The 111966-nt window shown below is 67.0% G+C and carries 116 protein-coding genes, 2 tRNA genes and 1 other RNA gene (2 of these 119 cut by a window edge); 43 read left to right on the plus strand and 76 right to left on the minus strand.

The window, feature by feature from the left end; translation table 11 throughout:
- From QGN17_RS07700 to ndhC, 13 genes are all read right to left on the minus strand, one after another.
- Positions 1–1013, minus strand: the 5' portion of a protein-coding gene (locus QGN17_RS07700) for an NADH-quinone oxidoreductase subunit M (RefSeq protein WP_281043902.1). It extends 544 nt beyond the left edge of the window; 1013 of the gene's 1557 nt are visible here — the first part of the coding sequence; it begins with the start codon at positions 1011–1013; its stop codon lies off the left edge, out of view.
- Positions 1014–1041: 28 nt separating this feature from the next.
- The gene (gene nuoL, locus QGN17_RS07705; protein WP_281043903.1) at positions 1042–3171 is read right to left on the minus strand and encodes an NADH-quinone oxidoreductase subunit L; all 2130 of its coding nucleotides are present in this window, start codon (positions 3169–3171) and stop codon (positions 1042–1044) included.
- Positions 3172–3181: 10 nt separating this feature from the next.
- Positions 3182–3487 carry an NADH-quinone oxidoreductase subunit NuoK gene (gene nuoK / locus QGN17_RS07710; protein WP_022688816.1) on the minus strand — a complete coding sequence of 102 codons (306 nt, stop codon included), beginning with the start codon at positions 3485–3487 and terminating at the stop codon, positions 3182–3184.
- Positions 3484–4101, minus strand: a complete 618-nt coding sequence (locus tag QGN17_RS07715; protein ID WP_281043904.1) for an NADH-quinone oxidoreductase subunit J — start codon at positions 4099–4101, stop codon at positions 3484–3486. The genes nuoK and QGN17_RS07715 overlap by 4 nt, the downstream gene beginning before the upstream one ends.
- 36 nt (positions 4102–4137) lie before the next feature.
- A complete protein-coding gene (nuoI, locus tag QGN17_RS07720; RefSeq protein ID WP_281043905.1) occupies positions 4138–4623 on the minus strand; it encodes an NADH-quinone oxidoreductase subunit NuoI in 486 nt (161 codons plus the stop codon).
- Between the two features lie 4 nt (positions 4624–4627).
- Entirely contained in the window at positions 4628–5701 is a 1074-nt protein-coding gene (gene nuoH, locus QGN17_RS07725; RefSeq protein WP_281043906.1) for an NADH-quinone oxidoreductase subunit NuoH, read from the minus strand.
- Positions 5698–7686 (minus strand): NADH-quinone oxidoreductase subunit NuoG, encoded by a 1989-nt coding sequence (gene nuoG / locus QGN17_RS07730; protein WP_281043907.1) that lies wholly within the window; start codon positions 7684–7686, stop codon positions 5698–5700. Before nuoG ends, nuoH begins: the two co-directional genes overlap by 4 nt.
- Positions 7687–7806: 120 nt before the next feature.
- On the minus strand, positions 7807–9108 hold the full coding sequence (nuoF, locus tag QGN17_RS07735; protein WP_281043908.1) for an NADH-quinone oxidoreductase subunit NuoF: 1302 nt from the start codon (positions 9106–9108) through the stop codon (positions 7807–7809).
- The gene (locus QGN17_RS07740) at positions 9108–9773 is read right to left on the minus strand and encodes a complex I 24 kDa subunit family protein (RefSeq protein WP_281043909.1); all 666 of its coding nucleotides are present in this window, start codon (positions 9771–9773) and stop codon (positions 9108–9110) included. The genes nuoF and QGN17_RS07740 overlap by 1 nt, the downstream gene beginning before the upstream one ends.
- A gap of 180 nt (positions 9774–9953) precedes the next feature.
- Complete coding sequence (locus QGN17_RS07745; protein ID WP_281045174.1) at positions 9954–11162, minus strand: NADH-quinone oxidoreductase subunit D; 1209 nt, start codon at positions 11160–11162, stop codon at positions 9954–9956.
- A 44-nt stretch (positions 11163–11206) separates the two neighbouring features.
- Positions 11207–11866, minus strand: a complete 660-nt coding sequence (locus QGN17_RS07750) for an NADH-quinone oxidoreductase subunit C (protein WP_110154557.1) — start codon at positions 11864–11866, stop codon at positions 11207–11209.
- 9 nt (positions 11867–11875) lie between these two features.
- Complete coding sequence (locus tag QGN17_RS07755; protein WP_281045175.1) at positions 11876–12379, minus strand: NuoB/complex I 20 kDa subunit family protein; 504 nt, start codon at positions 12377–12379, stop codon at positions 11876–11878.
- A gap of 41 nt (positions 12380–12420) precedes the next feature.
- Positions 12421–12798 (minus strand): NADH-quinone oxidoreductase subunit A, encoded by a 378-nt coding sequence (ndhC, locus tag QGN17_RS07760; protein ID WP_281043910.1) that lies wholly within the window; start codon positions 12796–12798, stop codon positions 12421–12423.
- A 163-nt stretch (positions 12799–12961) separates the two neighbouring features.
- On the opposite strand from ndhC, the gene QGN17_RS07765 reads away from it, so the two are divergent.
- Positions 12962–14557, plus strand: coding sequence for an ArnT family glycosyltransferase (locus QGN17_RS07765; protein ID WP_281043911.1), 1596 nt, complete (start codon positions 12962–12964; stop codon positions 14555–14557).
- 93 nt (positions 14558–14650) lie between these two features.
- Here QGN17_RS07765 and QGN17_RS07770 read toward each other — a convergent pair whose 3' ends face one another.
- From QGN17_RS07770 to gap, 12 genes are all read right to left on the minus strand, one after another.
- Positions 14651–15463: an inositol monophosphatase family protein gene (locus QGN17_RS07770; RefSeq protein WP_281043912.1), complete on the minus strand. Its 813-nt coding sequence runs from the start codon at positions 15461–15463 to the stop codon at positions 14651–14653.
- A gap of 116 nt (positions 15464–15579) precedes the next feature.
- Entirely contained in the window at positions 15580–16143 is a 564-nt protein-coding gene (efp, locus tag QGN17_RS07775; protein ID WP_110154562.1) for an elongation factor P, read from the minus strand.
- A gap of 85 nt (positions 16144–16228) precedes the next feature.
- Positions 16229–16672, minus strand: coding sequence for a GFA family protein (locus tag QGN17_RS07780; protein WP_281043914.1), 444 nt, complete (start codon positions 16670–16672; stop codon positions 16229–16231).
- Between the two features lies 1 nt (position 16673).
- Positions 16674–17255: a M23 family metallopeptidase gene (locus tag QGN17_RS07785; RefSeq protein WP_281043915.1), complete on the minus strand. Its 582-nt coding sequence runs from the start codon at positions 17253–17255 to the stop codon at positions 16674–16676.
- Positions 17252–18259, minus strand: coding sequence for a L,D-transpeptidase family protein (locus QGN17_RS07790; protein WP_390902687.1), 1008 nt, complete (start codon positions 18257–18259; stop codon positions 17252–17254). Before QGN17_RS07790 ends, QGN17_RS07785 begins: the two co-directional genes overlap by 4 nt.
- 99 nt (positions 18260–18358) lie before the next feature.
- Positions 18359–18769 (minus strand): hypothetical protein, encoded by a 411-nt coding sequence (locus QGN17_RS07795; RefSeq protein WP_281043917.1) that lies wholly within the window; start codon positions 18767–18769, stop codon positions 18359–18361.
- On the minus strand, positions 18766–19455 hold the full coding sequence (gene thiE, locus QGN17_RS07800) for a thiamine phosphate synthase (RefSeq protein WP_281043918.1): 690 nt from the start codon (positions 19453–19455) through the stop codon (positions 18766–18768). The genes QGN17_RS07795 and thiE overlap by 4 nt, the downstream gene beginning before the upstream one ends.
- Complete coding sequence (locus tag QGN17_RS07805) at positions 19436–20041, minus strand: hypothetical protein (RefSeq protein ID WP_281043919.1); 606 nt, start codon at positions 20039–20041, stop codon at positions 19436–19438. The genes thiE and QGN17_RS07805 overlap by 20 nt, the downstream gene beginning before the upstream one ends.
- A 42-nt stretch (positions 20042–20083) precedes the next feature.
- Entirely contained in the window at positions 20084–20980 is an 897-nt protein-coding gene (locus QGN17_RS07810; RefSeq protein WP_281043921.1) for a fructose bisphosphate aldolase, read from the minus strand.
- A gap of 85 nt (positions 20981–21065) precedes the next feature.
- A complete protein-coding gene (locus tag QGN17_RS07815; RefSeq protein WP_281043922.1) occupies positions 21066–22253 on the minus strand; it encodes a phosphoglycerate kinase in 1188 nt (395 codons plus the stop codon).
- A complete protein-coding gene (locus tag QGN17_RS07820) occupies positions 22250–22729 on the minus strand; it encodes an MOSC domain-containing protein (RefSeq protein WP_281043923.1) in 480 nt (159 codons plus the stop codon). The genes QGN17_RS07815 and QGN17_RS07820 overlap by 4 nt, the downstream gene beginning before the upstream one ends.
- 2 nt (positions 22730–22731) lie before the next feature.
- Positions 22732–23739 (minus strand): type I glyceraldehyde-3-phosphate dehydrogenase, encoded by a 1008-nt coding sequence (gap, locus tag QGN17_RS07825; RefSeq protein ID WP_281043924.1) that lies wholly within the window; start codon positions 23737–23739, stop codon positions 22732–22734.
- Positions 23740–23960: 221 nt separating this feature from the next.
- Here gap and QGN17_RS07830 point away from each other — a divergent pair, with 221 nt between their 5' ends.
- The 5 genes from QGN17_RS07830 to QGN17_RS07845 all read left to right on the plus strand — a co-directional run bounded on the left by QGN17_RS07830 (position 23961) and on the right by QGN17_RS07845 (position 25391).
- Positions 23961–24146, plus strand: coding sequence for a hypothetical protein (locus tag QGN17_RS07830; protein WP_281043925.1), 186 nt, complete (start codon positions 23961–23963; stop codon positions 24144–24146).
- Complete coding sequence (locus tag QGN17_RS07835) at positions 24146–24463, plus strand: cell division protein ZapA (RefSeq protein WP_281043926.1); 318 nt, start codon at positions 24146–24148, stop codon at positions 24461–24463. Before QGN17_RS07830 ends, QGN17_RS07835 begins: the two co-directional genes overlap by 1 nt.
- 12 nt (positions 24464–24475) lie before the next feature.
- Positions 24476–24632, plus strand: a non-coding RNA gene (ssrS, locus tag QGN17_RS20950) — 6S RNA.
- A complete protein-coding gene (locus QGN17_RS07840) occupies positions 24619–25158 on the plus strand; it encodes a 5-formyltetrahydrofolate cyclo-ligase (protein WP_281043927.1) in 540 nt (179 codons plus the stop codon). The genes ssrS and QGN17_RS07840 overlap by 14 nt, the downstream gene beginning before the upstream one ends.
- On the plus strand, positions 25155–25391 hold the full coding sequence (locus QGN17_RS07845) for a DUF2842 domain-containing protein (RefSeq protein ID WP_281043928.1): 237 nt from the start codon (positions 25155–25157) through the stop codon (positions 25389–25391). The genes QGN17_RS07840 and QGN17_RS07845 overlap by 4 nt, the downstream gene beginning before the upstream one ends.
- A gap of 3 nt (positions 25392–25394) precedes the next feature.
- Here the strand turns inward: QGN17_RS07845 and QGN17_RS07850 are convergent, their stop codons facing one another.
- From QGN17_RS07850 to QGN17_RS07860, 3 genes are all read right to left on the minus strand, one after another.
- On the minus strand, positions 25395–25532 hold the full coding sequence (locus QGN17_RS07850; protein WP_281043929.1) for a hypothetical protein: 138 nt from the start codon (positions 25530–25532) through the stop codon (positions 25395–25397).
- An 83-nt stretch (positions 25533–25615) separates the two neighbouring features.
- Positions 25616–25692: transfer RNA gene (locus QGN17_RS07855), tRNA-Asp, on the minus strand.
- A gap of 69 nt (positions 25693–25761) precedes the next feature.
- Positions 25762–26979 (minus strand): AI-2E family transporter, encoded by a 1218-nt coding sequence (locus QGN17_RS07860; RefSeq protein WP_390902641.1) that lies wholly within the window; start codon positions 26977–26979, stop codon positions 25762–25764.
- A 171-nt stretch (positions 26980–27150) separates the two neighbouring features.
- On the opposite strand from QGN17_RS07860, the gene katG reads away from it, so the two are divergent.
- The gene (gene katG, locus QGN17_RS07865; RefSeq protein ID WP_281043930.1) at positions 27151–29307 is read left to right on the plus strand and encodes a catalase/peroxidase HPI; all 2157 of its coding nucleotides are present in this window, start codon (positions 27151–27153) and stop codon (positions 29305–29307) included.
- Positions 29308–29381: 74 nt separating this feature from the next.
- Here the strand turns inward: katG and QGN17_RS07870 are convergent.
- The 3 genes from QGN17_RS07870 to QGN17_RS07880 form a co-directional block, all read right to left on the minus strand.
- Positions 29382–29468 (minus strand) — tRNA-Leu (locus QGN17_RS07870).
- A gap of 152 nt (positions 29469–29620) precedes the next feature.
- A complete protein-coding gene (locus tag QGN17_RS07875; RefSeq protein WP_281043931.1) occupies positions 29621–30010 on the minus strand; it encodes a nuclear transport factor 2 family protein in 390 nt (129 codons plus the stop codon).
- A gap of 39 nt (positions 30011–30049) precedes the next feature.
- Positions 30050–31561, minus strand: coding sequence for an acetyl-CoA hydrolase/transferase family protein (locus tag QGN17_RS07880; protein ID WP_281043932.1), 1512 nt, complete (start codon positions 31559–31561; stop codon positions 30050–30052).
- Positions 31562–31676: 115 nt separating this feature from the next.
- Between QGN17_RS07880 and QGN17_RS07885 the strand changes: the two genes are divergently transcribed.
- The 3 genes from QGN17_RS07885 (at position 31677) to QGN17_RS07895 (ending at position 35257) form a co-directional block, all read left to right on the plus strand.
- Positions 31677–32579 carry a LysR family transcriptional regulator gene (locus QGN17_RS07885; RefSeq protein WP_281043933.1) on the plus strand — a complete coding sequence of 301 codons (903 nt, stop codon included), beginning with the start codon at positions 31677–31679 and terminating at the stop codon, positions 32577–32579.
- Between the two features lie 277 nt (positions 32580–32856).
- The gene (locus QGN17_RS07890) at positions 32857–33183 is read left to right on the plus strand and encodes a hypothetical protein (protein ID WP_281043934.1); all 327 of its coding nucleotides are present in this window, start codon (positions 32857–32859) and stop codon (positions 33181–33183) included.
- Positions 33184–33193: 10 nt separating this feature from the next.
- Positions 33194–35257: an FUSC family protein gene (locus tag QGN17_RS07895; RefSeq protein WP_281043935.1), complete on the plus strand. Its 2064-nt coding sequence runs from the start codon at positions 33194–33196 to the stop codon at positions 35255–35257.
- A gap of 15 nt (positions 35258–35272) precedes the next feature.
- On the opposite strand, the gene QGN17_RS07900 is transcribed toward QGN17_RS07895, so the two are convergent.
- Positions 35273–35815, minus strand: a complete 543-nt coding sequence (locus QGN17_RS07900) for a DUF805 domain-containing protein (protein ID WP_281043936.1) — start codon at positions 35813–35815, stop codon at positions 35273–35275.
- A 22-nt stretch (positions 35816–35837) separates the two neighbouring features.
- Positions 35838–37346: a YifB family Mg chelatase-like AAA ATPase gene (locus QGN17_RS07905; protein WP_281045178.1), complete on the minus strand. Its 1509-nt coding sequence runs from the start codon at positions 37344–37346 to the stop codon at positions 35838–35840.
- Between the two features lie 106 nt (positions 37347–37452).
- On the opposite strand from QGN17_RS07905, the gene QGN17_RS07910 reads away from it, so the two are divergent.
- From QGN17_RS07910 to yihA, 6 genes are all read left to right on the plus strand, one after another.
- The gene (locus QGN17_RS07910) at positions 37453–37764 is read left to right on the plus strand and encodes a hypothetical protein (protein WP_281043937.1); all 312 of its coding nucleotides are present in this window, start codon (positions 37453–37455) and stop codon (positions 37762–37764) included.
- A 99-nt stretch (positions 37765–37863) separates the two neighbouring features.
- Positions 37864–37998, plus strand: coding sequence for a 50S ribosomal protein L34 (gene rpmH / locus QGN17_RS07915; protein WP_026094665.1), 135 nt, complete (start codon positions 37864–37866; stop codon positions 37996–37998).
- A 71-nt stretch (positions 37999–38069) separates the two neighbouring features.
- Complete coding sequence (gene rnpA / locus QGN17_RS07920; protein ID WP_390902642.1) at positions 38070–38336, plus strand: ribonuclease P protein component; 267 nt, start codon at positions 38070–38072, stop codon at positions 38334–38336.
- Complete coding sequence (gene yidD, locus QGN17_RS07925) at positions 38336–38545, plus strand: membrane protein insertion efficiency factor YidD (RefSeq protein ID WP_390902689.1); 210 nt, start codon at positions 38336–38338, stop codon at positions 38543–38545. The genes rnpA and yidD overlap by 1 nt, the downstream gene beginning before the upstream one ends.
- A 39-nt stretch (positions 38546–38584) precedes the next feature.
- Complete coding sequence (yidC, locus tag QGN17_RS07930) at positions 38585–40276, plus strand: membrane protein insertase YidC (protein ID WP_281043939.1); 1692 nt, start codon at positions 38585–38587, stop codon at positions 40274–40276.
- On the plus strand, positions 40273–40923 hold the full coding sequence (gene yihA, locus QGN17_RS07935) for a ribosome biogenesis GTP-binding protein YihA/YsxC (RefSeq protein WP_281043940.1): 651 nt from the start codon (positions 40273–40275) through the stop codon (positions 40921–40923). Before yidC ends, yihA begins: the two co-directional genes overlap by 4 nt.
- Before the next feature lie 9 nt (positions 40924–40932).
- Here yihA and QGN17_RS07940 read toward each other — a convergent pair whose 3' ends face one another.
- Positions 40933–41490, minus strand: a complete 558-nt coding sequence (locus QGN17_RS07940; RefSeq protein ID WP_281043941.1) for a hypothetical protein — start codon at positions 41488–41490, stop codon at positions 40933–40935.
- Between the two features lie 126 nt (positions 41491–41616).
- On the opposite strand from QGN17_RS07940, the gene QGN17_RS07945 reads away from it, so the two are divergent.
- Positions 41617–42285 carry a glutathione S-transferase family protein gene (locus tag QGN17_RS07945; protein ID WP_281043942.1) on the plus strand — a complete coding sequence of 223 codons (669 nt, stop codon included), beginning with the start codon at positions 41617–41619 and terminating at the stop codon, positions 42283–42285.
- Between the two features lie 30 nt (positions 42286–42315).
- On the opposite strand, the gene QGN17_RS07950 is transcribed toward QGN17_RS07945, so the two are convergent.
- On the minus strand, positions 42316–42756 hold the full coding sequence (locus QGN17_RS07950) for a cupin domain-containing protein (protein ID WP_281043943.1): 441 nt from the start codon (positions 42754–42756) through the stop codon (positions 42316–42318).
- 136 nt (positions 42757–42892) lie between these two features.
- Here QGN17_RS07950 and dapE point away from each other — a divergent pair, with 136 nt between their 5' ends.
- Entirely contained in the window at positions 42893–44032 is a 1140-nt protein-coding gene (gene dapE, locus QGN17_RS07955) for a succinyl-diaminopimelate desuccinylase (RefSeq protein WP_281043944.1), read from the plus strand.
- Here the strand turns inward: dapE and QGN17_RS07960 are convergent.
- The 4 genes from QGN17_RS07960 to QGN17_RS07975 all read right to left on the minus strand — a co-directional run bounded on the left by QGN17_RS07960 (position 44009) and on the right by QGN17_RS07975 (position 46791).
- Complete coding sequence (locus tag QGN17_RS07960) at positions 44009–44320, minus strand: hypothetical protein (RefSeq protein ID WP_281043945.1); 312 nt, start codon at positions 44318–44320, stop codon at positions 44009–44011. The two genes, dapE and QGN17_RS07960, sit on opposite strands and share 24 nt — an antisense overlap.
- Positions 44320–44730 (minus strand): Smr/MutS family protein, encoded by a 411-nt coding sequence (locus QGN17_RS20885; protein WP_313790155.1) that lies wholly within the window; start codon positions 44728–44730, stop codon positions 44320–44322. The genes QGN17_RS07960 and QGN17_RS20885 overlap by 1 nt, the downstream gene beginning before the upstream one ends.
- 190 nt (positions 44731–44920) lie before the next feature.
- A complete protein-coding gene (gene mltA, locus QGN17_RS07970; protein ID WP_281043947.1) occupies positions 44921–46135 on the minus strand; it encodes a murein transglycosylase A in 1215 nt (404 codons plus the stop codon).
- Positions 46132–46791 (minus strand): Tim44/TimA family putative adaptor protein, encoded by a 660-nt coding sequence (locus tag QGN17_RS07975; RefSeq protein ID WP_281043948.1) that lies wholly within the window; start codon positions 46789–46791, stop codon positions 46132–46134. Before QGN17_RS07975 ends, mltA begins: the two co-directional genes overlap by 4 nt.
- 199 nt (positions 46792–46990) lie before the next feature.
- On the opposite strand from QGN17_RS07975, the gene secB reads away from it, so the two are divergent.
- From secB to QGN17_RS08005, 6 genes are all read left to right on the plus strand, one after another.
- Entirely contained in the window at positions 46991–47497 is a 507-nt protein-coding gene (gene secB / locus QGN17_RS07980) for a protein-export chaperone SecB (protein ID WP_281043949.1), read from the plus strand.
- A 28-nt stretch (positions 47498–47525) separates the two neighbouring features.
- Positions 47526–49112 carry a murein biosynthesis integral membrane protein MurJ gene (gene murJ / locus QGN17_RS07985; protein WP_281043950.1) on the plus strand — a complete coding sequence of 529 codons (1587 nt, stop codon included), beginning with the start codon at positions 47526–47528 and terminating at the stop codon, positions 49110–49112.
- Between the two features lie 187 nt (positions 49113–49299).
- On the plus strand, positions 49300–50088 hold the full coding sequence (locus tag QGN17_RS07990) for a DUF3658 domain-containing protein (RefSeq protein WP_281043951.1): 789 nt from the start codon (positions 49300–49302) through the stop codon (positions 50086–50088).
- A 276-nt stretch (positions 50089–50364) separates the two neighbouring features.
- Positions 50365–51387 carry a tryptophan--tRNA ligase gene (trpS, locus tag QGN17_RS07995; RefSeq protein ID WP_281043952.1) on the plus strand — a complete coding sequence of 341 codons (1023 nt, stop codon included), beginning with the start codon at positions 50365–50367 and terminating at the stop codon, positions 51385–51387.
- A gap of 94 nt (positions 51388–51481) precedes the next feature.
- Positions 51482–52156 (plus strand): DUF4136 domain-containing protein, encoded by a 675-nt coding sequence (locus QGN17_RS08000; protein ID WP_281043953.1) that lies wholly within the window; start codon positions 51482–51484, stop codon positions 52154–52156.
- Positions 52157–52245: 89 nt separating this feature from the next.
- Positions 52246–53034 (plus strand): metallophosphoesterase, encoded by a 789-nt coding sequence (locus QGN17_RS08005; RefSeq protein ID WP_281043954.1) that lies wholly within the window; start codon positions 52246–52248, stop codon positions 53032–53034.
- On the opposite strand, the gene dnaA is transcribed toward QGN17_RS08005, so the two are convergent.
- From dnaA to mutM, 3 genes are all read right to left on the minus strand, one after another.
- Positions 53031–54449: a chromosomal replication initiator protein DnaA gene (gene dnaA, locus QGN17_RS08010; protein ID WP_390902643.1), complete on the minus strand. Its 1419-nt coding sequence runs from the start codon at positions 54447–54449 to the stop codon at positions 53031–53033. The two genes, QGN17_RS08005 and dnaA, sit on opposite strands and share 4 nt — an antisense overlap.
- 416 nt (positions 54450–54865) lie before the next feature.
- Positions 54866–55129, minus strand: coding sequence for a 30S ribosomal protein S20 (rpsT, locus tag QGN17_RS08015; RefSeq protein ID WP_281043955.1), 264 nt, complete (start codon positions 55127–55129; stop codon positions 54866–54868).
- Positions 55130–55235: 106 nt separating this feature from the next.
- Positions 55236–56051, minus strand: coding sequence for a bifunctional DNA-formamidopyrimidine glycosylase/DNA-(apurinic or apyrimidinic site) lyase (gene mutM, locus QGN17_RS08020; protein ID WP_281043956.1), 816 nt, complete (start codon positions 56049–56051; stop codon positions 55236–55238).
- A 61-nt stretch (positions 56052–56112) separates the two neighbouring features.
- Between mutM and QGN17_RS08025 the strand changes: the two genes are divergently transcribed.
- From QGN17_RS08025 to QGN17_RS08035, 3 genes are all read left to right on the plus strand, one after another.
- Positions 56113–56847: a class I SAM-dependent methyltransferase gene (locus tag QGN17_RS08025; RefSeq protein WP_281043957.1), complete on the plus strand. Its 735-nt coding sequence runs from the start codon at positions 56113–56115 to the stop codon at positions 56845–56847.
- Between the two features lie 160 nt (positions 56848–57007).
- Positions 57008–58540: a 2-polyprenylphenol 6-hydroxylase gene (gene ubiB, locus QGN17_RS08030; protein ID WP_281043958.1), complete on the plus strand. Its 1533-nt coding sequence runs from the start codon at positions 57008–57010 to the stop codon at positions 58538–58540.
- Positions 58537–59394 carry an alpha/beta fold hydrolase gene (locus QGN17_RS08035; protein ID WP_281043959.1) on the plus strand — a complete coding sequence of 286 codons (858 nt, stop codon included), beginning with the start codon at positions 58537–58539 and terminating at the stop codon, positions 59392–59394. Before ubiB ends, QGN17_RS08035 begins: the two co-directional genes overlap by 4 nt.
- On the opposite strand, the gene QGN17_RS08040 is transcribed toward QGN17_RS08035, so the two are convergent.
- The 6 genes from QGN17_RS08040 to QGN17_RS08065 all read right to left on the minus strand — a co-directional run bounded on the left by QGN17_RS08040 (position 59381) and on the right by QGN17_RS08065 (position 65862).
- Positions 59381–60127 (minus strand): peptidase, encoded by a 747-nt coding sequence (locus tag QGN17_RS08040; RefSeq protein ID WP_281043961.1) that lies wholly within the window; start codon positions 60125–60127, stop codon positions 59381–59383. The genes QGN17_RS08035 and QGN17_RS08040 overlap by 14 nt on opposite strands.
- A 58-nt stretch (positions 60128–60185) precedes the next feature.
- The gene (locus QGN17_RS08045; RefSeq protein ID WP_281043962.1) at positions 60186–61019 is read right to left on the minus strand and encodes a transglutaminase family protein; all 834 of its coding nucleotides are present in this window, start codon (positions 61017–61019) and stop codon (positions 60186–60188) included.
- On the minus strand, positions 61019–61954 hold the full coding sequence (locus tag QGN17_RS08050) for an alpha-E domain-containing protein (protein ID WP_281043963.1): 936 nt from the start codon (positions 61952–61954) through the stop codon (positions 61019–61021). The genes QGN17_RS08045 and QGN17_RS08050 overlap by 1 nt, the downstream gene beginning before the upstream one ends.
- Positions 61954–63444, minus strand: a complete 1491-nt coding sequence (locus QGN17_RS08055) for a circularly permuted type 2 ATP-grasp protein (protein ID WP_281043964.1) — start codon at positions 63442–63444, stop codon at positions 61954–61956. Before QGN17_RS08055 ends, QGN17_RS08050 begins: the two co-directional genes overlap by 1 nt.
- Positions 63445–63578: 134 nt before the next feature.
- Positions 63579–64376, minus strand: coding sequence for an arginyltransferase (locus QGN17_RS08060; protein ID WP_281043965.1), 798 nt, complete (start codon positions 64374–64376; stop codon positions 63579–63581).
- Between the two features lie 235 nt (positions 64377–64611).
- Entirely contained in the window at positions 64612–65862 is a 1251-nt protein-coding gene (locus QGN17_RS08065; RefSeq protein ID WP_281043966.1) for a threonine ammonia-lyase, read from the minus strand.
- Positions 65863–65923: 61 nt separating this feature from the next.
- Between QGN17_RS08065 and QGN17_RS08070 the strand changes: the two genes are divergently transcribed.
- Together QGN17_RS08070 and QGN17_RS08075 are read left to right on the plus strand one after the other, a co-directional pair.
- Entirely contained in the window at positions 65924–66793 is an 870-nt protein-coding gene (locus QGN17_RS08070) for an NAD(P)-dependent oxidoreductase (RefSeq protein WP_281043967.1), read from the plus strand.
- Positions 66790–68475 (plus strand): amidohydrolase, encoded by a 1686-nt coding sequence (locus QGN17_RS08075; RefSeq protein ID WP_390902646.1) that lies wholly within the window; start codon positions 66790–66792, stop codon positions 68473–68475. The genes QGN17_RS08070 and QGN17_RS08075 overlap by 4 nt, the downstream gene beginning before the upstream one ends.
- On the opposite strand, the gene QGN17_RS08080 is transcribed toward QGN17_RS08075, so the two are convergent.
- Both QGN17_RS08080 and QGN17_RS08085 read right to left on the minus strand, forming a co-directional pair.
- Positions 68444–69019 carry a GNAT family N-acetyltransferase gene (locus QGN17_RS08080; protein ID WP_281043968.1) on the minus strand — a complete coding sequence of 192 codons (576 nt, stop codon included), beginning with the start codon at positions 69017–69019 and terminating at the stop codon, positions 68444–68446. The genes QGN17_RS08075 and QGN17_RS08080 overlap by 32 nt on opposite strands.
- Positions 69020–69123: 104 nt before the next feature.
- The gene (locus tag QGN17_RS08085) at positions 69124–71172 is read right to left on the minus strand and encodes a protein-disulfide reductase DsbD family protein (RefSeq protein ID WP_281043969.1); all 2049 of its coding nucleotides are present in this window, start codon (positions 71170–71172) and stop codon (positions 69124–69126) included.
- A gap of 101 nt (positions 71173–71273) precedes the next feature.
- Between QGN17_RS08085 and QGN17_RS08090 the strand changes: the two genes are divergently transcribed.
- Positions 71274–72902, plus strand: a complete 1629-nt coding sequence (locus QGN17_RS08090; RefSeq protein WP_281043970.1) for an alkaline phosphatase family protein — start codon at positions 71274–71276, stop codon at positions 72900–72902.
- Between the two features lie 97 nt (positions 72903–72999).
- Here the strand turns inward: QGN17_RS08090 and QGN17_RS08095 are convergent, their stop codons facing one another.
- From QGN17_RS08095 to QGN17_RS08115, 5 genes are all read right to left on the minus strand, one after another.
- Positions 73000–73929, minus strand: coding sequence for a right-handed parallel beta-helix repeat-containing protein (locus tag QGN17_RS08095; RefSeq protein WP_281043971.1), 930 nt, complete (start codon positions 73927–73929; stop codon positions 73000–73002).
- A gap of 70 nt (positions 73930–73999) precedes the next feature.
- Positions 74000–76645 carry a methionine synthase gene (gene metH / locus QGN17_RS08100; protein ID WP_281043972.1) on the minus strand — a complete coding sequence of 882 codons (2646 nt, stop codon included), beginning with the start codon at positions 76643–76645 and terminating at the stop codon, positions 74000–74002.
- 116 nt (positions 76646–76761) lie between these two features.
- Positions 76762–77808: a homocysteine S-methyltransferase family protein gene (locus QGN17_RS08105; RefSeq protein WP_281043974.1), complete on the minus strand. Its 1047-nt coding sequence runs from the start codon at positions 77806–77808 to the stop codon at positions 76762–76764.
- Positions 77805–78743 (minus strand): methylenetetrahydrofolate reductase, encoded by a 939-nt coding sequence (metF, locus tag QGN17_RS08110; RefSeq protein WP_281043975.1) that lies wholly within the window; start codon positions 78741–78743, stop codon positions 77805–77807. The genes QGN17_RS08105 and metF overlap by 4 nt, the downstream gene beginning before the upstream one ends.
- Positions 78743–79687 carry an ArsR/SmtB family transcription factor gene (locus QGN17_RS08115; protein WP_281043976.1) on the minus strand — a complete coding sequence of 315 codons (945 nt, stop codon included), beginning with the start codon at positions 79685–79687 and terminating at the stop codon, positions 78743–78745. Before QGN17_RS08115 ends, metF begins: the two co-directional genes overlap by 1 nt.
- Positions 79688–79813: 126 nt before the next feature.
- Here QGN17_RS08115 and QGN17_RS08120 point away from each other — a divergent pair, with 126 nt between their 5' ends.
- Together QGN17_RS08120 and QGN17_RS08125 are read left to right on the plus strand one after the other, a co-directional pair.
- Positions 79814–80689: an MlaA family lipoprotein gene (locus tag QGN17_RS08120; RefSeq protein WP_281043977.1), complete on the plus strand. Its 876-nt coding sequence runs from the start codon at positions 79814–79816 to the stop codon at positions 80687–80689.
- 128 nt (positions 80690–80817) lie between these two features.
- Positions 80818–81030, plus strand: a complete 213-nt coding sequence (locus QGN17_RS08125) for a hypothetical protein (RefSeq protein ID WP_281043978.1) — start codon at positions 80818–80820, stop codon at positions 81028–81030.
- Between the two features lie 131 nt (positions 81031–81161).
- Here the strand turns inward: QGN17_RS08125 and QGN17_RS08130 are convergent, their stop codons facing one another.
- From QGN17_RS08130 to groES, 3 genes are all read right to left on the minus strand, one after another.
- Positions 81162–82688 carry a tetratricopeptide repeat protein gene (locus QGN17_RS08130; protein ID WP_281043979.1) on the minus strand — a complete coding sequence of 509 codons (1527 nt, stop codon included), beginning with the start codon at positions 82686–82688 and terminating at the stop codon, positions 81162–81164.
- A gap of 125 nt (positions 82689–82813) precedes the next feature.
- Entirely contained in the window at positions 82814–84457 is a 1644-nt protein-coding gene (groL, locus tag QGN17_RS08135; protein WP_281043980.1) for a chaperonin GroEL, read from the minus strand.
- Between the two features lie 51 nt (positions 84458–84508).
- A complete protein-coding gene (groES, locus tag QGN17_RS08140; RefSeq protein ID WP_281043981.1) occupies positions 84509–84796 on the minus strand; it encodes a co-chaperone GroES in 288 nt (95 codons plus the stop codon).
- A gap of 263 nt (positions 84797–85059) precedes the next feature.
- Here groES and sppA point away from each other — a divergent pair, with 263 nt between their 5' ends.
- Positions 85060–86940, plus strand: coding sequence for a signal peptide peptidase SppA (sppA, locus tag QGN17_RS08145; protein WP_281043982.1), 1881 nt, complete (start codon positions 85060–85062; stop codon positions 86938–86940).
- On the plus strand, positions 86937–87464 hold the full coding sequence (locus QGN17_RS08150) for a GNAT family N-acetyltransferase (RefSeq protein ID WP_281043983.1): 528 nt from the start codon (positions 86937–86939) through the stop codon (positions 87462–87464). Before sppA ends, QGN17_RS08150 begins: the two co-directional genes overlap by 4 nt.
- A 1-nt stretch (position 87465) precedes the next feature.
- Here QGN17_RS08150 and QGN17_RS08155 read toward each other — a convergent pair whose 3' ends face one another.
- Complete coding sequence (locus QGN17_RS08155; protein ID WP_281043984.1) at positions 87466–88095, minus strand: trimeric intracellular cation channel family protein; 630 nt, start codon at positions 88093–88095, stop codon at positions 87466–87468.
- A 45-nt stretch (positions 88096–88140) separates the two neighbouring features.
- On the opposite strand from QGN17_RS08155, the gene QGN17_RS08160 reads away from it, so the two are divergent.
- The gene (locus tag QGN17_RS08160) at positions 88141–89064 is read left to right on the plus strand and encodes a glutaminase (RefSeq protein WP_281043985.1); all 924 of its coding nucleotides are present in this window, start codon (positions 88141–88143) and stop codon (positions 89062–89064) included.
- On the opposite strand, the gene QGN17_RS08165 is transcribed toward QGN17_RS08160, so the two are convergent.
- Positions 89061–89207, minus strand: coding sequence for a lmo0937 family membrane protein (locus QGN17_RS08165; RefSeq protein WP_281043986.1), 147 nt, complete (start codon positions 89205–89207; stop codon positions 89061–89063). The two genes, QGN17_RS08160 and QGN17_RS08165, sit on opposite strands and share 4 nt — an antisense overlap.
- Positions 89208–89348: 141 nt before the next feature.
- Here QGN17_RS08165 and QGN17_RS08170 point away from each other — a divergent pair, with 141 nt between their 5' ends.
- On the plus strand, positions 89349–90041 hold the full coding sequence (locus QGN17_RS08170; RefSeq protein WP_281043987.1) for a hypothetical protein: 693 nt from the start codon (positions 89349–89351) through the stop codon (positions 90039–90041).
- A 6-nt stretch (positions 90042–90047) separates the two neighbouring features.
- Here QGN17_RS08170 and QGN17_RS08175 read toward each other — a convergent pair whose 3' ends face one another.
- The 12 genes from QGN17_RS08175 to QGN17_RS08230 all read right to left on the minus strand — a co-directional run bounded on the left by QGN17_RS08175 (position 90048) and on the right by QGN17_RS08230 (position 102377).
- Positions 90048–90668 (minus strand): esterase/lipase family protein, encoded by a 621-nt coding sequence (locus tag QGN17_RS08175; protein WP_281043988.1) that lies wholly within the window; start codon positions 90666–90668, stop codon positions 90048–90050.
- A gap of 106 nt (positions 90669–90774) precedes the next feature.
- On the minus strand, positions 90775–92166 hold the full coding sequence (gene lpdA, locus QGN17_RS08180; RefSeq protein ID WP_281043989.1) for a dihydrolipoyl dehydrogenase: 1392 nt from the start codon (positions 92164–92166) through the stop codon (positions 90775–90777).
- 71 nt (positions 92167–92237) lie between these two features.
- Positions 92238–93440, minus strand: coding sequence for a 2-oxoglutarate dehydrogenase complex dihydrolipoyllysine-residue succinyltransferase (gene odhB / locus QGN17_RS08185; RefSeq protein ID WP_281043990.1), 1203 nt, complete (start codon positions 93438–93440; stop codon positions 92238–92240).
- Positions 93441–93470: 30 nt separating this feature from the next.
- A complete protein-coding gene (locus tag QGN17_RS08190) occupies positions 93471–96398 on the minus strand; it encodes a 2-oxoglutarate dehydrogenase E1 component (protein WP_281043991.1) in 2928 nt (975 codons plus the stop codon).
- A 91-nt stretch (positions 96399–96489) separates the two neighbouring features.
- On the minus strand, positions 96490–97380 hold the full coding sequence (gene sucD, locus QGN17_RS08195; protein ID WP_022690100.1) for a succinate--CoA ligase subunit alpha: 891 nt from the start codon (positions 97378–97380) through the stop codon (positions 96490–96492).
- Between the two features lie 36 nt (positions 97381–97416).
- Positions 97417–98079, minus strand: coding sequence for a hypothetical protein (locus tag QGN17_RS08200; RefSeq protein ID WP_281043992.1), 663 nt, complete (start codon positions 98077–98079; stop codon positions 97417–97419).
- Between the two features lie 11 nt (positions 98080–98090).
- On the minus strand, positions 98091–99053 hold the full coding sequence (mdh, locus tag QGN17_RS08205) for a malate dehydrogenase (RefSeq protein ID WP_281043993.1): 963 nt from the start codon (positions 99051–99053) through the stop codon (positions 98091–98093).
- A 143-nt stretch (positions 99054–99196) separates the two neighbouring features.
- Positions 99197–99499 carry a hypothetical protein gene (locus tag QGN17_RS08210; protein ID WP_281043994.1) on the minus strand — a complete coding sequence of 101 codons (303 nt, stop codon included), beginning with the start codon at positions 99497–99499 and terminating at the stop codon, positions 99197–99199.
- Between the two features lie 4 nt (positions 99500–99503).
- On the minus strand, positions 99504–99839 hold the full coding sequence (locus QGN17_RS08215; RefSeq protein ID WP_281043995.1) for a heavy metal-binding domain-containing protein: 336 nt from the start codon (positions 99837–99839) through the stop codon (positions 99504–99506).
- A 146-nt stretch (positions 99840–99985) separates the two neighbouring features.
- Positions 99986–101098, minus strand: coding sequence for a cell division protein ZapE (gene zapE / locus QGN17_RS08220; protein ID WP_281043996.1), 1113 nt, complete (start codon positions 101096–101098; stop codon positions 99986–99988).
- A gap of 4 nt (positions 101099–101102) precedes the next feature.
- Positions 101103–101579 (minus strand): PaaI family thioesterase, encoded by a 477-nt coding sequence (locus QGN17_RS08225; RefSeq protein ID WP_281043997.1) that lies wholly within the window; start codon positions 101577–101579, stop codon positions 101103–101105.
- A 3-nt stretch (positions 101580–101582) separates the two neighbouring features.
- Positions 101583–102377, minus strand: coding sequence for a succinate dehydrogenase iron-sulfur subunit (locus QGN17_RS08230; RefSeq protein ID WP_281043998.1), 795 nt, complete (start codon positions 102375–102377; stop codon positions 101583–101585).
- A 261-nt stretch (positions 102378–102638) separates the two neighbouring features.
- Between QGN17_RS08230 and QGN17_RS08235 the strand changes: the two genes are divergently transcribed.
- The gene (locus tag QGN17_RS08235) at positions 102639–103382 is read left to right on the plus strand and encodes an SDR family NAD(P)-dependent oxidoreductase (RefSeq protein ID WP_281043999.1); all 744 of its coding nucleotides are present in this window, start codon (positions 102639–102641) and stop codon (positions 103380–103382) included.
- A gap of 9 nt (positions 103383–103391) precedes the next feature.
- Here the strand turns inward: QGN17_RS08235 and QGN17_RS08240 are convergent, their stop codons facing one another.
- The 4 genes from QGN17_RS08240 to sdhC all read right to left on the minus strand — a co-directional run bounded on the left by QGN17_RS08240 (position 103392) and on the right by sdhC (position 106555).
- Complete coding sequence (locus tag QGN17_RS08240) at positions 103392–103841, minus strand: hypothetical protein (RefSeq protein ID WP_281044000.1); 450 nt, start codon at positions 103839–103841, stop codon at positions 103392–103394.
- Positions 103842–103917: 76 nt separating this feature from the next.
- Positions 103918–105720 carry a succinate dehydrogenase flavoprotein subunit gene (gene sdhA, locus QGN17_RS08245; protein ID WP_281044001.1) on the minus strand — a complete coding sequence of 601 codons (1803 nt, stop codon included), beginning with the start codon at positions 105718–105720 and terminating at the stop codon, positions 103918–103920.
- Positions 105720–106109, minus strand: coding sequence for a succinate dehydrogenase, hydrophobic membrane anchor protein (sdhD, locus tag QGN17_RS08250; RefSeq protein ID WP_281044002.1), 390 nt, complete (start codon positions 106107–106109; stop codon positions 105720–105722). The genes sdhA and sdhD overlap by 1 nt, the downstream gene beginning before the upstream one ends.
- The gene (sdhC, locus tag QGN17_RS08255; RefSeq protein ID WP_281044003.1) at positions 106109–106555 is read right to left on the minus strand and encodes a succinate dehydrogenase, cytochrome b556 subunit; all 447 of its coding nucleotides are present in this window, start codon (positions 106553–106555) and stop codon (positions 106109–106111) included. Before sdhC ends, sdhD begins: the two co-directional genes overlap by 1 nt.
- Before the next feature lie 184 nt (positions 106556–106739).
- Here sdhC and QGN17_RS08260 point away from each other — a divergent pair, with 184 nt between their 5' ends.
- The 6 genes in view from QGN17_RS08260 to QGN17_RS08285 are tightly spaced (at most 41 nt apart) and all read left to right on the plus strand, a layout consistent with a single transcriptional unit that may run on beyond the window.
- Positions 106740–108098 (plus strand): methyl-accepting chemotaxis protein, encoded by a 1359-nt coding sequence (locus QGN17_RS08260; RefSeq protein ID WP_281044004.1) that lies wholly within the window; start codon positions 106740–106742, stop codon positions 108096–108098.
- Positions 108099–108139: 41 nt separating this feature from the next.
- Positions 108140–108856 (plus strand): SDR family NAD(P)-dependent oxidoreductase, encoded by a 717-nt coding sequence (locus tag QGN17_RS08265; RefSeq protein WP_281044005.1) that lies wholly within the window; start codon positions 108140–108142, stop codon positions 108854–108856.
- Positions 108846–109754 carry a 50S ribosomal protein L11 methyltransferase gene (locus QGN17_RS08270; protein WP_281044006.1) on the plus strand — a complete coding sequence of 303 codons (909 nt, stop codon included), beginning with the start codon at positions 108846–108848 and terminating at the stop codon, positions 109752–109754. The genes QGN17_RS08265 and QGN17_RS08270 overlap by 11 nt, the downstream gene beginning before the upstream one ends.
- Positions 109755–109794: 40 nt before the next feature.
- On the plus strand, positions 109795–111045 hold the full coding sequence (gene coaBC, locus QGN17_RS08275; protein WP_281044007.1) for a bifunctional phosphopantothenoylcysteine decarboxylase/phosphopantothenate--cysteine ligase CoaBC: 1251 nt from the start codon (positions 109795–109797) through the stop codon (positions 111043–111045).
- Positions 111042–111491 (plus strand): dUTP diphosphatase, encoded by a 450-nt coding sequence (dut, locus tag QGN17_RS08280; protein WP_281044008.1) that lies wholly within the window; start codon positions 111042–111044, stop codon positions 111489–111491. Before coaBC ends, dut begins: the two co-directional genes overlap by 4 nt.
- Positions 111492–111496: 5 nt before the next feature.
- Positions 111497–111966 carry the 5' portion of a HesA/MoeB/ThiF family protein gene (locus QGN17_RS08285; protein ID WP_281044009.1) on the plus strand. 280 nt of this gene lie beyond the right edge of the window, so 470 of the gene's 750 nt are visible here — the first part of the coding sequence; its start codon is at positions 111497–111499; the stop codon falls past the right edge of the window.

Genomic DNA, 111966 nt, shown 5'->3' on the forward strand with positions numbered 1-111966 from the left:
AGGCCGTGGCCCAGCATCACCATGAAGCCGCCCTCAATGCCCTGCTGGTTGAAGGCGAAGAGGCCGAAGGTGACGAGCGCCATGTGGGCGACCGACGAATAGGCGATCAGCTTCTTCATGTCCTTCTGCACCAGCGCGACGAGCGCCGTGTAGACGGTCGCGATCATGCTGAGCGCGAAGACCAGCCACATCCAGTGGGCGGACGCCTCCGGAAACATCGGCAGCGAGAAGCGGATGAAGCCGTAGCCCGCGAGCTTCAGCAGCACGCCCGCCAGGATCACCGAACCGGCGGTCGGCGCCTCGACGTGCGCGTCCGGAAGCCAGGTGTGGACCGGCCACATCGGCATCTTCACCGCGAACGAGGCGAAGAAGCAGAGCCAGAGCCAGGTCTGCGCCTGCGACGCGAAGTTGTATTCCATCAGCTTGGGGATGCTGGTCGTGCCGGCATGCTGCGTCATGTAGAGCATAGCGATCAGCATCAGCACCGAGCCGAGCAGCGTGTAGAGGAAGAACTTGTACGACGCGTAGATGCGCCGCGCCCCGCCCCAGATACCGATCGTCATGTACATCGGGATCAGGCCGCCTTCGAAGAAGACGTAGAACAGGTAGAGATCCTGCGCCATGAACACGCCGAGCATCATGATCTCGGTGACGAGGAAGGTCGCCATGTAGAGCGGCACGCGCTTGGTGATCGATTTCCACGAGGCCAGGATACAGATCGGCATCAGGAAGACGCTGAGCACGATCAGCAACATCGCAATGCCGTCGATGCCGAGCGCCCAGCTGAACTTGCCGAACAGCGGGCTGTTCTCGACGAACTGCCAGCGCGGGCCGCCGGGGACGTAGTTCACCCACAGCACGATGCCGAGCGCGAAGTCGATCAGCGTCGCGGCGAGCGCGGTGACTCGGGCATTCTGGTCGCGGCTCTCGGCCGATCCGGGCGCGAACAGGCACCACAGCGCGCCGAGGAACGGCACCGCCAGCATGATGGAGAGGATCGGGAAGCCGCTCACGCGCCAGCCCTCATCGTCGTTACGCGGCTCATCGAGTCATCGCCCAGGTCGCGACACCGGCCAGCCCAAGGAGCATGACCAATGCATAGGTGTAAACATAGCCCGACTGAACGCGAGCGGTGATGCGGTTGCCGACGACCGCCAGCTTGGCGATGCCGTCCGGCCCGAAGCGGTCGATCGTGCCCTCGTCGCCCTTGTGCCAGAGAAACCGGCCGATGGCGAAGGCGGGCCGCACGAAGATCAGGTCGTACAGCTCGTCGAAATACCACTTCTTGAGGAGGAAGACGTAGAGCCCACGGAAGGTCGCGGCGAAGCGGCCGGGGATCGACGTGTCCTTGATGTAGGCGAACCAGGCGATCGCGAAGCCGATCAGCATCACGATCGTCGGAGCCAGCGCCCACGCGCCGAGATGCTCGGACGCCTCGTGCAGTTCGGGCGAATAGGCGACGGCGCCCTGCCAGAACGTGCCATTGAGGAAGGTGGGCGCGAAGGCCCAGCCCGCGAACACCGCGCCGAGGCTCAGCACCAGCAGCGGCACCGTCATCACCCACGGACTTTCGTGCGGATGATAGTCCAGCGTGCCGTGCTCGACCTCGGCGAAGCCGCGCATGTCGGGCTTCGGCTCGTGGCCGGCATCCTCGGCATCCGGCTCGGCATGGTGCGCGTCGTGGCCGTGATCGTCGTGCGCCGCATGGGCGACGGCATGATCGGCATGGGCATCGTGCGCATGGTCGTCATGGCCGTGAGCGTGGCCATGATCGTGCGCGGCGTGCTGGATATGCTCGGAGGCGGCCCAGCGCGGCTTGCCGAAGAAGGTCAGGAAGATCAGGCGCCACGAGTAGAAGCTGGTCAGCAGCGCGGCGAACACGCCCATGAACCAGGCGAAGCCGCCCACCTGCGTGCCCGATGCGAGCGCCGAGGAAATGATCGCGTCCTTCGAATAGAAGCCCGCGAAACCGAACACGCCCTCCAGCCCGACGCCGGTGATCGCCAGCGTGCCGGCCACCATCACCCAGAAGGTGAGCGGGATGTGCTTACGCAGGCCGCCATAGTAACGCATGTCCTGCTCGTGATGCATCGCATGGATCACCGAGCCCGCCGAGAGGAACAGCAGGGCCTTGAAGAAGGCGTGCGTGAACAGGTGGAACATCGCCGCGCCGAACGCGCCGACGCCGGCGGCGAAGAACATGTAGCCGAGCTGCGAGCAGGTCGAATAGGCGATCACGCGCTTGATGTCGGTCTGCGTCGTGCCGATCGTCGCGGCGAAGAAGCAGGTGCAGGCGCCGATCACCGTCACCACCGTCATCGCGGTGTGGCTCGTCTCGAACATCGGCGAGAGGCGGCAGACCATGAACACGCCCGCCGTCACCATCGTCGCGGCGTGGATCAGCGCGGAGACCGGGGTCGGGCCTTCCATCGCGTCCGGCAGCCAGGTGTGCAGGCCGAGCTGCGCCGACTTGCCCATCGCGCCGATGAACAGCAGCAGGCAGAGCAGGGTCATCGTGTCGACGCGGTAGCCGAGGAAGCTGATCGTCGATCCCGCCATGTGCGGCGCGGCGGCGAGGATCTCGGGGATCTGCACGGTGCCGAACACCAGGAAGGTGCCGAAGATGCCGAGCGAGAAGCCGAAATCGCCCACGCGGTTGACCACGAAGGCCTTGATCGCGGCGGCGCCGGCCGACGGCTTGTAATACCAGAAGCCGATCAGCAGGTACGACGCGAGGCCCACGCCTTCCCAGCCGAAGAACATCTGGATCAGCGTGTTCGCCGTCACCAGCATCAGCATCATGAAGGTGAAGAGCGAGAGGTAGGCGAAGAAGCGCGGCTGGCTGTCGTCCTCCGCCATATAGCCCCAGCTATACAGGTGGACGAGCGCCGACACGCTGGTGATCACCACCAGCATCACCGCCGTCAGGCTGTCGACGCGCAGCGCCCAGTCGACCTTGAGATCACCCGAATGGATGAAGGTCAGGACGTTGGCGACATAGGCGTGCGAGGTGCCCTGCAGGAAGGGGATGAAGATCGACCAGGCGAGCGCGCACGACACGAACAGGCCGGCGGTCGTCACCGTCTTGGCGACGGTGTTGCCGATGAACCGGTTGCCGAGCCCGGCGATCGCCGAGCACAGCAACGGCAGGAAGACGAGGAGCTGGATCATGGTAAGCGGCTCAGCCCTTCATCCGGTTGATGTCGTCGACCGCGATGGTGCCGCGGCCACGGAAATAGATGACGAGGATGGCGAGCCCGATGGCCGCCTCGCCCGCCGCGACGGTCAGCACGAACATCGCGAAGATCTGGCCGACCAGATCGTGCAGGTAGGCCGAGAAGGCCACCAGATTAATGTTCACGCTCAAGAGGATCAGCTCGATCGCCATCAGGATGATGATGACGTTCTTGCGATTGATGAAGATGCCCAGCACCCCCATCACGAACAGGATCGCCGAGACGGCGAGATAATGCTGGAGGCCGATCACAGCTCGACTCCCTGGCCGACGGGCGGATTGGTCATGCGGGTGGCGTCCTGCGGACGGCGGCGGTTCTGGTACGCGATGTTCTGCTTGCGCACGCCGCCACGGTTGCGGTGGGTCAGCACGATCGCGCCGATCATCGCGACGAGCAGCACGAAGCCCGCGCCTTCGAAGATGAAGAGATACTTGGTGTAGAGCAGGGTGCCGAGCGCCTGGATGTTCGGCACGGCGGCCGGATCCGGCGTCGGCGCGGCGCGGCCGGCGGTCTGGATCGGGCCGGCTTCCCACGCCTTGACGCCGAAGATGATCTCACCGGCGATCGCCACGGCCAGCGCGAAGCCGAACACCGCATATTTGGCGAAGCCCGCGCGCAGCTCGCTGAAATCGATGTCGAGCATCATCACGACGAACAGGAACAGCACCGCGACCGCGCCCACGTACACAATGACGAGCAGCATCGCGATGAACTCGGCACCGAGCAGCAGCATGAGGCCGGCGGCGTTGAAGAACGCCAGGATGAGCCAGAGCACCGAGTGCACCGGATTGCGCGCCGTGATGGTGAGCAGCCCCGAGAGGCACACCATGATGGCGAACAGGTAAAAGGCGATGATCTGGATCACGGTGCCGGCTGGCTCCCCTGGATTCGGAACGGGCGATTAACGATAGGGCGCATCGGCGGCAAGGTTCGCGGCGATCGCGCGCTCCCAGCGGTCGCCGTTGTCGAGCAGCTTGCCCTTGTCGTAAATCAGCTCCTCCCGCGTTTCGGTGGAATATTCGAAGTTCGGCCCCTCGACGATCGCATCGACCGGGCAGGCTTCCTGGCAGAAGCCGCAGAAGATGCACTTGGTCATGTCGATGTCGTAGCGCGTGGTGCGGCGGCTGCCGTCGTCGCGCGGCTCGGCCTCGATGGTGATCGCCTGCGCCGGGCACACCGCCTCGCACAGCTTGCACGCGATGCAGCGCTCCTCGCCATTGGGATAGCGGCGCAGCGCATGTTCGCCGCGGAAGCGGGGCGACAGCGGGTTCTTCTCGTACGGGTAGTTGATGGTCGCCTTCTTCTTGAAGAAATACTTCAAGGTGAGGGCGTGCCCCTTCACGATCTCCCAGAGGGTGAAGGACTTGACGTAGTAGCCGAGGCTCATGGCGTCAGGCTCCGATCGGATGGTAGCGGGTGAGCATCAGCCAGCCCGAGACGAGGAAGACGAACAGCAGCGACAGCGGCAGGAAGATGTTCCAGCCCAGCCGCATCAGCTGGTCGTAGCGATAGCGGGGCAGCGTCGCCTTCACCCAGGAGAAGACGAAGAAGCAGACGGCCATCTTGGCGAGCAGCCAGAACAGGCCGAGGCCGATGTGCGTGCCCGGAATGACGTACAGCCACGAGACGTTCAGCGGCGGCAGCCAGCCGCCCCAGAAGAGCGTCGCGTTCAGCGCGCACATCAGGATGACGTTGCCATATTCGCCCAGCCAGTAGAGCGCGAAGGCCATCGACGAATATTCGGTCTGGTAGCCGGCGACGAGCTCGCTCTCCGCCTCGGTGAGATCGAACGGCGTGCGGCTGGTCTCGGCCATCGACGAGATCAGGAACACGATGCCCATCGGGAAGAGCAAGGGATTGAAGATGTTGGCGTTGATCCAGCCGAATAGCACCTCGCCCTTCTGCGCCAGAACGATGTCCTGCAGGTTGAAGCTGCCCGCCCACATCACCACCGAGATCAGCACGAAGCCGATCGCGACCTCATAGCTCACCATCTGCGCGGCGGCGCGGATCGCGGAGTAGAAGGGGTATTTGGAGTTGGACGCCCAGCCGGCGAGGATCACGCCGTACACGCCCAGCGACGACACCGCGAGGATGTAGAGCAGGCCGACATTGATGTTGGCCACGACCGAGAAGCTGCTGAACGGGATCACCGCCCACGCCACCAGCGCCACCGTGAAGGTGATGATCGGTGCGATCAGGAACAGGCCGCGATTGGCCGCCGCCGGGATGATCGTCTCCTGCAGGAACACCTTGGCGCCGTCCGCGAAGGACTGGAGCAGGCCGAATGGCCCCACGACGTTGGGGCCGCGACGCAGCGCCATCGCCGCCCAGATCTTGCGATCGACGTAGATGATCATCGCCACGGCGAGCATCACCGGCAGCGCGATCACCAGGATGTCGATGATCGTCGCGATGAAATAGGCCCAGCCGTAAGGCAGAGCGGGGGTGAACCAGGAGATCATTCCGCCGCCTCCGCGAAGGTCTCGCCCTTGATGAGTTCGGCCGAGCAGCGCTGCATGGTGGGCGACGAGCGGGCGATCGGGTTGGTCAGGTAGAAGTCCGCGATCGGATAGACGATCGCGCCGGACACGTCCCCGCCCTTCGGCGCCGGATCGAGCGCGCCGGCGAGGTGGATCCCCTCCTCCGCCAGACCCGGATGATCGGCGGCGATCTTCGCGCGGAGCTGCGCGAGGCTGTCGAACGGCAAAGTCTTGCCCAGCACGGCGGAGAGCGCGCGCAGGATCGTCCAGTCCTCGCGGGCGTCGCCGACCGGGAACACGGCGCGTTCGGCGCGCTGCACGCGGCCTTCCATGTTCACCCAGGTGCCCGGCTTCTCGACATAGGTCGCGCCCGGCAGGATCACGTCCGCCGCGTGAGCACCACGGTCACCATGCGTGCCGATGTAGACCTTGAAGCTGTTGTTGAAGCCGGACAGGTCGGTCTCGTCCACGCCGAGCAGGAATACCAGCTTCGGCGCGGCCTGCACGACGGCAGCGAAACCGCCCTCGGTCGCGAAGCCCACATCGAGCGCGCCGACACGGCCGGCGGCGGTGTGGAGCAGGCCGAAGCCCGCGCCCAGCGCGGCGGCGGTCTGGCGGGCGGCACCGTAGCCGCCCTCGATCGCGCATGCACCCATGCCGGCGATGACGATCACGTCCTCGGCCTTGGCGAGCGCTTCGGGCAGATCGTTGAGCGCGGACAGATCGCTGCCCAGCCACTCGGCCTTGTAGGTCAGATCGACCTCGGGGCCGACGGCATAGACCTTGGCGCCCTTCTTGATCGCCTTGCGGATGCGGGTGTTGACCAGCGGCGCTTCCCAGCGCGGATTGGCGCCGACCAGCAGGATCGCCTTGGCATTCTCGACACCGGAGATGGTCGGGTTGAAGCGATACGAGGCCGGGTTGGCCACCTCGTAAAGCGCGCCGTCGACACGCGCCTCATGCAGCGTCGAGCCATAGGCCGCGACAAGCTGCTTCAGCGCATAGACGCTCTCGACCTCGGCGAGATCGCCGGCGAGGCCCGCGACGTCGTTTCCGGTCAGGCCCTCGGCGGCCTTGGCGATCGCCTTGAACGCCTCTTCCCAGGTCGCCGCCTTCAGCTTGCCGTCGACGCGGACATAAGGCTTGTCGATGCGGTTGCGCACCAGGCCATCGACCGCGTGGCGGGTCTTGTCCGACGCCCACTCCTCGTTGACGTCCTCGTTCAGACGCGGGAGCGAACGCAGCACCTGCCGGCCACGGCTGTCCAGCCGCACGTTGGTGCCGACGGCATCCATCACGTCGATGCCCGGCGTCTTGTGCAGCTCCCACGGCCGCGCCTCGAAGGCGTAGGGCTTGGAGGTGAGCGCGCCGACCGGGCAGAGATCGACCACGTTGCCCGAAAGCTCGCTGGTGACGGCGTGCTCCAGATACGACGTGATCTGCATGTTCTCGCCGCGATAGATCGCGCCGATCTCCTCGACGCCCGCCACTTCCTCGGCGAAGCGGACGCAGCGCGTGCACTGGATGCAGCGCGTCATCTGGGTCTTCACGATCGGACCCATATATTTCTCGGTGACGGCCCGCTTGTTCTCGTCGAAGCGGCTATGGCCCTTGCCATAGGCCATCGACTGGTCCTGCAGGTCGCATTCGCCGCCCTGATCGCAGATCGGGCAATCGAGCGGGTGGTTGATGAGCAGGAACTCCATCACCCCCTCGCGCGCCTTCTTCACCATCGCGCTGTCGGTGCGGACTTCCTGATTGTCGGCGGCGGGCAGCGCGCATGACGCCTGCGGCTTGGGCGGCCCCGGCTTCACCTCAACGAGGCACATGCGGCAATTGCCGGCGATCGAGAGGCGCTCGTGATAGCAGAAGCGCGGGATCTCCTTGCCGGCCGCCTCGCACGCCTGCAGCACGGTGGCGCCGGCGGGGACTTCGACCTCGATCCCGTCTACTTTGAGTTTGGGCATATTCTTACATTCCCGCCGGCGCGGACGCCGGTTGCTTCGAAGAAGGAGTCTGCTGGGACGGCAGCGCCGCCGCGATCAGCGCGACAGCCGCCGGACCGGCGAGGATGGGGAAGACGAACTTCATTCCGCCGCCACCGCCAGCGGAGCCGCGCCACCGTTCTTCGCCGCGATGCGACGCTCCAGCTCGGGGCGAAAGTGGCGGATCAGGCCCTGGATCGGCCAGGCCGCCGCGTCGCCCAGCGCGCAGATGGTGTGGCCTTCGACCTGCTTGGTGACTTCCTGCAGCATGTCGATCTCTTCGACCTCCGCATTGCCTTCGCGCAGGCGCTCCATCACGCGCCACATCCAGCCGGTGCCCTCGCGGCACGGCGTGCACTGGCCGCAGCTCTCATGCTTGTAGAAGTAGCTGAGCCGGCTGATGGCGCGGACAATGTCGGTGGACTTGTCCATGACGATGATCGCCGCCGTGCCGAGGCCGGAGCCGAGCGCGCGCAGGCCGTCGAAATCCATCGGCGCGTCTATGATCTGCGCCGCAGGCACCAGCGGCACCGACGAGCCGCCGGGGATCACCGCGAGCAGATTGTCCCAGCCGCCCCGGATGCCGCCGCAATGCTCCTCGATGAGCTGGCGGAAGGGGATGCTCATCGCCTCTTCCACCACGCACGGCTTGTTCACATGGCCGCTGATCTGGAAGAGCTTGGTGCCGCGGTTGTTCTCCGCGCCGAAGCTGGAGAACCAGGCCGCGCCGCGCCGCAGGATGGTCGGCGCCACCGCGATGCTCTCGACATTGTTGACGGTGGTCGGGCAGCCGTAGAGGCCCGCGCCGGCCGGGAACGGCGGCTTCAGGCGCGGCTGGCCCTTCTTGCCCTCCAGGCTCTCCAGCATCGCGGTCTCTTCGCCGCAGATGTAGGCGCCGGCGCCGCGGCACAGGAACACGTCGAAATCATAGCCCGAACCGCAGGCATTCTTGCCGATCAGGCCGGCCGCGTACGCCTCGTCGAGCGCCGCATACATCGTCTCGGCCTCGCGGATATATTCGCCGCGAATGTAGATGTAGGCGGCGCGCGCGCGCATCGCGAAGCCGGCGACCAGCGCGCCCTCGATCAGCTTGTGCGGATCGTGGCGGATGATCTCGCGGTCCTTGCACGAACCGGGCTCGGACTCGTCGGCGTTGATGACGAGGAAGTTGGGTTTGCCGGGCTTCGGCTCCTTGGGCATGAAGCTCCACTTCATGCCGGTCGGGAAGCCGGCGCCGCCACGGCCGCGCAGGCCGCTGTCCTTCATCGTCTGGATGATGTCATCCGGCGCGATCTCGAGCAGCTTCTTGGTATTGTCCCAGTCGCCGCGCTTGCGGGCGGCCTCCAGATTCCACGGCTGGAAGCCGTAGACGTTGGTGAAGATGCGGTCCTTGTCAGCGAGCATTACCACTCACCCCGGTAATCGTGATTTTCGGAGACCATCGCGACGAGGCTGGTCGGCCCGCCCTCCGGCGCGCTGACCTGGCGATCGATCTGCGGGCCGGGCTTCGGGCTCTTGCCCTCGGCCAACGCCTCCAGGATGGCGATCGTGCTGTCGTAGGTCAGGTCTTCGAAATTATCGTCGTTGATCTGGACCATCGGCGCGTTGGCGCAGGCGCCCAGGCACTCGACCTCGGTCAGCGTGAACAGGCCGTCGGGCGTGGTCTTGCCCTTAACGAGGCCCTTGTTCTTGCACGCCGCCAGCACGTCGTCCGATCCGCGCAGCATGCACGGCGTCGTGCCGCAGACCTGTACGTGATAGCGGCCGACCGGCGCCAGGTTGAACATCGTGTAGAAGGTCGCGACCTCGTAGACGCGCATGTACGGCACGCCGATCTGCTTCGCGACATATTCGATCACGGGGACGGGCAGCCAGCCCTGCGTCTGCGTGTCGGCGCCGACCTGCCGCTGGGCGAGATCGAGGAAGGCCAGCGACGCCGACTGCTCGCGCCCCTTGGGGAAGCGGGCGAGGATTTTCTGCGCCTTGGCCTCGTTCTCCGGCGTCCAGGCGAAATCGCCCCAGCGCGCGCGGGTCTCGGCCTCGTCGGGGATGTGAACTGCGTCAGCCATTTAGCACCTTCAAGCGACGCCACATTTCGTAAATCGAAGCGCCGATCATCACGACCAAGATCACCGCTGCCATTTGCGGATTTGCGTTCCACGACCGGCCAACAGCGACGTTGACACCCGCCCAGATTGCCAGACCGGCAGCAAGGCCAACCGCCGTGGCAAAAGCGATTGCGCGAGGCCTCACCGATCGCACTCCCCGAACACGACGTCGATCGCGGAGAGGATGGCGGTGGTGTCGGCCAGCATGTGGCCCTTCATCATGAAATCCATCGCCTGCAGGTGGCTGAACGCCGTCGGGCGCAGCTTCACGCGGTACGGCTTGTTGGTGCCGTCCGAGACGAGATAGACGCCGAACTCGCCCTTGGGGCTTTCTGTCGCGACGTACACCTCGCCAGCGGGCACGTGGAAGCCCTCGGTATAGAGCTTGAAGTGGTGGATCAGCGCCTCCATCGAGCGCTTCATCTCGCCGCGCTTGGGCGGCGCCACCTTGCGGTCGGTCGAGGCGATCGGGCCGTCCGGCATCTGCGCGATGCACTGCTTGATGATCCGCGCGGACTGGCGGACCTCCTCCACGCGCACCATGAAGCGATCGTAGCAGTCGCCCGAAGTGCCCACCGGCACGTCGAACTCCATGCGGTCATAGACTTCGTAGGGCTGCGACTTGCGGATGTCCCACGGCACGCCGGCGGCGCGGATCATCGGGCCGGAGAAGCCCCAGTTGATCGCGTCGTCACGGCTGACCACGCCGATGTCGACGTTACGCTGCTTGAAGATGCGGTTGTCGCCCACAAGGGTGATCGCGTCCTCGAACAGCTGGAGCCGGGTGTCCAGCCAGTCGCCGATGTCGGTCAGCAGCTTCAGCGGCACGTCCTGGTGGACACCGCCGGGGCGGAACCACGCCATGTGCATCCGCGCGCCGGACGCGCGCTCGAAGAAGCCGTAGGTGTCCTCGCGCACCTCGAACATCCACAGGTTCGGCGTCATCGCGCCGACATCCATGATGTGCGACCCCAAGTTCATCATGTGGTTGGAGATGCGGGAGAGCTCGGCGAACAGCACGCGCAGATACTGGGCGCGCAGCGGCACCTCGATCCCCAGCAGCTTCTCGACCGCCAGAACGTAGCTATGCTCCATGTTGAGCGGCGAGCAATAATCCAGCCGATCGAGATAGGGCACGTTCTGGAGGTAGGTGCGCGCCTCCATCAGCTTTTCGGTGCCGCGATGGAGCAGGCCGACATGCGGATCGACACGCTCGACGATCTCGCCGTCCAGCTCCAGCACCAGGCGCAGCACGCCGTGCGCGGCCGGATGCTGCGGGCCGAAGTTGATCGTATAGTTCTTGATCTCGACATCGCCGACCGAGGGCTTGTCCTCGCCGGTATAGAGCATGTCGGCGGCGACGCGCGCGTCCTGCAGTTCGTGGAGGTCGGCCATCATTTCTTCTCCGTGGCCGGTGCCGGCGAGGGAGCGCCCGGCGCCTGCGGCGCCTTCTCGTCACCCGGCAGCATATATTGCGCGCCTTCCCACGGGGAGAGGAAGTCGAAGCTGCGGAAATCCTGCGCCAGCTGCACCGGCTCGTACACCACGCGCTTCGCCTCTTCCGAATAGCGCAGCTCGACATAGCCCGTCATCGGGAAGTCCTTGCGCAGCGGATGGCCGCGGAAGCCGTAATCGGTGAGGATGCGACGCAGATCGGGGTTGCCGTCGAACAGCACGCCGATCATGTCGTAGACCTCGCGCTCCAGCCAGCCGGCGTTGCGCCACAGGCCCGTCGCCGACGGCACCGGCTTCGCCTCGTCCGTCTGCACATGGACGTGGAGGCGATGGTTCCTGGTCAGCGACAGCAGGCAATAGACCACCTCGAAGCGATCCTGCCCGCGATCGGGATAGTCGACCCCGGCGATCTCCATGAGCTGCTGATATTCCAGCCCCTTGGTGTCCTTCAGGATGCCGAGCGCGGTGGCGGTCGCCTCGCGCTTCACATGCAGCTGGATCTCGCCGGCCTGCTCGAACGCATCGACCAGCGCATCGCCGAGCGCGGCCTTCGCCGCCTCGATCACGCCGTCATTGGTCGAGAATTTGGGATAGTTCATGGCGATCCCTCAGCGCTCGACCGTGCCGACGCGGCGGATCTTCCGCTGCAGCTGCATGATACCATAGAGCAATGCCTCGGCGGTCGGCGGACAACCGGGGACGTAGATGTCCACCGGCACGATCCGGTCGCAGCCGCGCACGACGCTGTAGCTGTAGTGATAATAGCCGCCGCCATTGGCGCAGCTGCCCATCGAGATGACGTATTTCGGCTCCGACATCTGGTCGTAGACCTTGCGGAGCGCGGGCGCCATCTTGTTGCACAGCGTGCCGGCGACGATCATCACGTCCGACTGGCGCGGCGATGCGCGCGGGGCGGCCCCGAAGCGCTCCAGATCGTAGCGCGGCATGTTGACGTGGATCATCTCCACCGCGCAGCACGCCAGCCCGAAGGTCATCCACCAGAGCGAGCCGGTGCGCGCCCACTGGAACAGTTCCTCGGTCGAGGTGACGAGGAAGCCCTTGTCCTGCACCTCGGCGGAAAGATCGTCGAAGAACGCACGGTCCGGCGGCATATGCTCCGGAGCGAAGGGGGCGTTCGGATCGCGGGCGACTTCTACTCCCACTCGAGAGCTCCCTTCTTCCACGCATAGACAAAGCCGAGCACCAGTTCGGCGAGGAAGCCCATCATCGCGAACCAGCCGGTCCAGCCGATCTCCTTGAGCGACACCGCCCACGGATAGAGGAAGGCCGCTTCGAGATCGAAGACGATGAACAGGATCGCAACGAGGTAGAAGCGCACGTCGAACTGCGCGCGGCTGTCCTCGAACGCCGGGAAGCCGCACTCATACTCGGAGAGCTTGTCGGTGGTCGGCTTGTAGCTGCCGGTGAGGCGCGACACGACCATCGGGAGCACCACGAAGGCGGTCGAGAGGAGGAGCGCCACCCCCAGGAACAGCAGGATCGGGAGATATTGGGCGGCGACGGACGCCATGGCTTTCTCCGGAACGCAGGAACGGGCCTCCGAGGAGGCCCCATTAACGGGGGCTGTCTAGGCCCGCTGCACCTGCGAAACAAGGGGTTGGAACAGTGAGAATGAATCGCAAAAAGGCGGAATATCGCGGGTTTCTTAACTCGCCGACCTTAGGGACGATCGCATGAACCGGCTGCGCGCGCTTCCTCCCGCCTTGTTGTGGGCGTTCCCCCTGGGCCTGGCGGCGTTAGCGCTGTCAGCAGCGAGCGGCGGACTCTCGCGCAGCTTCCTCGATCCGGACGAATCGGCGCACTACGTCAACACGCTGTTCATCGCCGACTGGCTGCGCGCCGGGTGCCCCTCGCCGATGCCGTTCGCGAGGGATTTCTACGCACATTTCCCCAAACTCTCGATCGGCCACTGGCCGCCGGGCTGGTATGCGCTGCTGGCGCCCCTGTTCGCGGCGCTCCGCCCCTCCCCGTTCGGCGCGGCAATTCTATCGGCGTTCATTGCCGGTCTGCCCGCGCTGACGATCGTCTGGGCGCTGGATCGGGTCGGCGCTCGGCGCTGGGGCATCGTCGCGGCGTTCGCCTATCTGCTGCTCCCGCTGGTCGCCAACGAGGCGCGCTATTTCCGGATCGACCAACCGGTCGCACTGGTCGCAGGCCTCGCGGCGATCGCCTGGTTCCGCGCGACCGAGAGACCGGGCCTGTGGCGCTATCTGCTGTTCGGCGCGCTGGCCGCCTTCGCGACGCTGACCAAGGGCAATGGGGCGCTCGCCGTGCTGATCCCGGCATTCGACATCCTGATGGCGGGGCGGTGGCGGCAGCTGGCCGACTGGCGGCTGTGGGTCGCGGCGGCGGCGACGCTGATCGTGGTGGCGCCGTGGTATTATGTGTCGTTCAAGATCTCGGCGGGCGGCTTCAACTACGCGCCGGGGCCGGCCTATGCCTGGCTGTCGCTCAAGACGGACGCGGCCGCGCTGTACGAGACGCTGGGCGCCATCGGCTTGCTCGCCGCGCTGTTCGGCGCGGTCACGGGCTGGCAGGAACCGCTCTTCCGGCCGATTGTCCGCCTGTCGATCGCCGTCATCCTCGCGACGTTGCTGTTCCAGGCCGCGATCCCGGTGGCGCTGGAGGATCGCTACGTCCTGCCGGCGATCCCGTGGCTGGTGGTGCTGATCGCGATCGGTCCGCTCGCGGCGGCCGAGCGCAATCCGATCGGGGCGATCGTCCCGACGATCGTGATCCTTGCGGCGCTGGTGCCGTTAATCGGCGGGGTCGCCCATCAACCGGCAAAGCCTGACATCGGCGCGCCCGCGATTGCGCGCGCGATGAGTCATCAGCCCGGCATCTGGCTGATCGACGGCAGGGCCGGCGGCGAAGGCGCGGTGATCGCGGAGGCGGCCTATGCCGACGACGGACGCCGCGCGATCTGGGCGGCGCGCGCCTCGCAATGGCTGTCGGCGAGCGACTTCATGGGGCGCGGCTATCGGCTCAGCGTCCACTCGCCGGCCGAAGCGCGTGGCGTGCTGGATCGGCTGGGCGTCGTCGGCGTGGTTTCGGTCGCGGAGAAAGGCCGTCTCGCCTATCCGCACAGCGCGCTGCTGCGCGAAGCGGTCGGCCTGCCGGGCTTCTCGATCGATGACCACCCTTTCGTAACGGGCACCGGATCGAACCTGATCGCCGAACGGAAAGCACCGATCGCGGCGCATCCGGAACTACTGACGTCGGGCAGCGGATCTGCCGACGTAGCCGCGATGGGCAAGGCGCTCCGCTAGGTTCACTCGTCATCGCGAGGTGCGAAGCACCGTGGCGATCCAGGTGCCGGACTGGATTGCTTCGCTACACTCGCAATGACGAAAAAGGGAAGATCAGCGCAGCGCGCCGGCCACCAGCTTGAGCAAACGCGGGTGGAGGCTGTCGTTCGCCGCCAGCCACTGCTTGCGCTCGCGGGTCTGGTCGCCGCCGCGGAAATCGGTGACGAAGCCGCCGGCCTCACGCACGAGCAGTTCGCCCGCCGCCACGTCCCACGGCCTGAGATCGGTTTCCCAAAAGCCGTCGAAGCGGCCCGCTGCCACCCACGCAAGGTCCAGCGCGGCCGAGCCGAAGCGACGCACACCCGCGACCTCGGGACCGACGGCGTGGTAGATCTTCTGCCACTCGGTGAAATCGCCATGGCCCTTGAACGGCATGCCGGTGGCGAGCAGCGCCTCGGACACGTCGCGGCGCGACGAGACACGCAGGCGGCGATCGTGCAGCCAGGCGCCCCGGCCCTTCTCCGCCCAGAAGCTCTCGTCGGTCAGCGGCTGGTAGACCAGGCCCGCGACCAGCTCGCTCTTGCCCGACGGGCGCGGTTCCTCGACCGCGATCGAGATGGCGAAATGCGGGATCGAATGGAGGAAGTTGGAGGTGCCGTCGATCGGATCGACGATCCAGCGCGGCTTGGACGGATCGCCCTCCACCGAACCGCCCTCTTCCGCGAGGATGCCCCAATCCGGGCGCGCATGGCGCAGCTCGTCGAGGATCGTGCGCTCGGCGGCCTTGTCGGCGGCGGAGACGAAGTCCGCCGGCCCCTTGCGGGACACCTGCAGCGCATCGACCTCGCCGAAATCGCGGCGCAGCTTGGGCGCCGCCTTGCGCGCGGCCTTCTGCATGACGGTGATCAGGCCGGAATGGGCAACCATGGTCTTCTCTCCCCCCTCCGCACGGGAGGGGCTGGCTGGAAACAGCAAGGGCGGGTGAGCACATCGATGCCCTTCCCGCCCTCGACCCTCCCGACAAGGCGGGAGGGGAACAAGGATCAATCCGCGCGGCGGACGTAGGTCTGTTCGTAGACGTCGACGACGATCTTCGTCCCCGAGCCGATATGCGGCGGCACCATCACGCGCACGCCGTTGTCGAGCAGCGCCGGCTTGTAGGACGACGAGGCGGTCTGCCCCTTCACCACCGCGTCGGCCTCGACGATCGTCGCCTCGACGGTGTCGGGCAGCTGCACGCTGATCGGCTCCTCGTCGTACAGCTCCATCACCACGTCCATGCCGTCCTGCAGGAAGGCGGCCGCGTCGCCGAGCAGATCGCGCGGCAGGTTGGTCTGGTCGTAGGTTTCCTTGTCCATGAAGGTCAGCATGTCGCCGTCCGCGAACAGGAACTGGAAATCCTTGGTGTCGAGGCGCACGCGCTCCACCGTCTCGGCCGAGCGGAAGCGAACGTTGTTCTTGCGGCCATCGCGCAGGTTCTTCATCTCGACCTGCATGTACGCGCCGCCCTTGCCCGGCTGCGTGTGCTGGATCTTCACGGCGCGCCAGATGCCGCCTTCATATTCGATGATGTTGCCGGGACGGATGTCCACGCCGCTGATCTTCATTGCGACACCTGGTTTCTGTAGGATGGAAAAGAGCAGGCGCGGCCTGTAGCGCCGGACGGGCCCGCGGGCAAGTCAGCCGGGAAACTTAGACCTGCATAGCAGCCGCGACACGCGCCTGCTGTTCGGCGGAGAATAAAGTCTCGCCCTCGCCCGGCAGCGTCTCGAACGCCGGCACGCCTTGAGGCAGCACCACCCACGGATGCTTGGAGCGCACGAAAACGTGGAGGTCGGGCGACAGCCGCTCGGATTCGTCGAGCGTGCCGACGCGCAGGAACAGGATGCGATCGCCGAACATGGGGTGCGTCGCCCAGAGCAGCACGCCGCACCGGCCGCATTTCGTGCCGAACCCGTCGGTGACAGGCTCGCCTTTGGACAGCGTCACCCGATCCGCCTCGATCATCGCATTCACCGCGAAGGCGGCGCCGGTGAGCGTCTGGCAATCGCGGCAATGGCAGCCGTTCACGCAGATCGGATCGCCCTCCATCCGGTAGCGCACGTCACCGCAATAGCATCCTCCGTCGAGCGTCATCTCACTTCCCCGCCAGCACCGGATAGGGATTGATCTCCTCGCCCTGCCACCAGCCCTCGCCCGGCGCCATGCGGTGGATCTCGAAATGAAGGTGTGGGGCTGCCGGATCGGCATCCCCGGTCGATCCGACCGCCGCGATCTCCTGCCCCGCCTTCACCGCCTGCCCTTCGACCAGCATCGGCGCGTAATGATCGAGATGGGCGTAATAATAGACGATGCCGCCGTCCGCCGACCGCTCGTAGATAGTGTTGCCGCCGCGACTGCTCTGGAACAGCTTCTCGATCCTGCCGTCGGCGGCCGCCAGCACCGGCGTGCCGGCCGGCGCCATGATGTCGATCGCATGGTGGACGCGCGTGCCGTCGCCGCGCGGCTCCGCCCAATTGTCGCGGAGCGCGGAGGGCTGGACGCCCTGCACGGGCATCACCAGCCCGCCATTGCGGGGCGCCGGCGCCCGCGCAACCTGCGGCCCGGTCGAGCCGCCGCCCGCCCCGCTCCAGCCCGGCCCGGTGACGCGGACCACCGATGCGAAGGCGATGATCCCCAGCAGGATCAGCAGCCCGACGAAGATTCCGAAGCGGCTCATGGCTGGAAGATAGCAGGCGTTCCGGCCTTGACCATCAGCGAAAGCCGCGCGGCGTCCCAGTTGGTCATGCGCACGCAGCCGTGGCTGGCGGTGCGGCCGATATTCTCCGGCATGGGTGTGCCGTGGATGCCGTAATGCGGCTTGTTGAGATCCATCCAGATCACGCCCACAGGCCCGTTCGGCCCCGGCGGCAGCATCGCCGATTTCTCGCCGGGCTTGGCATCCCAGAACAGCTTCGGGTTGAAGTGGAATTTCGGATTGTAGTCGAACGCCTGGATCTTCCACGTGCCGATCGGCAGTGGATCGTGGCTGCTGCCCGTCGTCACCGGAAACTGGGCGAGCAATTTGTCCTGCGCGTCGTAGACCGACAGCGTCTTGTCGCCCTTGGACACGACGATGTGATCGGCCTGCGGCTGGCTGCTGTCCACGTTCAGCCCGGCGAGCGTCTGCTTGTAGCCATCGGGCAGATTGGCCGGATAGGCACGCCCGCCGGTCACCACGTTGGGCACCTTGATCCTGGCGCCCGGCGCCACCGGCGTATCCGGCGAGTTGAGCGCGATCAGCACCGCGTTGGTGGTGTGATAGCGTTCGGCCAGCATCTCCAGCGGGTTGGAGTAACCGAGCGAGGGCAGCTTGGCCTGCTCGTCCTCCTTCTTCGGAATCGGGCCGACGAACTGGCCGGCGAGATCCGCGTCGGTCAACGTCAGTTCGCGCACCGGCTGGGTGGCGTTGAACTTGTCGAGCGCGGCGCCCGTGCGCTGGTCGATCTCACCGGTGGCGACGACCCCGTTCGCCTTCTGGAATCCGGCGATGGCGCGCTTGAGACCGGCACCCGCCTTGCCGTCGATCACGCCGGGCGAGAAACCGAGATGATCGAGGATCACCTGCGTCTTCATGATGTTGAGATCGAGGCCGGGCTTGGGCTTGGCCGGGGCGGGCTTCGCAACCATCGCGGGCGCCTTGGCCGGCGGCTTCGGCGCGGCGGCGAGCGGCGCGGCCAGCATCGCGGCCATGGCTCCAAGAGCGATCGTACGGACCCTGAACATGCACACCTCTCGTCATCGTGACGGAGGAGTAACGCCCTGTCGGCGCTCAAATATCCGTCAGGCGCGGTTCAGCTGCCGGACGGCCCCGCGCGGGCGGGCCTGCGAAAGCGCCAGCGCGATCAGCGCGACGCCCGCGAAGAAGATGTAGAGACCGAACCGCTCGCCCATCGCCGCCAGCGTCGCGATCCCGCCCAGCACCGCCGCGCCGACATAGCCGCGCGGCACCACCAGTGGCAGACGGATCGTGTCGATCGTGCGCATCGCGCCGAGGCTGCCGGCCGGCTGGCGCAACCGCTTCGCGATCGCCGCGACGAAGGCCAGCGCGCACGGCACCAGCGCGATCGCGGTCGCCAGCGCCGCCCAGCGCAACGAGATCGGCCGCCCGTCCTGCTGCCAGTCGAGCCACGCGCCGACGCCATCGACCGCGACGGCCACCAAAGCGGCGATGCGGGCAACGCGCTGGATCATCCCCGTATCGCTTTCTCGAACGCGGCGATGGCCGCCGCCGGGCCGCCCTCGGCGTTCCAGACAGCGCCCGATACGGCGAGAAAATCCGCCCCGGCCTTCACCAGCGGCGCGGCATTGTCCGGCGTGATCCCGCCGATCGCGACGCAGGGCAGCTCGAACAGGGTCGTCCACCAGCTCAGGATCGAGGGATCCGGATGATGCTCCACCTGCTTCGTAGTGGTCGGGTAGAAGGCCCCGAAGGCGACATAGTCGGCCCCCGCCTCGCCCGCTTCCATCGCGAGATGGCGGCTGTCGTGGCAGGTCACGCCGATCTGCACCGACGGACCGAGGATCTGCCGCGCCTCACGCGCATCGCCATCCTCCTGCCCGAGATGCACGCCGTCCGCACCCAGCCGCTTGGCGAGACCGATCGAATCGTTGACGATGAAGGCCACGTCACGATCCGCACAGAGCTTCTGGATCGGCTCGGCAAGCTTCGCGATCGCGTGATCGTCGATCCCCTTCAGCCGCAGCTGAAACGCCGCGACCGGCCCGCCATCCAGCGCCGCCGCCAGCGTATCGACGAAGGCAGGCGTGATCGCCGGCGGCGAGATCAGGTACAGCTGGCAGTCCGGCCGCCGATCCTCGCTGTCGAAGCGATCGGCAAAGCCGGGGTCCAGCTTCAGTTCAGATTCCTCGATCTCCATGGCGGGGCTCTAGTGCGGCGATGGCGGCGTGGAAAGCCGCTGGATCGTCGAGTCGATGCGCAATCGTCGATATGATGCGCCGACGCCTCACTTTGCGCGGCTCGGCGAGGTCGAAGACGACGTTCGGCCAGGCGATCAACGCCAGATTCAGCGTGGATTTTCGTTTGATCGCGGCCGAATCCCAACTCGTCCGGAAGGCGGCGATGTCGTCGATGTCGAGCGTGATCGCCATCCGATTGCCGGTCCGCATCCTCAGCGTCCGCCCGTCGAGCGTGATCGGCATCGCCCTGAACGAGCGCAGCAGGGCGACGAGCCACACGATCAGCGACAGGTCGAGCAGCGCCAGCACCGCCGCGACCTTCCAGCCCCAGATCGCCATCGCGACGATGTGCAGCACGATCGCCTCGCACACCGCGAGGCCGAGCAGCACGCCCAGCATCGGCGACAGGCCGCGATGGTAATGGAAGGTCTGAACAATCCTCCCCCGCAAGGGGGCAGTGGCGCCGAAGGCGTCGGAGGGGGAGGACGGCGGTGTCGCCGCAAACGCCCCACCGTCCGCCCCCTCCGTCACGCTGACGCGTGCCACTGCCCCCTTGCGGGGGAGGATTGGAGGAGGCTCTGCATCACCTCAGGCCTTGACCACCGAGGCGGTGTAGATCTGGTCGATCGCCTTGCCCAGCACCGCGTCGAATTCCTCGTCGCTCTGGCCGTGGCGGAGATCCTCTAGCAGCGCGCGGGAGAAGCTGGCGATCATGCCGTGATTGTGGCTGAGCCGCTCGCACGCCTCGTCGCACGAAAAGCCGCCCGACAATGCGACGACGCGGACCACGCGGTGATGGCCGACCAGCGGCGCGTAGAGATCGGCCCTGGCCGGGATCGAGAGCTTGAGCATGACCTGCTTGTCGCCGGTCATCGCATCGAGCGCCTTGGTCAGCTCATCCAGCAGGATGTCCTCGATCGCCTCGCGATCGGGCGCCTTGATCGAGACTTCCGGCTCGATGATCGGGATCAGGCCGTGGCCGATGATCTGTTCGGCCACCTCGAACTGCTGCTTCACCACCGCCGCGATGCCCTCGCGGTTGGCGGACTTGATTACCGAGCGCATCTTGGTGCCGAACACGCCGAGCTTCACCGCGCGAGCGAGCAGATCGTCGAGGCCGGGCATCGGCTTCATCAGCTGGACGCCGTTCGCCTCGCCCTCCAGACCCTTGTCCATCTTGAGGAAGGGCACGACGCCGCGCTTCCACAAGGCGGTCGGCACGGGCAGACCGTCCGCCTGCCCGTCCATCGTCTTCTCGAACAGGATGGCGCCCAGCACCTTCTTGCCGTTGAAGCTCGGCGCGGTGATGATCCGCACGCGCATCTCGTGGATCAGCTCGAACATCTTGGCGTCATCGCCGTCGAACTGATCATCCGGCACGCCATAGGCCTTGAGCGCGCCCGGCGTGGAACCGCCGCTCTGGTCCAAAGCCGCGATGAAACCCGCGCCGCTCGTCATCTGCGCCATCATGATCGGATCGGTCATCTTCGCCTCGCTGTCTCGGGATTTGTGCGCTGCGATATAGGGTTGCCCGATCACGGCAAGGCTGACAACGCCGTCACGTGATCCCTTAGCGAGACAGCGCCGCGACGCCCGGAAGCTCCTTGCCTTCCATCCATTCGAGGAAGGCGCCGCCGGCGGTCGAGACGAAGGTGAAGTCGTCGCCCACGCCCGCCTGGTTGAGCGCCGCGACGGTGTCGCCACCGCCCGCCACCGAGACGAGGCTGCCATCCTGAGTCAGCGCCGCCGCCGTGCGCGCGAGGCTGACGGTGGCGGTGTCGAACGGCGGCGTCTCGAAGGCACCGAGCGGGCCGTTCCACACCAAAGTGCGGCAGGTCTTGAGCGCATCGGCCAGCGCTTCGACGGCGGCCGGGCCGACATCGAGGATCATCTCGTCGGCGGCGACCTCGTGCACGTTGACGGTGCGCGTCGGCGGGTTGGCACGGAATTCCTTCGCCACCACCACGTCGTAGGGCAGATGGACGGTGCAATTGGCCTTGTCGGCCGCATCCATGATCTCGTTGGCGGTGCCGGTGAGATCATGCTCGCACAGCGACTTGCCCACATCCACACCGCGCGCGGCGAGGAAGGTATTGGCCATGCCGCCGCCGATGATCAGATGATCGACCTTGGTGACGAGATGCTTCAGCACGTCGAGCTTGGTCGAGACCTTGGCGCCGCCGACCACCGCCGCGACGGGATGCTCGGGATTGCCCAGCGCCTTCTCCAGCGCCTTCAACTCGGCTTCCATCGAGCGCCCGGCATAGGCCGGCAGCTTGTGGGCGAGGCCCTCGGTCGAGGCGTGGGCGCGGTGCGCGGCGGAGAAGGCGTCGTTGACGTAGAGATCGCCGAGGCTGGCGAAGCGATCGACCACGGCCGGATCGTTCTTCTCCTCGCCGCCGAAGAAGCGGGTGTTCTCCAGCACCGCGATGTCGCCGGGCTGAAGCGCGGCGACCGCTTCCTTGTCACCTTCCCAATCGACATACTTCACATCGCGGCCCAGCACGTCGGCGAGCGACTGGACCACCTTCCTGAGCGAAAACTCTTCGGACGGCTGGCCCTTCGGCCGACCGAAATGAGCGAGGACCAGCACGATCGCGCCCTTGTCGGACAGCTCGGCGACGGTCGGCGCGGCGGCACGAAGGCGGGTGTCGTCAGTGACCCTATTCCCATCCATCGGCACGTTCAGATCCTCGCGCACCAGCACGCGCTTGCCGGTCACATCCCCGATATAGTCGAGCGTCTTGAAAACCGTCATACCGCCTCCCGAAATTCCTGTGTCTCGATCGAGACGGGATCGCCGATCGCGATGTCGCCCGCCTCGACCACCTTCATCGTCCGGCCACCGCGCCAGCCCGGCGTCAGCGCCGCTTCCAGACCGACCGCGACGGATTCCATGCGCACGCACGGATCGCACTCGCCGGTGATCGCGAACAGCGCATCGCCGACGCGCAGCAGCGCGCCCGCTTCACGCGGCAGATCCAGCCCGTCGATCAGCAAATTGACCCGCCGGTCGGACCATGCGGCCGCCGGATGACCGAGTTCGGCCATCGCCGCGTCCCAGTCCGCCTTCATCATCGCGGTGACCTGCCGCCTGCCCCTGCCACCCGGCTTGAGCAGGCCGCGATGATCACCCTCGACCCCGCTGTCGAGGCCGACGAAGGCGCGGTCGATCGTCTCGACCGCGCCTTTCGGGCGGCTCTTCCTCGCAATGCCGAGGAGCCGCCCCGTCACGATCAGAGCGTCTTCGCGATCGCGCCGGCCGTATCGACCATGCGGTTCGAGAAGCCCCATTCGTTGTCGTACCAGCTCAGCACGCGGACCAGCTTGCCTTCCAGCACGGCGGTCTCGAGGCTGTCGACGGTCGACGAGGCGGCCGCGCCGTTGAGGTCGATCGAAACCAGCGGCTCGTCGGTATAATCCAGCACGCCCTTGAGCGGGCCGTCGGCGGCCGCCTTCAGGATCGCGTTGACCTCCTCCTTCGTCGTGTCGCGCTTCGGCGTGAAGGTCAGGTCGATCATCGAGACGTTCGGCGTCGGCACGCGCACCGCCGAACCGTCCAGCTTGCCCTTCAGCTCGGGCAACACCTCGCCCACCGCGCGGGCGGCGCCGGTGGTGGTCGGGATCATCGACATCCCGGCGGCACGCGCACGGCGCGGATCGGAATGGACCTGGTCGAGGATCTTCTGGTCGTTGGTGTAGGCGTGGACGGTGGTCATCAGGCCGCGCTCGATGCCGATCGCATCGTTCAGCACCTTGGCGACCGGCGCCAGGCAGTTGGTGGTGCACGAGGCGTTCGACAGGATCGTCATGTCACCGGTGATCTTGTCGTGGTTCACGCCGAACACGACCGTCAGGTCCACGCCCTTGGCAGGCGCCGAGATCAGCACCTTCTTGGCGCCGGCGGCGATGTGCTTCTGCGCGCTTTCGCGATCGGTGAAGAAGCCGGTGCACTCGAGCGCGATGTCGACGCCGTTGGCGGCGTGCGGCAGGTTCGCCGGGTCGCGCTCGGCCGAGACGTGGATGCGCTTGCCGTCGATGATCAGGTCGTTGCCGTCGACCTCGACGGTGCCCTTCCAGGTGCCGTGGACCGAATCGCGCTTGAACAGGCGGGCATTGTCGGCGGGCTTGCCGAGATCGTTGATCGAAACGAGTTCCAGCCCGCAGTCCGGACGCTCGAGGATCGCGCGCGCAACCAACCGGCCGATGCGGCCGAAGCCGTTGATCGCAACTTTCACCGCCATTCTAGTCTCTCCCTCGGGCAGTCGGTGGAGAACGCGCCGGATACGCAGGATCGGATGGCCGGCGGCCTCCCAGGAACAGGTGGGCGGCACGAGTCCGCCCGGTCGCGGCCCATCTGGCGTGCGGCCGGGCGAACGTCAACCGCGCCGGGTTGCCGTTGCTTCGTTGCGGTGCCGTGCTATGCCGAGGCATGAGCATGGAAAGCGAGCATTTCCAAAGGGCCTTGGGCCGTCTTGAAGCCGCCGTCGAACGTCTGGAGCGGGTGGCGCGGCCGTCGTCCGTCGCCGGCGCCGCTCCTGCCGGAGACGACGGGCGCCTCGCCGCGCTGGAAGCGCGCCACGCCAAGCTGCGCGACGGCGCGGCACAGGCGCTGGCCCGGCTGGACCGGCTGATCGAGGGAAAGAGCTGATGGCGCAGGTGAATGTCGAGATCGGCGGCCGATCCTATGAACTCTCCTGCCGCGACGGCGAGGAGGAACGGCTGCGGCTGCTCGGCCGGCTGGTCGATGCCAAGGCGGCCGACGTCACCCGTGCGATCGGCAAGGCGAGCGAAGCGCGCGAGCTGCTGCTGACCGCCCTGCTGCTCGCCGACGAGCTGGACGAGGCGCGCGGCGCCGCCGCCCGCCAGCGGATCGAGGATGCCCAGCGCATCGCCGCGATGGATCGCTATGCCGAAAAGCTGGAAAGCCTCGCCGCGCGTCTTGAGAAGCCGGCCGCCAGCGCCTAGATGGGTTGGCGGTGGGCACTGCCCGATACGAGCTTTTGCGAACATCCCTGAGGCGATTCACATCCTAAGGGGGTCGTCCCTGGTCGGGCTCCGGCCCGTGCTACATGGCTCCCACCTGACGTAAACGGCGTCAGAGGATATTCCGGCAAACGGTCATGGCGGTCCCACCACCCTCCCCCAAGGCCGAACTCCGCCGCGATCTGCGCGCGCGTCGCCTCGCCTTCGCGGGCGACCGCCAGGCGATCGACCTGCATCTCGCGTCTTTGCTGGCGCAGGAAGGCCCGATCGCCGGCTATATCGCCCACAAGGGCGAGCCGGACGTGCTGCCCTTCCTGATGCGCGCCTTTTACCTCGGTCACGCAGTGGCGCTGCCCCGCCCCGGCACCGAGACGCTGGAATTCATCCGCTGGCATCCCGATCTCGTCATGGAACCCGGCCTCGCCGGCATCCCGCAGCCCGTCGGCGGCGAGCCGATTCTGCCGCGGATCGTGCTGGCGCCCCTGCTCGGCTTCGATCGCGCCGGCCACCGGCTCGGCCAGGGTGGCGGTTATTATGATCGCTGGTTCGCGGCGCATCCCGACGCTACACGCATCGGCATTGCGTGGAGCGTGCAGGAGGTGGGTGCGCTGGCGCCGGAACCTTGGGACATGCCACTCCACGCGATCGTGACCGAGAAGGAGTGGATCGCCCCATGACGCCCCCGCCCGAGCCGTATCAGCCAAGCTGGCGCCGCACGGCGGGCGCGTTCCTGATCCTCGCGCTGATCGCGATCTGGGCGAGCCTCGTCGTCCAGCTCGCCGGGCCGGTGGGCAGGCTGCCGGTGCTGGTGCAGGCGATCTTCTACATCATCGCCGGCGTGGCCTGGATCTGGCTGCTGCCGCTCCGCCGCATCCTGTCGTGGAGCGAGACGGGCCGCTGGCGACGCTGAACCTCAGCCGCCGTCGCCGCGATCGTGGTGATGGTGATCGCTCGGGTGGCCGGGATGGTCGTGACCCCAGCCGTCGTGCCAGCAGCCCGACAGGCCGACACCCGTCGCGATCAGGGCCAGAGCGAGAAAAGCCTTACGCATGAAAACACACTCCTTCGCTCGCGCCCCAACGGGCCGAGCGAAGGAAGTGTTCCGATGTCTCGAATGGCTCCCAAGGAGCCAAATGGCGCGAGTGACGGGGCTCGAACCCGCGACCTCCGGCGTGACAGGCCGGCGCTCTAACCGACTGAGCTACACCCGCGCATTTGGTATCCCGTGGTGGCCTCGGCCGCCGCGGTGGAGGGGCCTCTAAGGGGCTGTCACAAGCCTGTCAAGCGACGGAGGGCGGCTCGTCCAAATCTTTTCGCGGGTGCCCGCCGAGCGTGCCGCGCTCGAACAGGAAACCGGCGATATCCGGCCGTCCCGCCGTATCCAGCACGGTGTGGATGATGATCAGCAGTGGCGTCGCCAGCACCGCGCCTACCGTGCCCCACACCCATGCCCAGAAGCTCAGCGACACCAGAATCAGCAGCGGAGAAAGCGTCAGCTTGCGCCCGACGATCAGCGGCGTGACGATATTCGCCTCGATCAGATGCAGGCACAGGAAGATCGCCGGCGGCGCCGCCGCATACCAGGGGTCGGCAAAAGTCATCAGGCCGCCCAGCGCCAGCAGGATCACGCAGCCGACCGGGCCGACATAGGGCACGTAGTTGAGCAGGGCGACGAGGCCGCCCCACATCAGCGGGGTCGGCAGGCCGACATAATAGACCGCGACGGCGACGATACAGCCCAGCGTCACGTTGATGGTGGTGATGGTCGCGATGTAGCTGGAGGTGCGGTCGACGACTTCCTGAATGACCCGTGCCAGCGTCATCGCGCTGTCGAATGTGGAACGGCTGGTGATCGTGTGCCGCCGCGCCCGCGTCCACCCCGAGAGGAAGAAGAAGATCACCAGCATCGCGAAGAAGAACTGGAGGATCACGAACGGTGCCGAGGTGGTGAGCAGCGACAACAGCGAGTTGGGCGTGTCCAGCGTCACCGTCCGCGCATGGGTCTTGGAGATCATGATCGTGTTGGCCAGCTCGCCGATCGATCTGTTGAGCTGCGCGTAGACATCGACGAGCGGGCGCACCGTCGTCTTGATGAGGCTGATCCGCTTGGGAAGGATCGCCACCCAGTTGGAGGCCGGCACCACCACCGCCGCGATCGCCATGTTGGCGACGCCGATGAAGAACAGCACGCACAGGAAGGCCGAGGCCGCCGAGGGTAATCCGCGCCGCTCCAGCCATTCCAGCAGCGGTACCAGGGCAATCGCGACGACCAAGGCGGCGACCAGCGGCAGGAAGAATTCCGCGCCGGCGCGCAGCGCGAAGGGCAAGGCCAGCACCAGCCCGATGCCGAGGATCAGCGCGGTCGCGGCCAGCAGCCGGTCGCGGTGATAGCCGCCCGTCACCATCGCCGCCCATTGCGACTCGGTATGGCGCTCCACGGCGCTGCCGATCTTCTCGGCCGCCTCGTCCATCACCTCGTCGTCGAGCCGCTCGGTCATCGGTCCTCCCTCGTCGGTGCGAGGCTTAGCAGGAAGCGGATCGCGCGGGAAAGCATGCCGCTCATCGCGTCGATCAGTCTGACGAAGGATAGCGATTAGACAAAGGCCGTCACGGGGGCGCAATCAACGGGGGCGACAAGCAACCAAACCAAAGCAGCCTGGAGAGATGTGATGAACGTCGAAGCCAAATGCCCGGTCGGCAACCATATGGGCGGCAATGCCGTCCTGTTCGAGATGACCAACCGGATCTGGTGGCCCAACCAGCTCGATCTCTCCGTCCTGCATCTCAATCCGCCCGCCGGCGACCCGATGGAGCCGGATTACGATTACGCCGCCGAGTTCAAGACGCTCGACCTCGCGGCGGTGAAGGCGGACCTCACCGCGCTGATGACCGATTCGCAGGAATGGTGGCCGGCGGACTTCGGCCATTACGGCCCGCTCTTCATCCGCATGGCGTGGCACGCCGCGGGCACCTACCGCATCGGTGACGGGCGCGGCGGCGCGGGTTCGGGCCAGCAGCGCTTCGCCCCGCTCAATTCCTGGCCGGACAATGCCAATCTCGACAAGGCCCGCCACCTGCTCTGGCCGATCAAGCAGAAATACGGCCGCAAGCTCAGCTGGGCGGATCTGCTGGTGCTGACCGGCAACGTCGCGCTCGAATCGATGGGCTTCAAGACCGCCGGCTTCGGCGGCGGCCGCGTCGACACCTGGGAGCCGGAGCGCGACACCGACTGGGGCCGCGAGCGCGAATGGCTGGGTGACGAGCGCTATTCGGGCGACCGCGACCTCGCCCATCCGCTCGCCGCCGTGCAGATGGGCCTGATCTACGTCAATCCGGAAGGCCCCAACGGCAACCCCGATCCGCTCAAGGCGGCCATCGACATCCGCGAGACCTTCGCGCGCATGGCGATGAACGACGAGGAGACGGTGGCACTGATCGCCGGCGGCCACACCTTCGGCAAGACTCATGGTGCCGCCGATCCCGGCCAGTATGTCGGCCCGGAGCCGGAAGGCGCCTCGATCGAACAGCAGGGCCTCGGCTGGGCCAACAGCTACGGCAGCGGCAATGCCGGCGACACCATCACCTCGGGCCTAGAAGTGACGTGGACGCAGGAGCCGACCAAGTGGACGAACCTGTTCTTCAAGAACCTGTTCGCGCATGAGTGGGAACTGACCAAGAGCCCCGCCGGTGCGCAGCAATGGGTCGCCAAGGGCGCCGCCGAGGACGTGCCGGACGCGCATGATGCATCGAAGAAGCATCGCCCGACGATGCTGACCACCGATCTCGCGCTGCGTTTCGACCCGGCCTACGAGAAAATCTCGCGCCGCTTCGCCGAGGATCAGGATGCCTTCGCCTACGCCTTCGCCGAGGCCTGGTATAAGCTGACCCACCGCGACAGCGGCGCGCACGGCCGCCTGCTTGGGCCGGAAGTGCCCGCAGAGCCGCGCATCTGGCAGGATCCCCTGCCTGCCGCGACCGGCGCGCCGCTCTCCGATGCGGACGCCGAGGCTCTCAAGGCGAAAATCCTCGATTCCGGCCTGACCATCCCGCAGCTGGTCAAGACGGCGTGGGCATCCGCCTCCACCTATCGCGTCACCGACAAGCGCGGCGGCGCCAACGGCGCGCGCATCGCGCTCGCCCCGCAGAAGGACTGGGCCGTCAACGAGCCGGCCGAGCTTGCCACCGTGCTTGCCAAGCTCAACGAGCTGCGCGGTTCGGTCAGCCTCGCCGACGCGATCGTGCTGGGCGGCAATGCGGCGGTCGAGGCGGCGGCGAAGAAGGCGGGTCACGACGTGAAGGTGGCCTTCACCGGCGGCCGCACCGACGCCACCGCAGAACAGACCGACGCGGACTCGTTCGACGCGCTGGAGCCGACCATCGACGGCTTCCGCAACTATGTCGGCGAACCCACCGCTTACTCGCTGGAGGAGGTGCTGGTCGATCGCGCGCAGCTGCTCGGCCTCTCCGCGCCGGAGATGACGGTGCTGGTCGGCGGCCTGCGCGTGCTGGGCGCCAACCATGGCGACAGCGCCCACGGCGTGTTCACCGACCGCAAGGGCACGCTGAGCAACGACTTCTTCAAGAACCTGCTGAAGTCGAGCTTCGATGCGAAATGGGCGTCGGCGGGCGAGGACGGAACCTTCGTCGCCACCGACCGCAAGAGCGGCGCCAGGACGCTGACCGGCACGCGCGTCGATCTCGTGTTCGGATCGAACTCGCAGCTGCGCGCGCTGTCCGAAGCCTATGCGGCCGACGACGCGGGCCAGGCATTCGCCACCGCCTTCGCCAGGGCGTGGGGCAAGGTGATGGAAGCCGATCGCTTCTGATCGCCACGAGAGGCGGCCCCCGGCATCCACGCCGGGGGCCGCCTTTTCATATCCGCCGTCTTTTATCGAAAAGTTGGTACGGGTGGTCGGACTCGAACCGACAAGTTGTTGCCAACGGCGGATTTTGAGTCCGCTGCGTCTACCAATTCCGCCACACCCGCAAACCGACGGGCGCTGATACCCTCGGGTCGAATGCGAGCGGCTATACGGGCCTCTTCCAGAGATTGCCAGACAGGAAACGGGTGCGCGGCGCAGAGCCGGTGGAAGAGACATCGCCACGCCGGCACCGGCCGAAGCGTGACGACGCCCCCGGTCAGGCGAGCGTGAGGAAAAGCTCGGCCTCGATCAGCCACTCCGATCCGAACTGCCGCCATTTCGCGGTATAGGTGCCGCTCGCGATGAGCGTGCCGTCCGCCGCCGCCGTGCCGCGCCAGGCGCCATGCTCGAAGGCCAACGGGAAAGCGGGCGACACCGTCACGGTTTCCGGCGTGCGGACATAGATGGCGCGGCCGGCGGCCGCGAACTCCCGCTTCCACGTCGCCAGTTGCGCCTTCCGCCCCGCGATCACCGCGCTGTCCGTCCCTGCAACGAGCACGACATCGGGGGCCAGCAGCGCGGCGATCGTGTTCAGGTCTGCGTCGGCGATCGCCTGATTGAAGCGCGCGCGGCTCAACCGGATCGCGAGGTCGGGAGAATGGCTCATGCGGGGGCCTTACCGCGAAGGGCCGGCCCCCGCCACCGCTCACCCCAGCATCGATCCGGTATCGATGAAGCGCTGGTGCCAGGATAGCGCCTCGCCCGGCAGCGACGGCGCATGCAGCCCGTAGGAGCCGACCAGCGCCCGCGCCTGATAATCGCGCAGGGCATCGCGGTAGGAGGGGTGGGCGCACCGCTCGATGATCAGGTCGGCGCGCTTGCGCGGGCTGAGGCCGCGCAGATCGGCCAGCCCCTGCTCCGTCACCAGCACCGCCACGTCCTGCGTGATGTGATCGACATGCGACGCCTGCGGCACGATCGCGGAAATCTTGCCGCCCTTCGCGGTCGACGGCGTCATGAAGATCGACACATAGGCGTTGCGCGCGAAATCGCCCGATCCGCCGATGCCGTTCTGGATGCGCGAACCCATCACGCAAGTGGAATTGACGTTGCCGTAGATGTCCGCCTCGATCAGCCCGTTCATGGCGACGCAGCCCAGCCGCCGGATCAGTTCGGGATGGTTGCTGATCTCCTGCGGGCGCAGGATCATCCGGTCGCGATAGCGCGCCATGTCCGCATTGATGCGCTCGGCCGCCTCGGGGCTGAGCGAGAAGGCCGTGGCCGACGCCATTCGCAGCTTCCCGCTATCCAGCAGATCGAGCATCCCGTCCTGGATGACCTCGGTATAGGCCGAGAGATTGTCGAACGGCCCGTCGACCAAGCCGGCGAGCACGGCATTGGCGATGTTGCCGACGCCCGATTGCAGCGGCAGCAGCGATGCCGGCAGGCGACCGACCTTCACCTCATGCGCGAAGAAATCGAGCAGGTGGCCCGCGATCGCCCGCGCCGATGTATCGGGCGGCGTGAAGGGAGCGTTGCGATCGGGCGCGTCCGTCTCGACGATGGCGAGGATCTTGTCGGGATCGCAGCGCAGCGTGTCCTGCCCGATCCTGTCGTCCGCGCGGACCAGCGGGATCGGCACGCGATGCGGCGGCAGCGCCGTGCCGTAATAGATGTCGTGCATCCCTTCGAGCGCCGGATTCTGCCAGCGATTGACCTCCAGGATCACACCCTTGGCCCGATCCAGCCAGGTCTTGTTGTTGCCCACCGACGAGGACGGGATCAGGCTGCCGTCCGCGCGGATGCCGACGATCTCGATCACCGCGACGTCGAGTTCGCCGAGGAAGCCCTGCCACGCCATCGGCGCGACCTGGCTCAGATGCATGTCGAGATAGTCGATCTCGCCCTTGTTGATCCGTTCGCGCGCCACCGGGTCGGAATTGTAGGGCAGGCGAAGCTCGATCCCGTCCACCCTGGCGAGCGCGCCGTCCAGTTCCGGCCCGGTCGACGCGCCGGTCCAGACCTTGATCTTCATCGGGCGCCCCGCCTGATGCTCGGCATCGATATGCGCGGCGAGCGCGACCGGAACCGCCTTGGGATAGCCCGATCCGGTAAAACCGCTCATGCCGACGGTCATGCCATGGCGGATCAGACGCGCAGCCTCCGCGGCGCTCGTCACCTTGGCGCGCAATGCCGGCGCCGCGATCCTGTCCGTCATCCCGTATCTCCTGAAACGGCCGGCCATCGCTGCCAGCCTGACAGACATATTCGAGACGTGCATATTCGGAGGCAATAGGGAATATACGCATCGTACTTGTGCATAGGGCGTGCAGATGAGCGATCTCTACCAGAACCTGCAGACCTTCGCCCGCGTCGCTGAACGGCGGAGCTTCACCGCGGTGGCTGCGGAAAGCCACGCCAGCCACACCACCATCGCCCGCCGGATCGATCAACTGGAGGCGCATTTCGGCGTCTGCCTGATCCATCGATCGACGCGAAAACTGACGCTGACCGCCGAAGGCGAGCGACTTCTGAATCACGCCCAGCGCGTCGTGGCGGAGATCGCCAATGTCGAGGCGGATCTGGCCGGCAGCACGGCGATACGAGGCGTGGTTCGGGTCGGCGTGACGACTGCGCTCGGCCTCCACTATACTGATCGGCTCGCGCATCTGATCGATCGGCATCCGGGCCTGCGTGTCGAATTCGCGGTGGCAGACTGGCAGGACAGCCTGATCGAAAGCGGCGTGGACCTGGCACTGCGGGTCGGCGATCCGGCACCCGAGGCGCTGGGCGTCGAGCCTTTGGGCCTGATCGAACGTCGGCTGGTCGCCTCGCCGGCCTATCTCGCCCGGAGGGGCGTGCCGGCCGGCGTGCGCGACCTCACCCATCATGATTGCATCACCTACGGCTATGGCGCGATGCCAGCCGTCTGGGACATCGATGGCGACACGCAGCGGGTCCAGGGGCCGTTCCGCGCCAACAGCAGCGAAGCGGTCCATCGCGCGGCGCTCGGCGGGCTCGGCATCGCGCTTCTTCCGCATATCCAAGTCGCCCCGGCGATCGCGGCGGGTCATCTTGCAATCGTGTTGCCCGATGCCGTCGTCGCTCCGCTGGTGCTGTCGATCGGACACCGCTTTCGCGCGATGGGCGTTCCGCAGCGTGTTCGGGCCGTGATCGGGTTCCTGAGGGACGAGTTCCCCCGTGCCTCGCACCCCCTGGGAAAAGCCCCTGGGTGAACCGGACTCTTGGCCGGCTTCTGTTCCGCCCGGAAGGCGGCCGGCATGCTGAACCAGACATAATGAGAGCCGAACAGCCTTCATCGAGGCGTTCCATCGGCTCTTTTCGCACGACTATATCCATCTGGTATGATTCCAAATGGAAACGATCTTGGGCTTGCGCGCCGCAGCCGCGCATATCGCCGTTCGACGACGATGGCGTCGCCTTCGGAGACCTCAAATGTCCAACCGCATCCTTATCGCTGCCCTTGCGATGCTTGGAGCGAGCGCGCCGGCCATGGCCGACCCGATCACCGTGTCGGCTCGCCCGACGACCTTCAACAGCCTGGAATATGATTATTCGGGTCAGGACCGTATCGACCGGGCCAACGCCTATCTGCACGCCTCCATTCCCATCGGCTCGTCGGTCGAAGATGCCCGCGCGCTGCTGCTGAAGGCCGGCGCGCGCTGCTCGACCAGGCCGGCGGCCCGGCTTCACTGCACGGCGGAATCCTTCGAGACGGTGGAAAGCGTGCTCCACGACGTCGACTGGACGGTCGATGTCGATCGACAGGGCGATACCGTGACCGGCCTGTCTATCGAACGCCAGTCGTTCGGAAGCTGAGGACCCCATCGTGCGTGGCGCCGCCCAAGCCCCCTCTGGCGCCGGCACGATCCGAGCCGTCTTCCCCTCCCTGGACGGCTCGCCGGCCGCCCCTGCCTGGCGTCAGGCGGGGGCGGCCCTCTTGGCGGGGATCGAGGACAGCCTCTTCGCGCTCAAGACGGTCGCCTCTGCGATCCTGGCATTCTGGATCGCGCTGCGGATCGGTCTCGACCGCCCCTATTGGGCGGTGACGACCTGCCTGATCGTCGCGCAGCCGCTGGCCGGGGCCGTGCTTTCCAAGGCGCTGTTCCGGCTCATCGGCACCGTCGCAGGCGCGGCGGCGGCGATCGTGCTGGTGCCGCTGTTGGTCAACACGCCCGAATTGCTGACCCTCGCCCTCGCGCTCTGGCTGGGTCTGTGCACCTACGTCTCGATGCTGGATCGCAGCCCGCGCGCCTATCTCTTCCTCCTTGCGGGATATACGGCCGCGATCATCGGCTTCCCGGCGGTATCCCGACCCGATGCGATCTTCGACATCGCATCGATCCGCGCGCAGGAGATCGGCATCGGCATCCTCTGTTCGGCCTTCGTCCACGGCCTGGCGTTTCCGCGCAGCGTGACGAGCCGGCTGCGCAGCCGGGCCACGGCGATGATCCTAGACGCCCGGCGATTGTCGAGCCGGCTGCTCGATCCCGAGAGCCGCGAGATCGATCACCATCTGCACACCCGGCTGGTGCGCGACATCGGCGAGCTGGACCTGCTGCTCACCCACCTGCCCTTCGACATGAGCCGCAGGCCGGTGCGAGCCGACGCGCTGCGCGCCCTCCAGCACCAGTTGATGCACGTGCTCGCGCTGAGCGGCGCGGTTGGCGATCGTCTCATGCGGATCGGCCCGCACCTCTCCGCCGCCACCGCCGCACGGATCGAGATGGTCCGATCCTGGCTGGACAACGACGGCCCCCATGACGACATGCCCCGCGCGATCCGTTCGCTGGAACCCGATCCGGCCGAGGTCCGGCAGCTCGACGAGGCGATGCAGCTCAGCCTGCTCGATCGCCTCGCGGATCTGGTCGCGGCGCATGACCATTGCCGCCAGCTGGGCGAGATGCTGGAGCGTGGGTCCGCCCCGCCCCGCAATCCGGCGATCCTGGCGGTGGCGCACAAGCCCCACAGGCACCTCGATCATCACGCCGCGATGCGGGGCGCCGCCGCGACCATCCTCACCGTGGCCGGCTGCTCGCTGCTCTGGATCGCGTCGGCATGGCCCGATGGCGCGGGTGCCGTCGTGCTCGGCAGCATCCTGTGCGCCCTGTTCGCCAATCTCGAGGATCCGATGCCTTCGGGCCGGGGGGCGGTGGCGGGCGTGCTGCTGGGATCGGCGATCGCGCTCGTCTATGATTTCGCGATCCTGCCCCGGATCACCGACTTCCCGGTGCTGGCCGCCGCCTTGTCGCCGGCGTTGATCCTGGTCGCCTTCACGCTCACCCTGCCCGGCGGGTCTCCCGTCGCGATCGGCATGATCCTCGTGGTGCCGGGGCTGCTGATGCTGGGCCGATCCTACGATGGGGACTTTTCGGCGTTCGCGAACAGCAGCGTCGCCCAGCTCGCCGGGGCGGTGATCGCGATGATCGCGCTGCGGCTGGTCCGCGGCATCGGATCGGAGACGCGGATCAGGCAGCTGGCATCCGCCGGAAGGACGGCGCTCGATCGGCATTTCCGGCAGCGTACGGGCGCCCGCAAGGCAGCTCTGGCGGCGAGGATGCTCGATCGCGTCGGGCTGATCAGCGCGATGCCGTCGGCCGACGAGGACGAGCGCACCGCCGCGATCGTCACCATGCTGAAGCGCGTGCGGATGGGCATGTCGATCGATCAGCTCCGCGCCATCCAGATGCGCACATCGGGCCGCGACGCGGCGCTCATCGATCTGCTGCTCCGCCGGACCCGCCTCGCGATCAGACAGGGCAGCAGGCAGCCAGACCGGGTTCGCCTCTCGGCGACGACCAGCCTCGCCTTGCGGCGGCTATGCCGGTCCGCACCTCCCGCCGATCGCCGGACCGCGATCATCGCGACGGTGGGCCTGTGGTGCAACGCCTGACGGCACCGACAGGGCTTAGCGGAAGGTCTCCTGCAGATCGTCGATCGGCGCATAGGGATCCGGCCCGAAGCGGTTAGGGCCGATCGTGCCGCGCGTGCAGGCCCATACCAGCAGCAGGATCGACACGATCAGGCCGATCAGCATCGCCACCATGAAGAAGATGCCGAAGCCGAACATCGACGCATCGGGGTTGGCGCCGAGACGCGCCAGCGCGGACACCATCGCGACACCCAGGACCAGGACAGGCGCCAGCATCCACCAGCCCGAGCGGTTGACATCATGCAGCCGCCGCACGCCCACCGCGATCGACGGGATCAGGATAGCGAGCGACCACAGGCCGGAGAGGATCCCACCCGATGTTCCCGCGCCTGCCGCATAGGATCCGGGGCCGCTCGCCGAATAGCTGCTCGTGTGGCCGCCAAGGCCCAGCACGGTATCGACGATGCTCAGCACGATCGACACGATGATGTTGAACAGCACGAACATCCAATATTCGCGCCGTGGCGAACGCCCCGAAAATTGCGCGTACCGTTTCAGCGGCAGGATCATCCATTCCATCGTATCGCCCTCCTGTTCGCGATCAGTTGACCGGCGCCCTTCGCCGGTAGCTCAAGGCTTCCGCGACGTGGACGCGGCCAACGCCGTCCGCTCCGCCGAGATCCGCGATGGTCCGCGCCACGCGCAGCACCCGGTGATAGCCGCGCGCCGAAAGCCGCATCTGCTCGGCCGCCTGCGCGAGCAGCTTTCGCCCCGCCTCGTCCGGCGCCGCGACGGCATCGAGCAGTTCGCCGTCCGCTTCGGCATTGGTGCGCACGCCATGCGCGGCGTAGCGCTCGGTCTGGATCGCGCGTGCCTCCGCCACGCGCCCTGCCACCTCCGCCGACCCTTCGGCCGGCGGCGGCAGGACGAGATCGGCGGCGGAGACGGCACGCACCTCGACGTGGAGGTCGATGCGATCCAGCAAAGGCCCACTGACCTTCGCCTGATAGTCGGCGGCGCATTTCGGCGCGCGGGCGCAGGCGAGCGCGGCGTCGCCGAGATGGCCGCAGCGGCACGGGTTCATCGCCGCGATCAGCTGCACACGCGCCGGGAAGGTGACATGGGCATTGGCGCGCGCCACCGTCACCCGGCCCGTCTCGACCGGCTGGCGCAGCGAATCGAGCACCGGGCGCTGGAATTCTGCCAGCTCGTCGAGAAACAGCACGCCGAGATGCGCAAGGCTCACCTCGCCCGGCCGCGCCTTGAGGCCACCGCCGGTCAGCGCCGCCATCGAGGCGCTATGATGTGGTGCCCGAAACGGACGCGCGCGGATCAGGCGACCGCCCGGCAGTTCGCCCGCCACCGAGGCGACCATCGACACCTCCAACGCCTCAGCCGGTGTCAGGTCGGGCAGGATGCCGGGCAGGCAGGCGGCCATCAGCGACTTGCCGGCGCCGGGTGGACCGACCATCAGCAGATTGTGTCCACCCGCCGCCGCGATCTCCAGCGCGCGCTTGGCGTTCTCCTGCCCCTTCACCTGGCGCAGATCCGGGCCGGCGGGCGGCGGATCGGCCTGCCCCTTGCCCGGCGGGCTGAGCTGGCCGGTGCCCTTCAGATGATTGATCAGCGCCAGCAGATCGGGCGCGGCGAGTACCTCGATCCGCCCTGCCCACGCCGCCTCCGGCCCCTGTGCGGCAGGACATATTAGCCCGCGATCCTGTTCGGACGCATGGAGCGCTGCCAGCAGCACACCCGCCGCCGGCGCGATCCGCCCGTCCAGCCCGAGTTCACCCACCGCGACATATTCGCTCAGCGTCTCGGCATCGATCACCCCCATCGCGCCGAGCAGGGCCAGCGCGATCGGCAGGTCGAAGTGCGATCCTTCCTTGGGCAGATCGGCGGGCGAGAGGTTGACGGTGATCCGCTTGGGCGGCAGCGACAGGCCGATCGCCGCCAGCGCGGCGCGCACCCGCTCGCGGCTTTCCGCCACCGCCTTGTCCGGCAGGCCGACGACGACGAAGGCGGGCAGGCCCGGCGCCAATTGCACCTGCACCTCCACGGCGCGCGCCTCCAGCCCGAGAAACGCCACGGTCGAGACGATCGCGACCAACGCCACCCCCGAAATTACCCCTGTTGCGACGGAACGTAGCGGCAACAAGGCGGGTGTCCAGCCCTCCCGCCTTGCGCCCGTCACAATCCCCGCCCACATCCTTCCCATGACCTGGCGCGAACGATGGCGGATCTGGAAGCGGACGCATGGCATCCGCCACGCCATTCACGCGCTCGGCTGGCTGCTCGTGCTGCTTTCACCGCTGGTCGGCCTGCTGCCCGGCCCCGGCGGCATCTTCGTGCTGGCGGCGGGCTTCGCGCTGATCCTGCAGACCTCGCCCCTGGCAAAGCGCGTCTACGTCCGTTTCAAGCGCCGCTGGCCGCGCGCCGGTGCGCTGATCGACCGGGGGATGCGCCGCCCGAGCGCGCTTCGCCGACGGACGCGCGAAAAGCTGGCGACGGCGGCCGGCACCAATTGACTCTCCCGGCGCTTTTGCCTATCCGCGCCCCGTCAGTGGCGGCCGCCCGTTCGGCTGCCCTTTTTCGTTGTATAGATCAGACGTTCGAGGACCGAGACGATGAAGCGCACTTTCCAGCCCAGCAACCTCGTGCGCAAGCGTCGCCACGGCTTCCGCACCCGCTCGGCGACTGCCGCCGGCCGCAAGGTGCTCGCCGCCCGCCGCGCGCGCGGCCGCAAGTCGCTCTCGGCCTGAGCCAAGACGCTTACGTCATCCTCCGGCGCCGCGCGGATTTCCTCGCGGCGAACGGGGGCGCGCGCCGGGCCATGCCCGGCTTCGTGCTTTTGGTACGCCCGCGCGATGACGGCGATCCGGCGATGCGCCTCGGCATCACGGTGACCAAGAAGATCGGCAATGCGGTGGTCCGCAACCGCATGAAGCGCCGTTTCCGCGCGCTCGGCCGCGCGCTTCTCCCTGCCCATGGCATTCCCGGCGCCGATCATGTCCTGATCGGCCGCAACGGCGGGATCGAGCGGGATTACGCGCTGCTGCAGGAAGAACTGGGCAAGGCGCTGAGGAAGCTCTCCCGGTGATCAAGGAAGGCCTCGTGCTGGTGGCGAAAGCCTGGCAGGCGGGGCCGTCCGCGATGATGGGACCGACCTGCCGCTTCACGCCTTCCTGTTCGGCCTATGCGATCGAGGCCTGGACGCGCTATGGCGCGGCGCGCGGCTCCTGGCTGGCGGCGCGGCGTATCTGCCGCTGCCACCCGCTGGGCGGCCATGGCTATGACCCGGTGCCCTGAAGAGGGCGCCATGAAACAGACGGATTCGGGGGTTCTTCGGTGAACGAACAGCGTAACATGATCACCGCGCTGGTGCTGTCGGCGATCGTATTGCTCGGATGGGCGCTGCTCTCCGACAAGTTCTTCCCGACCGCCAACAAGCCCGCGACGCAGATCGTCAACGGCAAGTCGGTGCCGCTGCCCCAGCCGACGCCGGCCTCCAACGCACCCGCGCAGACGCTCGATCGTGCGAAGGTGCTCGCGCAGACGCCGCGCGTGAAGATCGAGACGCCCAAGCTTGCCGGTTCGATCGACCTGCGCGGCGCCCAGATCGACGACCTCGTGCTCACCACCCAGCGCGAGACGATCGACAAGAATTCGCCGCCGGTCCGCCTGTTCTCGCCGGAAGGCACGCAGGACGCCTATTTCGCCTCGTTCGGCTGGAGCGGCCAGAACATCAGGCTGCCCGACGCCAACACGGTGTGGACGGCCGCCGGCGACGTGCTGGCGCCCGGCAAGCCGGTGACGCTCACCTGGAACAACGAGCAGGGCCAGGCCTTCGCGATCAAGCTGTCGGTGGACGACAACTACCTCTTCACCGTCCAGCAGAGCGTGACCAACGGCACGGGTGCGCCGGTCGCCGCACGCCCCTACAGCCTCGTCTCGCGCGCCGGCCAGTCCAAGGATCCGTCGAGCTGGCAGGTCCATGTCGGCCCGATCGGCGTGATGGGCGGCATCGCCCAGTACAAGACCAACTGGAAGGATCTGGACGAGGCGGGCGCCGCCGGCCAGAAGTTCCAGTCGACCGGCGGCTGGCTCGGTTTCTCCGACAAATATTGGCTGGCGGCGGTGATCCCCGATCCCAAGGCGCAGGTGGACGCGGCCTTTGCGGGCGCTGGCGGTCACTATCAGGCCGAGTTCGCGCCGAACGTCGCGCCGGTCGGTCCGGCGCAGACCGCGACGCAGACCTCCTACCTGTTCGCGGGCGGCAAGGACGCCTCGCTGCTCGACACCTATGACGACAAATACGGCTTCGACAAGCTGGACCACGCCATCGACTGGGGCTGGTTCCGCGTGATCGAAAAGCCGATCTTCTACCTGCTCGACTGGCTGTTCAAGCAGGTCGGAAACTTCGGCGTGGCGATCATGCTGCTCACAGTGATCGTGCGCCTGGTGATGTTCCCGATCGCCCACAAGCAGTTCAAGTCCGGCCAGCAGATGAAGATCGTGCAGCCGAAGATGAAGGCCCTGCAGGAGCGCCACAAGGAGGACAAGCAGCGGCTCCAGGAAGAGATGATGAAGCTCTACCGGGAGGAGAAGATCAACCCGCTCGCCGGCTGCGCTCCGGTGCTGCTGCAGATCCCGATCTTCTTCTCGCTCTACAAGGTGCTGACGCTGACGCTGGAAATGCGCCACCAGCCCTTCATCCTGTGGATCAAGGATCTCTCCGCGCCCGATCCGCTGACGCCGGTCAACCTGTTCGGCTACCTGCCCTTCCAGCCGACCGGCTTCCTGCATCTCTCGGTGCTGGCGATCCTGCTTGGCATCACGATGTGGCTGCAGTTCAAGCTCAACCCGCAGATGAACATGGATCCGGCGCAGAAGCAGATCTTCTCGCTGATGCCGTGGTTCATGATGTTCATCATGTCGCCCTTCGCGGCGGGCCTGCAGGTCTATTACATCCTCTCCAACCTGATCACGGTGGGGCAGATGCAGATGCTCAACCGCAAGATGCCGGCGCCGAAGACGTGAGGGGAGACACGCCCGAGGCGGACGAACGGCTGGAGGCGGGGCGCAAGCTGTTCGCCGGCAAGGTCGAGTTCCTGAAGTCCGCGCCGGAGCTGCGTTTCCTCCCCGATCCCACCGCGCCGGAGGTCGCCTTCGCCGGCCGCTCCAATGTCGGCAAGTCGACGCTGATCAATGCGCTGACCGGCCGCTCCGGCCTCGCGCGCACCTCGAACACGCCGGGGCGCACGCAGGAGCTGAACATCTTCGACGTGGGCGAGCCGATCGCCTTCCGGCTGGTCGACATGCCCGGCTACGGCTTCGCCAAGGCGCCGAAGGACATGGTGAAGCGCTGGAAGTTCCTGGTGAACGACTATCTGCGCGGCCGCGCGGTGCTGGCGCGCGTGCTGGTGCTGATCGATTCGCGCCACGGCATCAAGGATGTCGACCGCGAGATCGTGGAGATGCTCGACAAGGCGGCCGTCTCCTACCAGATCGTCCTCACCAAGTCGGACAAGGTGAAGGCGACCGAACTGGCGGCGGTGACGGCGGCGGTGGAAGCCGAGGCGCGCAAGCACGTCGCCGCGCACCCGGTGATCCTGCCGACATCCAGCGAACTAGGCGGAGGCATTCCCGAGCTACGCGCGGCGGTACTGGACGCGATCAGCGCCTGAGGCCAGTTCTTACTGAACGTCGATATTCAGAAAACTGACGTCGGCACCCGAACAGGACAGTTCCACGCTGTCATGCCCGGTATAGGATATCGGGACGGTCTTCACGCTCGGATTGTTCTTGCCGAACGTCACGGTCATCAGGCCCTTGGGATCGACCTCGATCCTGAAGGTGATCGCCGTATCGAAATAGCTTGCGCGCAGCAGGCTGTCCTCGTCGCGGGTCTTCACATCATATTCGACGTGGTTGGGATTCTGGAAGCCGTAAGCGGCAATGCCGCTGCAATGGCAGTTCCCGTCGGGCGACCCGTCCTGACGAAAGCTGACCTGTGCGATCGAATTCCAGTCGCCACCGAAGTCCCCGCTGTGGAAGGCGATGCGTCCGCTGATCGTGGTGGCCTTGGCGGGGACTGGTATCAGCTTGTTGTCATAGTGGCCGTTGGGCGTGGTGCACCGCCAGGTCTCGTGATCCTGCGCTACGGCCGGCGAGCAGCTCGTGGCGAGCATCAGACTTCCGATCAGCAGCGTGCCCGTCGCGCATCCCTGAGCCGGACCCGAAAACGGCCCCATGACATCATCCCCTGCCTGAACCCCGGAGCAGATGTGGAGCGGCGGCGCCTAAGGAAGATTTAATGCGGCTGTCATCGCGGGACGCTCGGGTTGACCTCGCGCGCGCCGCCCCGCACAACGCCGCCCATGCTCAAGCTCATCATCGGCAACAAGGCTTATTCCAGCTGGTCCATGCGCGGCTGGATGGCGGTGAAGCAGTCGGGTCTCCCGTTCGAGGAGATCGTCGTTCCGCTCTACGACGCCGATTGGGACAAGCGCCGCGAGGGCGACGAATTCGCCCCCTCCTCCGGCAAGGTACCGATCCTGTGGGACGGCGAGACGGTGGTGTGGGATTCGCTCGCCATCATCGAATGGCTGGCCGATCGGGTGGGCCGCGAAAAGTTCTGGCCGGCGGACGACAGCGCGCGCGGCATGGCGCGATCGATGGCGGCGGAGATGCACTCCAGCTTCGCCGCACTGCGCCGCGAATGTTCGATGAACATCCGCCAGCGCTTTCCGGACTATAAGCCCTCCGCCGCGGTGGAGGCCGATCTCGCCCGCCTGTACGAACTCTGGGCACAGGCCCGCGCGCGGTTCGGCACGGGCGGCGAGTTCCTGTTCGGGGAATTCAGCGCCGCCGACATCATGTTCGCACCGGTCTGCACGCGGATCGTCACCTACCAGTTGCCGCTGCCGCGCTTCGCCATCCCCTACATGCAGGCGATGTTCCTGCATCCGTTCATGCAGGAATGGATCGGCGGCGCGCAGGCCGAGGATTGGGTGATCGAGAAGTTCGAGACGCTGCCGACCGCCTAAAGGCCCCTCCCTGGAAGGGCGGGAGAACGCTCAATACGGCGTGCCATCCTTGTGGAAATAGCGCGGGCCCTCCGCCCTGAGGTCGATATCCGGATAATGGCAGGGGCTGGTCTCGGGCATGCCGACCACCACGAAGGTCGCGCCCTCCGGCCCGCCAATCAGATGATGGCCGTTGCGATCCATCTTGGGAAAGGCCGCGCAATCGCCGGCTTTCAGCACCGTCTCGCCATTATCGTCGATCAGCGTCGCCGAGCCTGACGTCATGACGAGAAATTCGTCCTCCCGCTCATGCCAGTGGCGCTGGCTGGACCAGGCGCCGGGCGGCAGGACGACGTGGTTCGCCTCGAAATCGGTGATCGCGCCGGCCCGCGCCAGCGAGCGATAGACCCGCCCATGTCCACCGAGATTGTAGGGATCGGGATAATCGCTGCCCGTCTTGCCCTCGATAGCGTCGATGTCGATCTTCGGCATCCTTCTCCCTCCGTTGTCATCGCGAGGCGCGAAGCGCCGTGGCGATCCACCCGCCACCGCAATGGATTGCTTCGCTGCGCTCGCAATGATGAGGGCAGTCTAGGCAAATCCACCCCACCAGCCTAACGCCAAGCCCATGACCGGTCCAATCGATCCCGTGGCGCTGACCGCCGACCTGATCCGCTGCCCCAGCGTCACCCCCGCCGATGCGGGCGCGCAGGATGTGCTCACGCAGGCGCTGGAGCGGCAAGGCTTCACCGTCCACCGCTTCACCAGCGGAGAGGCGCCGCACGGACCGGTGGAGAATCTGGTTGCGATACGGGGCCATGGCGCGCCACACTTCGCCTTCGCGGGCCACAGCGACGTCGTGCCCGCCGGCGAGGGCTGGACGGCGGGCGCCTTCGAGCCCGAAATTCGCGGCGACCTGCTCTACGGGCGCGGCGCGGTCGACATGAAGGGCGCGATCGCCGCCTTCATCGCCGCCGCCGGACGGGTGCAGGATCACAGGGGCACGCTCAGCCTGCTGATCACCGGCGACGAGGAAGGCCCCGCCATCCACGGCACCCGCGCGATCATCGACTGGATGGACGCGCGCGGCATCCGGCCGGACATGGTGCTGGTCGGCGAGCCGACCTCCGACGTGCGGCTCGGCGACACGATCAAGATCGGCCGGCGCGGATCGATCAACGCCTGGATCGAGGTGCCTGGCACGCAGGGCCACGTCGCCTACCCCCACCTCGCCGACAATCCGATGACGCGGCTGGTCCGCATCCTCGATCGGCTGCAGCGCTGGCACCTCGACGACGGCAATGCCTGGTTCCAGCCTTCCAACCTCGAAGTCACCGACATCGAGGTCGCGAGCGGCGCCACCAACATCATCCCCGGTACGGCGCGCGCGCGGCTCAACATCCGTTTCAACGACGAGCAGCAAGGCGCTGCTCTGGAGGCCGAAATCCGCCGCATCGCGGCCGAGGAAGCACCGCGCGCGACCGTCGAGGCGATGATCTCGGGCGAGGCCTTCCTCACCGAGCCGGGCGTGCTGTCCTCGCTGGTTTCGGACGCGATCCGCGCCGTGACCGGGGCGGAAGCGGCCTATTCGACCACCGGCGGCACCTCCGACGCCCGTTTCCTCTCTCAGATCGCCCCGACCGTGGAGTTCGGCCTCCCCAACGCGACCATGCACAAGCTCGACGAAGCGGCAGCAGTGGAGGATTTGCGCGTGTTGGCAGATATTTACGAGGCAGTGTTGAAATCAGTTTTCGGAAAAGGCCTCTAGCTCAATTGCCCCGGCCGATAACGAGATGACATCTCCCGATTGCATCTCGATCCTCAGACCGATCGGACCTGCGTCATCGCTCGTTGGTCCATCGACGCTATTGATGGACTGACTTTTCCCCCACGGCGCCAATCTCGGGATTGTCAGTTCGCTCACCGCCGAAGCCAAGAGACGCCTCGGCCCGGTTCCGTCGCGAAGATGGATCGTGACCGACCCGGTAATCCAATCAAGCTTGATCGTCGTGAGCGACCAATCGTGCATATCTGGAAGCTGCATTACGCTCGCCATCAGCCCCGCACCCGCTTCAGCACCACATACAGCGCCCCCGCCCCGCCGTGCCTTGGGTGGGCGTTCCGCACCGCCGCGATGTGGCTGGCGTGGCGGGCGTGGTGGAGCCAGTCGCCGATCGAGGCGCGGATCACGCCGCGTAAGGGGTTGTCCAGGCGGCTGCGGCCCGGCGGCGGCGGGCGCCCCGTCACCAGCAGGATCAGCCGCGCCTGCATCGCCACCGCGCGGGTGAGGCCTGCCTCCAGCTCGGCATGGGCAGCCGACAGGGTAAAGCCGTGGAGATCGATGGTGAGATCGGGCGCCACGAGACCACGCGCGAGCTTGCGGTCCCAGGAGGCGTCGAGAGTGTTGGCGGGCGGTTTGGCGACCACAACCCGCGATCCGTTCGATAGTCCGGAACCGCTCGCCACTCCCACCCCGTTCGTCCTGAGCGAAGTCGAAGGACGGGCAGCGGGCGGTGTGCTCGCGGCCCGTCCTTCGACAGGCTCAGGACGAACGGGGTTCTGCTTGGCTGCTGTCGACAGCAGGGAGGCTCGCCGCCCCTTGAGCGGCCTCACATCCTCCACGACACGTTGCCAGAGGGCTTCACCCTCCGCCGGGTCAGGCCTGCGGGATCTGCCCGGCACCGGCCAGCCTCGCGATCGTGCCGGCGGGCAGCAGGACATAGGCCGATCCGTGCGCCGACATGCCGCCGGCGATGCGCGCCGCGTCTGCACCCGCGCCCCAGAAGGTGTCGAAGCGGTTGGCGCCCTTGATCGCGCCGCCGGTATCCTGCGCGACCCATAGCCCCGCCGCCTCGGCCCGCTCGGGCGCCAGCCACACCGGCGCGCCGAGCGGCGTGAAGGCGGGGTCCGCCGCCACCGACACGCGGCCCGTCACCGGCACGCCCAGCGCGCCGACCGGGGGCGTGTTGAGATATTTGAAGAACACGAAACTACGGTTCTGGTCCATCACCGCATCGGCCTGATCGGGGTGCGACCGCAGCCAGCCGACGATCCCCTGCATCGAGGCCTGCCCCGGTTGCAGCATCCCCTGCGCCAACATCCACTTGCCGATGCCGGTATAAGGCTGGCCGTTCTGCCCGGCATAGCCGATGCGCACGATGCTGCCGTCGGGCTGGCGAAGCTGCCCCGATCCCTGGATCTGCAGGAAGAAGAAATCGATCTTGTCGGCCGCATAGCCGATGATCGGCGCGTGGCCGTTGATCGCGCCGCCCTGGATCTGGCTGCGATCCGGATAGGGGACGAGCTTGCCGTTCTGCACCTTGCCCCGGATCGTCTTGCCCTTGAGTTCGGGCATGAACTGGCCGAGATCGGCGCTCACCATGTCATCGGGCGGGCCGTAGATCGGCACGTCGTAGCCAAGCTGCGGCGTGGTCGATCCCTGGATCTGCGGCTCGTAATAGCCGGTGGCGTAGAGCGCCCCCTGCCCGATCCTGGCCGTCTCGAAATAGCGCTGGAAGAAACTCACCCCCTGCCCCTGCGGCCAGCTCGCGGCGGCGGTGCAGGCGGGTTGCCAGTCGGCGGCGGTGGTGAGGCCGCTGCCGTCGGCACGCTTGAGCAACGCGGCGCAGGACGAGCGGAACGCCGCCAGCACCGTATCCGCCTTGGCCGGATCGATCGCCAGCGAGGCGACGGCCGGCCCGCGCGTCACGCCCGCGAGAATCGCGGTCTTGGCGGTGGTCGGGACATAGGGCTGCGAGGGCTTCGACGGCGGAGGTGGAGGCAAATTCCGCGCCTCCCGCCCCTGCGGCCCCACGCACGAGGCCAGCGCCAGCGAGGAGACGGTCGCCGCCGCCAGCGCGCGGAGCCTCATGCGGCCTCGTCGGTCTCGATCAGGATCCAGTTGGGGTCGTCGGCCTTCACGTGGCGGCTGAACGTCCAGAGGTCGTGAGTCTGCACCGCATCGCTCAGCGAGCCGGCGACGACATGGCCCTCTGCATCGCGCGTCACGGCGGCGATGTCGGCGTCGAAACGGACGGTGACGATCGCCATCTGGCCGCCCATGCCGGCATGATCGATCATCGAGCGCTCGATCGAGACGAGCTTGTTCTCCAGCGTCTCGCCGGCCGCCTTGCGCGCCGCGATCGACTCGGCGAACGCGTCGTACACCTCGTCATCGACCAGCTTACGCAGTTCGGCCTCGTCGCCGCGCCAGAAGGCCTCCAGCGTCATGCGATAGGCCGAGCGCGCGCCATCGAGGAAGGTCGCGACATCGAAATGCGGATCGGCGGCAACGATCTGGCGCACGCCATCGAGCGCCTGCGGATCGATCATCGCGGCGACGGCGCCCATCGGCTCGGCCTTGGCGGCCGGCTGCTGCTCGATCTGCGGGCGCGCGATCAGCGGCGCCTGCTGCATGTCGGCGGGCTTGACGATCGGCTGCTCGTGGCCGGTACGGCGCCCCAGCACGGCGTAGAGCCGGAAGGCGACGAACAGGGCAACGCAGGCCAGAATGATGATCTCGGGCACCTAACCTCCACGGCTGAGGCAAGCGAAACGCCCCAGCCTCCGCATGAGTTGCCTTGATACATAGATGAGGTGGCGCGCAGTTTCAAATCCTGCACATCCCGCCCCTGCAACCATTGCCCTCGTTTCCGGCGGCTGCTAGTCGCCGCCCGATCCGTCGCGCGGGTGTCCGTGCGGCTCCAGCGACTTGAGGATATGCCCGATGGCCGAGAACGAGGCCCCCGATTTCCTGACCGTGCCCAACGCCAATGGCGAGGACAGCCAGCCGCAGGTCGGCATGATCGCGCAGTACGTGAAGGACTTCTCGTTCGAGAATCCGAACGCGCCGGCCGTCTACAACTGGCAGAACCAGCCGCAGATCGACGTGCAGTTCAACATCGGCACCCAGCAGGTCGCCGAGAACGTGCACGAAACCGCGCTGAAGATCGAGGTGACGGCCAAGGCGGCCGAGGGCGTCGCCTTCCAGCTCGAGCTGCTCTACGGCGGTCTCTTCGCGCTGCAGAACATCCCGGCCGATGCGCTCCAGCCCTTCCTGCTCGGCGAGGCCCCGCGCCTGCTCTTCCCGTTCGCTCGCCGCGTGGTGGCCGATGCGGTGCGCGACGGCGGCTTCCCGCCGCTGATGCTCGATCCGATCGACTTCAACGCGCTCTTCTACGCCCAGCTGCAGCAGCAGGGCGGCCTGATGGGCGAGCCGGCCGGCCAGGCCTGAGCCTGACAACGGGCCGGGGGCGCGGGGCGTGAGCCTCGTCAAGAACACCGCGACGATCGGCGGGCTGACCCTGGTCAGCCGCGTCCTCGGCTTCGTGCGCGATCAGCTGATGGCGCATTTCGTCGGCGCGGGCTTCGCGTCCGACGCGTTCCTCGTCGCGTGGCGCCTGCCCAACCTGTTCCGCGCCCTGTTCGCAGAGGGCGCCTTCTCCGCCGCCTTCGTGCCGATGTTCAATCGCGTCGTCGGCCAGGGCGATGCGGAAGGACGCGACGGCCTCGCGGAAGGGCTGAGCTTCGCCGAGAACGTACTCTCGGTGCTGTTCCCCTTCCTCGCCCTGTTCACCACGTTGATGGTCGCCTTCCCGCGCCCGATCGTGTGGCTGATCACCCTGGGTTTCAAACATGGCGGCGGGCCGGAGAAATTCGATCTCGCCGTTCACCTGACGCAGATCACCTTCCCCTATCTGGGGCTGATCAGCCTCGTCTCGCTGCTCGGCGGGATCATGAATTCGCTCAACCGCTTCTGGGTGAACGCGGCGGCGCCGATCCTGCTCAACATCTGCATGATCGGGGCTTTGCTCTTCTTCCGGGGCCATGACGGCATCTCCACCGCCCACACGCAGGCGATCGCGGTGACCGTATCGGGCGTGGCGCAGCTCGGCTGGCTGATCCTCGCGGCGCGCGCGGCGGGCGTGAAGCTGAAGCTCAAGCGGCCGACGCTCAATCCCGAAGTGAAGAAGCTGCTGGCGATCATCTGGCCCGCCGCGATCGGCGCGGGCGCGGTGCAGTTCAACCTGCTCGTCATTACCATGCTCGCGGCCAGCCAGCTCGGCCAGGGCGCGGTTTCCTACATCTATTATGCGGACCGGCTGAACCAGCTGCCGCTCGCGCTGGTCGGCATCGGCGTCGGCACCGCGATCCTGCCGGTGATCTCGCGCCAGATCGGCGCAGGCGACGAAAATTCCGCGATCCACACCCAGAACCGCGCGATCGAGCTGTCGCTGCTGCTCACGCTGCCGGCCACCGCCGGGCTGATGCTGGGCGCGCGGACGCTGATCGCGGCCCTGCTGCAGACCGGCGCCTTCACCGCGCACGACACCGCGGCCTCGGCCGCCGTGCTGACCGCCTTCTCCTGCGGCCTGCCCGCCTACATCCTGATCAAGGTGTTCACGCCGGGCTTCTACGCGCGCGGCGACACGAAGGCGCCGGTGCGCATCGCGATGACCGAGATGGCGTGCAACATGGCGCTCAACCTGTTCTTCGTGTTCGGCACCAACCTCTCCTACGTCGGCCTCGCCATTTCGGGCGCGAGCTGCGCGTGGATCAATGTCGGGCTGCTCTACTGGGTGCTGCACCGGCGCGGGCAGTTCACCGTCGACGCACAGCTGAAGCGCCGCGCGGTGCGGCTGTTGCTGGCGACGCTGGCGATGGCGGCGTTGCTGCTGTTCCTCGATCCGCTCACCGCCGCGCATGCGAGCGGGACGATCGTCCAGCGGATCGGCGCGCTGCTGCTGTTGATCGTACCGGCGGGCGCCTGCTATTTCGGCTGCGCCTTCCTGTTCGGCGCGTTCGACTGGCGCGAGACGAAGGCCCTGCTGAGGCGGCGGCGCGGCTGAGGCGGCCGGCGGCGGTTATCATCACCGCCAGAATCGTCATCGCGAGCCGCGAAGCGGCGTGGCGATCCACGGCTGCGGGTAGATTGCTTCGTACGCTCGCAATGACGGGAATTGGTGGATTGCAGACCGGCTGCTTCGTATTAAAAAATGGAGGAAGTGGTCGCTGCTCACTGGGTAGCGAAGGCGAATGAACCTTGATACCGATCGACGTCACCTGTGTGAGAAGCAAATGTCCGCGCACAAACTTCACGTCTTGTTTAGCCCATCGGCTGCGGGAACACTGAAACAAGCGCTTCAGATAATGGGCAGATCAGACGAAGTCCTATGTTTGTTTGACAATTTTAGTTTTGGTCCGATTGCGACGGATGATGCCAACGCCCGCACCAAGTGGGTCGAGAAACATCTCGGCTATTCAGACGACGATGACGTCGCTGGCGACGTTGTCAGCTTTATGGCGGCATTTGAAACCCTGGCTCTGCCGATCACTGCATGGGTCTCGAAGCGGGAAACCATGACCTATGCTGGGTTTTTGTGGTGGCTATCCCACTTAGGAAATGCCCCGGTCTCCGTCGTCGAGTTGGAGGAACTCTCGATTACCAATGCCGAAGGCATGATAAAGTTCGTTGATCGGGCGGTCCCACTGCTAGATGAGAGGCGACAAAAATATCGAGCGCGATGGGAGGAATTAAAATTGGAGAACGCGCCTCTCCGGGTGATTGCCGGCACAGATTTGATTTCCGCAGAGCTCGACTACTTTGATGGCCGCTTGTTAGGTCATGCGACGTATGAATGGCAGAAGATGGCGTTTATCGTCGCTCGTCTGCTCTTTGAGTTTATGGAGACTGGGGTCTACCAGACCGGCGATCTTGTTCTCGGTGCTCGTCTCGCTGATCTCGCTGAGGCGGGCAAGTTGGAATGGCGAGGTGATCTCTCGCACATGCGGCGTTGTGAATTGCGCCTACCGGCTGCCCGGTGACGTCCATCGGCAATGACCGGTTATCGGCTTCATCCAAAAATCGGCAGAACGTCCGCGAGTAGGGCGCTAGCCGCCACCCTTCCCATGTAGGATTTCGCATGACACAGGGGTGGCGATGGCCACCGTCACCCCTCCAGAAGACCACCACCCAGCCCCCAAGAGCAGCCTCCGATTTCGGGCGTCATTGCTGTCAAAGTTGTCAACTTCACCCCTCGCCTTTCCCCCTGAACCCTCGCGGCTTGACGCGCACCGCCTCGCGGCCCAAGGGGCGCGACCATGAGCAAGCGTGTCGTCTCGGGCATCCAGCCCACCGGAAACCTTCATCTCGGCAACTATCTGGGCGCGATCCGCAACTGGGTGCGGATGCAGGACGAGGTGGCGGCGGACGGCGGCGACTGCTTCTTCTTCCTCGCCGATCTCCACGCGATCACCGTGCATAACGATCCGAAGGAGCTGGCCGGCAACGTCCGCCAGATGGCCGCCGCGCTGATCGCGGCGGGGATCGATCCGGAACGCTCGACGCTGTTCAACCAGGCCGCCGTCCCCGCCCATGCGGAGCTGGCCTGGCTGCTCGCCGGCACCGCGCGGATCGGCTGGCTGAACCGGATGACCCAGTTCAAGGACAAGGCCGGCAAGAACCGCGAGGGCGCCTCGGTCGGCCTGTTCACCTATCCTGTGCTGATGGCCGCCGACGTGCTGGTCTACCGCACCACCCATGTTCCGGTGGGCGAGGACCAGAAGCAGCATCTGGAGCTGGCGCGCGACATCGCGACCAAGTTCAACCTCGATTTCGGCACCGATCTGTTCACTCTGCCCGAGCCGATGATCCCGCCAACCGCCGCGCGGATCATGTCGCTGCGCGACGGCAATGCGAAGATGAGCAAGTCCGATCCGTCCGAGCAGAGCCGCATCCACCTGACCGACGATGCCGACACGATCGCCGCCAAGATCCGCAAGGCCAAGACCGATCCGGAGCCGCTGCCCGCCGATCCGGCCGTGCTGGCGGAGCGTCCCGAGGCGCGGAACCTCGTCAGCATCTATGCTGCGATCTCGGACGAGAGCACGGAGCAGGTGCTGGCACGATTCGCGGGGCAGGGCTTCGGCGCGTTCAAGCCGGCGCTGGCCGAATTGCTGGTCGAGACGCTGCGCCCGATCACCGCGCGCCTTGCCGAGCTGGAGCGCGACCCCGCCGAGCTGGACCGCATCCTCGCCCACGGCGCCGCCAAGGCGCGCGCCGCGGCCGAGCCGGTACTGGCGGGCGCCTATGCCGCATTGGGGCTGACACGAGAAACTCGGTGACACGCGCATGCGTTCAACGCATATTCAGCACGCTTGGCGGAGGAGTGGCCGTCACGTCCTGACATGCGGAATCCTCCGCGCACGAGGCACGTCCATGACCATGAAACGCCTGTTGCTTTCCATCGCCGCCCCCATCGCCCTGCTGGGCGTGTCGGGTTGCGCCACCAATTTCCAGGCGAACGTCCAGCGTTTCCAGCGGCTTCCCGCGCCGCAGGGCCAGACGTTCCGTATCGAGGCTTCCGATCCGCACAATCGCGGCGGACTCGAATTCGCGACCTACGCGCGCGACGTCGCCGCGCACCTGACCCAGGTCGGCTATCATGAAACCGCCGACGGCAGCCCGGCCGACATGATCGTGCAGGTCGGCTACGGCGTCGATCACGGCCAGCAGAAGGTCACCACCACGCCGGGCGGCTTCAACTGCGGCCTCGGCGGCTGGGGCGGCCCCGGTTGGGGCGGCGGCTGGGGCGGTCGCTGGGGCGGCTGGGGCTGGGGTCGCGGCTGGGGCTATGGCTGGGGCGATCCGTGGGGCCCGTGGGGCTGCCCGGATGTCGAGAGCTACACCATCTATTCGAGCTATCTCGGCATGACGATCACCCGTGCGGACGGCGAGCGTCTGTTCGAGGGCCGCGCCCGCGCCCATTCGGTGACCGACGATCTGACGCAGATCGTGCCGAACCTGATCGACGCGATGTTCACCGGCTTCCCCGGCAATTCCGGCCAGGACATCAAGATCACCATTCCGCCGCGCCAGAAGCCCAAGGCCTGAGCGACGCGGCAACCATCGAAGGCGCCGGACCGACGGTCCGGCGCCTTTCGCTTGCGCTAGGACATGGGCGCCGGATCGCGCTCGGCCTCGTGACGGCCATCTGGCTGCTGCTGCTCCACATGCTGCTGCTGGGATCGGCTCCGCCGCTCGTCCGCCACGTGCGGCTGCATATGGCCGACTGGCCGGCAGGTGCCGCGCCGATGCGGATCGCGCTCCTCTCCGATTTCCATGTCGCGATGCCTGGCGACAGCGCCACGCATCTCGCCCATGTGGTCGAGAGCGTGAACGGATCGCACCCGGACCTCGTCCTGCTGGCCGGGGATTTCCTTTCGACCGGAACGCTCTTCGTGAAGTCGGCAGACGTGCGGGACGCGATCGCCCCGCTGGCGGCTTTCCACGCGCCGTCGGGGGTGTTCGCCGTCCTCGGCAATCACGACGAGGGTGCTCGGGCGGCACTCCAGGCCGCACTCGCGACATCGCGGGTCGCCCTGCTGCACAATGCCGCTGTTCGACGCGGCCCGCTGACAATCGTCGGGATCGACGGCGTGCTGACGGCCCGATCACGGATGCGCGCGCCGTTCAGCGGCTTCAGCCACCTGGCCGGCCCGAAGCTCGTCTTCACACACACGCCGGACAATGTGCCGCAGGTCGATCGATCGTTCAGGCTGCTGCTGGCCGGCCATACCCATTGCGGGCAGATCGCGCCCTGGCCGATCGGGCCGATCCTGACCGCATCCGCCACCGGGCGGCGTTACGCGTGCGGGGTGATCCGGGAACCGGATCGGCTGACCATCGTCACCGCCGGGCTGGGCACGAGCAGCCTTCCGGTGCGCCTCGGCGCGACACCGGATTACTGGCTGATCGATCTGGGGCGTTAGGCCTCGAGCTGGCGGAGCAGCAGCCGCACGTCGGCGTCCAGCTCGGCATCCGCCTTGCGCAGCTTCTCGATCTGGCGGACGGCATGGATCACCGTGGTGTGATCGCGCCCGCCGAAGCGGCGGCCGATCTCGGGCAGCGAGCGCGGCGTCAGCTGCTTCGCCAGATACATCGCGATCTGGCGCGGCCGGGCGACTTCGCGCGCGCGGCGGGCCGAGGTCATCTCGGCCTGGCGGATGCGGAAGTGATCGGAGACCTTGCGCTGGATCTCGTCGATCGTGATGCGGCGCTGGTGGGCGCGCAGCACGTCGGTCAGCGTTTCTTCCACGAAGGCGACGTCGATCGGCCGGTTGTTGAGCATCGCATAGGCGATGACCCGGTTGAGCGCGCCTTCCAGCTCGCGCACGTTCGACGCGATCCGCTTGGCGAGGAAGAGCTGAACGTCCTGCGGCACGTTCACGTGCGGCATCGATTCCAGCTTGCGCTGGATGATGTTGAGCCGCAGCTCGAAATCGGCCGGGTTGACGTCGGCGACGAGGCCCCAGGACAGGCGCGAGAGGATGCGCGCCTCGATGCCCTCGAGATCCTGCGGGCTGCGATCGGCGGTGATCACCAGCCGCTTACCGGCCGAGATGATCTCGTTCATCGTGTGGAAGAATTCCTCCTGCGTGGAATCCTTGCCGGCGATGAACTGCACGTCGTCGATCATCAGCAGGTCGGCCGAGCGCAGACGCTGCTTGAAGTTATGCGTGTCCTTGGCGCGCAGCGCGCCGACGAACTCGAACATGAACTTCTCGGCCGACATGTAGACGATCTTCGCCTTCGGCACGCGCCTACGATATTCGTGGCCGATCGCGTGCATCAGGTGCGTCTTGCCGAGGCCCGTGCCGCCATGGAGGAAGAGCGGGTTGAAGGTGAGCGCCCCACCTTCCGCGACGGTGCGCGCCGCGTTGTAGGCGACCTCGTTGGGCTTGCCGGTGACGAAGCTGTCGAAGGTGTAGCGGCCCTCGAGCTGGATGCCCTCGACGGTGCCGGTCGGCTCCTCGGCGGCGTTCGATTCGGGGGCAGGCTCGGGCGTGGCGACGGGAGCCACGGTGAACAGCGCCGGCTTCAGCGAATCGATGCCGGCGGTGACGATCACGCGGCGAACCTGCGGCAGATGCGCGCGCCACGCATGAAGCAGGCGCTCGGCATAATGGGTCTCGACCCAGTTCGCCATGAACTCGGAGGGCAGCGCGATACGGACCGCACCCTCGTCCTCGTCGAATCCGGCGAGGCGGGACGGCTTCAGCCAATTGTCGAAGGTCCGCGCGCCGCAATCACGGCGCAGGCCGGTGCGGATCGATTCCCACGCCAGTTCGATCGGATCGTCGATCGTGACGTGCATCGTTCCCGCCGCTCCCACTGCCTGATTCACGCAAATCTCCCCCGCGCCCGGAAATGCCTTCCCGAGCCGCTCAAGACAAAGTTTTCCCGTTGCCGGAGACACCCCCGCGCGCCGGCCACCGGATTGTTACAAAACCCTGATCCCCGCCGGAGTGTCGAAGCGATTCGACGTCGCCGGGAAAGCCTTTTTAGGTAGTGCGAAGGGGCGCGATCAAGCGAAGAACCGTCATTCGACTGAAATATACATGCTTGACACGCAAACCCGCCGGATTCGTCCAAAGCGCCCGTTTTTTCGCGGTTTTCAGGGCGTTAATCTTTCCGATCCGAAACGGTGACAGCGCGAATCGTGGGAAAAGCTGGACTTTTGATTGTCACGCTTCCGTCATGCAAAAGGCCCGCCGATCGGGTGATCGGCGGGCCTTTGCTACCAACGTGAAACAGAAGGGATCAGCCGAGCGCGGCGACCGCCTTCGTCAGACGCGAGAACTTGCGGGCGACGGTGTTCTTGTGGAGAACGCCCTTCGACACGCCACGCTGCATTTCCGGCTGCGCGGCCTTCAGCGCCTCGGCGGCGACAGTCTTGTCACCCGACGCGATCGCGGCCTCGACCTTCTTCACGAAGGTGCGGATGCGGCTCACCCGGTTACCGTTGATAACCTTGCGACGCTCGTTGCGACGGATCCGCTTCTTGGCCTGCGGCGTGTTCGCCATGTGTGTCCTCGAACCTGCTCAAATGGGATGGCGGCGTGGGGCACCCCGCGCCGGGAAGGCGTGCCCTCTACGCAGGTCGGGGGGATTCGTCAACCGCCTGCCCGCACTATCTCTGGCAGGCCCGACAATAGAAGGTGGAGCGGCCCGAATCCACGCGCCGCGTCACCACACCCTTGCCGCACGGGCACGGTTCCCCTTCCCGCCCGTAGACGCGGAACTGCTTGGAGAAATAGCCCAGCTCGCCATCCGGCCGGGCATAGTCGCGCAGCGTCGATCCACCGGCCGCGATCGCCTCGGTCAGCACCTGCCGCGCCGCCTCGACCAGCAGGGTGCGCTTCGGACCCGTCAGCCTGCCCGCTTCGCGTGTCGGCGCGATGCGCGCGATGTTGAGCGCCTCGCACACATAGATGTTGCCCAGCCCCGCCACGATCCGCTGATCGAGCAGCATCGCCTTGATCGGCGCGATCCGGCCCTTGAGCGCGTCGCCCAATTGCGCGGCGTTGAAATCGGCCGATAGCGGCTCCGGCCCCAGCGCCTTGAACGGCGCCCAGTCCGGCAGCGCCTCAGTGGCCATCAGATCGACCGAGCCGAAGCGGCGCGGGTCCATCAGCGACAGCCGCCGCCCCTCGTCCGTCTCGACGACGAGATGGTCATGCGTGCCGATTTCCTCGGGATCGACCCGCCATCGCCCCGACATGCCGAGATGGAACACCATCGTGTCGCCGCGATCGGTGTGGACGAGGCCGTATTTGGCGCGCCGCCCCAATCCCGTCACCCGCGCGCCGGTCATCCGCTGGCGCAGATCGTGCGGGAAGGCGCGGCGCAGATCGGCGCGGCGCGGCTCGACGCGAGTCAGCACGCGGCCGGCGAGCACGCTCTCCAGCCCGCGCACGGTGGTTTCGACTTCGGGAAGTTCTGGCATATCGACACGGAGAGCTAGGATCGAATTGCGCCCTCCACAAGCGGCGGCTAAGCGCTTCGCCATGAGCAGCGATACCGTCTCGTTCGGCTACAGCGAGGTAGCCCCCGAAGAAAAGACCCGCATGGTGGGCGACGTCTTCGCCAAGGTGGCCAAGCGCTACGACATCATGAACGACGCGATGTCGGGCGGCCTGCACCGGCTGTGGAAGGATCAGTTCGTCGCCCGCGTGAAACCGCGCGAAGGCGAGCAGATTCTCGACATGGCGGGCGGCACCGGCGACATCGCCTTCCGCATGGCGCGCAAGGGCGCCGAAATCACCGTTTCGGACATCAATCCGAACATGCTCGAGGTCGGCATGGAGCGGGCAAGCAAGAAGGGCATCGAGGGCCTGATCTGGTCCGAGCAGAATGCCGAGACGCTCTCCTTCGCCGACAAGGCGTTCGACGCCTACACCATCGCCTTCGGCATCCGGAACGTGACCGACATCCCCAAGGCGCTCGGCGAGGCGCATCGCGTGCTGAAGCGCGGCGGGCGCTTCTACTGCCTCGAATTCTCGACCACGACCTGGCCGGGCTTCAAGGAGGTGTACGACGCTTACTCGCACAAGCTGGTGCCTCAGCTCGGCAAGCTGATCGCCGATGACGAGGACAGCTACCGCTATCTGATCGAATCGATCCGCCGCTTCCCCGACATGCCCACCTTCAAGGCGATGATCGGCGAAGCCGGTTTCGTGAACGCGAAGGTCGAACCGATCCTCGGCGGGCTCGTGGCGATCCACAGCGGCTGGAAGATTTGATGGGCATTTTGATCCTCCCCGCGCATCGCGGGGGGAGGGGGACCATGCGAAGCATGGTGGAGGGGCCGCCGACGCAGTCGGCGGTGTACCACCGCCGCCCCTCCACCACCCGCTACGCGGGCGGTCCCCCTCCCCAAGCAGGCTTGGGGAGGATTTGATCGTGACCTCCCGCATCGTTCATGCCGCCCGCCTGTGGAAATGGGGCCGCACGCTTGCGCGACACGGCGCGCTCATGGGGATCGAGCGCGATCCGCTGACCCCCACCCCACTGCGCCGGGCCGTGCGCCTTGCCCGGATCGGCTTTCGCGTGCCGAAGGAGCCGCGCTACGCCGACGCGCTGGAGGCGATCGGCCCTGCCGCGATCAAGTTCGGGCAGGCGCTCGCCACCCGCCCCGATCTGGTCGGCGAGGCGGCGGCGATCGACCTTTACCGCCTGCAGGACGCTCTGCCGCCCGTCCCCTTCCCGCTGATCCGCGCCTCGATCGAACAGTCGCTCGGCCGGCCGCTCGAACAGCTCTTCGCCAGCATCGACGAGGTGCCCGTCGGCGCCGCGTCGATCGCGCAGGTCCACCGCGCCATCACCACCGAGGGCCGCGAGGTCGCGGTGAAGGTGCTGCGCCCCGGCGTCGAGCAGGATTTCGCCCGCTCCATCGACACCTACGAATGGGCCGCCGCGCAGGCCGAGCATATGGGGGGCGAGATCGGCCGCCTGCGCCCGCGTCTCGTCGTCGCCACCTTCAAGCAGTGGACCGCGCGCGAGCTGGACCTGCGCCGCGAGGCGGCGTCGGCGTCCGAGCTGGCGCGCGGGATGCTCGCCGAACCCGGCTTCCATGTGCCGACGATCGACTGGCAGCGTACCGCGCGCCGCGTGCTGACGCTCGAATGGCTGGACGGCGTGAAGCTCTCCGACATGGCGGGTCTCGAAGCCGCCGGGCACGATCGCAAGGCGCTCGCCGCGACGCTGGTGCGCGTGTTCCTCCGGCAGGCGATTGCGGAGGGCTTCTTCCACGCCGATCTCCACCAGGGCAACCTCTTCGCGCTGCCCGACGGGCGGATCGCGGCGATCGATTTCGGCATCATGGGCCGGATCAACCGGCAGGCGCGGGTCTGGCTCGCCGAGATCCTGCACGGCCTGATCACCGGCAATTATCGCCGCGTCGCCGAAATCCATTTCGAGGCGGGCTACGTGCCGGCCCACCACAATCTCGACGAGTTCGCCACTGCGCTTCGTGCGGTGGGCGAGCCGATCCGGGGCCTGCCGGTCAAGGACATCTCGATCGGGCAGATGCTCGACGGCCTGTTCTCGATCACCCGCGACTTCGACATGCCGGTGCAGCCGCATCTGCTGCTGCTCCAGAAGACGATGGTGATGGTGGAGGGGGTCGCGACCGGCCTCGATCCCGACATCAACATGTGGGATGTCGCCGCCCCCTTCGTTGGCGAATGGCTGCGCGGCGAACTGGGGCCGGAGGCGTTCCTCGCCGATCGGGTCCATGAGATCGCACGCCTCGTCCGCCGCATCCCCGATCTGCTGGAGCGGATCGACCACGCTTTCCCGCATCCCGGCGCCGCGCCCCCGCCACCGCCGCTGCCCGAGGTGCAGCTGGTGCGCGTCGGCGGCGGGTGGCGCTATGGCGTCGTCGCGGTGCTGGCCGCCGCCATCGGCGCTTTGCTGATGCACCTGATCGGATGAGCGCACCGGTATCCCGCGAGTTCCGGTCGCGCCGGTTGCGGCTGCATTATCTCGAATGGGGAAATGACGACGCGCCCACGATCATCCTAGTCCATGGCGGCAACGACCATGCCCGCAGCTGGGATTTCGTCGCCGATCGCCTACGCGGGGACTATCGCATCTTTGCGCCGGACCTGCGAGGCCACGGCGACAGCGACTGGTCGCCGGACGGCCATTATTCGCTGACCGCCAACGCGATCGACCTCGCCGAGCTGATCCGCCACGAACGGCTCGCGCCCGCCACGATCGTCGCCCATTCCTACGGGGCGATGACGGCGCTCCACCATGCGGCGCTGTTTCCGGAACAGGTCGCCCGCCTCGTCGCGATCGAGGGGATCGTCACCCGCTCGCAGACCGACGAGACCGTGCGCGATCGCATCCGTACCCATTACGACCGGCAGCGCGCCTTCATCGACAAGACCGCCCCCCGCTACGCGACCATCGAGGATGCGGCCGCGCGTATGAAGGTCACCAACCCGCGCCTCTCGGCCGAGATGGCGCACCACCTTGCGCTGCACGGGACCAGACCCGGCGCAGATGGCGGCCATAGCTGGAAGTTCGATCCGCTGGTCCGCCTGCGCACGCCGATCGACCTGTCGCCGGAGGAGGAATTCGGGCTGTACGCGCAGATCGCCTGCCCCGTGCTGATGCTCCAGGGCGACGAAAGCACGTTCCGGATCGGTCCGGACGATCCACGCGCCGGTGCTATCCCCGACGGGCGTCTGGTGACGCTGGAAGGCGCCGGCCACTGGGTCCAGCACGATCGGCTGGACGGCGTGGTCGAGGCGATACGGGGCTTCCTCAGTCCGGCATGAAGGGCGGATCGGGGATCGTCGCCCGCGCCTCGTTCAGCATCAGCGACCAGCGCGCGGAGAGATCGTTGAAATAGGGATCGTCGACGCCGATCCGCCGCTCGGTGATCGGCTGCGACGCATCCGCCGGCACGATCACGACATCGAGCGGCTTGCCCACCGCCAAGTTCGATCGCAGCGTCGAATCGAACGAGATCAGCCCGACCTTCACCACCTCGGACAGCTCGGTGTCATATTGCAGCGCGCGATCGAGGATCGGCTTGCCGTATTTGGTCTCGCCGATCTGGAGGAAGGGCTGCTCCTTCTGGCACTCTATGAAATTGCCCTCGGGATAGAGGCGGTAGAGCGCCAGCGGCCCGTCGCCGATCCGGCCGCCCAACAGGAAGGAGACACCGGCGGAAACCTGTGCCGCCTCCAGTGCCTTGCCGATGCTCACGTTGGCGGTCTGGATCGCCTCGCCGACCAGCTGCGCCACCCGGAACATGCTCGACATGTCGGCGATGCGACGCGGCAGCGCGCCAGCCTCGGCGGCCGGTAGCCCTTCGGCAAGCTGGGCGAGGACGTTCTGGGTGGTCGACAGATTGCCCGCCGTCGCGACGAAGACGGTACGATCCGGCCCTTCGGCCAGCGTATGCAGCTTGCGATAGACCGAAATGTCGTCAACGCCCGCATTGGTGCGGGTATCGGCGATCATCACCAGGCCCGCCTCGACCAGCATTCCCACGCAATAGGTCATGTCGCGACCGCCACCCCCGATCCATCGCCCGACGCGGCCGATGCGCGCCGGGTGCCGTTCACTGGCTCTGGCTTTGCCTCTGCTGGCTTGCTTCCGCAACCGCTACTTCGACGTGCAGCTCCTCGGTTCCGCCACCGACACGCGCGCCGGCCACCGGAGCGGCATCGCGATAATCCAGCCCGATCGCCACGCGGACATAGGCGTCGGTCGGCGAGACGCCATTGGCGGGATCGAAGCCGATCCAGCCATAGCCCTCGACCCATGCTTCCGCCCAGGCATGCGCGGCCGGCTGAATATGCTGCCCGTCCGAACGCCAAAGGTGCCCGGACACATAGCGCGCCGGGTGACCCAGCACTCGCGCCGCCGCGAGAAACACGTGGGCATGATCCTGGCAGACGCCATGCCCGTCCGAAAAAGTGGAGGCCGCGTCGCGGTGCGGATTGCCGTCCGCCGCGTCGAAACGCAGGCGGTGATAGAGCGCGCCGCACAGGCCGTGCAGGCGCGAGAGCGGATCGGCGGCGCTTTCCGCGATGTCGTGCGCAAAGCTGGTGATCGCAGCGTCGGCGATCGTCTGCGGCGTCGGCCTCAGGAACATCTCGACGGGCAGCGGCTCCATGGCGCCCTGCACCATGCCGGCCTTGTTCTCGGTCAGCACCTCGCCGCCGACGGTGAGCGCGATCCGGTCGATCGGGCCGTCGACGTAGAGCATTGTCACTTCGTTGCCATAGCCGTCGCGGCTGCGCTTCAGCCGGGCGTCGCAATCGACCTCGACATGCCAGTCCACCACCGCCTGCCCATCGAAGCTCGGCGGCGTCACGCGCAGAAGCTGGACCAGCCGGCGCTGCGGCTGGCTGAACTCGTAATGGGTGCGGTGTTCGATCCTCAGGCGCATCAGGAAAACCGGAATTGCTGGCCGATGGCGTAGTCGAGCCGCGCATTGTCGGCGATGAAACCGCGCAGGAACTCGTGCAGGCCGCCGGATATGATGCCGTTGACGGTGGAGCGGTTGAGCATCAGTTGGCGCGTGCGGGCCATGCGATCCGCCTCGCCCTGCCGACCGAGCCGCCGACCGATGCTGGTGAGCAGTTGCGCGACCTCGTCCGCCGATGCCGCGATGGAGCGCGGCATTTCGTGGCGCAGCACCAGCAGATCGACGACGTGCCCCGGCCGAAGCCCCTCGCGATACAGCCAACGATAGGCGGTGACGGCCGACACGGTGTGGAGGATGGTCGTCCACTGGTCGCGGTCGATCGGGCCGCCGACCTTCTCGCCTTCGGGCAGCAGCAGGTGATATTTGACGTCGATCAGCCGCGCGGTGTTGTCGGCACGCTCGATCGCCGCGCCGAGCCGCACGAAGAAGCTCGCCTCGTTGCGCAGCATCCGGTGGAGCGCGCCCTCGAAGCCCCGCGCCTCCGCCTTCAGTTTCTCGATCATGGCGAGTGCCGCGGGCGTGCCGTCGGTGACGCGCACGTCGCGCACGAACAGCCAGGCGCGGTTGATCGCCTCCCACGCCTCGCGGGTGAGCGCGGTACGCACCGACTTGGCGTTGTTGCGCGCGGCATCGAGGCAGGATCGGATCGAGCTGGGGTTATCGAGACTGAGCGCGAGATAGCGCCCGACCGCATCCGGGCTGACCGGCTCGCCGGTGAACCAGAAGCCGTCCTCGGCCGAGACGACGGCGAGCGCGCTTTCCCAAGCCCCCTCTCCCGCCGGCCTGGCGGACAGCAGATCGAGCCGGATCGTCGCTTCGATCAGGCGCGCGGTGAATTCGGCCCGCTCGACATAGCGGCCGAGCCAATAGAGCGAGGCGGCGGTACGCGAAAGCATCAGTCGGCCCCCGATCGCATCGGTGTGACCTCGGGCGCGGCGGCCTTGCCCCGTCGGCGCGGACGATCAGCGAGGATCAGACTGTCCTTGGTGCCGCCACCCTGCGACGAGTTCACCACCAGCGAGCCTTCACGCAGCGCCACGCGGGTGAGGCCGCCGGGCACGATGCGGATGCCATCCGCGCCGGAGAGACAGAAGGGGCGGAAGTCGACATGACGGGGCGCGACCCCCTTCTCGGTCAACGTTGGCACGGTGGAGAGCGCCAGCGTCGGCTGCGCGATATAGCGATGCGGCTCGGCGACCAGCGCCTCGCGGAAGCGCTCGATCTCGGCCTTCGACGCGGTCGGGCCGACCAGCATGCCGTAGCCGCCCGATCCATCGACCAGCTTCACCACCAGCTTGTCGAGATTGTCCAGCGTATAGGTCAGTGCCTGCTTCTCGCGGCAGCGCCACGTCTCGACATTGGGGAGTTTGGCCTCGCTGCCGGTATAATAGCGCACGATCTCGGGCATGTAGCTGTAGATCGCCTTGTCGTCGGCGATGCCGGTGCCGGGCGCGTTGGTGAGCGTCACATTGCCGGCGAGATAGGCCGCCATGAGGCCCGGCACGCCCAGCATCGAGTCCGATCGGAAGACCAGCGGATCGATATAATCGTCGTCGAGGCGCCGGTAGATCACGTCCACCCGCACGCGCCCGTCGATCGTGCGCATCCAGACGATGTCGTCGTCCACCTCGAGGTCCGCCGCCTCGACCAGTTCGATCCCCATCGCATCGGCAAGGAAACTGTGCTCGTAGAAGGCCGAGTTGAAATGGCCGGGCGTGAGCAGCACGCAGACCGGCTCGCTCCCCCGCCCGTGCGGCGCCACAGAACGGAGCGTCGAAAGCAGCAGGTCGGTGTAATCGTCCACCGGCTCGACCGGGAACAGCTCGAACAGTTCCGGGCACAGGCGGATCATCGCCTCGCGATTTTCCAGCATGTAGGAGACGCCCGACGGCGTGCGTGCATTATCCTCCAGCACGAAGAAGTCGTTCGGCCCGGTGCGCACCATGTCGATCCCGCAGATGTGCGCGTAGACATCATGCGGCGGGCGGGCACCCGCCACCTGCGGCCGGAATTGCGGGTTGGAAAGGACCAGCTCCGCCGGAAGCACCCCGTCGCGCAGGATCTTTCGCGGCCCGTAGACGTCGGCGAGGAAGGCGTTGATCGCCTCGACCCGCTGTTCCAGCCCGGCCTTCAGGTTGCGCCATTCGCTGGCCGCGAAGATGCGCGGCACGATGTCGAAGGGGATGATGCGCTCCGCCGCCTCGTCCTCGCCATAGACGGCGAAGGTGATGCCCAGCTGGCGAAAGGCGGCCTCGGCGGCCTGCTGGCGGCGGGTGAGTTCCTGCGCGGGCGTCTCGGCGATCCAGGCGGCCAGCGCCTCGAACCCTTCGCGCGAGGCCCCCGGCCCTGCGTCGCCCCAGACTTCATCGAACGCCGCGCTCGCCATCGCCCTCCGATCCGAAAGAATGTCGGTCCGGTCGAAAGACTGACAGTTTTTCCAAGACCGGCAAAGAGGGCGATCGCCCAAATTTTAGGCAAATCCCGAAAGAAAACGCCCGCAGTTCATGCAATGGCCGGCGTTCAGCCGATCATGCGCTCCTTGGAGGGCAGCGGCTCACGCTGCGCGGGCATCGGCTGCGGCGCCGGCGGATCGAAGCGCTGCCAGCCCGACGCAGTCAGCTTCTCGATCGGGCGGAAGCGCGTCTTGTATTGCATCCGCGCCGAACCCTCGACCCAATAGCCGAGATACACATAGGGCAGCTTGGCCATGGCCGCGCGGCGGATGTGATCGAGGATGATGAAGGTGCCCAGCCCCTGCCGATCCGGATGCCGCGGATCGAAGAAACTGTAGATCATCGACAGGCCGTCACCCTGCTGATCGGTCAGGCAGGCGCCGACCAGCTTGCCGGGGCGGCCATTCCTGGTCGGCTCGCGATATTCGATGACGAAGCTCTTCACCGGCGTCTGCTCGACCATGTCGGCAAAATCGAACTCGTCCATGTCGGCCATGCCGCCGCCGGGGTGGCGCGCCGAGAGATAGTTGCGCAGCAGCAGGAACTGCTCCTCGGTCGTCCACGGCTTGCAGGCGGTGACGACGAGATCGCTATGCTGCTTCAGCAGCTTGGCCTGCGTCTTGTTCGGCTTGAACTCGCTCGCCGCAACACGCACCGACACGCAGGCGGTGCAGCCCTGGCAGCTGGGCCGGTAGGCGACGGATTGCGAGCGGCGGAAGCCGATCCGGCCCAGCGCGTCGTTCAGCTCGCCGGCATGTGGACCCGAAAGCTCGGTAAACACCTTCCGCTCGGTCTTGCCCGGCAGATAGGGGCAAGGGCTGGGCGTCGTCACGAAGAATCGCGGAAAACGGAAGGGTGCGCTCACCTTACTGGCCGTCCTCTCATGCCCAACATGGTTGCCAACTTCTTTATGAGGCAAGAGTTGCGCGGGCGAAAGGCCGCCAAGTCTTAAAAGAAGATTAACAGCCCCGTTTCGCGACGAAACGTGCCTGAAACCCCCGAGAATCTGTGGATAATTAATTTTTTGGGCTTGCCGAAGGAGCGAATCGCATCCGCGCCGTGCGGAATCCTCCCCCGCCACCGCGAGGGAGGATCGCAAATCAGGCCAGTTCGACCCGGCTCACTTCGTAACCTTCCGCGACGAGGCCGGCGACGAGGCGATCGAGATGATCCGCGTCGCGGGTCTCGCACTCGACGTCCAGCGTCAGCCCCTTGGCGGGCAGGTTGGTGAAGATGCGCTGGTGGTAGAGTTCCAGAATATTGGCATTCTGCTCCTGAAATATCTTCGCCACCGAATAGAGCGCGCCGGGCCGATCCTGCAGGACGATGCGCAGGCGCGCGAGCCGGCCCGACCGGGCGAGATCGCGCAGCAGCACGTTGGCGAGCAGGCGCGTGTCGATATTGCCGCCGGTCAGCACCAGCCCGACATTCCGGCCGCGGAAACGCTGCGGATGCGCGAGCAGGGCCGCAAGGCCAGCCGCGCCGGCCCCCTCCACCACCGTCTTCTCGATCTGGAGGAGCAGCGCCAGCGCCTTCTCCAGATCACGCTCGTTGACCAGGACGATGTCCTTCACCAGCGCGCGGACGATCTCGCGGGTGAGCTTGCCCGGCACCTTCACGGCGATGCCCTCGGCCAGCGTGTCGCCCTCGGTGGGGAGCGCGACGCCGTTCATCTCGGCATACATGGACGGATAGAGTTCGGCCTGCACGCCGACCACATCGATGTCAGGATTGATCGCGCGCGCCGCGATCGTGCAGCCGGAGATCAGGCCACCGCCACCGATCGGGATCGCCAGCGTGTCGATCGCGGGCACGTCCTCCAGCATCTCGAGCGCGACTGTCCCCTGCCCCGCGATGATCGCCGGATCGTCGAACGGGTGGACGAAGGTAAGCCCGCGCTGTGCCGCGATCTCGTAGGCGGCGGCCTGCGCGTCGTCGAAACGCTCGCCGATCTGGATCACCTCGGCGCCATGGCCCTCGGTCTGCTGCACTTTCACGGTCGGCGTCGGGCGCGGCATCACGATCGTGGTCGGGATACCGAGACGGCGGCCGTTATAGGCGAGGCCCTGCGCGTGGTTGCCGGCCGACGCCGCGATCACGCCGCGCGCCTTCTCCTCCTCGGTGAGCTGGAGCAGTTTGTTGAGCGCACCGCGTTCCTTGTAGGCGGCGGTGAACTGAAGATTTTCGAACTTGAGCCAGACGTTAGCGCCGGTGAGATCAGACAGGGTCTTGGAATAGAGCGTCGGCGTCCGCACGATGCTGGGGGCAATGCGCTCGTGCGCCATGCGAATGTCCGCCACCGTGACGGCGGGAGGATCCATCGGGCGGAGCGTTGCTTCTGCGGTTGCCATAGTGGGGCGCGGACTAGACCATCTGGCGGTTGCGGGGAAGCTGGGTTATGCCCCCGCCCCTATGGCGAAACTGGCATTCATCGGGCTGGGCACGATCGGCGCGCCCGTCGCCCGCCACCTCGCGGCCGCCGGCCACGACCTCACCGTCTATAACCGCACCGTCGCCAAGGCCGAGGCATGGGTGGCGGCGCATGGCGGCACGGTGGCAGGCAGCGCCGCCGAGGCCGCCGAGGGGGCCGATGCCGTCTTCACCTGCGTCGGCACCGACGACGATCTCGCCGAGGTGACGCTGGGGCCGGCGGGCGCCTTCCGCTCGATGCGGCAGGGTGCGCTGTTCGTCGACCACACCACCGTTTCCGCCAAGATCGCCCGCCAGATCGGCGTCGAGGGCAAGGATCGCGGTTTTCTCGTCCTCGATGCGCCGGTGACGGGCGGGCAGCGTGGCGCCGAGGAGGGGCGGTTGGCGCTGATGTGCGGCGGGCCGCGCAAGGCGTTCGAGGCGGCCGAGCCGCTGATGCACGCTTATGCACGCATCATCGTCCATATCGGCGGATCGGGCACCGGCCAGACCACCAAGATGGTCAACCAGATCGCGCTCGCCGCCAACGCGCAGGGCGTCGCCGAAGCGATGCGCTTCGCGCAGGCGGCGGGGCTCAATCTCGACAAGGTGTTCCAGGCGATCTCCACCGGTGCTGCGTCGAGCTGGCAGATGACCAACCGCTGGGAGACGATGGCGAAGGATGAGTTCGACTTCGGCCTCGCGGTGGACTGGTTCCGCAAGGATCTCGGCCTCGCGATCGACGAGGCGCACGCCAACGGCGCCGCCTTGCCCGTCACCGCGCTGGTCGACCAATTCTACGCTGACGTGCAGCGCATGGAGGGCGGGCATCGTCAGGATGTCTCGGCCCTGATCCGGAGATTGCCCAAGTGAAACTGACGATCGCCGCGCTGAGCGTGCTGGCCCTGCTCGCCGCCCCGGCCGAGGCCAGGAAGAAATACGGCCCCGCGCCCGCCACCGAGGGCGGCCTGCTCGACGACGTCAACGGCTACACCATCGCACGCGACGGCACGGTGAAGCACTTCAACGGCCTGCTGATCGGCAAGGACGGCAAGGTGAAGGCGCTGCTCCAGCCCAACGACAAGCGCCCCGAATGGCTGGATTTCCGGCTGGACGGTCATGGTCGCACCCTCCTGCCCGGCCTGATCGACGCGCACGGTCATGTGATGGAGCTGGGCTTCGCGCTCACCCATCTCGATCTCTCCGCCACGACCAGCCTCGCCGACATGCAGACCAAGGTGGCGAACTATGCCGCCGGCCATACCGAGCCGGGCTGGATCCAGGGCTTCGGCTGGAACCAGGAGAAGTGGAATCTCGGCCGCTTCCCTACCGCCGCCGATCTCGATCTGGCGGTGAAGGATCGCCCGGTGGTGCTGGAGCGGGTCGACGGCCACGCGCTGCTCGCCAATTCGGCGGCGATGGCGGCGGCAGGCATCTCGGCTTCGACCAAGGATCCGGCCGATGGCCATATCGAGCGCGACGCGAAGGGCAAGCCGACCGGTGTGTTCGTCGATGGCGCGATGGCACTGATCAACAAGGCGGTCCCAGCCCCCGCCCCGATCGAGCGCGACGACGCCTTCCGCAAGGCGCAGGAACTACTGCTCTCCTACGGCATTACCGCGACCTGCGACATGGGATCGACGGTCGACGACTGGAACGTCTATCGCCGCGCCGGCGACGTGAACGCGATCCGCATCCGCATCGTCAGCTACGGGCGCGGGGTGGAGACGGCGCTGTCGGTTGCGGGCAACCAGCCGACGCCGTGGCTCTATGACGGACACCTGCGCATGGTCGGCGTCAAGCTGTTCGCCGACGGCGCGCTCGGATCGCGCGGCGCGTGGCTCAAGCAGCCGTATAGCGACAAGCCGGACACGCGCGGCATCCCTTTCATGGACGATACGCGCCTCAAGAATTTGATGAGCCGCGCCGCGATGGACAATCTGCAGGTCGCCGTCCACGCGATCGGCGATGCGGCGAACGATCAGGTGCTTTCGGCGATCGAGGAATTGTCGGACACCTACAAGGGCGATCGCCGCTGGCGGATCGAGCATGCCCAGATCGTCGATCCGGCCGACCTGCCGCGCTTCGCGCATGACGGCATCATCGCCTCGATGCAGCCCACCCACGAGACCAGCGACTGGAAGATGGCGGAGGAACGGCTCGGCCCGGCGCGTCTGAAGGGCGCCTATGCTTGGGCGACGATGGAGGCGGAGCATGTGCCGCTCGCGTTCGGGTCCGACTATCCGGTCGAAAGCCCCAACCCCTTCCCCGGCCTCGCCGCCGCCGTCTCGCGGCAGGATGCCAGCGGGCAGCCGGTGGGCGGCTGGCAGCCGCAGGAGCGGATCACCATGCCGCAGGCGCTCGCCGCCTTCACCAGCGGCGCGGCCTATGCGGCGCAGGCGGAGGACCGGATCGGCTCGCTGGAGCCGGGCCACCTCGCCGACTTCGTGCTGGTCGATACCGATCCGCTGACCACGCAGGATCCGCAGGCTGTCCGCCATACGCAGGTGCTGGAGACGTGGATCAACGGCATAAGGGTGTGGGTGAAGAAATGACGAGCAGCCCGCCGGCCGGCGCCGCAGCCGGCCGATCGGGATGGTGGAGCGCCATCAGGATCACGTCGGTCCAGTTGCCGGCGATGAACAGCGCAGCACTCAGGCGTCCTTCCTCTCGGAAACCGAGCGTCGCGTAGAGGCCGATCGCGGTCTCGTTGCCCGCGAAGACCGACAGCGTCAGCCGCGTCAGGTTGAGGTGGCTCCAGCAATAGTCGATCGCCAATCGCAGCGCCTCGCGGCCCTTGCCCTTGCCGCGTTCGGCACGATCGATGCGGATGCCGATGGTGGCGGAACGGTGGATCGGCTCGATCCGGCTGATCTGGACGTAGCCGATGATCTCGCCCGCCTCGCGCGAGCGGATCGCGAAGAACGCGCGCGTCGGATCGCGCTCCGCGTTGAGCCAGAACCCCTCCTGTTGATGCCAGTTGAGCGGCCGGTACGGCTCGTTCAGTCGCGCGTCTTCGGCGTCGTCCGCCCACTGGAACAGGCGCGGCACATCCACCGGCAGGATCGGGCCGAGCGCAATGGTATCGCCGAACAGCAAGGGGCACCTCCGGATCGCGGGAACACGGCGATCCGGAGCGGCGAAGCGCTTTCAGGCCGATGAACGATGTGACAGCATGACCGGAATTTAATCCGGCCGGCGGATCATCCCTTGGCGAGACCGGCGAGCATCCCCGGCGTGAGGATCTGCGGCAGTTCCTTCGGCTGCGGCTGGCCCGGCGCGTACCAGAGATAGAGCGGCACGCCCGAGCGGCCATGCGCCTCCAGAAATTTACCGATCGCGGCGTCGCCGTCGGTCCAGTCGCCGACCATCGTCACGACGCCGGCCTTGCGGAAGGCATCCTGCGTCTCGGCCCGCTCGATCGCGGCCTTCTCGTTGACCTTGCAGGACAGGCACCAGTCGGCCGTGAAGTAGAGGAACACCGGCTTGCCCTCAGCCTGCAACGCCGCGAGCTTGCCGGCGTCGAAGGGTTGTGACGAGGCACTCGCCTCCGCCGCCTTCGTCTCCTTCGGCGGCAGGATGGCCATGCTCCCGACCGCGAACACCAGCGCCAGCGCCGCCGGCATCCACGCCGCCGCCTTGAAGCCACGCTGGCGCAGACCAGTCATCCACAAGCCCAGCGCGAAGAGCATCGCGGCACCCACCGCGATCACCACGCCGCCCGCCGCCGTCTGGTTGCCGAGTACCCAGCACAGGCCGAGCGCCGTCAGGAACATCGGCACCGCGAGGATGCGCTTGAACGCCTCCATCCAGGCGCCGGGCTTGGGCAGCAGGCGACGGAAGCCGGGTACGTAGCCGATCAGAAGGAAGGGCAAGGCGAACCCTACGCCCAGGCCGACGAACACGAGAATGGCGGCAGCCGCCGGAAGCTCGATCGCGACGCCGAGCGCACTCGCCATGAACGGCCCGGTGCAGGGCATCGCCACGAAGGCGGCCAGCGCGCCCGTCCAGAAGGCGCCCGCCAGGCCGCCCTTGTCCGTCAGACCCGATCCGGCGCTCACCGCGCCGAACTCGAACAGGCCGGCGAGGTTGAAGCCGATCGCACTGGTCAGCAGGATCAGCACGAGGATCACGCGCGGATCCTGCAGCTGGAAGGCCCAGCCGACCTGCGTCCCCGCCGCCTTGAGCGCGAGGATCACGCCGCCCAGCGCGACGCAGACGAGGATCACGCCGACCGTATAGGCCAGCGCCTCGCGACGCACCTTGCGCTCGTCGCCACCCGCCTTGGCGAGGCTCAGCGCCTTGAGGCTGAGGATTGGGAATACGCAGGGCATGATGTTGAGAATCAGGCCGCCCAGCACCGCACCCGCCAGCGCGACCAGCGCGAGGCCGAGCGTGCCGTGCGACGATGCGCCGCCCGACGATCCCGCCGCCGGCACCGCGCCCGGCGCGGCGGTGAAGGACAGGCCCGTCCCGTCGCCCAGCGCCAGCACACCCTCGAAACTCTTGGGGGCGCTGGCGCCCGCCGTCGTCTCGATCAGCAGCGTGTCACCGTCGGGCGTGAAGCTCTGCGGCGCGGCGTAGTTCACCGCGCCATCGGTCACCGCGAAGAGATGCGGCTGGTTCAGCGCAACCGAGGCAGGCAGCGGCACGGCGAGGCGGAACTTGCCATCCTTCACCTCGAACGCCACCGGCGATCCGAGCGGACGCGGCAGCGCCTTGCGCCACACATCGAACTTCGCCGCCGAAGTCGCGTCCGGCGCGCCATCGCCTACGGTCAAAGTGGTCGAGACGGTCGCGCTTTCCGGCACGCAGATGCTCGGCGAGCAGACGAGATAATCGAGCTTGGCCGAAACCGGCAGCGCCGTGCCCTTCGTCAGCCCGGCCGGCACATCGAACGGCACCAGCAGAGCATAGGGCTTCTCGAACACATGGTTCATGAGCCCGGCGATGACGAGCGTCGTCGGCACCGGGTAAGCGGGATCACCGGCGGTCGCGCCCTTGGGCAAGGTCCACTCGATCTTCATGGGAAAGCCGGTGTCGCCGGGCGTCCGCCAATAGCCGTGCCAGCCGGGCTGCGGCACCATCGATATGGCGAGCGTGGTGCGCTTGCCGGCGGCGGGCTGGCTGCTCTCCGGCACCAGCGAGGCGGCGATGTGCGGGCCGCCCGTTCCCGCGAGTTCGGCTGCCGCCGGGCCTGCGAAACCCAGCAGAACCGCCAGTGTCATCAATACGAAACGCATCACAGCCATCGCCGCCCTTGATCCTTGTCCGCCTGGGGCTTCGCTGCCCGGCGCCAAATCGTTACCGTTTCGGGGGCATATAGATGCGTTTCACGATGATTGCAGCCGGCTTGGCCGTCGTTCTCGGCGCCGGAACACTCCAGGCCGCCCCGCCGCCCGCGAAGCCCAAGCTGATAGTCGCGATCTCGGTCGATCAATTCTCGTCCGAGCTCTATCGCCGCTACCTGCCGAGCTACACCGCCGGCCTCAAGACGCTGTCGGGCGGCGTCGCGTTCCCGGTCGGCTACCAGAGCCACGCCGCGACCGAGACCTGCCCCGGCCACTCGACCATCCTGACGGGGATGCACCCGAGCCACACCGGCATCGTCGCGAACAACTGGTTCGACGTGAAGACCGGTTCGAACATCTATTGCGTGCAGGCGCCCGGCTCGTCCGACCCGAACGCGCGCGGGCCGCAGAACATGAAGGTGACAACGCTCGGCGACTGGGTGAAGGTCGCCGAACCCGGCGCCCGCGTCTACGCCGTCTCCGGCAAGGACCGCGCCGCGATCACCATGGCCGGCAAACATGCCGACGGGGTCTATTGGTGGTATGACGGGATCGGCTTCACCACCTCTCCCTTCGCCGGCCCGGCGACCGCCGCCGTCACCGGCCCGGCCGACACGTTCAACAAGGCGCTGTTCGCCAGGTGGAAGGCAACCCCGCCGCCGCTCTACCCCGACGCCTCTGCCGGGTGCGTGGCGATGGAGAAGCCGGTCCATTTCGGCAAGATCGATCTGTCCGGCCACGTGCCGCCCGATCTCGCCGCGCGGTCCGAACAGAACCCGCAATTCCTGATGACCACCGATTTTCAGGACAATCTGCGCGCCTCGCCGCTGTTCGACGCGACGGTGGTCGATTTCGCGGAGAAGGTAATCGCCGACCACAAGCTCGGCCAGGGTCCCGCGACGGATGTGCTGGCGGTGAGCCTGTCGGCCAACGACTATATCGGCCACCGCTACGGCAATGGCGGGCCGGAAATGTGCGTGCAGCAGGCCGCGCTCGACCAGACGCTGGGCCGCTTCGTCGATGATCTCAAGGCGCTCGGCGTGCCGGTGATGGTGGTGCTCACCGCCGACCATGGCGCGACCGACGCCGCCGAGCGCGAGCATGAGGTCGATCCCAAGGCCAGCCGCCTCGACAGCTATGCCTTCGTGTCGAAGCTCAACAAGGCGGTGATGGCAGAAACCGGCCTCACCTACGAGCCGATCGTCGGCGACGATCCGCAGCAGCTCACCATCAACGTCGGCCCCGACGCGGCCCTGCGTGCCAAGGTGCAGGACGCGACGGTGGCGTGGCTGAAGCAGCAGCCCGAGGTGAAGGAGGTGTTCACCCGCGCCGAGGTGGAGGCCGCGACCGTGCCGCCGCACACGCCGCCGACCGAGCTGACCTACGCCCAGCGCTTCCACGAAAGCTACGACGCCGATCGTTCGGGCGACATCGCGGTGGCCTATGGCGAACGGACCAGTTTCGGTATGCCGCGCGGCCCCGGTGACGTGGTGGCGGGCCATGGCTCGCCCTGGGACCACGACCGGCAGGTGCCGATCCTCTTCTGGTGGCCCGGTGCCGAAGGTCAGACCCGCGATAACCCCATCGAGACGATTGACATCGCGCCGACGCTGGCCGCGCTCGCCGGGGTCAAGACGCCCGACGTGGACGGCCAGTGCGTCGATCTCGGCGGTGGGATGTGCGGGAAGTAGGCCATTCGTCATCGCGAGCCACAAAGCGGCGTGGCGATCCATGAACGCCGCTCGCGCATCATGGATTGCTTCGCTGCGCTCGCAATGACGACAGGATTTACCGGCTCTCGAACGGCCTGATGCCCTTGCCCAGCGTGTTGCCGCTGATCTTCATCGGCTCGTGCGTGAAGTCCGCCACGAAGGCGGTCGAATAGTCGGCGCCCGGCGTCAGCGTCGCGGTGTTGCCGGTGATCGTCAGGCCGGCGGAAGGATTGTCGCGCTGCTCGGCGCCAATCACGATGAAGGCGGAGTGGTTCTCGCGATCCGGCCCGCCCGACATCACGTTGCGCGCGATCAGGCCGGTGGCGCCGGCGCACAGGTCCATCGTGTAGTTGGTGCCGTGGCCCTGCGAGTCATCGAAGCTGTTGTCGGTGATCGAGACGACGGCAGAGCGCGTCTTCAGATAATGGCCGCCGCGCCCCTTCTCGAAGCGCGAGCGGGTGACGAACAGCTTGCCGTAATGGCCAATATAGAGCGAGTGCGCGCAGCCCGAGGCCACCGCGCAGCTGCCCAGCCCCGAGAAGGTCGAGCGATCGACACGAATCTCTCCGTTCGGATCCTCGCCCGTCAGGATGCCCTCTTCAGAATTGCGGAAGGTCGAGTTCATCACGGTGAGGTTGCCGTGCTGGAGGCGGATGCCCGCGCCGTTGCCGTCCGGCACGCGCAGGTTCTGGAAGACGAGGCCATCGACCATCGCGTCGGTGCCCGACAGGACGAGCGTCGCCTTCCCGTCGCAGATGCCGCCATCGAAGATCGCCGTGCCCGAGGTGCGCGCGCGGAAGGCGACGCGGCCGGTGTCGACCTTGGCGCAGTCATGATAGGTGCCCGGCGCGATAACGATCGTGGCGTCGCCGCCGTTGACCGATCTCACCGCATCATCCAGCCGATAGAAGCCCTTGCCGGTCTCCTGCACTACGAAGGGCGGCTCGGACTGCGCCTGCGCGGCGGTGGCGGAGAGAAGGACGGCGAACGCGGCGAGAGACTTCATGGGCGCACTCCTTGGACGGCGCGGACGCTGCCACCGCCTGCCTGCCCCCTCAAGGCCCTGAGATCGCGACCTAGTCCAGATTGGGACGCAGCCACCGCTCCGCCGTGTCGATATCGACGTGGCGGCGCCGGGCGTAATCCTCCAGCTGGTCGCGCCCGATGCGGGCCACGCCGAAATACTGGCTGTCCGAATGGCCGAAATAAAAGCCGGAGACGGCCGCTGTCGGCAGCATCGCGAAATGCTCGGTGAGCGTGATGCCGGTGGCGTCGGTCGCCTTGAGCAGATCGAACAGGATCGGCTTGAGGCTGTGATCCGGGCACGCCGGATAACCGGGCGCAGGGCGGATGCCGCGATACTGCTCGCGGATCAGCGCCTCGTTGGTCAGCTGTTCGCCCGGCGCATAGCCCCACAGGTCGGTGCGGACATGGGCGTGCAGCCGCTCGGCGAACGCTTCGGCGAGGCGATCGGCGAGCGCTTTCAGCATGATGTCCGAATAATCGTCGCTATCCGCCTTGAATCGCGCGGAATGTTCGTCGATCCCATGGCCCGCCGTCACCGCGAAGCCGCCGATCCAGTCCCCATCCGCGCTGACGAAATCAGCAAGGCACATGTTGGCGCGGCCCTCGCGTTTCTTGATCTGCTGGCGGAGCATCGGCATCCGCACCCCGGCCTCGCCCGAGCGGATCAGGATGTCGTCGCCGTCGCGGCGACACGGCCACAGGCCCGCCACACCCTTCGCGGTCAGCCATTTGCCCGCGATGATCTGGTCGAGCATCGCCTGCGCGTCGGCATAGAGCGAGCGGGCGCTCTCGCCCACCACCGCATCGTCGAGGATAGCCGGGTAATTGCCGTGCAGTTCCCACGCGCGGAAGAAGGGCGTCCAGTCGATATAGTCGCGCAGATCGGCGAGATCCCAATCCTCGTAGACGTGCACGCCCGGCTTCGCCGCCGCCGGCGCGATGCCGTCGCGCGCCAGCACGAAGGCGTTGCTCCGCGCATCGGCCAGCATGGCGAGGTCGTTCTGTCCCTTGCCCTCGCGCGCCTTGCGGACCGCATCGTACTCGGCCGCCGTCTTCTCGACGAAGCCTTCCTTCTGCGTGTCCGACATGAGCGTCGAGGCGACGCCGACGGCGCGGCTTGCGTCCAGCACATGCACCACCGGGCCGGTATAGGCCGGGGCGATCTTGATCGCGGTGTGGACCTTCGACGTGGTGGCGCCGCCGATCAGCAGCGGCATGGTCATGCCGATCCGCTGCATCTCGGCCGCCACCGTCACCATCTCGTCGAGCGAGGGGGTGATCAGGCCGGACAGGCCGATCATGTCCGCGTCGTTCTCGTTGGCGGCCTGCAGGATCGTCGTCCACGGCACCATCACGCCGAGATCGATGATCTCGTAGCCGTTGCAGGCCAGCACGACGCCGACGATGTTCTTGCCGATATCGTGCACGTCGCCCTTCACGGTCGCCATGACGATGCGGCCCTTGGCCTTGGCACCGGCATCCTTCTCGGCCTCGATGAAGGGCAGCAGATGCGCCACCGCCTTCTTCATGACGCGAGCAGATTTAACGACTTGCGGCAGGAACATCTTGCCCGATCCGAACAGGTCGCCGACGACGTTCATGCCGTCCATCAGCGGCCCTTCGATCACCTCGATCGGGCGGCCGCCCCGCGCCGCGATATCGCCCCGCGCCTCTTCAGTATCCTCGACCACGAAGGCGTCGAGGCCCTTGACCAGCGCGTGCTCCAGCCGCTTCGCCACCGGCCAGCCGCGCCATTCCTCGGCGGCCTTGTCGGCGACGACATCCTTCTGGCCGCGATATTTCTCGGCGATCGCGATCAGTCGCTCGGTGGCGTCGGGGTCCTTGTTGAGGATGACGTCCTCGCACGCCACGCGCAGCTCGGGATCGATCTGGTCGTAGACGTCGAGCTGGCCGGCGTTGACGATGCCCATGTCCATCCCCGCAGGAATGGCGTGGTACAGGAAGATCGAGTGCATCGCCCGACGCACCGGCTCGTTGCCGCGGAACGAGAAGCTGAGGTTCGAAAGGCCACCCGAGATATGGACGTGCGGGCAGCGCGCGCGGATCTCGCGCGTCGCCTCGATGAAGTCCATGCCGTAATTGTTGTGCTCCTCGATCCCCGTCGCCACCGCGAAGATGTTGGGATCGAAGATGATGTCCTCGGGCGGGAAGCCGATGCCGGTGAGCAGTTTGTAGGCGCGCTCGCAGATCTCGATCTTGCGCGCCTTGGTGTCCGCCTGCCCCACCTCGTCGAACGCCATGACGACGACGGCGGCGCCATAGGCCATCACCTTGCGGGCGTGGACCAAGAAGGGTTCCTCGCCCTCCTTCATGCTGATCGAATTGACGATCGGCTTGCCGGAGACGCATTTCAGCCCGGCCTCGATAACGCTCCACTTGGAGCTGTCGACCATCACCGGTACGCGCGCGATGTCCGGCTCGGCGGCGATCAGCTTGAGGAAGGTGGTCATCGCCACCTCCGCGTCGAGCAGGCCCTCGTCCATGTTGACGTCGATCACCTGCGCGCCGTTCTCGACCTGCTGGCGCGCGACCTCGACGGCCTTGGCGTAATCGCCGGCCATAATCAGCTTCTTGAACGCGGCGGAGCCGGTGACGTTGGTGCGCTCGCCGATATTGACGAAGGTGGCGCGGGTCCGGGGCTCGTCGTCGGGCGTCATGTCGGATGCGGTGGCCATCAAACTCGATCTTCCAATGTCCGTTCGCACTGAGCGAAGTCGAAGTGCAGCCACCGTTCGCGCATGGCCTTCGACTTCGCTCAGGCCGAACGGATGTTCAGCAAAAGGGCGGCGACCTAGGCGGCGATCACGAAGGGCTCCAGCCCCGCCAGCAGCATCTTCACCGGCGGCGTCGGCAACTTGCGCGGCGGCTGGTCCTTCACAGCCGCAGCCATCGCAGCGATGTGATCGGGCGTGGTGCCGCAGCAGCCGCCGACGACGTTGATCAGGCCGGTCGCCGCCCATTCGGCGATGAAGTCGCCGGTGGTGTGCGGCTCCTCGTCATAGGCGCCGAGTTCGTTGGGCAGGCCGGCATTGGGATAGACCATCATCAGCGCATCGGCCTGCGCCGACAGCACCGCGACGTGCGGGCGCAGCTGCGGCGCGCCGAACGAGCAGTTGAGGCCGATCGTCAGCGGCTTGGCGTGGCGTACAGCCGCCCAGAAGGCCTCGACCGAATGGCCCGACAGGTTGCGGCCGGACATGTCGGTGATGGTCATCGAGATCATCAGCGGTACCGGAGCGCCGCGCGCCTCGCCCGCCTCGATCACCGCCATGATGCCGGCCTTGGCGTTCAGCGTATCGAAGATCGTCTCGATCAGGATGAAGTCGCAACCGCCGTCGAGCAGCGCGTCCACCTGATCGCGATAGACATCCTTCAACTCGTCGAAATCGATCGCGCGGAAACCCGGATCGTTGACGTCGGGCGAGAGCGACAGCGTCTTGTTGGTCGGCCCCACCGCACCCGCCACGAAGCGCGGGCGGCCGTCGGCGGCCTCGGCATCGTCGGCCGCCTTGCGCGCGATCCCGGCGGCGGCAAGGTTCATCGCACGCACCAGGAACTCGGCGCCATAGTCGGCCTGGCTGATCGTGTTGGCGTTGAAGGTATTGGTGGAAACGATATCCGATCCCGCCTCCAGATACTGGCGGGTGATCGCGTCGATCACGTCGGGCCGGGTCAGCGCCAGCAGGTCGTTATTGCCCTTCTGGTCGAAGCCCGTGTCGTACTCGCCGCGATAGGCGGCCTCGTCGAGGCCATAGCCCTGGATCATCGTGCCGAAAGCGCCATCGGTCAGCAGGATGCGCTTGGCGGCCTCGGCGCGGAACAGTTCAGCCTTGCTCATGCGGCTTTCTCCAGCGCCGTCTTGCCCGCGCGCAGCCCCAGCAGGTGGCAGATCGCGAAGGCCAGTTCGGCGCGGTTAAGGGTGTAGAAGTGGAAGTGGCGCACGCCGCCCGCATAGAGCCGGCGGCACAGTTCGGCGGCGATCGTCGCGGCGACGAGCTGGCGCGCGGCGGGTTGGTCGTCCAGCCCTTCGAACAGCCGGTCCATCCAGCTCGGGATCGCGGCACCGCAAGCGCTCGCGAACTTGCGCGTCTGCGCGACGTTGGAGACTGGCAGGATGCCGGGCACGATCTCGGCCTCGATCCCTGCCGCCGCCGCGCGATCGCGGAAGCGGAAGAAGGCCTCGGGCGAGAAGAAGAACTGGCTGATCGCGCGGGTCGCCCCGGCGTCGATCTTCGCCTTCAGATTGTCGATGTCGGCTTGGCTGTCGACCGAGTCAGGGTGACATTCCGGATAAGCCGCGACCGAAATGTCGAACGGTGCGATCCTGCGCAGCCCCGCGACCAGATCGGCGGCGTTGCGGTAGCCGCCGGGATGCTCGACATATTTCTCGCCCAGCGTCGGCGGATCGCCGCGCAGCGCGACGATGTGGCGGACGCCCGCCTCCCAGTAAGCGCGCGCGATTGCGTCCACCTCCTCGCGCGTCGCCTCGACGCAGGTGAGGTGCGCGGCGGCCGGGATCGAGGTTTCCTTTGCGATCCGCGCGACCGTCGCGTGGGTGCGTTCGCGGGTCGATCCGCCAGCGCCGTAGGTCACCGAAACGAAGCGCGGCCCCAGCGGCGCCAGTGTCTGGATCGCATCCCACAGCTGCGCTTCCATTTTCTCCGTTTTGGGCGGGAAGAATTCGAACGACACCTGCGCGTCCCCCGCCAGATCGGCGAAGAGCGGCGCATCGAGCGCGCGGCGCGCCTCTTCCAGCTCGGACATAGTCGGCATCACGCAACCCTTCGGACAGGCTCAGCCGGGCGTTCGCCCAGCCACAGCTTCACGGTCAATTCCCCGCCTTCCAGCGCATCGATATGGGAAGGCGCCAGCCCGGCCGCACCGAACCATTCCTCCATCTGCTGATCGGAGAAACCCAGGCGCGCGTGCGCGGCCTGATCGCGCAGCTCCTCGCGCTCGTGCGGGGCGAAATCGGCGATCAGCAGGCGGCCGCCCGGCCCCAACAGGCGCGCGGCCTCGGCCACGGCGGCGGCAGGCTGCTGCGCATAGTGCAGCACCAGGTGAAGCACGACGATGTCGGCACAGCGATCCTGAAGCGGCAGCGCGTACATATCGCCCTGCCGTAGCTCGGCCCAGGCCACCTCCGCGCGCGAGGAAAGTTTGGCGCGGGCAAAGCGGAGCATTTCGGGCGATCGATCGATGCCGATCGCGCTTTCCGCGCGCGGGCCGAGCAGTTCCAGCATCCGCCCGGTGCCGGTGCCGACATCGACGAGGCGGCCGAGCGGCCCATCGCCCAGCACACGGCCGATCGCGGCCTCCACCTCGGCCTCCGCGACGTGGAGCGAACGGATCGCGTCCCATTCCGCCGCATGGCCCTCGAAATAGCGCTCCGCCGCGACCGATCGTTCGGCTCGCACCGCATCGAGACGCGCGAGATCGCCCGACGCGTCGCCCTGCCCCCAGGCATCGATCGCATCGAACACCGGCGCGACGCGGCGCGGATCGCCGAGCGCCAGGAACACCCAACTGCCCTCGCGCCGTCGGTCCGTCAGCCCCGCATCGGCGAGGATCTTCACATGGCGCGAGACACGCGGCTGGCTCTGCCCCAGCACCTGTGCCAACTCGCCCACCGAAAGCTCCATCACGCGCAACAGCGCGACAATCCGAAGCCGGGTAGGATCGGCGAGCGCACGAAAAATGGCGAGGGCGTCCTTCATCGGAATAACGATATAAAGATATCCTTATATCGGTCAATCGACTTGTGGGGCCACTTCCTGCGTGGCAAGCGGCAACCTATCTCCGGTGCAAGTGTTACACCGCCGTATCCGCAAGGGGGGATGAATTTGTCGACGCGCGCCTGGAAAACCCTCCCTGCCCTGATCCTGCTGGCGGGATGCGCCACCACCGGCCCCAAGACGCCGGGGGACCCCTATGAAGGCTTCAACCGCAAGATGTGGAAGCTCGACGAGGGGCTGGACAAGGCGGTGATGAAGCCCGTCGCCAAGGGCTATATCGCGGTGATGCCGCATCCCGTGCGCCACGGCCTGTCGAACATGCTCGACAACGTGACCGAGCCTTTTTCCTTCATCAACGGCCTGCTGCAGGGCAAGCCGAAGCGCGCGCTGAACTCGCTCGGCCGTTTCGTGATCAACACGACGGTCGGCATCGGCGGCTTCATGGATGTGGCGGGTCGCAACGGCTACCCCAAGACGCCCGAGGATCTGGGCCAGACCTTTGCGGTGTGGGGCGCCAAGAAATCGACCTATCTCGTCCTGCCCTTCTACGGGCCGACGACGATCCGCGACGGCATCGGCACGGTCGCGTCGCAGTGGGTGGATCCGTACCGCATCGTGATCCGCAAGGAGCTGAGCTTCTGGCCGGCCGCCGGGCTGACCGCGTTCGAGTTCGTCGATGCGCGTGCGAACCTGATCGATTCCGGCGCGGACTCGCTGCTCGACAGCAGCGCGGACAGCTATGCGGTGGCGCGCTCCGCCTATCTCCAGCATCGCCAGGCACAGATCGAGGATCGCGACGACGCGAGCGGCGCCACCGGCGACGATGCCGCGCTCAACGCCGCGCTCGACGATCTCGGGCCGGACAATGCCGCAGCGCCAGCTGCCGACGCCGCCGCGCCCGCCGCCACGGTGCCCACGCCCGATCAGCCGCAGCCGGCCCCTGCGCCTGCACCTGCGCCTCAGGATGGCACGTCGCCGAAATAAACCCTCCGCACACTCGGCATTGCAAGCACACGCGCAAGGCGCTAGGCGTGCGAACGGCTTGGGGGGGCTTGCTGAGATATGCACCCGGTAAGCCGAACCAGTGCTCCGTCATCAGGGAAGAGATGCACATGAAGAAGATTGTCGCGCTGCCGCTCATCGTCGCGGTTGCCATGGGCGCCGCCGCCTGCAAGAAGACCGAGGCGACCAACAACGCCGACGTTTCTGCGGATCTGAACGCCGCTGCCAACGACGCGATCGCCGACGTCAACGCTGCCACCGCCGATGCGACCGACAACTCGGCCGCTGCGATGGACAACGCCGCGGCGACCAACGCGATGTAATCACGCCGATCGGGCCTCGGCCCGGTCGAGTGGACGAAAGGCCGCGCGCCCCCATCCGGGCGCTGCGGCCTTTTTGTTTTGGCCTTGGTTTTACCGATGAGAACCGCCCCGGCGCGCCGGGGCGTGCCCGATCAGGAACCCGCCACGGCCGGCGGCGCCTGCTCATGTTCGTCGGGCAGACTGGCGAGAAGTTTCTGCGCCTCGTCGCGACGCGGCCCCGGATGGGGCGCGAACGCCACCGGCCGCAGCAATGTCACCGCCGCGCGATAGCGCTTGAGCGCGATCTCCTCCCTTGCCAGCATCAGCCGCACCTGCTCGTCCTGCGGCGCGAGTTGCTGGGCACGCTCCAACCCCTGCACCGCCAGCGCGGTCGGCTGCAGGCCGTGATCGGCGAAGCTGCGATAATAAGCGATCAGCGGCATCGGATCGTCGGGCGCCGCCCGGTTCGCGGCCACGATCTCCTTGCGCCCGTCAAGCACCGCGGACATGTCGCCGGGCTTCGCGCCGGCGATGATCGCCATGCCGAGGGCGAGGTGCGCGCGTGCATCGCCGGGCTGCACCTTCAGGATCGCGGATGCCGTCTCGCGAGCAGCATCCATTTGCCCTGCGGCCAGTTCGCACTCCGCGACGATCGTCTGCAGGGCCATGTCGTCCGGCTGCTTGCGGCCAGCGACCCGCGCATCGGCGGCAAGCTGGTCCGCATGGTGCTCGACGGATATCTTGTCGGCGATGCCCGGCTTCGAGGTGGCAAGCCAATCCTCGTCATTCTGCAGCCAGCGTAGCCGGGGGACGAGCTTCGTGAGCGCGACCTCGCCTGCGCTCGCCGGGCGGACGGAGACAACGCCGCTCGCCGGAGCGTCGACTGCCGCATAGGGCAATTGATGCGGCGCGAAATAGGTGCGGAGTTCCTTGTCCATGTCCTGAATGGACACATGGAAGGCCGCCTGGAACGCAGCTTCCTCCCCCATTCCGCCGCTCCGCGCCTTCAGATAGGCGGAAATCTGCCCGCCGCGCCTGCTGGACAAGGTCAGATAATGGACCAGCAGCCATGCGCGGGCATAGAGTTCGGACGTCTGCGCGACGGTGAGCGCCTTGTCGCCCGGCGCCAGCAGATATGGCAGGGATGTGGTCCAGTTCAGCATCAGGTCGTTGATGCGCAGTGGCTCGGGCTGCCCGATGTTCGCGCCCGTGTCGGTAATCTGGGTGGTGGAATAGAATTCGGCGAAGCCTTCCACAAACCACGGCGAATAGAGCGCAGGGAAATTCTGCAGCATGAAATGATGCGCATATTCGTGGAACAGCACGATCTGCGGAACGCCGGCGGTGGATATGCCATAGACCTTGCGCGGCACGACAGCGAACGGCCCCGCCGCGAACGAGGCGTAATAACCCAGGATATTGGAACCCATGCCGACATCGCTGGGATCGGTGACGACGTAGATGGTCAACGGCGGCACGGACGTGTCGTCCTGTATCCCGGTGATATGGTGGAGCAGCGCATCATAGCGTTCGAGCTGCCCCGCGAAGCTCCGCAACTGCGCATCGCTCTGGTTGGAAAAGATCCTGAAGTGGGAGGATGATGCGACCAGCATCGGCGCGGCCTCCGCGGCCCATGGGCACAGCACGAGCATCAGCCCGCACACAACTCGCGCAATCATCACAACCCCCTGTTTTCGCTATGACTGTCGCGGCTGGAGCGCCCCTGTCAATCTCCCGCACAAGAAAAGGGCCGGAGCATCGCTGCCCCGGCCCTTCCCTTTCACTTCGGACGAAGCGGTGGGACTTAGAAGTCCATGCCGCCCATGCCGCCCATGCCGCCGGGCATCGCCGGCATCGCGGGCTTGTCCTCGGGCAGCTCGGCCACCGAAGCCTCGGTGGTGATGAGCAGGCCGGAGACCGAGGCGGCGTCCTGCAGCGCGGTACGGACGACCTTGGTCGGGTCGATCACGCCGGCGGCGACGAGGTTCTCGTACGTCTCGGTCTGGGCGTTGAAGCCCAGCGTCTCGTCATTGCCCTCGATCAGCTTGCCGGCGACGACGGCGCCGTCCACGCCCGCATTCTGGGCGATCTGGCGGACCGGAGCCTGCAGCGCCTTGCGGACGATGTCGATGCCGCGGGTCTGGTCGTCGTTGACGCCCTTCAGGCCGTCGAGCGCCTTCGTCGCGTACAGCAGCGCGACGCCGCCGCCCGGAACGATGCCCTCTTCCACGGCCGCGCGAGTCGCGTGGAGAGCGTCGTCGACGCGATCCTTGCGCTCCTTCACCTCGACCTCGGTCGCACCGCCGACCTTGATCACGGCCACGCCGCCGGCCAGCTTCGCGAGGCGCTCTTGGAGCTTCTCGCGATCGTAGTCGGAGGTCGTGATCTCGATCTGCTGGCGGATCTGCTCGACGCGGGCCTTGATCGAACCCTCTTCACCGGCGCCGTCGACCAGCGTGGTGTTGTCCTTGTCGATCGAAACGCGCTTGGCGGTGCCGAGCATGTTGAGCGTCACGGACTCGAGCTTGATACCGAGATCCTCGGAGATCACCTCGCCCTTGGTCAGGACGGCGATATCCTCGAGCATCGCCTTGCGGCGATCGCCGAAGCCCGGCGCCTTGACGGCCGCGACCTTCAGGCCGCCGCGCAGCTTGTTCACCACGAGCGTGGCCAGAGCCTCGCCCTCGATGTCCTCGGCGATGATCAGCAGCGGACGGCCCGACTGCACCACCGCCTCGAGGATCGGCAGCATCGCCTGCAGCGACGACAGCTTCTTCTCGTGGATCAGGATGAACGGGTCGTTGAGCTCGACCGACATCTTCTCCGGGTTGGTGATGAAGTAAGGCGACAGGTAGCCGCGATCGAACTGCATGCCCTCGACGACGTCCAGCTCGAACTCGAGGCCCTTGGCCTCCTCGACGGTGATGACGCCTTCCTTGCCGACCTTCTCCATCGCTTCCGCGATCTTCTGGCCGACTTCCTCGTCACCGTTGGCCGAGATGATGCCGACCTGGGCGACCTCGTTGGTGCCCGAGACGGGCTTCGAGCGGGCGGCGATGTTCTCGACGACCTTCGAGACGGCGAGATCGATGCCGCGCTTTAGATCCATCGGGTTCATGCCGGCGGCCACCGACTTCATGCCCTCGCGCACGATCGCCTGGGCGAGCACGGTCGCGGTGGTGGTGCCGTCGCCGGCCTTGTCGTTCTGCTTCGAGGCCACTTCGCGCATCATCTGCGCGCCCATGTTCTCGAACTTGTCCTTCAGCTCGATCTCCTTGGCGACGGTGACGCCGTCCTTGGTGATGCGCGGGGCGCCGAACGACTTGTCGATCACGACGTTGCGGCCCTTGGGGCCGAGGGTCACCTTCACCGCATCGGCGAGGATGTCGACACCGCGCAGCATGCGCTCACGGGCGTCACGCGAAAACTTGACGTCTTTCGCAGCCATTTTGAATTCCTTATCTTAGAATATCTTGAGAGACAGTCTTGAGGCGCCGGCTCAGCCGATGATGCCCAGGATGTCCGATTCCTTCATGATCAGCAGGTCCTGCCCGTCGATCTTGACCTCGGTGCCCGACCACTTGCCGAACAGGATCTTGTCGCCGGCCTTGACGTCCAGCGGGGTGACCTTGCCGGTCTCGTCCTTGACGCCGGCACCGGCGGCGACGACCTCGCCCTCCTGCGGCTTTTCCTTGGCGGTGTCGGGAATGATGATGCCGCCGGCCGACTTCTCTTCGGCTTCGACGCGCTTCACGAGCACGCGATCGTGCAGGGGACGGAAGTTCATGTGAGGCTACCCTTTCCTCGGTGTGCTACCGCCGCCTCGCCTTCCTCTCGGGAAAGACTCGGCACCGGCATTGATGGCGTTGTTAGCACTCCCCATCAGTGAGTGCCAGCGCGGGATATGGCGTCCGCTTCGGCAGCGTCAAGGCGACCTCGCAGGGAAATTTTCAAGTCGCCGGACGTAATGCGTGCCTGCGCCGGGACGGGCCGATTGCCAGCGCGCCGCCCATCCTCTAGCCCGGCTGCAAGACGGAAAGGTGACGGCACGTGAAGCGCTTCCTGAAGGGCCTGTGGAAATTCCTCGTCGGCGTGAAGGACGCGCTGGTGCTGCTGGTGTTGCTGCTCTTCTTCGGGTTGATCTTCGCGGGCCTTTCCGGCGGCAAGGACAAGATCCCGTCGGGCGGCGCGGCGCTGGTGCTCGACCTTAACGGCAGCCTCGCCGAACAACCCGCCGACGTCAGCGCGACCGACCTGATCTCCGGCGGCGGCGGTTCGGACATCAACCAGTATCGTCTGCGCGACGTGATCCGCGCGGTGGAGGCGGCGGCCGACGATGATCGGGTGAAGGCGGTCGTCCTCGATCTCGACGGTTTCACCGGCGGCGGGCAGGCGGCGATCAGCCAGGTCGGCGACGCGCTGGATGACGTCCGCGCCAAGGGCAAGCCGGTACTCGCCTTCGCCCTCGCCTATGACGATGCCAGCTACCTGCTCGCCTCCCACGCCAGCGAGGTGTGGATGGACCCGATGGGCTCGGTGCTCACCGCAGGTCCCGGCGGATCGCAGCTCTATTACAAGGGCCTGCTCGACAAGCTGGGGGTCACCGCGCACATCTACCGCGTCGGCAAATACAAGAGTTATGTCGAACCCTACACCCGCACCGAGGCCTCGCCCGAGGCCAAGGAGGAGGACAAGGCGCTGATCGATGCGCTGTGGGGCCGCTGGCAGAGCGAGGTCGCCAAGGCACGGCCCAAGGCGCACTTTGCCGACTATCTCGCGCAGATCACGTCGGGCCAGCTTCCCAACACTACGCTCGCCCAGAATGCGGCGGCGCATGGTCTGGTCGACCAGCTCGGCGACCGCATCGCGTTCGGCCAGCGCGTCGCGAAGATCGTCGGCACGCCCGACAAGGCCGCGCCCGGCGCCTACAAGGCGATCCAGCTCGCCGACTGGGTGCAGGCCAATCCGGTCGACACCTCCGGCGCCGCGATCGGCGTGCTGACCGTCGCGGGCGACATCGTCGACGGCAAGGCGCCGTCGGGCACGGCGGGCGGCACCAGCCTTGCCGACGCGCTCGGCAAGGCGGTGGCCAAGGGCGACCTCAAGGCTCTGGTGGTCCGCGTCGATTCCCCCGGCGGATCGGTGACCGCATCGGATCGCATCCGCTCCGCCATCCTCGCCGCCAAGGCCAAGGGGTTGCCGGTGGTGATCTCGATGGGCAACGTCGCGGCGTCGGGCGGCTATTGGGTCTCGACCGCGGGCGACGTGATCTTCGCCGATCCCGACACGATCACCGGGTCGATCGGCGTGTTCGGCATCATCCCGACCTTCGAAGGCGCGCTCTCCAAGGTCGGCCTGTCGGCGGACGGGGTCGGCGCGACGCCGCTCTCCGGCCAGCCGGACGTGCTGCGCGGCACCACGCCGGTGGTCGACAATCTCATCCAGGCGGGCATCAACCAGACCTACGCGCACTTCACCGGCATTGTCGCGCAGGCGCGGCACATGCCGGTCGAGAAGGTCGACGAGATCGCGCAGGGCCGCGTGTGGGACGGCGTAACCGCCAAGCAGATCGGCCTCGTCGATCGCTTCGGCGATCTAGACGACGCGATCGACGAGGCAGCGCGCCGCGCGAAGCTCGATCCGGACAAGGTGCACCCGGTCTACATCGAGCGCGAAACCTCCGCCTTCGTGCGCTTCATCCGGATGCTCACCGGCAACAGCAGCAGCACCGACGACGGCACGGCCGCGGTCGGCCCCTTCGGTGCGCTGACGCAGAAGCCGGACCTGACGCTGGCCCGCGCGCTGGGCGATGCGCGCCGTATCCTGACCGGCCCGGCCGTGCAGGCGCGCTGCCTCGCCTGCGGCGACGAGCCGCCCTCCCCCGCCGACGTCCGCGCCGCCCGCGCGATGATGGCCAAGGCCGCGCTGTGAGCCTGACGATACGGCCGGTGACCCTCGATGATGCCGAGGCGATCGCCGCGATCTACCGGCCCTATGTCACGGACACGGTGATCACCTTCGAATTCGATCCGCCCGACGCGGCCGAAATGCGCGCGCGGATCGAACGGATCACGCCGACCCATCCGTGGCTGGTGGCGGAAGTGGACGGCGCGGTGCTGGGCTACGCTTATGGCTCCGCCTACCGCACCCGCGCCGCCTATCGCTGGGTGGCGGAGACAGGCATCTACGTGGCCGAGGCGGCGCGGGGGCGCAGGATCGGAACGCCGCTTTATCAGGCGCTGCTCGACGAGCTTCAGCGGCGCGGCTTCGTCGCGGCGATGGGCGTGATGACCGCCGGCAACCCCGCCAGCACCGCGCTGCACGAACGCCTCGGCTTCGTCGATACCGGCACCCAGCCCGGCATCGGCTTCAAGCATGGCGGCTGGCACGACGTGGTGTTCTGGCAGAAGGATCTGGCCGGGCGGACGGCAGAGCCGAGCGAGCCTCTCGCCTAGCTCACCCCTTGTAGCCCGGCAGCGCCAGCCCCCGCGCGATCGATCCGGCGCGCAGGCCGAAGCCGATCACCACCGCGATCACCATCGGCCAGGGCGCGATCATGCCGAGCAGGGTCAGCCCCACGAACAGCCCCGCGGCGACCGCCGCCGCCGTGACGTACAATTCGCGCCGCAGGATGATCGAGGGAACGCCCGCCACCACGTCGCGGACGATGCCGCCCATGCACGCCGTCACGACCCCCATGATCGCGGCGGGCAGCGGCGGGATCCCGAAATGCAGCGCCTTCCCCGCGCCGTAGACGGCATAGGCCGCCAGCCCCACTGCATCGCACCAGTCCAGCGCGCGCTCCGGCCACCAGCGGCGCGGCACCAGCCACACGATCGCGGCAGTGGCGAGACAGATGAGCACCGGTGCCGGATCGTGCATCCAGAAGACCGGCGCGTCGATCAACAGATCGCGCGTCGTGCCACCGCCCGTCGCGGTGACGATCGCGAAGAAGCAGGCTGCCACGATATCGCGTTGGGCCCGCGCCGCCGCCAGTGCGCCCGATGCCGCGAACACCGCGAGGCCCGCCCGATCGAGCCAGGGGAGCCAGGGACTGAGCCCGACGAAGGGGAGATGGGAGTGCATCGCCCTCCCTCTACTCGGTTCGGCCCGAACGGGTTAGGGGAAGCCATGGATATTTCCGCCATCATCGCGAACATCGTGGAGGAAATGCGCGCCGCGCCAGATCGCGGAACGGTGGCGCGCTATATCCCCAGCCTCGCAGAGATCGATCCGGCGCAGTTCGGCATCGCCATCGTCACCGCCGACGGCGAAACCTTCACCGGCGGCGATGCCGAGACCGGCTTCTCGATCCAGTCCATCTCCAAGGTCTTCTCGCTCACGCTGGCGCTGGGCAAGATCGGCGACCGGCTGTGGAGCCGCGTCGGCCGCGAGCCGTCGGGCAACGCCTTCAACTCGATCGTCCAGCTGGAGGCGGAGAAAGGCATACCGCGCAACCCGTTCATCAACGCCGGCGCGATCGTACTCGCCGACGTCAACCTCGCCGGCTATCGCCCGCGCGAGGCGATCGGCGAGCTGGTCCAGTTCGTCCGCTACCTCGCCTCGGACGACGGCATCGCCATCGACGAGACGGTCGCCCGATCCGAGGAGGAAACCGGCGAGCGCAACCGCGCGCTGGCCCACTTCATGAAGTCTTACGGTACGCTCCACCATGCGCCCGAGATGGTACTCGGCACCTATTTTCACGCCTGCTCGATCGAAATGAGCTGTCGGCAGCTGGCGCAGGCCGGGCGTTTCCTGATGCTCGGCGGGCGGCATCCGGAGGGCGGCCGCGTCGTGCCCGATCGCCGCGCGCGCCGCATCCTCTCGCTGATGCTCACCTGCGGCCATTACGACGCGAGCGGCGACTTCGCCTTCCGCGTCGGCATGCCGGGCAAATCGGGAGTCGGCGGCGGCATCCTCGCGGTGGTGCCGGGCAAGGCATCGATCGCGGTTTGGTCGCCGGGGCTCAACGCCAGCGGCAACTCGCAGCTCGGTGGCCTCGCGCTCGAAAGGCTCGCGGAGGCCACCGGCTGGAGTGTCTTTTCCGCCTAAACCGCGCGGCGGCCCGTGATCAGCTGCACCACGATCACGACCAGCGCGATCACCAGCAGCAGATGGATGATCCCACCGGCGACGTGCAGGCTGAATCCCAGCAGCCACAGTATGATGAGGATGACGGCGATCGTCCAAAGCATGGTTCTTCTCCCTGCACCCGCCACCCAGACGGCGGGAAGACTTTCAAAACGCCACGCCTTTCAGTCCGTTCCGAATTTCGTGACGGGCTGACAACGATTGAATTGGCGGTTAATGGGAGAAGGGCTGCAGCGGGGGCGCGCATGGACATCCACAAGGTCAAACCGGTCCACGGCTGGCGGGAGTTTTTCGGCGAGGTAGGCATCATCGTGCTGGGCGTGATGATCGCGCTCGGCGCCGAGCAGATCGCCGAGATCCTGCACTGGCGCGAACAGGTCCTCGAAGCGCGCGACACGATGCGATCGGAGTTGCGGGACGAGGCCGTTCTCGCGATCGAGCGCAAGGCGATGGCGGCTTGCGCGCTCGCCTATCTCAAGTCGGTGGATACCGTCGTACGGACCGGGAAGTCGATCGATCCGAACACCCACCCCGATATCCCAGTCCGGATCTGGACGACCGATGCGTGGACAGTCGTGACCACGTCGCAGGCGTCCGCGCATATGAAGCCGGATGAAATGCTCGAATATGCCGGCCAGTTCTCGGCAATCCGGATCATGGCGAACTGGAACGAGCAAGAGACGCAGTTGCTCTCCGATCTGGAGGCTCCGGCTATCGATGCGACCGGGCGGGATCGCATTCTCCTCGCGTCCGCGCGGCTGCGTTCGCTGAATCGGTGGATGGTGATCGCGTCAGACCAGTATCTCGCCAATATCGGTGAAATGGGTATCCGGCCGCTTTCCGAAAACGTCGCCGATATTCGGCACGGCCGGGATCAATGCGGCCTCGGCGCGGACGGCAAGCCGCTCGCCGCGCGGCCGGAGTGGCCGACGACCTGAGGCGGATCAGCGCGCCACGCCGCCCAGCACGTCGGCGATCGCGCACAGCGCCTGCGGGCGGATCTGCACGCCGAGATGGCCGCTGCGTATCTCGATGCAGCGCAGCCCCGGTTCGTCCGGCGCGCGGCAGATCAGGCCGTTGACGAGGCCGTCGCTGCGGCTCCAGATCGCGGTGGCCGGAACGGGCAATGGCCGGGCGATCTCCCGCCGCCGCGCCACCACGCCGGCGTCGTCCAGTCGTTCACCGGTCAGCCACTGGAACTGCCGCCACACCCGCGTCGCGCGGGGATCGCCGGCATAAGGCGAGGCGACGGTGATCACCTCGCGGACGAGATCGGGGCGGCGATGCGCGACGAAACGCGCCATGATACCGCCCAGGCTGACCCCGACCAGCGTGACCGTCTCGCCCGTCTCGTCATGGAGCTTCGCCACCTGCGCGATCAGCCGGTCGCCCTCTGCGCCACCGATCGCCCGCGCGCCGAAATTGCGCCCAAGCCCCCAGCCGACCGCGCGATAGCCCAAACGATTGAGATAACGCCGCATCGGCGCCATCGACCGGTCCGAATTGACCAGCCCCGGCAGCAGCATCACGGGCCGCCCATCGCCCTTCGGCGCTGTGGCAAGCATCCGTCGCGCCGGCAGCCACGAAGCAATGGCGAGCGCGGCGCGCGGCACCTCGACCGCCCACTGGCCGAAGCTCGGCGGGCGGTCGCGATCCTCGCTGTGTGCGGCCTCAGATATGGATGGGCTTCCCCGTCACGGCCATCGCCGCTTCCTTCACCGCTTCCGAGTGGGTCGGGTGGGCGTGGCAGGTGTAGGCGATGTCCTCGCTGGTGGCGCCGAACTCCATCGCCTGCGCGGCCTGCGCGATCATCGTGCCGGCCACGCTTGCGATGCACCACACGCCGAGCACGCGATCGGTCTTGGCGTCGGCTATGACCTTTACGAAGCCGTCCGGCTCATGGTTGGTCTTGGCGCGCGAATTGGCGAGCATCGGGAACTTGCCGACCTTCACCTCGCCGCGCTCCTTGGCGGCTTCTTCGGTGAGGCCCACGCCAGCGATCTCGGGCATGGTGTAGACAACCGACGGGATGACGTCGTGGTTCACAATGCCGGTAAGGCCGGCGATGTTCTCGGCGACCGCGATGCCCTCGTCCTCGGCCTTGTGGGCGAGCATCGGGCCGGGCACGACGTCGCCGATCGCCCAGATGCCCGGCACCTTGGTGCGGAAATCATGGTCGATCTCGATCTGGCCGCGCTTGTTGACCGCGAGCCCCGCCTTGTCGAGCGCAAGGCCGTCGATGTTGGGCTTGCGGCCGATCGAGACGAGGACGACGTCCGCCTCAATCGTCTCGGCAGCGCCGCCGGCGGCCGGCTCGACGGTGAGCGTCGCCTTGCCGCCATCGACCTTCACGCCGGTCACCTTGGTCGAGAGTTTGAACTCCAGACCCTGCTTCTTCATGATCTTGTTGGTTTCCTTGCGGACCTCGCCGTCGAAGCCCGGCAGGATCTGGTCGAGGAACTCCACGACGGTGACCTTGGCGCCAAGGCGCTTCCACACCGAACCCAGCTCCAGCCCGATCACCCCGCCGCCGATCACGACCATCTTCTCGGGCACCTTGGCGATCTCCAGCGCGCCGGTGCTGTCGACGACGACCTTCTGGTCGATCTCGACGCCCGGCAGCGGGGTGACCGAGGAGCCGGTGGCGATGACGATGTTCTTCGCGCGCACGGTGCGATCGCCGACCTGCACCGTATCGGTGCCGGTGAAGGCGGCATGGCCCTTCAGCCACTCGATCTTGTTCTTCTTGAACAGGAATTCGATGCCACCGGTCAGGCCCTTCACCGCATCGATGCGCTGGCCCTGCATGGTGTCGAGGTCCAGCTCGACCTGCGTCTTGATGCCCAGCTTGGCGAGATGGCCGTTGGCGGCCGCGTCATACAGCTCGGAGGCGTGCAGCATCGCCTTGGAGGGAATGCAGCCGACGTTGAGGCAGGTGCCGCCGAGCGTCGCGCGGCTTTCCACGCAGCCGGTCTTGAGCCCCAGCTGCGCCGCGCGGATCGCCGCGACATAGCCGCCGGGCCCGGCACCGATCACGAGGACGTCGAAGTCGTAGTCAGCCATTTCATCAAACTCCCGTGCATTCGGGCGGGCGAGACCCGCCCGCCCGATGCGCCACCCGGATATATAGGAACTTACAGGTCGATCAGCAGCCGGGTCGGATCCTCGATCGCATTCTTCAGCGCGACGAGGAAGGTCACCGCCTCGCGGCCGTCGATCAGGCGGTGATCGTAGCTGAGCGCGAGGTACATCATCGGGCGGACGACGACCTGGCCGTTCACCACCACCGGACGATCCTCGATACGGTGGAGGCCCAGCACCGCCGACTGCGGCGGGTTGATGATCGGGGTCGACATCAGCGAGCCGAACACACCGCCGTTGGAGATGGTGAAGGTGCCGCCCTTCATCTCTTCCATCTTCAGCGTGCCGTCCTTGGCGCGCTTGCCGAAATCGCCGATCGTCTTCTCGATGCCGGCGACCGACAGGTCCTGCGCATCGCGGATCACCGGCACGACCAGGCCATTCGGGGCCGAGACGGCGACCGAGACGTCGACATAATCGTGATAGACGATCTCGTCGCCCTCGATCGATCCGTTGACGGCGGGGATGTCGCGGAGAGCCTGCACGGCGGCCTTCACGAAGAAGCCCATGAAGCCGAGGCGGACGCCGTGCTTCTTCTCGAACAGATCCTTGTATTTGGCGCGCGCCTCGATCACCGCGGTCATGTCCACGTCGTTGAACGTGGTGAGCATCGCGGCGGTGTTCTGCGCTTCCTTCAGGCGCTTGGCGACCGTCTGGCGCAGACGCGTCATCTTGACGCGCTCTTCCTTGCGACCACCCGACGAGGCCGGAGCCGACGCCGCCGGAGCAGCGGCCGGCTTGGAAGCGGCGGCACCCTCGATATCGACGCGGGTCACGCGGCCATCGCGGCCGGTGCCGGTGACGGTGGACGGATCGATGCCGGTCTCGCCCGCGGCGCGCTTGGCGGAAGGCGCCAGCGCATCGCTGGTCTTGCCCGAAGCGGCGGGCGCCTGCTGCGCGGCGGTGGCCGGAGCGGCCTCCTTCTTCTCTTCCGCCTTGGCCGGAGCGGCGGCGGCACCGCCCTCTTCGATCGTCGCGAGCAGCGCACCGACCTCGACCGTGTCGCCCTCGTTGACGACGAGCGCGCCGATCACGCCGGCAACCGGGGCCGGCACCTCGATCGCGACCTTGTCGGTCTCCAGGCTGGCGATCGGCTCGTCGACCTTCACGGCTTCGCCGGGCTTCTTGAGCCACTGGCCCAGCGTCGCCTCGGTGATCGATTCGCCGAGTGTCGGCACCTTCACATCGGTGGTCATTTGATTGTCCTGCTTTCTAGGATTCGGTTCTTAGGCGGCCTTGGCCGGCGACGAAGTTTCGGAAGTGTGACCCAGCGCGTCGGCGACGAGCTTCTTCTGCTGGGCGGCGTGGCGCTTGGCCGATCCGGTCGCGGTGGCGGCGGACGCCTCGCGGCCGGCATAGACCGGGCGCTGCGGCTTGCAGCCGGCATCGACCATGCACTCTTCGACGAGGTCCTGCGCAAAGTTCCAGCTGCCCTGGTTCTTCGGCTCTTCCTGCGCCCAAACCACCGTCTCCACGTTGGTATAGGCCTTGAGCTGCTCGACGATGACGTCGCTCGGGAACGGATAGAGCTGCTCGACGCGCAGGATGACGGTGTTGGCATCACCCGCCTCGTCGCGCGCATCCATCAGGTCGTAGGCAACCTTGCCCGAGCAGAGCACCACGCGGCGCACATCCTTGTCGGCGGGCGCCTTGGGATCGAACAGCACGCGGTGGAAGCGGCTGTCGCCGGTGAAGTCCGCGATGGTCGACACCGCCGCCTTGTGGCGGAGCAGCGACTTAGGCGTCATCACGATCAGGGGCTTGCGGAAATCGCGGACCATCTGACGGCGCAGCATGTGGAAATAGTTGGCCGGCGTCGTGCAGTTGGCGACCTGCATGTTATCCTCGGCGCACATCTGGAGATAACGCTCCAGACGGGCGGAGGAGTGCTCCGGCCCCTGCCCCTCATAGCCGTGCGGCAGCAGCATCACGAGGCCATTGGAGCGCAGCCACTTGCTCTCCGAACCCGAGATGAACTGGTCGACCATCACCTGCGCGGTGTTGGCGAAATCGCCGAACTGCGCTTCCCACATCACCAGCGTCTTGGGCGCGGTGGAGGCATAGCCGTACTCGAAGCCGAGCACGCCATATTCGCTGAGCGGGCTGTCGAGCACCTGGAAGCTGCGATCGACCTCGGACAGCGGGAAGTAGCGGTGGCCGTCCTTCTGGTCGTTCCAGCCGGCATGGCGATGCGAGAAGGTACCGCGCACGCAATCCTGGCCGGACAGACGCACGCCATAGCCGTCGAGCAGCAGCGTGCCGAACGCCAGCGCCTCGCCGGTCGCCCAGTCGAAGCCCTCGCCGGTGGCGAACATCTGCTTCTTGGCGTCCAGCACGCGGGCCAGCGTCTTGTGCAGGTGGAAGCCCTCTGGCGCTTCCGTGAGGATCGGCACCAGCTTGTCGATCTGCGCCTGCGGCACGGCGGTCGCACCGGCGCGGCGGCCGAGCTCCTTGGCCTGCTGCAGACCGGCCCACTCGCCCTCGAACCAGTCGGCCTTGTTGGGCTTGTAGCTCTTGCCCGCCTCGAACTCCTCGTCGAGCATCGCGACGACGCGGCCTTCCTCGTCGGAAACCCACTTGTCGTCGATCACGCCCTCGGCCTTCAGGCGCTCGGCATAGATGGCGGAGACCGGCGGATGCTTGCGGATCTCGTCATACATCAGCGGCTGGGTGAAGCCCGGCTCGTCGCCCTCGTTATGGCCGAAGCGGCGATAGCACCACATATCGATCACGACGTCGCGCTTGAAGGTCTGGCGGAAATCGGTCGCCAGCTTGCAGGCGAAGGTGACCGCCTCGGGATCGTCGCCGTTGACGTGCAGGATCGGCGCCGAGACCATCTTGGCGATGTCGGTCGGGTACGGCGACGAGCGCGCGAACTGCGGCGAGGTGGTGAATCCGATCTGGTTGTTCACGACGAAGTGGATCGTGCCGCCCGTCGAATAACCGCGCAGACCGGAGAAGCCGAAGCACTCCATGATCACGCCCTGCCCGGCGAAGGCGGCGTCGCCGTGCATCAGGATCGGCAGCACCTTCCCGCGCTCGTTATCCTTGAGCTTGGTCTGCTTGGCGCGCGCCTTGCCGAGCACCACCGGGTCCACCGCCTCGAGGTGCGAGGGATTGGCGGCGAGCGACATGTGGACCTTGATCCCGTCGAACTCGCGGTCGGTCGAGGTGCCGAGGTGATACTTCACGTCGCCCGAACCGCCGACATCCTCCGGGTTCGCCGAACCGCCGGCGAACTCGCTGAACACCGCGCGGTACGGCTTGCCCATCACGTTGACGAGGACGTTGAGACGGCCGCGATGCGGCATGCCGAGCTCGATCGCCTCGACACCGGCCGCGCCGCCATATTTGATGACCGCTTCCAGCGCCGGCAGCGCGCTCTCGCCGCCGTCGAGGCCGAAGCGCTTTGTGCCGACATATTTCTTGCCGAGGAACTTCTCGTACTGCTCGCCCTGGATCACCTTGGCGAGAATCGCCTTCTTGCCCTCCGGCGAGAAGATGATCTCCTTGTCGCGGCCTTCCATGCGCTCCTGCAGGAAGCGGCGCTCCTCGACGTCGCCGATGTGCATGTATTCGAGGCCGACATGGCCACAATAATTGCGACGCAGGATGTCGACGATCTCCCGCACGGTGGCGCGATCGAGGCCGAGCGTGCCGCCGAGGTAGATCGGGCGATCGAGATCGGTTTCGGTGAAGCCGTGATATTCCGGCGTCAGATCGGCCGGCAGATCCCGCTTGGTGAGGCCCAGCGGGTCGAGGTTGGCGGCGAGGTGGCCGCGCACCCGGTAGGTGCGGATCAGCATCATCGCACGGATCGAGTCGAGCGCGGCGGCCTCCACGGCAGCGCCGGACGGCGCCGCCTTGGGAGCTTCCTCGGCCTGCGGAGCCGCCTTAGCGGCGCCGGGCTTGGCCGGCTTCGGCGCCGGCTGCATCTGGGTGGGGTCAAGCCCGGCGGTCAGTTGGTCGGTGTCGGTCAGCGGCCAGTTCGAGCGCTGCCAGCTGGGGCCGGATACCGCCTGCTCGACCGAGCGGAAGTAATTGCCCCAGGTGGAGTCGACCGAAGCCTCGTCCCGCTGCCAGCGCCGATACAGATCCTCGACGAACGCGGGGCTCGCCCCCGCGAAATCGATATCCTGACCTTCGTAACCCATGTCACCGTCCTCGCACGCCCGGCTGGGAACGCTATCAGCCGGGCCTTCTACCGTATTTGCGTCGGCCCCATGGTCGGCGCGTTGTAATCGTTCAGCCCTTCAGGACGCGGGAGAGCGTCACACCGAGCTCGGACGGGCTGGGCGAGACGACGATGCCCGCCGCCTCCATCGCCGCGATCTTGTCCTCGGCGCCGCCCTGGCCGCCCGAGACGATCGCACCGGCATGGCCCATGCGGCGGCCCGGAGGCGCCGTGCGGCCCGCGATGAAGCCGACCATCGGCTTCTTGCGACCCTTCTTGGCCTCGTCGATCAGGAACTGCGCCGCTTCCTCTTCGGCCGAGCCGCCGATCTCGCCGATCATGATGATCGACTTGGTCGCCTCGTCGGCGAGATAGAGCTCGAGCACGTCGATGAAGTTGGTGCCGTTCACCGGATCGCCGCCGATGCCGACAGCGGTGGTCTGGCCGAGGCCCTCGTTGGTGGTCTGGAACACGGCCTCATAGGTAAGCGTGCCCGAGCGCGAAACAACGCCCACCGAACCCTTCGAGAAGATGCTGCCCGGCATGATGCCGATCTTGCACTCGCCCGGCGTCAGCACGCCAGGGCAGTTCGGGCCGATCAGGCGCGACTTGGAGCCGGAGAGCGCGCGCTTCACGCGCACCATGTCGAGCACCGGGATACCCTCGGTGATGCAGACGATCAGCGGGACCTGCGCGTCGATCGCCTCGAGGATCGAGTCGGCCGCGAAGGGCGGCGGCACGTAGATCACGGACGCATCGGCGCCGGTCTTGGCGACGGCCTCGTGCACGGTGTCGAAGTTGGGCAGGCCCAGTTCCTCGTGCATCGTGCCGCCCTTGCCCGGCGTCACGCCGCCGACCATCTGGGTGCCGTAGTCGAGCGCCGCCTTCGTATGGAAGGTGCCGGTCTTGCCGGTCATCCCCTGGGTGATGACCTTGGTGTTCGCATTGACGAGGATCGACATTCTTCTTCCTGTCCCTTCAGAAATCGGTCGGCGCGATCATTGAGAAACGACGGTTTCGCCGTTGCTCTTCTGATGCACCTGCAATGAGTTTTGGGGGCTGAGCCCCGTGCTGGGCGAAACCGGCGTGCCGTTGCGCGTCACATCCGGCGTCGCGCGCAGCACCGTCCAGCCGTCGACCATGGCCGACTTGATCTCGTAGCCCCGCGCCGCGATGCCGAAGGCCTGGATGCCCTCCGTACCGCCGGAATCGATCGAGGAGTCGTTCGGCGCCAAGCCCGCAATGTCGGTGATGGCGCGACGGGCATCACCGAAATGATTGCCCTTCCACACCACCGCGCAGGACGCCGACATGACGCCGCGCTGATCGGGCTTGGCGATGAACAGATAGGTCTCGCCATCGCTGCCGATGCGGTAGACGTCGTTGGGGACGTCCGACACCGGCAGCGGATCGAACAAGGTACCGGCGCGATGATCGGCGAACGGCGCGCCAAGGCTGAGCGCCTCGCGGGCATTGGGCGGCATCCGCCGATAATCCTGCCGCGTGACGACCTTGCCCGGCAGATGCCCGCCGCCATTGGTGCACATCTGCTTGAAGAGCGGCACGGGATCGAGCGACGCCGGTTCCGGAAACTGCGCCATCGCAGGCGCAGCCAGAGCGGCAAGGCCGCACACCATCGCAATCGAACGAACCCGTGCCATCACAACACTCCTCAGTTGAGGCTGGAGTCGATGCCCTTGCACGCCACCAGCAGCTCCTTCACGGCGTCGACCGACACCTGCAGGTTACCCTTGGCCTCCTCGTCGAGCTCGATCTCGACGACCTTCTCGACGCCGCCGGCGCCGATCACCGCCGGCACGCCGACATAGAGACCGTCAACACCATATTCGCCCGAGACATAGGCCGCGACCGGAAGGATGCGCTTCTGGTCGTTCAGATAGGCCTCCGCCATCGCGATGCCCGATGCGGCCGGCGCGTAGAAGGCCGAGCCGGTCTTGAGCAGGCCGACGATCTCGCCGCCGCCGCCGCGCGTGCGCTTCACGATCTCGTCGATCTTCTCCTGGGTGGAGAGGCCCATCTTGACGAGATCCGGCACCGGGATGCCGTTGACGGTCGAATACTGGACCACCGGCACCATCGTGTCGCCGTGGCCGCCGAGCACGAAGGTGTTCACGTCGCGGATCGAGACGCCGAATTCCTGCGCGAGGAAGGTCGAGAAGCGCGCCGAGTCGAGCACGCCCGCCATGCCGACCACCTTGTTGTGCGGCAGGCCGGAGAATTCGCGCAGCGCCCACACCATGGCGTCGAGCGGATTGGTGATGCAGATCACGAAGGCGTCGGGCGCGTGCGCCTTGATGCCCTCGCCCACCGCCTTCATCACCTTCAGGTTGATGCCGAGCAGGTCGTCGCGGCTCATGCCGGGCTTGCGCGGCACGCCGGCGGTGACGATGATCACGTCGGCGCCCGCGATATCGGCATAATCGTTGGTGCCGGTGATCTTGGCGTCGAAGCCCTCTACGGGTCCGCACTGCGAGAGATCGAGCGCCTTGCCCTGCGGCACGCCCTCCACGACGTCGAACAGGACGACGTCGCCCAGTTCCTTCTGCGCGGCCAGGTGGGCGAGCGTGCCACCGATGTTGCCAGCGCCGATGAGCGCGATCTTCTTGCGTGCCATTATGCCTCCACGGGTAGAACTGAACGTGGGCGCGGCCGCGCGAGAACCGGCGGCCAGCCGGAAAAGCGGGGTCCACCTAGACCCATGATCGCGCGGGGGCAACCGCTCTGACAGCGCTTTCTGTGGTTTTTTGTTGCGGCTGCTCACACGCTTGGCGAGGGCGGCTCGCCATCGGCCACGTAACGGCGTTCGCCAGTGGCCTGGTCGGCCCATACCGTCATCGCCTGGCCGGTCTCCGGATCGACGAAGCGCTCGCCCGTCGGGCGGAACCGCGCATCGGGCGAAAGCCCCGCGCGGCCGGCATGATAACGCCGCTCGTACATGCAGCCGAAGGCGAACAGCAAGGCCATCGCCAGCATCGGCCAGCCGGCGCGATCCTGCCAGGTCATCGCCAGCCCGAAGGCGACGAACACGATCGAGACGACGGCGATGACCGATCGCAGCATCGCCTCAGGCTTCCGGCTCGATGATCGCGGCGGTGCCGTAGGCGACGACCTCGTTCATCGTCTGGCCGATCGACCCCGAGTCGAACCGCATCATCACGACCGCGTTGGCCCCCATCAGTGTCGCGTTCTGGATCAGTCGGTCGACCGCATGGCGTCGCGTCTCTTCGACGAGCGCGGTATACTCCTTGATCTCGCCGCCGATGATCGAGCGCAGCCCGGCCGCGATGTTGCCGCCGATCCCGCGAGAGCGGACGACCACGCCAAATACTTGGCCCAGCGTTGCGACGGTCCGGTGGCCCGCGACTTTCTCGGTGGTGGAAACGATCACGCCTTCGGGCATCCGGCCCTCCCCTGTTGCTCAGGTGAAGATAGCAGTCCCCCTCCCTGAAAGGGAGGGGTTAGGGGTGGGTTCTTCTCAGGATCGCGATGCGCCCGCCTCAGGCGAACCCACCCCCGCCCCCTCCCTTTCAGGGAGGGGAGAAGGCCTCAGGAAACGCCGTGGCCCTTCGCCAGATAATCTGCCGACTGCATTTCCATCAGGCGCGAGACGGTACGCTCGAACTCGAAGGCGTCGTCGCCGCCCGCATACAGCTTGCCGGGTTCGGCATCGGCGGCGGCGAGCAGTTTCACGCCGTGCTCATAGAGCGTATCGACCAGCAGCTTGAAGCGCGTGGCCTCGTTGCGCCGGTCGGCATCGAACTGCGGGATGCCGACCACGATCACCGTATGATAGCGCCGCGCGATGGCGAGATAGTCCGGCACGCCGCGCGGCTCGCGGCACAGGCGCGCATAGGAGAAGACAGCGACGCCCTTCAGGCTCTTGGGCACGTGCAGCGTCCGCCCGCCGGGCACCGCGATATCTTCCGACGGCACGTTGGCGCGATCCTCGACGGGGAAGTCGGTGAGGCGGAAGAAGGCGCGGCTCAGCGCCTCGGTCGCGGCCTTGCCGTTGGGCACGTACCAGGTCGGAAAGCCGGCGAGGCGCGCGAGGCGGTAATCGGTCTCGCCGTCCAGCGCGATCACGTCGAGCTTCTCTTCCAGCAGTGCGATGAACGGAAGGAAATGCTCGCGATTGAGGCCGTTCTTGTAGAGATCGGCGGGCGCGCGGTTGGACGTCGCCACCACCGTGACGTCATGGCTCATGATCCGCGTGAACAGACGGCTGAGGATCATCGCATCGGCCGAGTTGGTGACGATCATCTCGTCGAACGCCAGCAGCCGCGCCTCTTCCGCGATCGCGTCGGCGACCGGCATCACCGGGTCCGCCACTTCGCGCGATCGCTCGACGCGCAGCCGCTCGTGCACCTCCTGCATGAATTCGTGGAAGTGGACGCGGCGCTTCTGCCGGATGTCGGTCTGCGCGAAGAACAGGTCCATCAGCATGGATTTGCCGCGCCCCACCCCGCCCCACAGGTAGAGCCCCTTCACCGGCTCCGGCCGCTTGCCGAGCACCCGCCACAGCACCGTGCCGCGCTTGGGCGCCTGCTCCAGCGCGGCGGCGCAGGCGTCGAGCCGCTGCGCGATCGCGCGCTGGGCGGGATCGGGGCGCAACTCGCCGGCGGACACCAGCGCGTCGTAGCGGGAAAGGACGCGGCTCATCGCCTCAGCCCGTCGGGCGGGACATCTTGCGCAGCGTCGCCTGATAGGTGAGCACCACGCGATCGCCCTGCTCCAGCTGGCCGCGTACGAACATCAGCCGGCCGGTCTCGCTCACGATCTCGACCACGCAATCGAGCGGCATGTCGGGACGGCCGGGCGCGACGAACTGGGTGGAGATACCCAGCGTCACCGAGTGGCCGCCCATCGGCAACCGCCCCGCCGCGATCGGCCCCATGAAGATGGCGTGATCGAGGAAGGCGAGCATGAAGCCGCCATGCAGCGCATCGGCGTTGTTGGTGCGATCGAAACCGGTTTCGATGCGGACGCGCGAGACGCTTTCGCTCTCCTTGCGCGCCCTGATCCCGCGAAAGATGCTGTTGAAGCGGCCGTCGTCGTAGGTGACGCCGATGAAGCCATCGGCGTCGGCGGCCTCCATGCGGGGCTCGCCGGCGCCGTCACCCATTCCGGGGCTGATCGCCATGGATCAGACCGCGCGCTCGACTTCCATCTTCTTGATCTCCGCGATCGCCTTGGCGGGCGAGAGACCCTTGGGGCAGACATTCGCGCAGTTCATGATGGTGTGGCAGCGATAGAGGCGAAACGGATCTTCCAGCTCGTCCAGACGCTCGCCGGTCATCTCGTCGCGCGAGTCGGCCAGCCAGCGATAGGCCTGCAGCAGGATCGCCGGGCCGAGAAAACGGTCCGAATTCCACCAGTAGCTCGGGCACGAGGTCGAGCAGCAAGCGCACAGGATGCACTCGTAGAGGCCGTCCAGCTTCTCGCGATCCTCCGGCGACTGCAGGCGCTCCTTGCCGGCGGGCGCCGGGGTGACGGTCTGCAGCCACGGCTTGATCGAGGCGTACTGGGCGTAGAAGTGGGTGAGGTCCGGAACCAGATCCTTCACCACGTCCTGGTGCGGCAGCGGCGTGATCTGCAACTCGCCCTTGCCGCCGCCGCAATCCTCGATCGCGGTGGTGCAGGCGAGGCCGTTCTTGCCGTCCATATTCATCGCGCACGAACCGCAGATGCCCTCGCGGCAGGAGCGGCGGAAGGTGAGCGTCGGATCGACCTCATTCTTGATCTTGATCAGCGCGTCGAGGACCATCGGGCCGGTCTCGTCGAGATCCAGCTCATAACGATCGTAGCGCGGATTCTCGCCCGAGTCGGGATCGTAGCGGTAGATCTTGAAGCTGCGCTTCTTGGACCCGCCGGACGTGGACTTGTAAGTCTTGCCCTTGCCCTTGATCTTCGAGTTCGCGGGGAGAGAGAATTCGGCCACGAGACGATCCTTTCGCGTTCGCTTCCCCGTTAGCGCCCCGTGGCCGCGTGTCAAACCGCTATGTTGCACCGCGCTAAACGGATAGGTGCGGGAGGCCGTCGGTCAGGCGAGGCAAAGCGCACCGTGCCACGCCGGGCGAATGTCTTTTCTAGAATCCCGATAAACATAAACGAAATTTGCCGACTTCATCGCGAGGGTTACGAGGTCCATCTCTCAGGCCAAGGACGGCGTCCTTGCCGCCCATTCAGATGGAGACAGATTATGAGCCAGGCCCTTTCCGGCAAGACGGCGCTCGTCACCGGCGGATCGCGCGGCATCGGCGCGGCGATCGCGAAGCGGCTCGCCGCCGATGGCGCAGCCGTCGCCCTCACCTATGGCGGCAACAAGGCGTCCGCCGAAGCTGTGGTCGCCGAGATCGTCGCGGCCGGCGGCACCGCGCACGCCATCCAGGCGGACTTCCGCGATCAGGCTGCTGTCGCCGCAGCGGTGAACGATGCGGCGGCGACGCTGGGCGGGATCGACATCCTCGTCCACAATGCCGGCGTGTTGGAGATCGCACCCGTCGGCACGCTGACCGCCGAACAGTATCGCAAGTCGTTCGACGTCAATGTCGAGGCGGTGTTCACCGCGACCACCGCTGCCATTCCGCACCTGCGCGATCAAGGCCGCGTGCTGATCATCGGCAGCATCAACGCGCATTACATGGCGTTCGCGGGCGGCTCGGTCTACGCCGCGACCAAGGCGGCGGTCGGCCAGATGGCGCGAGCCTGGGCGCGCGACCTCGGCCCGCGCGGCATCCTCGTCAACGTGGTGCAGCCCGGCCCGGTCGATACCGACATGAACCCGGCGGACGGCCCGATGTCCGACTTCCAGCGTTCCGCCATCGCGCTCGGCCGTTATGGCCGGCCGGAGGAGATCGCCGCGCTCACCGCCTTCCTGGCGAGCGACGAGGCGAGCTTCATCACCGGCGCCGCGATCGACATAGACGGCGGCGCCTCGATCTGAGCAGGTTGCTCAGTCGCCGCCTTCTTCCGAGCCGCCGTCGTCCGTATCGGGCGACGGCGCGCGCGGAGGCGGCGCGAAGGGATTCTGCAATTCCTTGTGGGCGTCGCGGAATTCCGTCGGTTCGGGCGGAGCCTCACGCGCCCACCGAGCGGACGGCGGCGGCGGCGTGGAAACCTCGGCGGGCTTCGGCAGATAGCGATCGAACCGCCCTGCCCTGAACGCCTGCACGGCCAGCGTCGCGCCGAAGGCCAGCGCGAACACGATCAGCCCGAAAATGATGCCGCCAAGGAAGCGCCGCAACGCACGGAGCCGATCCGCCCGCCGCGCACTCCGCGCGCGACCGACCTCGTCATAGCCGACCTGCTCCAGCACGAAGCGCCGCCAATCCGCACTCGGATCGGCACCGCTGCCGCTGTGCGGCTCCAGTCTGGGCCGCCGGACGATTTCCCAATCGGACATGACAGGCCGCACGATAGCCCGCCAGACTTTGCCAAAGTGTTGACGCCGCCGGAACGAAGCCGGCGACGCAACCGGATCAGTAAACGCGCGCCTTCGGCTTGATGTAGCTTACATCGTCCGTCAGCGTGTAGTCGTGGACCGGGCGGTAATCGATCTTCACCAGATCCTTCGAGCCGTTCGCATAGTCGAACCAGGCGATCGTGTGCTTCATCCACTCGGCGTCATCGCGCTTCGGGAAATCCTCGTGCATGTGCGCGCCGCGGCTTTCCTTGCGGTTGGCGGCCGAGTGCATCGTGATCACCGCCTGAGGGAGCATGTTGTCCAGCTCCAGCGTCTCGATCAGATCGGTGTTCCAGATCAGCGAGCGATCGGAAACCTGCACATCGGAGAGCTTCGCGTACACCTCGTCGATATGCTTCTCGCCTTCGGCCAGAAGCGCGGTGTCGCGGAACACGGCGGCGTGCTTCTGCATCGTGCGCTGCATGTCGAGGCGGATGTCGGCCGTCTTGGTCGAGCCGTTCGCGTTGCGGTAATGGTCGAGCCGGGCGAGCGCCTTGTCGTCCGCCGCCGTCACGATCGGGCCGTGCTTGCTGTTGGGCTGGACCAGCTCGGCGATGCGGAAGCCGGTCGCCCGGCCGAACACCACGAGATCGATCAGCGAGTTGGACCCCAAGCGGTTGGCGCCGTGGACCGAAACGCAGGCCGCCTCGCCCACCGCGAACAGGCCGGGCACCACGCTGTCCGGATCGCCGTCCTTCAACGTCACGACCTCGCCGTGATAGTTACAGGGGATGCCGCCCATATTGTAGTGGACGGTCGGGGTCACCGGCAGCGGCTGGCGGGTCAGGTCGACGCCGGCGAAGATCTTGCCGGTCTCGGTGATCCCCGGCAGCCGCTCGTGCAGCACCTTCGGGTCGATGTGATCGAGGTGGAGGTAGATGTACGCGCCATCCGGGCCGACGCCGCGACCTTCGCGCATCTCCATCGCCATCGAGCGGGCGACGACGTCGCGCGAGGCGAGGTCCTTCGCGGACGGGGCATAGCGCTCCATGAAGCGCTCGCCTTCGGAGTTGGTGAGGTAACCGCCCTCGCCGCGCGCGCCTTCGGTAATGAGCACGCCCGCGCCGTAGATGCCGGTCGGGTGGAACTGGACGAACTCCATGTCCTGCAGCGGCAGGCCGGCGCGCAGCACCATGCCGCCGCCGTCGCCGGTGCAGGTGTGGGCGGACGTCGCCGAGAAATACATGCGACCGCCGCCGCCCGTCGCCAGCACGGTGGCGTGGCTGCGGAAGCGGTGGATGGTGCCGTCTTCCATGCAGAGCGCGATCACGCCCTTGCAGACGCCATCCTCCATGATGAGGTCGAGCGCGAAATATTCGATGTAGAAGTCGGCGTCATACTTCAGGCTCTGCTGGTAGAGCGCGTGGAGCATGGCGTGGCCGGTGCGGTCCGCCGCGGCGCAGGTGCGCTGCACCGGCGGGCCTTCGCCCATGTTCTGCATATGGCCGCCGAACGGGCGCTGGTAGATCGTGCCTTCCGGGTTGCGGCTGAACGGCACGCCGGCATGCTCGAGCTCGATCACCGCCGCCGGGGCCTCGCGCACCATATATTCGATGGCGTCCTGGTCGCCGAGCCAGTCCGATCCCTTGACGGTGTCGAACATGTGCCAGGTCCAGTGATCCGGCGTGTTGTTGCCGAGGCTGGCCGCGATGCCGCCCTGCGCCGCCACGGTGTGGCTGCGGGTCGGGAACACCTTGGTGATGCAGGCGGTCTTCAGGCCCTTTTCGGCGCAGCCCATGGTGGCGCGCAGGCCCGATCCGCCGGCGCCGACGACGACGGCGTCATAGACGTGATCGATGATCTTATAGCTGTTCGACATTATGCCGGCACCCCGCCGAAGGCGATCTTGAGGATCGAGAAGACGCAGAGCGCGCCGCACAGGAAGACGTAGGCGTTGAGCAGCAGCAGGACGGCGACCTTGTTGCCTTCCTCATGCACATAGTCCTCGATGAAGACCTGCAGGCCGAGGCGCATGTGCCAGAAGGTGGAGAGCACCAGCAGCACCAGCGGCACCGCGACCAGCGGCGACTTCAGCCACAGCACCACCGCCTGGTGATCGAGCACCGGCAGGCGCACGATCGAGACGATGAACCAGATCATCAGGACCAGGTTGGCGGCGGCGGTCACCCGCTGCAGCCACCAGTGATGCGTGCCCGACTTGGCGGAGCCAAGGCCCCGCACGCGGCCAAGGCCGGTTCCCGTACCCATCAGAATACCTTCCCGGTGAAGCAGAGGATCGCCCAGACCACCAATGTCGCGGTGATCGAGAAGGCGATGGTGAGGAGCGCGCCCATCCGGTTGGTCTTGAGCTCGTAGCCGGCGCCGGTATCCAGCACGAAGTGGCGCACGCCGGTCGCCATGTGCTGGAACATGCTCCAGGTCAGGCCGATGCCCACCAGCTTGGCGAGCAGGTTGACCAGCTTCTGCAGGCTTTCATTCGTGCTCATCGGATCGGATTGGACGATCCAGTGATAAAAAACGTCGTAGGCGGCGCCGCTCATCGCCGCGGCGACCAGCCACCAGGTGAAGATCACGCCCCCGCCGATCGCCAGCGCCGTGCCGGTGGCGCGATGCAGGATGGAGACCAGCATGTGCGGCCCCCATTTCCAGATGCTCAAATGCGGGGACAGCGGCCGGGCGGCGTTTCGGGACACGGTCTTTCACCCTCGATCTTCTTTGTCGGGAGGGTCTTTGGTCCAAACCGTGGCGCGATGCAACATGAATGGCGGGAAAACCAAAGGCCGTTTTTCGGCATCCTGACAGGGCGTGCATAACGGCTCGTTTACCACTGGGCGCCTATCACAAGCGCGAAGCATGACTTGCGGAGTGAGTGCCGAGATGACCTACGCCTCCCCCAGCCGACCCCATCTGCGCGATGTGCGGCTGAGCGATCGCGCCGTGCAGGAACGGCTGCAGGCCTATAATGGCGATGGGGCTTTCGGCCGTGCGCTTGGCGCCCTGTGGGCGCGCATCGGCGAGGATCTCGTGACCGTCTCGGTCGCCCGCCGCATCGAGATCGGCATCGAGATCGGCCTGGTGCCTGCTCATGATGCCGAGACCTTCCGCACCTTCTTCGCCGATCTCCAGCGCCGTCGGCTCAGCGGCGCGATCGATGCCGAGTGGGTCCGCTCGATCGCCGCGCAGGGCGGCTTCATCGTCGAGCGCGATGTTCCGACCCCGCACGTCGTCCGCCTGATCTTCGAGATGGGCCAGTCGATGCTGGAACTGGTGCGCGAGCGCCATGGCGATGACACCGCCTTCGTCCACGAGGCGGAGGAGACGCTGCGTCGGCTCGGCACGATCGAGCTTGAAATCCTCTTCTCCGAGATCACCAAGATCTACCGCGTCCGCTCCATTGAGGAGCGCGCCAGCGCCGGCAGCGAATTCCGCCAGCAGATGACGGCGATCCTCGGCACGACGCTGACCGATTCGTCCTCGCTGCGCGACCAGACCGTGCAGACCTCGCACTCCGCGCGCGGCATGTTGGGCAAGGCCAGCGAGGTCGCCGCCGCCGCCGAGCAGTCGGCCGTGGCGATGCGCGAGGCGGCGCAGACCGCCGCCGGCCTGATCCGCGCCATCGAGGATGCCCGCCGCGAGGTGGAGATCGCCGCCGGCGTCGCCACCCGCGCCGCCGACCAGTCTACGCAGGCGGTGGTCGTGGCCGATGCGCTCTCCGGCCATGCGCAGGCGATCGAATCGATCCTCGGCCTGATCCGAGACATCGCCGGCCAGACCAACCTGCTCGCGCTCAACGCCACGATCGAAGCAGCCCGCGCCGGCGATGCCGGCCGCGGCTTCGCGGTCGTCGCGCAGGAGGTGAAGTCGCTGGCGTCGCAGACCGCGCGCGCCACCGACGACATCGCCGCCAAGATCGCCGCCATCCAGTCCGCCTCGCGCCAGACGCTCGACGTCAACGGCTCGATCCGCGACATCGTGAGCGAGGTGCAGACCTCCGCCCAGCGCATCCGCGAGGCGATGGAGGCACAGGCGCAGACCGTCACCATGATCACCGCCGCCGTCGACGAGACCGCGCTCGCCGCCGACTCGATGTCCGGCACGATCGCCGCGATCCGCGTCGATACCGAGAGCGTCGCCTCCGACATCGACCGCATCGAATCGGGCTTCCGCTCGGTCGACGATCAGCTCGCCCGGCTGGAGAGCACCACCGGCGAGTTCGTGAACCGCATCGCGGCCTGACGCTTGCCCCATGCGCGACGGCGGCCTACGCCGCCCTCGCCATGGACCGCATCCACATCCTCGCCACCGGCACCAGCCGGGGTATCGGCGCCGCGATCGCCGCACGACTCGACCGACCGGAGGTCCGCCTGATCGGCCACGCCAGCCGGCCGGGCGCCGACGGCACCGTTCCCGCCGATCTCGACGAACCCGGCGCCGCCGGCGCGCTGTGGGCCGAGGCGCTCGACCGGCTGGACGGCCGCATCGACGTCCTCATCAACAATGCCGGCATCTTCGAGGCCGCACCGATCGACCTGCCCGATGCCGACTGGCTCGCCGCATGGGAGCGGACGATGCGGATCAACCTGACCGCATCGGCCGAACTGTGCCGGCTGGCAGTGCAGCATTTCTCCGGGCGAACGGGCGGCGGCCGCATCGTCAACGTCGCCAGCCGCGCCGCGTATCGCGGCGACTCGCCGGCGCACTGGCACTATGCGGCCTCCAAGGCCGGCATGGTGGCGATGACAAAAAGCATCGCGCGCGGTTATGCGGCACAGAACATCCTCGCCTTCGCGGTCTGCCCCGGTTTCACCATGACCGGCATGGCAGAGGAGTATCTGTCCAGTCGCGGAGGCGACAAGTTGCTCGCCGACATCCCGCTCGGCCGCGTGGCCGATCCCGCCGAGGTGGCCGAAACCGTCCGCTGGCTCGCACTCGACGCGCCGGCATCCGCCACCGGGTCCGTCATCGATGTGAATGGGGCAAGCTATGTCCGTTGAAAGCTGGAAGATCACGCTCCCCTGCACGCGCGAGGAAGGCGAGGCGCTCGCCTTCGCCACCGATCCCTTCCCCGGCATGGAGGAGCCGCCCGTGCTCAACACTCTGGAGCCGGACGAGGATCGGCCCGAGGACTGGGTGGTCGAGGCCTATACCGAGGGCAAGCCGTCGGCCGCCGTGATCGCGGCGGTGAAGGCGTTGGTGCCGTCCGCCGCGAAGCTCAAGCCCACCGTCGAGAGGGTGGAGGAACAGGATTGGGTGACGCTCAGCCAGGCCGGTCTGGAGCCGATCCGGGCGGGGCGCTTCTACGTGCACACCTCGGCGCACGGCGCGGTGATCCCGTCTGACGCGACGGTGTTCCGCATCGATGCCGGCCGCGCCTTCGGGACGGGGCATCACTACACCACCACCGGCTGCCTGATGATGCTCGACCGGCTGAAGCGGCAGGGCGCGCGCTACCGGATGATCGCCGACGTCGGCACCGGCACCGGCCTCCTAGCCTTCGCCGCGATGGCGCTGTGGCCGCGCGCACACGCCGTGGCGACCGACATCGACCCCATCTCGATCGAGGTGACCGCCGAGAACGCACAGGCCAACCGCGTCAACGAGGAGCGGCTGGCGCTGGCCGTGGCGGAGGGGGTGAACCATCCGCTCTATCGCGAGCTGGCGCCCTTCGATCTCGTGATCGCCAACATCCTCGCACAGCCGCTGATCGAGCTGGCGCCGTCCATCGCCGAGACGATCGCGGAGGGCGGCACGCTGATCCTCGCCGGGCTACTCAACACGCAAGCTGAGGCGGTGACCGCCGCCTATCGTCGCGAGGGGATGCGGCTAGCGGACACGATCGAGAATGGCGACTGGTCGATCCTGATGCTGCGGAAGCGGCGGCGGGTGCGCTGAGGCCTCGACACGCGGCCTCGCCCGCGCCATGTGAGGCCGCGTGGAACCCAAGCGCATCCTCCTGATCGTCGGCGGTGGCATCGCGGCCTTCAAGGCCTGCGAAGTGCTGCGGACCTTGCGCAAGCGCGACCACACCGTCCGCTGCGTGCTGACGCAGGCGGGGGCCGAGTTCATCACCCCGCTCACCCTCGCCGCGCTCTCCGAGCAGCCGGTCCACACCTCGCTCTTCGAGCTGAAGGATGAGGTGGAGATGGGGCATATCGAGCTTTCGCGCGAGGCTGATCTCGTCGTCGTCTGCCCCGCCACCGCCAACCTGATGGCGCGAATGGCGGCGGGCATATGCGACGATCTCGCCACCACGCTCCTGCTCGCCACCGACAAGCCGGTGCTGTGCGCGCCCGCGATGAACGTGCGGATGTGGCTGCATCCGGCGACCCAGCGCAACGTGGCGCAACTGCGCGCCGACGACGTGATCGTGATGGAGCCGGACGAGGGCCTGATGGCCTGCGGCGAGTTCGGCCCCGGTCGCCTGCCCGAACCGGACGCGATCGTCGCGGCGATCGAGGATGCACTGACCCGGCCGGTTCCGACACGGCTGCTGAACGTGGCGCCCGCACCCGCCAGCAACCCGAGCTATTCCGGCGCGCTCACCGGCCGCAAGATCGTCGTGACTGCCGGGCCGACGCACGAGCCGATCGACCCGGTGCGCTACATCGCCAACCGCTCGTCCGGAAAGCAGGGCTTCGCGATCGCCGAGGCGCTCGCCCGGCTGGGTGCCGAGGTGACTCTGGTCGCCGGCCCCGTCACGCTGCCCACCCCCCCCGCCGTGAAGCGCGTCGATGTCGAGAGCGCCCGCGAGATGCAGGCGGCTGTGGAGCGCGCGCTGCCCGCCGACGCCGCGATCATGGTCGCCGCCGTGGCGGACTGGCACGTCGATGCCGCCGGGCAGAAGATCAAGAAGCAGCCGGACGGCACACCGCCCGCGCTCGCGCTGGTGCAGAACCCGGACATCCTCGCCGGTCTTGCCCGCTCGGCCAGACGCCCCCGCCTCGTCATCGGCTTCGCGGCCGAGACCAACGACGTGATCGCCTACGCGCAGGCCAAGCTGACATCCAAGGGCTGCGACTGGATCGTTGCCAACGACGTCTCTGGCGACGTTATGGGGGGCGACAGCAACAGCATCCACCTCGTCACCCGCGACGGCGTCGAGGACTGGCCCAACCTTCCCAAGCAGGCGGTGGCGGAGCAGCTCGCCGCCCGCATCGCCGACGCCCTTTCGGAGCCCCGATGATCGAGATCCAGCTCAAGCGCCTGCCGCACGGCGAAGGCCTCCCCGCCCCCGCCTACGCCACCACCGGCGCGGCAGGACTCGATATCGTCTCGGCCGAGGACATCGTGCTCGGGCCGGGGGACCGCCATGCGGTGGCGACCGGCTTCGCGGTGGCGATCCCGGCGGGCTACGAGATCCAGGTCCGTCCCCGCTCGGGCCTTGCGCTCAAGCACGGCATCACCTGCCTCAACACGCCCGGCACGATCGACGCCGATTATCGCGGCGAGGTGAAGGTGATCCTCGCCAATCTCGGCGCCGAGCCGTTCGAGGTGAAGCGCGGCGAGCGCGTCGCGCAGTTGGTCCCCGCCGAGGTGACCGCCGCACGCTTCCTCGAAGTCGAGACGCTGGACGAGACGGCGCGCGGGGCCGGCGGCTTCGGCTCGACGGGGCGCCACTCGCTCCCTTGAGAGACATGATCCTCACCGACGCCCAGCTCGATCGCTACGCCCGCCACATCGTCCTCAAGGAGATCGGCGGCGGCGGGCAGACGCGCCTGCTCAACGCCCACGCGCTGATCGTCGGTGCGGGCGGGATCGGGTCGCCGGTGATCCAGTATCTAGCCGCCGCCGGCGTGGGCAAGCTGACGGTGGTGGACGACGACATCGTCTCGCTCTCCAACCTCCAGCGCCAGACGCTGTTCGCGACGCGCGACGTCGGCGCCAAGAAGGTTGTCGCCGCCGCCAACGTGGTGCAGCGAATGAACCCCGACGTGCGCTTCCTGCCGGTCGACAGGCGGCTCGATGCGGAGAGCGCCGCACGCCTGCTCGACGGGATCGACGTCGTGGTGGACGGCACCGACAATTTCGCCACGCGCCTGATCGTTTCCGATGCGGCCACGGCGGCGCGCGTGCCCCTGGTGTCGGCGGCAGTCGGCCAGTTCGA

Origin of the sequence: Sphingomonas oryzagri, assembly GCF_029906645.1 — a bacterium.
Classification (GTDB): domain Bacteria; phylum Pseudomonadota; class Alphaproteobacteria; order Sphingomonadales; family Sphingomonadaceae; genus Solisphingomonas; species Solisphingomonas oryzagri.

Bases quoted from the DNA above. Each gene is read 5' to 3' on its own strand.
- QGN17_RS08235 (WP_281043999.1), top strand. From the start codon at position 102,639: ATGAGCCAGGCCCTTTCCGGCAAGACGGCGCTCGTCACCGGCGGATCG.
- QGN17_RS07785 (WP_281043915.1), bottom strand. From the start codon at position 17,255: ATGAGCCGCTTCGGAATCTTCGTCGGGCTGCTGATCCTGCTGGGGATC.
- gap (WP_281043924.1), bottom strand. From the start codon at position 23,739: ATGGCGGTGAAAGTTGCGATCAACGGCTTCGGCCGCATCGGCCGGTTG.
- QGN17_RS07810 (WP_281043921.1), bottom strand. From the start codon at position 20,980: ATGACCGATCCGATCATGATGGCGCAGATGACGAGCGGCGCGGGTTTC.
- QGN17_RS08050 (WP_281043963.1), bottom strand. From the start codon at position 61,954: ATGCTTTCGCGTACCGCCGCCTCGCTCTATTGGCTCGGCCGCTATGTC.
- zapE (WP_281043996.1), bottom strand. From the start codon at position 101,098: ATGAGCCGCGTCCTTTCCCGCTACGACGCGCTGGTGTCCGCCGGCGAG.
- QGN17_RS07765 (WP_281043911.1), top strand. From the start codon at position 12,962: ATGAACCGGCTGCGCGCGCTTCCTCCCGCCTTGTTGTGGGCGTTCCCC.
- rnpA (WP_390902642.1), top strand. From the start codon at position 38,070: ATGCCCGGCTTCGTGCTTTTGGTACGCCCGCGCGATGACGGCGATCCG.
- nuoI (WP_281043905.1), bottom strand. From the start codon at position 4,623: ATGAGCCTCGGCTACTACGTCAAGTCCTTCACCCTCTGGGAGATCGTG.
- QGN17_RS08160 (WP_281043985.1), top strand. From the start codon at position 88,141: ATGGATATTTCCGCCATCATCGCGAACATCGTGGAGGAAATGCGCGCC.
- QGN17_RS07790 (WP_390902687.1), bottom strand. From the start codon at position 18,259: ATGCTGGCCGCGCCGCTCGCCGCCGCGCCGAAGCCGCCGGCCAAGGCG.
- QGN17_RS08025 (WP_281043957.1), top strand. From the start codon at position 56,113: ATGAGCAGCGATACCGTCTCGTTCGGCTACAGCGAGGTAGCCCCCGAA.
- QGN17_RS08095 (WP_281043971.1), bottom strand. From the start codon at position 73,929: ATGAAGTCTCTCGCCGCGTTCGCCGTCCTTCTCTCCGCCACCGCCGCG.
- QGN17_RS07940 (WP_281043941.1), bottom strand. From the start codon at position 41,490: ATGGGGCCGTTTTCGGGTCCGGCTCAGGGATGCGCGACGGGCACGCTG.
- QGN17_RS07860 (WP_390902641.1), bottom strand. From the start codon at position 26,979: ATGACCGAGCGGCTCGACGACGAGGTGATGGACGAGGCGGCCGAGAAG.
- QGN17_RS07990 (WP_281043951.1), top strand. From the start codon at position 49,300: ATGAACCTTGATACCGATCGACGTCACCTGTGTGAGAAGCAAATGTCC.
- nuoL (WP_281043903.1), bottom strand. From the start codon at position 3,171: ATGATCCAGCTCCTCGTCTTCCTGCCGTTGCTGTGCTCGGCGATCGCC.
- QGN17_RS07755 (WP_281045175.1), bottom strand. From the start codon at position 12,379: ATGCCGCCGGACCGTGCGTTCTTCGACGATCTTTCCGCCGAGGTGCAG.
- trpS (WP_281043952.1), top strand. From the start codon at position 50,365: ATGAGCAAGCGTGTCGTCTCGGGCATCCAGCCCACCGGAAACCTTCAT.
- mutM (WP_281043956.1), bottom strand. From the start codon at position 56,051: ATGCCAGAACTTCCCGAAGTCGAAACCACCGTGCGCGGGCTGGAGAGC.
- dapE (WP_281043944.1), top strand. From the start codon at position 42,893: ATGACCGGTCCAATCGATCCCGTGGCGCTGACCGCCGACCTGATCCGC.
- sucD (WP_022690100.1), bottom strand. From the start codon at position 97,380: ATGTCGATCCTCGTCAATGCGAACACCAAGGTCATCACCCAGGGGATG.
- QGN17_RS07740 (WP_281043909.1), bottom strand. From the start codon at position 9,773: ATGGCTGACGCAGTTCACATCCCCGACGAGGCCGAGACCCGCGCGCGC.
- QGN17_RS08215 (WP_281043995.1), bottom strand. From the start codon at position 99,839: ATGCCCGAAGGCGTGATCGTTTCCACCACCGAGAAAGTCGCGGGCCAC.
- QGN17_RS08265 (WP_281044005.1), top strand. From the start codon at position 108,140: ATGGACCGCATCCACATCCTCGCCACCGGCACCAGCCGGGGTATCGGC.
- QGN17_RS07900 (WP_281043936.1), bottom strand. From the start codon at position 35,815: ATGGAATGGATGATCCTGCCGCTGAAACGGTACGCGCAATTTTCGGGG.
- QGN17_RS08170 (WP_281043987.1), top strand. From the start codon at position 89,349: ATGGACATCCACAAGGTCAAACCGGTCCACGGCTGGCGGGAGTTTTTC.
- QGN17_RS08165 (WP_281043986.1), bottom strand. From the start codon at position 89,207: ATGCTTTGGACGATCGCCGTCATCCTCATCATACTGTGGCTGCTGGGA.
- QGN17_RS08270 (WP_281044006.1), top strand. From the start codon at position 108,846: ATGTCCGTTGAAAGCTGGAAGATCACGCTCCCCTGCACGCGCGAGGAA.
- QGN17_RS08040 (WP_281043961.1), bottom strand. From the start codon at position 60,127: ATGACCTATTGCGTGGGAATGCTGGTCGAGGCGGGCCTGGTGATGATC.
- QGN17_RS08055 (WP_281043964.1), bottom strand. From the start codon at position 63,444: ATGGCGAGCGCGGCGTTCGATGAAGTCTGGGGCGACGCAGGGCCGGGG.
- metH (WP_281043972.1), bottom strand. From the start codon at position 76,645: ATGGCCACCGCATCCGACATGACGCCCGACGACGAGCCCCGGACCCGC.
- QGN17_RS07835 (WP_281043926.1), top strand. From the start codon at position 24,146: ATGGCGCAGGTGAATGTCGAGATCGGCGGCCGATCCTATGAACTCTCC.
- QGN17_RS08105 (WP_281043974.1), bottom strand. From the start codon at position 77,808: ATGAGCAAGGCTGAACTGTTCCGCGCCGAGGCCGCCAAGCGCATCCTG.
- groL (WP_281043980.1), bottom strand. From the start codon at position 84,457: ATGGCTGCGAAAGACGTCAAGTTTTCGCGTGACGCCCGTGAGCGCATG.
- QGN17_RS07885 (WP_281043933.1), top strand. From the start codon at position 31,677: ATGAGCGATCTCTACCAGAACCTGCAGACCTTCGCCCGCGTCGCTGAA.
- QGN17_RS08130 (WP_281043979.1), bottom strand. From the start codon at position 82,688: ATGATTGCGCGAGTTGTGTGCGGGCTGATGCTCGTGCTGTGCCCATGG.
- rpsT (WP_281043955.1), bottom strand. From the start codon at position 55,129: ATGGCGAACACGCCGCAGGCCAAGAAGCGGATCCGTCGCAACGAGCGT.
- nuoF (WP_281043908.1), bottom strand. From the start codon at position 9,108: ATGCTCGCTGACAAGGACCGCATCTTCACCAACGTCTACGGCTTCCAG.
- QGN17_RS08210 (WP_281043994.1), bottom strand. From the start codon at position 99,499: ATGCTGCGATCGGTCATCGCCGTCGTCTCGATCGTGTTCGTCGCCTTC.
- QGN17_RS08065 (WP_281043966.1), bottom strand. From the start codon at position 65,862: ATGGCAACCGCAGAAGCAACGCTCCGCCCGATGGATCCTCCCGCCGTC.
- groES (WP_281043981.1), bottom strand. From the start codon at position 84,796: ATGAACTTCCGTCCCCTGCACGATCGCGTGCTCGTGAAGCGCGTCGAA.
- dut (WP_281044008.1), top strand. From the start codon at position 111,042: ATGATCGAGATCCAGCTCAAGCGCCTGCCGCACGGCGAAGGCCTCCCC.
- QGN17_RS07910 (WP_281043937.1), top strand. From the start codon at position 37,453: ATGACCTGGCGCGAACGATGGCGGATCTGGAAGCGGACGCATGGCATC.
- efp (WP_110154562.1), bottom strand. From the start codon at position 16,143: ATGAAGATCAGCGGCGTGGACATCCGTCCCGGCAACATCATCGAATAT.
- rpmH (WP_026094665.1), top strand. From the start codon at position 37,864: ATGAAGCGCACTTTCCAGCCCAGCAACCTCGTGCGCAAGCGTCGCCAC.
- QGN17_RS07875 (WP_281043931.1), bottom strand. From the start codon at position 30,010: ATGAGCCATTCTCCCGACCTCGCGATCCGGTTGAGCCGCGCGCGCTTC.
- QGN17_RS07780 (WP_281043914.1), bottom strand. From the start codon at position 16,672: ATGACGCTCGACGGAGGATGCTATTGCGGTGACGTGCGCTACCGGATG.
- QGN17_RS08200 (WP_281043992.1), bottom strand. From the start codon at position 98,079: ATGGCACGGGTTCGTTCGATTGCGATGGTGTGCGGCCTTGCCGCTCTG.
- QGN17_RS07945 (WP_281043942.1), top strand. From the start codon at position 41,617: ATGCTCAAGCTCATCATCGGCAACAAGGCTTATTCCAGCTGGTCCATG.
- mltA (WP_281043947.1), bottom strand. From the start codon at position 46,135: ATGAGGCTCCGCGCGCTGGCGGCGGCGACCGTCTCCTCGCTGGCGCTG.
- QGN17_RS07840 (WP_281043927.1), top strand. From the start codon at position 24,619: ATGGCGGTCCCACCACCCTCCCCCAAGGCCGAACTCCGCCGCGATCTG.
- QGN17_RS08175 (WP_281043988.1), bottom strand. From the start codon at position 90,668: ATGCTTGCCACAGCGCCGAAGGGCGATGGGCGGCCCGTGATGCTGCTG.
- secB (WP_281043949.1), top strand. From the start codon at position 46,991: ATGGCCGAGAACGAGGCCCCCGATTTCCTGACCGTGCCCAACGCCAAT.
- QGN17_RS08070 (WP_281043967.1), top strand. From the start codon at position 65,924: ATGGCGAAACTGGCATTCATCGGGCTGGGCACGATCGGCGCGCCCGTC.
- QGN17_RS08225 (WP_281043997.1), bottom strand. From the start codon at position 101,579: ATGGCGATCAGCCCCGGAATGGGTGACGGCGCCGGCGAGCCCCGCATG.
- mdh (WP_281043993.1), bottom strand. From the start codon at position 99,053: ATGGCACGCAAGAAGATCGCGCTCATCGGCGCTGGCAACATCGGTGGC.
- QGN17_RS08085 (WP_281043969.1), bottom strand. From the start codon at position 71,172: ATGGCTGTGATGCGTTTCGTATTGATGACACTGGCGGTTCTGCTGGGT.
- ndhC (WP_281043910.1), bottom strand. From the start codon at position 12,798: ATGGCGTCCGTCGCCGCCCAATATCTCCCGATCCTGCTGTTCCTGGGG.
- QGN17_RS07880 (WP_281043932.1), bottom strand. From the start codon at position 31,561: ATGACGGACAGGATCGCGGCGCCGGCATTGCGCGCCAAGGTGACGAGC.
- thiE (WP_281043918.1), bottom strand. From the start codon at position 19,455: ATGGAGATCGAGGAATCTGAACTGAAGCTGGACCCCGGCTTTGCCGAT.
- QGN17_RS07890 (WP_281043934.1), top strand. From the start codon at position 32,857: ATGGCCGACCCGATCACCGTGTCGGCTCGCCCGACGACCTTCAACAGC.
- QGN17_RS08115 (WP_281043976.1), bottom strand. From the start codon at position 79,687: ATGAAGGACGCCCTCGCCATTTTTCGTGCGCTCGCCGATCCTACCCGG.
- QGN17_RS08155 (WP_281043984.1), bottom strand. From the start codon at position 88,095: ATGCACTCCCATCTCCCCTTCGTCGGGCTCAGTCCCTGGCTCCCCTGG.
- QGN17_RS08125 (WP_281043978.1), top strand. From the start codon at position 80,818: ATGAAGAAGATTGTCGCGCTGCCGCTCATCGTCGCGGTTGCCATGGGC.
- QGN17_RS07850 (WP_281043929.1), bottom strand. From the start codon at position 25,532: ATGCGTAAGGCTTTTCTCGCTCTGGCCCTGATCGCGACGGGTGTCGGC.
- QGN17_RS08000 (WP_281043953.1), top strand. From the start codon at position 51,482: ATGACCATGAAACGCCTGTTGCTTTCCATCGCCGCCCCCATCGCCCTG.
- nuoH (WP_281043906.1), bottom strand. From the start codon at position 5,701: ATGATCTCCTGGTTCACCCCCGCTCTGCCTTACGGCTGGGCCTATTTC.
- QGN17_RS08045 (WP_281043962.1), bottom strand. From the start codon at position 61,019: ATGCGCCTGAGGATCGAACACCGCACCCATTACGAGTTCAGCCAGCCG.
- QGN17_RS07960 (WP_281043945.1), bottom strand. From the start codon at position 44,320: ATGGCGAGCGTAATGCAGCTTCCAGATATGCACGATTGGTCGCTCACG.
- nuoG (WP_281043907.1), bottom strand. From the start codon at position 7,686: ATGCCCAAACTCAAAGTAGACGGGATCGAGGTCGAAGTCCCCGCCGGC.
- QGN17_RS08035 (WP_281043959.1), top strand. From the start codon at position 58,537: ATGAGCGCACCGGTATCCCGCGAGTTCCGGTCGCGCCGGTTGCGGCTG.
- QGN17_RS08240 (WP_281044000.1), bottom strand. From the start codon at position 103,841: ATGTCCGATTGGGAAATCGTCCGGCGGCCCAGACTGGAGCCGCACAGC.
- QGN17_RS07950 (WP_281043943.1), bottom strand. From the start codon at position 42,756: ATGCCGAAGATCGACATCGACGCTATCGAGGGCAAGACGGGCAGCGAT.
- QGN17_RS08260 (WP_281044004.1), top strand. From the start codon at position 106,740: ATGACCTACGCCTCCCCCAGCCGACCCCATCTGCGCGATGTGCGGCTG.
- metF (WP_281043975.1), bottom strand. From the start codon at position 78,743: ATGCCGACTATGTCCGAGCTGGAAGAGGCGCGCCGCGCGCTCGATGCG.
- QGN17_RS07815 (WP_281043922.1), bottom strand. From the start codon at position 22,253: ATGACGGTTTTCAAGACGCTCGACTATATCGGGGATGTGACCGGCAAG.
- lpdA (WP_281043989.1), bottom strand. From the start codon at position 92,166: ATGGCTGACTACGACTTCGACGTCCTCGTGATCGGTGCCGGGCCCGGC.
- QGN17_RS07770 (WP_281043912.1), bottom strand. From the start codon at position 15,463: ATGGTTGCCCATTCCGGCCTGATCACCGTCATGCAGAAGGCCGCGCGC.
- QGN17_RS08190 (WP_281043991.1), bottom strand. From the start codon at position 96,398: ATGGGTTACGAAGGTCAGGATATCGATTTCGCGGGGGCGAGCCCCGCG.
- QGN17_RS07745 (WP_281045174.1), bottom strand. From the start codon at position 11,162: ATGCTCTATACCGGCGAGGACAAGCCCTCGGTCGGCGATGTCGAGATC.
- QGN17_RS07750 (WP_110154557.1), bottom strand. From the start codon at position 11,866: ATGAACTATCCCAAATTCTCGACCAATGACGGCGTGATCGAGGCGGCG.
- QGN17_RS07795 (WP_281043917.1), bottom strand. From the start codon at position 18,769: ATGATCCAGCGCGTTGCCCGCATCGCCGCTTTGGTGGCCGTCGCGGTC.
- sdhD (WP_281044002.1), bottom strand. From the start codon at position 106,109: ATGGGTACGGGAACCGGCCTTGGCCGCGTGCGGGGCCTTGGCTCCGCC.
- QGN17_RS07845 (WP_281043928.1), top strand. From the start codon at position 25,155: ATGACGCCCCCGCCCGAGCCGTATCAGCCAAGCTGGCGCCGCACGGCG.
- odhB (WP_281043990.1), bottom strand. From the start codon at position 93,440: ATGACCACCGATGTGAAGGTGCCGACACTCGGCGAATCGATCACCGAG.
- sdhA (WP_281044001.1), bottom strand. From the start codon at position 105,720: ATGTCGAACAGCTATAAGATCATCGATCACGTCTATGACGCCGTCGTC.
- katG (WP_281043930.1), top strand. From the start codon at position 27,151: ATGAACGTCGAAGCCAAATGCCCGGTCGGCAACCATATGGGCGGCAAT.